The 114,213-nt window shown below is 71.4% G+C and carries 102 protein-coding genes and 1 tRNA gene (1 of these 103 only partly in view); 34 read left to right on the top strand and 69 right to left on the bottom strand.

Annotated features, from left to right (window positions below; genetic code table 11):
* The 5 genes from ACGFNN_RS20765 to cseC form a co-directional block, all read left to right on the top strand.
* On the top strand, positions 1-669 hold the 3' portion of the coding sequence (locus tag ACGFNN_RS20765; protein WP_393557703.1) for an A/G-specific adenine glycosylase. The gene continues 234 nt to the left of window position 1, outside the view; 669 of the gene's 903 nt are visible here — the last part of the coding sequence; the start codon falls outside the window, past its left edge; the stop codon is at positions 667-669.
* Positions 670-846: 177 nt separating this feature from the next.
* On the top strand, positions 847-1,434 hold the full coding sequence (locus tag ACGFNN_RS20760; protein WP_362554810.1) for a SigE family RNA polymerase sigma factor: 588 nt from the start codon (positions 847-849) through the stop codon (positions 1,432-1,434).
* Entirely contained in the window at positions 1,431-2,120 is a 690-nt protein-coding gene (locus ACGFNN_RS20755) for a hypothetical protein (protein WP_393557760.1), read from the top strand. The genes ACGFNN_RS20760 and ACGFNN_RS20755 overlap by 4 nt, the downstream gene beginning before the upstream one ends.
* Positions 2,121-2,131: 11 nt before the next feature.
* Positions 2,132-2,842: a two-component system response regulator CseB gene (cseB, locus tag ACGFNN_RS20750; protein ID WP_393557701.1), complete on the top strand. Its 711-nt coding sequence runs from the start codon at positions 2,132-2,134 to the stop codon at positions 2,840-2,842.
* The gene (cseC, locus tag ACGFNN_RS20745; RefSeq protein WP_393557699.1) at positions 2,839-4,164 is read left to right on the top strand and encodes a two-component system sensor histidine kinase CseC; all 1,326 of its coding nucleotides are present in this window, start codon (positions 2,839-2,841) and stop codon (positions 4,162-4,164) included. The genes cseB and cseC overlap by 4 nt, the downstream gene beginning before the upstream one ends.
* 182 nt (positions 4,165-4,346) lie before the next feature.
* Here cseC and ACGFNN_RS20740 read toward each other — a convergent pair whose 3' ends face one another.
* Positions 4,347-5,942: an MDR family MFS transporter gene (locus ACGFNN_RS20740; protein WP_393557697.1), complete on the bottom strand. Its 1,596-nt coding sequence runs from the start codon at positions 5,940-5,942 to the stop codon at positions 4,347-4,349.
* Positions 5,943-6,078: 136 nt separating this feature from the next.
* On the opposite strand from ACGFNN_RS20740, the gene ACGFNN_RS20735 reads away from it, so the two are divergent.
* Entirely contained in the window at positions 6,079-6,666 is a 588-nt protein-coding gene (locus ACGFNN_RS20735) for a TetR/AcrR family transcriptional regulator (RefSeq protein WP_362554818.1), read from the top strand.
* A gap of 17 nt (positions 6,667-6,683) precedes the next feature.
* Here the strand turns inward: ACGFNN_RS20735 and ACGFNN_RS20730 are convergent, their stop codons facing one another.
* Complete coding sequence (locus ACGFNN_RS20730; RefSeq protein WP_362671908.1) at positions 6,684-7,373, bottom strand: M23 family metallopeptidase; 690 nt, start codon at positions 7,371-7,373, stop codon at positions 6,684-6,686.
* Positions 7,374-8,164: 791 nt separating this feature from the next.
* On the opposite strand from ACGFNN_RS20730, the gene ACGFNN_RS20725 reads away from it, so the two are divergent.
* Complete coding sequence (locus ACGFNN_RS20725) at positions 8,165-8,530, top strand: DUF4440 domain-containing protein (RefSeq protein ID WP_393557695.1); 366 nt, start codon at positions 8,165-8,167, stop codon at positions 8,528-8,530.
* Positions 8,531-8,723: 193 nt separating this feature from the next.
* Here ACGFNN_RS20725 and ACGFNN_RS20720 read toward each other — a convergent pair whose 3' ends face one another.
* Positions 8,724-11,249 (bottom strand): ATP-dependent Clp protease ATP-binding subunit, encoded by a 2,526-nt coding sequence (locus ACGFNN_RS20720; RefSeq protein WP_362546510.1) that lies wholly within the window; start codon positions 11,247-11,249, stop codon positions 8,724-8,726.
* A gap of 440 nt (positions 11,250-11,689) precedes the next feature.
* Here ACGFNN_RS20720 and ACGFNN_RS20715 point away from each other — a divergent pair, with 440 nt between their 5' ends.
* On the top strand, positions 11,690-12,274 hold the full coding sequence (locus ACGFNN_RS20715) for an SCO3374 family protein (protein WP_393557693.1): 585 nt from the start codon (positions 11,690-11,692) through the stop codon (positions 12,272-12,274).
* On the opposite strand, the gene ACGFNN_RS20710 is transcribed toward ACGFNN_RS20715, so the two are convergent.
* The 10 genes from ACGFNN_RS20710 to ACGFNN_RS20665 all read right to left on the bottom strand — a co-directional run bounded on the left by ACGFNN_RS20710 (position 12,253) and on the right by ACGFNN_RS20665 (position 20,431).
* Positions 12,253-12,588: an Lsr2 family protein gene (locus ACGFNN_RS20710; RefSeq protein WP_362546504.1), complete on the bottom strand. Its 336-nt coding sequence runs from the start codon at positions 12,586-12,588 to the stop codon at positions 12,253-12,255. The two genes, ACGFNN_RS20715 and ACGFNN_RS20710, sit on opposite strands and share 22 nt — an antisense overlap.
* A 144-nt stretch (positions 12,589-12,732) precedes the next feature.
* Positions 12,733-13,245, bottom strand: coding sequence for an amino-acid N-acetyltransferase (locus tag ACGFNN_RS20705; protein WP_362546501.1), 513 nt, complete (start codon positions 13,243-13,245; stop codon positions 12,733-12,735).
* Positions 13,246-13,359: 114 nt separating this feature from the next.
* Positions 13,360-13,794: a BlaI/MecI/CopY family transcriptional regulator gene (locus tag ACGFNN_RS20700; protein WP_393557690.1), complete on the bottom strand. Its 435-nt coding sequence runs from the start codon at positions 13,792-13,794 to the stop codon at positions 13,360-13,362.
* Between the two features lie 99 nt (positions 13,795-13,893).
* Positions 13,894-14,073 carry a hypothetical protein gene (locus ACGFNN_RS20695; protein ID WP_362546495.1) on the bottom strand — a complete coding sequence of 60 codons (180 nt, stop codon included), beginning with the start codon at positions 14,071-14,073 and terminating at the stop codon, positions 13,894-13,896.
* A 58-nt stretch (positions 14,074-14,131) separates the two neighbouring features.
* Positions 14,132-14,722, bottom strand: a complete 591-nt coding sequence (locus ACGFNN_RS20690; protein WP_365092415.1) for a hypothetical protein — start codon at positions 14,720-14,722, stop codon at positions 14,132-14,134.
* Between the two features lie 139 nt (positions 14,723-14,861).
* Positions 14,862-15,659 carry a type III pantothenate kinase gene (locus ACGFNN_RS20685; RefSeq protein ID WP_393557688.1) on the bottom strand — a complete coding sequence of 266 codons (798 nt, stop codon included), beginning with the start codon at positions 15,657-15,659 and terminating at the stop codon, positions 14,862-14,864.
* Positions 15,659-16,702 carry a carboxylating nicotinate-nucleotide diphosphorylase gene (gene nadC / locus ACGFNN_RS20680; RefSeq protein ID WP_362546489.1) on the bottom strand — a complete coding sequence of 348 codons (1,044 nt, stop codon included), beginning with the start codon at positions 16,700-16,702 and terminating at the stop codon, positions 15,659-15,661. Before nadC ends, ACGFNN_RS20685 begins: the two co-directional genes overlap by 1 nt.
* Positions 16,703-16,704: 2 nt before the next feature.
* Positions 16,705-18,459, bottom strand: a complete 1,755-nt coding sequence (locus ACGFNN_RS20675; protein ID WP_393557686.1) for an L-aspartate oxidase — start codon at positions 18,457-18,459, stop codon at positions 16,705-16,707.
* Positions 18,456-19,469 (bottom strand): pantoate--beta-alanine ligase, encoded by a 1,014-nt coding sequence (gene panC / locus ACGFNN_RS20670; protein WP_393557684.1) that lies wholly within the window; start codon positions 19,467-19,469, stop codon positions 18,456-18,458. The genes ACGFNN_RS20675 and panC overlap by 4 nt, the downstream gene beginning before the upstream one ends.
* A complete protein-coding gene (locus tag ACGFNN_RS20665; protein ID WP_362674853.1) occupies positions 19,466-20,431 on the bottom strand; it encodes a DUF2520 domain-containing protein in 966 nt (321 codons plus the stop codon). Before ACGFNN_RS20665 ends, panC begins: the two co-directional genes overlap by 4 nt.
* A gap of 167 nt (positions 20,432-20,598) precedes the next feature.
* Here ACGFNN_RS20665 and ACGFNN_RS20660 point away from each other — a divergent pair, with 167 nt between their 5' ends.
* Entirely contained in the window at positions 20,599-21,744 is a 1,146-nt protein-coding gene (locus ACGFNN_RS20660; protein ID WP_393557682.1) for a threonine aldolase family protein, read from the top strand.
* 18 nt (positions 21,745-21,762) lie between these two features.
* Here ACGFNN_RS20660 and ACGFNN_RS20655 read toward each other — a convergent pair whose 3' ends face one another.
* From ACGFNN_RS20655 to ACGFNN_RS20645, 3 genes are all read right to left on the bottom strand, one after another.
* Positions 21,763-21,921 (bottom strand): hypothetical protein, encoded by a 159-nt coding sequence (locus ACGFNN_RS20655; RefSeq protein ID WP_362546477.1) that lies wholly within the window; start codon positions 21,919-21,921, stop codon positions 21,763-21,765.
* 91 nt (positions 21,922-22,012) lie between these two features.
* The gene (locus tag ACGFNN_RS20650) at positions 22,013-22,687 is read right to left on the bottom strand and encodes a response regulator transcription factor (RefSeq protein WP_362546474.1); all 675 of its coding nucleotides are present in this window, start codon (positions 22,685-22,687) and stop codon (positions 22,013-22,015) included.
* 52 nt (positions 22,688-22,739) lie between these two features.
* The gene (locus ACGFNN_RS20645; protein WP_393557680.1) at positions 22,740-23,948 is read right to left on the bottom strand and encodes a sensor histidine kinase; all 1,209 of its coding nucleotides are present in this window, start codon (positions 23,946-23,948) and stop codon (positions 22,740-22,742) included.
* 96 nt (positions 23,949-24,044) lie between these two features.
* On the opposite strand from ACGFNN_RS20645, the gene ACGFNN_RS20640 reads away from it, so the two are divergent.
* Positions 24,045-25,046 carry an SAM-dependent methyltransferase gene (locus ACGFNN_RS20640; RefSeq protein WP_393557678.1) on the top strand — a complete coding sequence of 334 codons (1,002 nt, stop codon included), beginning with the start codon at positions 24,045-24,047 and terminating at the stop codon, positions 25,044-25,046.
* Entirely contained in the window at positions 25,043-26,185 is a 1,143-nt protein-coding gene (locus tag ACGFNN_RS20635) for an NADH-quinone oxidoreductase subunit D (protein ID WP_393557676.1), read from the top strand. Before ACGFNN_RS20640 ends, ACGFNN_RS20635 begins: the two co-directional genes overlap by 4 nt.
* Before the next feature lie 31 nt (positions 26,186-26,216).
* Here the strand turns inward: ACGFNN_RS20635 and ACGFNN_RS20630 are convergent, their stop codons facing one another.
* From ACGFNN_RS20630 to ACGFNN_RS20615, 4 genes are all read right to left on the bottom strand, one after another.
* Positions 26,217-27,242: a hypothetical protein gene (locus ACGFNN_RS20630; protein ID WP_393557674.1), complete on the bottom strand. Its 1,026-nt coding sequence runs from the start codon at positions 27,240-27,242 to the stop codon at positions 26,217-26,219.
* 114 nt (positions 27,243-27,356) lie between these two features.
* Positions 27,357-28,334, bottom strand: coding sequence for an ABC transporter substrate-binding protein (locus ACGFNN_RS20625; RefSeq protein WP_393557672.1), 978 nt, complete (start codon positions 28,332-28,334; stop codon positions 27,357-27,359).
* A gap of 50 nt (positions 28,335-28,384) precedes the next feature.
* The gene (locus ACGFNN_RS20620) at positions 28,385-29,059 is read right to left on the bottom strand and encodes an ABC transporter permease (protein ID WP_362546456.1); all 675 of its coding nucleotides are present in this window, start codon (positions 29,057-29,059) and stop codon (positions 28,385-28,387) included.
* Positions 29,060-29,062: 3 nt separating this feature from the next.
* Positions 29,063-29,782 (bottom strand): ABC transporter permease, encoded by a 720-nt coding sequence (locus ACGFNN_RS20615; RefSeq protein ID WP_393557669.1) that lies wholly within the window; start codon positions 29,780-29,782, stop codon positions 29,063-29,065.
* A gap of 140 nt (positions 29,783-29,922) precedes the next feature.
* On the opposite strand from ACGFNN_RS20615, the gene ACGFNN_RS20610 reads away from it, so the two are divergent.
* From ACGFNN_RS20610 to ACGFNN_RS20585, 6 genes are all read left to right on the top strand, one after another.
* On the top strand, positions 29,923-31,098 hold the full coding sequence (locus ACGFNN_RS20610) for a betaine/proline/choline family ABC transporter ATP-binding protein (RefSeq protein WP_365092320.1): 1,176 nt from the start codon (positions 29,923-29,925) through the stop codon (positions 31,096-31,098).
* Positions 31,099-31,505: 407 nt separating this feature from the next.
* Positions 31,506-32,303, top strand: coding sequence for a dihydropteroate synthase (gene folP, locus ACGFNN_RS20605; RefSeq protein ID WP_393557758.1), 798 nt, complete (start codon positions 31,506-31,508; stop codon positions 32,301-32,303).
* Positions 32,300-32,782 carry a nuclear transport factor 2 family protein gene (locus ACGFNN_RS20600; RefSeq protein WP_393557667.1) on the top strand — a complete coding sequence of 161 codons (483 nt, stop codon included), beginning with the start codon at positions 32,300-32,302 and terminating at the stop codon, positions 32,780-32,782. The genes folP and ACGFNN_RS20600 overlap by 4 nt, the downstream gene beginning before the upstream one ends.
* Before the next feature lie 194 nt (positions 32,783-32,976).
* Positions 32,977-33,336 carry a dihydroneopterin aldolase gene (gene folB, locus ACGFNN_RS20595; protein WP_362546444.1) on the top strand — a complete coding sequence of 120 codons (360 nt, stop codon included), beginning with the start codon at positions 32,977-32,979 and terminating at the stop codon, positions 33,334-33,336.
* Positions 33,333-33,944: a 2-amino-4-hydroxy-6-hydroxymethyldihydropteridine diphosphokinase gene (gene folK / locus ACGFNN_RS20590; protein WP_393557665.1), complete on the top strand. Its 612-nt coding sequence runs from the start codon at positions 33,333-33,335 to the stop codon at positions 33,942-33,944. The genes folB and folK overlap by 4 nt, the downstream gene beginning before the upstream one ends.
* A gap of 67 nt (positions 33,945-34,011) precedes the next feature.
* Positions 34,012-34,497, top strand: coding sequence for a DUF3180 domain-containing protein (locus tag ACGFNN_RS20585; protein WP_362546438.1), 486 nt, complete (start codon positions 34,012-34,014; stop codon positions 34,495-34,497).
* Positions 34,498-34,518: 21 nt separating this feature from the next.
* Here the strand turns inward: ACGFNN_RS20585 and ACGFNN_RS20580 are convergent, their stop codons facing one another.
* From ACGFNN_RS20580 to dacB, 7 genes are all read right to left on the bottom strand, one after another.
* Entirely contained in the window at positions 34,519-34,869 is a 351-nt protein-coding gene (locus ACGFNN_RS20580) for a VOC family protein (protein ID WP_362664430.1), read from the bottom strand.
* A 128-nt stretch (positions 34,870-34,997) separates the two neighbouring features.
* Positions 34,998-35,603 (bottom strand): GTP cyclohydrolase I FolE, encoded by a 606-nt coding sequence (folE, locus tag ACGFNN_RS20575; protein ID WP_362546432.1) that lies wholly within the window; start codon positions 35,601-35,603, stop codon positions 34,998-35,000.
* Positions 35,604-35,779: 176 nt separating this feature from the next.
* Entirely contained in the window at positions 35,780-37,828 is a 2,049-nt protein-coding gene (ftsH, locus tag ACGFNN_RS20570; protein ID WP_393557662.1) for an ATP-dependent zinc metalloprotease FtsH, read from the bottom strand.
* A gap of 209 nt (positions 37,829-38,037) precedes the next feature.
* Complete coding sequence (hpt, locus tag ACGFNN_RS20565) at positions 38,038-38,577, bottom strand: hypoxanthine phosphoribosyltransferase (protein ID WP_362546529.1); 540 nt, start codon at positions 38,575-38,577, stop codon at positions 38,038-38,040.
* A 98-nt stretch (positions 38,578-38,675) separates the two neighbouring features.
* Complete coding sequence (gene tilS, locus ACGFNN_RS20560; protein WP_393557660.1) at positions 38,676-39,749, bottom strand: tRNA lysidine(34) synthetase TilS; 1,074 nt, start codon at positions 39,747-39,749, stop codon at positions 38,676-38,678.
* Between the two features lie 190 nt (positions 39,750-39,939).
* Positions 39,940-41,085 (bottom strand): zinc-dependent metalloprotease, encoded by a 1,146-nt coding sequence (locus ACGFNN_RS20555; protein WP_362546423.1) that lies wholly within the window; start codon positions 41,083-41,085, stop codon positions 39,940-39,942.
* A gap of 48 nt (positions 41,086-41,133) precedes the next feature.
* Entirely contained in the window at positions 41,134-42,618 is a 1,485-nt protein-coding gene (gene dacB / locus ACGFNN_RS20550) for a D-alanyl-D-alanine carboxypeptidase/D-alanyl-D-alanine-endopeptidase (RefSeq protein WP_393557658.1), read from the bottom strand.
* A gap of 86 nt (positions 42,619-42,704) precedes the next feature.
* On the opposite strand from dacB, the gene ACGFNN_RS20545 reads away from it, so the two are divergent.
* Together ACGFNN_RS20545 and ACGFNN_RS20540 are read left to right on the top strand one after the other, a co-directional pair.
* Positions 42,705-43,199: an inorganic diphosphatase gene (locus tag ACGFNN_RS20545; protein WP_037691000.1), complete on the top strand. Its 495-nt coding sequence runs from the start codon at positions 42,705-42,707 to the stop codon at positions 43,197-43,199.
* Between the two features lie 200 nt (positions 43,200-43,399).
* The gene (locus ACGFNN_RS20540; protein ID WP_393557656.1) at positions 43,400-45,115 is read left to right on the top strand and encodes a threonine/serine exporter ThrE family protein; all 1,716 of its coding nucleotides are present in this window, start codon (positions 43,400-43,402) and stop codon (positions 45,113-45,115) included.
* Positions 45,116-45,178: 63 nt separating this feature from the next.
* On the opposite strand, the gene ACGFNN_RS20535 is transcribed toward ACGFNN_RS20540, so the two are convergent.
* On the bottom strand, positions 45,179-46,531 hold the full coding sequence (locus tag ACGFNN_RS20535; protein WP_393557654.1) for a DedA family protein: 1,353 nt from the start codon (positions 46,529-46,531) through the stop codon (positions 45,179-45,181).
* A 151-nt stretch (positions 46,532-46,682) separates the two neighbouring features.
* On the opposite strand from ACGFNN_RS20535, the gene ACGFNN_RS20530 reads away from it, so the two are divergent.
* Genes ACGFNN_RS20530 through ACGFNN_RS20520 form a run of 3 tightly spaced genes read left to right on the top strand, consistent with a single transcriptional unit; the run spans position 46,683 to position 49,165 of the window.
* On the top strand, positions 46,683-47,048 hold the full coding sequence (locus tag ACGFNN_RS20530; RefSeq protein ID WP_362546411.1) for a YbjQ family protein: 366 nt from the start codon (positions 46,683-46,685) through the stop codon (positions 47,046-47,048).
* 54 nt (positions 47,049-47,102) lie between these two features.
* Positions 47,103-47,726, top strand: a complete 624-nt coding sequence (wrbA, locus tag ACGFNN_RS20525; RefSeq protein WP_362546408.1) for an NAD(P)H:quinone oxidoreductase — start codon at positions 47,103-47,105, stop codon at positions 47,724-47,726.
* 14 nt (positions 47,727-47,740) lie between these two features.
* Positions 47,741-49,165, top strand: coding sequence for a glutamate decarboxylase (locus ACGFNN_RS20520; RefSeq protein WP_393557652.1), 1,425 nt, complete (start codon positions 47,741-47,743; stop codon positions 49,163-49,165).
* A gap of 57 nt (positions 49,166-49,222) precedes the next feature.
* Here the strand turns inward: ACGFNN_RS20520 and ACGFNN_RS20515 are convergent, their stop codons facing one another.
* The 4 genes from ACGFNN_RS20515 to ACGFNN_RS20500 all read right to left on the bottom strand — a co-directional run bounded on the left by ACGFNN_RS20515 (position 49,223) and on the right by ACGFNN_RS20500 (position 52,730).
* Positions 49,223-49,864, bottom strand: coding sequence for a PadR family transcriptional regulator (locus ACGFNN_RS20515; RefSeq protein WP_393557650.1), 642 nt, complete (start codon positions 49,862-49,864; stop codon positions 49,223-49,225).
* Between the two features lie 15 nt (positions 49,865-49,879).
* Positions 49,880-50,434 carry a DinB family protein gene (locus ACGFNN_RS20510; protein ID WP_393557648.1) on the bottom strand — a complete coding sequence of 185 codons (555 nt, stop codon included), beginning with the start codon at positions 50,432-50,434 and terminating at the stop codon, positions 49,880-49,882.
* 91 nt (positions 50,435-50,525) lie between these two features.
* The gene (locus tag ACGFNN_RS20505; RefSeq protein ID WP_393557646.1) at positions 50,526-51,791 is read right to left on the bottom strand and encodes an aldehyde dehydrogenase family protein; all 1,266 of its coding nucleotides are present in this window, start codon (positions 51,789-51,791) and stop codon (positions 50,526-50,528) included.
* A gap of 54 nt (positions 51,792-51,845) precedes the next feature.
* Positions 51,846-52,730: a helix-turn-helix domain-containing protein gene (locus ACGFNN_RS20500; protein ID WP_393557644.1), complete on the bottom strand. Its 885-nt coding sequence runs from the start codon at positions 52,728-52,730 to the stop codon at positions 51,846-51,848.
* A 339-nt stretch (positions 52,731-53,069) separates the two neighbouring features.
* Here ACGFNN_RS20500 and ACGFNN_RS20495 point away from each other — a divergent pair, with 339 nt between their 5' ends.
* A complete protein-coding gene (locus ACGFNN_RS20495; RefSeq protein ID WP_362546389.1) occupies positions 53,070-53,612 on the top strand; it encodes an ATP-binding protein in 543 nt (180 codons plus the stop codon).
* Between the two features lie 109 nt (positions 53,613-53,721).
* Here ACGFNN_RS20495 and ACGFNN_RS20490 read toward each other — a convergent pair whose 3' ends face one another.
* The 3 genes from ACGFNN_RS20490 to ACGFNN_RS20480 all read right to left on the bottom strand — a co-directional run bounded on the left by ACGFNN_RS20490 (position 53,722) and on the right by ACGFNN_RS20480 (position 57,591).
* Positions 53,722-53,964: a DUF397 domain-containing protein gene (locus ACGFNN_RS20490; RefSeq protein WP_327117265.1), complete on the bottom strand. Its 243-nt coding sequence runs from the start codon at positions 53,962-53,964 to the stop codon at positions 53,722-53,724.
* 320 nt (positions 53,965-54,284) lie between these two features.
* Positions 54,285-56,363: an FUSC family protein gene (locus ACGFNN_RS20485; protein WP_393557642.1), complete on the bottom strand. Its 2,079-nt coding sequence runs from the start codon at positions 56,361-56,363 to the stop codon at positions 54,285-54,287.
* A gap of 55 nt (positions 56,364-56,418) precedes the next feature.
* Complete coding sequence (locus ACGFNN_RS20480) at positions 56,419-57,591, bottom strand: DUF2786 domain-containing protein (protein ID WP_393557640.1); 1,173 nt, start codon at positions 57,589-57,591, stop codon at positions 56,419-56,421.
* A gap of 304 nt (positions 57,592-57,895) precedes the next feature.
* Here ACGFNN_RS20480 and ACGFNN_RS20475 point away from each other — a divergent pair, with 304 nt between their 5' ends.
* A complete protein-coding gene (locus ACGFNN_RS20475) occupies positions 57,896-59,602 on the top strand; it encodes a bifunctional 3'-5' exonuclease/DNA polymerase (protein ID WP_393557638.1) in 1,707 nt (568 codons plus the stop codon).
* 103 nt (positions 59,603-59,705) lie between these two features.
* Here the strand turns inward: ACGFNN_RS20475 and ACGFNN_RS20470 are convergent, their stop codons facing one another.
* Positions 59,706-61,064, bottom strand: a complete 1,359-nt coding sequence (locus tag ACGFNN_RS20470) for a carbohydrate-binding protein (RefSeq protein ID WP_393557636.1) — start codon at positions 61,062-61,064, stop codon at positions 59,706-59,708.
* Positions 61,065-61,365: 301 nt separating this feature from the next.
* Between ACGFNN_RS20470 and ACGFNN_RS20465 the strand changes: the two genes are divergently transcribed.
* Positions 61,366-62,064: a phosphotransferase gene (locus ACGFNN_RS20465; protein WP_393557634.1), complete on the top strand. Its 699-nt coding sequence runs from the start codon at positions 61,366-61,368 to the stop codon at positions 62,062-62,064.
* A gap of 196 nt (positions 62,065-62,260) precedes the next feature.
* On the opposite strand, the gene ACGFNN_RS20460 is transcribed toward ACGFNN_RS20465, so the two are convergent.
* Genes ACGFNN_RS20460 through ACGFNN_RS20415 form a run of 10 tightly spaced genes read right to left on the bottom strand, consistent with a single transcriptional unit; the run spans position 62,261 to position 73,757 of the window.
* Positions 62,261-63,865 (bottom strand): ABC transporter ATP-binding protein, encoded by a 1,605-nt coding sequence (locus tag ACGFNN_RS20460; RefSeq protein WP_393557632.1) that lies wholly within the window; start codon positions 63,863-63,865, stop codon positions 62,261-62,263.
* The gene (locus tag ACGFNN_RS20455; RefSeq protein WP_393557630.1) at positions 63,862-64,734 is read right to left on the bottom strand and encodes an ABC transporter permease; all 873 of its coding nucleotides are present in this window, start codon (positions 64,732-64,734) and stop codon (positions 63,862-63,864) included. Before ACGFNN_RS20455 ends, ACGFNN_RS20460 begins: the two co-directional genes overlap by 4 nt.
* Positions 64,731-65,684 (bottom strand): ABC transporter permease, encoded by a 954-nt coding sequence (locus tag ACGFNN_RS20450; protein WP_393557628.1) that lies wholly within the window; start codon positions 65,682-65,684, stop codon positions 64,731-64,733. Before ACGFNN_RS20450 ends, ACGFNN_RS20455 begins: the two co-directional genes overlap by 4 nt.
* Positions 65,681-67,291, bottom strand: a complete 1,611-nt coding sequence (locus tag ACGFNN_RS20445) for an ABC transporter substrate-binding protein (protein ID WP_393557626.1) — start codon at positions 67,289-67,291, stop codon at positions 65,681-65,683. Before ACGFNN_RS20445 ends, ACGFNN_RS20450 begins: the two co-directional genes overlap by 4 nt.
* A gap of 50 nt (positions 67,292-67,341) precedes the next feature.
* On the bottom strand, positions 67,342-68,148 hold the full coding sequence (locus ACGFNN_RS20440) for a class I SAM-dependent methyltransferase (protein ID WP_393557624.1): 807 nt from the start codon (positions 68,146-68,148) through the stop codon (positions 67,342-67,344).
* A gap of 10 nt (positions 68,149-68,158) precedes the next feature.
* Positions 68,159-69,418 (bottom strand): MFS transporter, encoded by a 1,260-nt coding sequence (locus tag ACGFNN_RS20435; RefSeq protein WP_393557622.1) that lies wholly within the window; start codon positions 69,416-69,418, stop codon positions 68,159-68,161.
* Positions 69,402-70,538 carry a dipeptide epimerase gene (locus tag ACGFNN_RS20430; protein ID WP_393557620.1) on the bottom strand — a complete coding sequence of 379 codons (1,137 nt, stop codon included), beginning with the start codon at positions 70,536-70,538 and terminating at the stop codon, positions 69,402-69,404. The genes ACGFNN_RS20435 and ACGFNN_RS20430 overlap by 17 nt, the downstream gene beginning before the upstream one ends.
* On the bottom strand, positions 70,535-71,653 hold the full coding sequence (locus tag ACGFNN_RS20425) for a PLP-dependent cysteine synthase family protein (RefSeq protein WP_393557618.1): 1,119 nt from the start codon (positions 71,651-71,653) through the stop codon (positions 70,535-70,537). Before ACGFNN_RS20425 ends, ACGFNN_RS20430 begins: the two co-directional genes overlap by 4 nt.
* Complete coding sequence (locus tag ACGFNN_RS20420) at positions 71,650-72,501, bottom strand: Rossmann-like domain-containing protein (protein ID WP_393557616.1); 852 nt, start codon at positions 72,499-72,501, stop codon at positions 71,650-71,652. Before ACGFNN_RS20420 ends, ACGFNN_RS20425 begins: the two co-directional genes overlap by 4 nt.
* Entirely contained in the window at positions 72,498-73,757 is a 1,260-nt protein-coding gene (locus ACGFNN_RS20415; protein WP_393557614.1) for an ATP-grasp domain-containing protein, read from the bottom strand. Before ACGFNN_RS20415 ends, ACGFNN_RS20420 begins: the two co-directional genes overlap by 4 nt.
* A gap of 161 nt (positions 73,758-73,918) precedes the next feature.
* Here ACGFNN_RS20415 and ACGFNN_RS20410 point away from each other — a divergent pair, with 161 nt between their 5' ends.
* The 3 genes from ACGFNN_RS20410 (at position 73,919) to ACGFNN_RS20400 (ending at position 77,042) form a co-directional block, all read left to right on the top strand.
* Entirely contained in the window at positions 73,919-75,418 is a 1,500-nt protein-coding gene (locus ACGFNN_RS20410; protein WP_393557612.1) for an alpha/beta hydrolase, read from the top strand.
* 222 nt (positions 75,419-75,640) lie between these two features.
* The gene (locus tag ACGFNN_RS20405) at positions 75,641-76,111 is read left to right on the top strand and encodes a GNAT family N-acetyltransferase (RefSeq protein ID WP_393557756.1); all 471 of its coding nucleotides are present in this window, start codon (positions 75,641-75,643) and stop codon (positions 76,109-76,111) included.
* A gap of 310 nt (positions 76,112-76,421) precedes the next feature.
* Positions 76,422-77,042, top strand: coding sequence for a cysteine hydrolase (locus ACGFNN_RS20400; RefSeq protein WP_362546324.1), 621 nt, complete (start codon positions 76,422-76,424; stop codon positions 77,040-77,042).
* A gap of 100 nt (positions 77,043-77,142) precedes the next feature.
* Here the strand turns inward: ACGFNN_RS20400 and ACGFNN_RS20395 are convergent, their stop codons facing one another.
* Entirely contained in the window at positions 77,143-79,605 is a 2,463-nt protein-coding gene (locus tag ACGFNN_RS20395) for an FtsX-like permease family protein (protein WP_393557610.1), read from the bottom strand.
* Positions 79,599-80,333 (bottom strand): ABC transporter ATP-binding protein, encoded by a 735-nt coding sequence (locus ACGFNN_RS20390; RefSeq protein WP_393557608.1) that lies wholly within the window; start codon positions 80,331-80,333, stop codon positions 79,599-79,601. The genes ACGFNN_RS20395 and ACGFNN_RS20390 overlap by 7 nt, the downstream gene beginning before the upstream one ends.
* Before the next feature lie 242 nt (positions 80,334-80,575).
* Between ACGFNN_RS20390 and ACGFNN_RS20385 the strand changes: the two genes are divergently transcribed.
* On the top strand, positions 80,576-81,331 hold the full coding sequence (locus ACGFNN_RS20385) for a thioesterase II family protein (RefSeq protein ID WP_393557606.1): 756 nt from the start codon (positions 80,576-80,578) through the stop codon (positions 81,329-81,331).
* 193 nt (positions 81,332-81,524) lie between these two features.
* Here ACGFNN_RS20385 and ACGFNN_RS20380 read toward each other — a convergent pair whose 3' ends face one another.
* Positions 81,525-82,070, bottom strand: a complete 546-nt coding sequence (locus tag ACGFNN_RS20380; protein ID WP_393557604.1) for a DedA family protein — start codon at positions 82,068-82,070, stop codon at positions 81,525-81,527.
* Positions 82,071-82,203: 133 nt separating this feature from the next.
* Here ACGFNN_RS20380 and ACGFNN_RS20375 point away from each other — a divergent pair, with 133 nt between their 5' ends.
* Positions 82,204-83,517 carry a sensor histidine kinase gene (locus tag ACGFNN_RS20375; RefSeq protein ID WP_393557602.1) on the top strand — a complete coding sequence of 438 codons (1,314 nt, stop codon included), beginning with the start codon at positions 82,204-82,206 and terminating at the stop codon, positions 83,515-83,517.
* 17 nt (positions 83,518-83,534) lie between these two features.
* Positions 83,535-84,179, top strand: coding sequence for a LuxR C-terminal-related transcriptional regulator (locus ACGFNN_RS20370; RefSeq protein WP_393557600.1), 645 nt, complete (start codon positions 83,535-83,537; stop codon positions 84,177-84,179).
* A gap of 128 nt (positions 84,180-84,307) precedes the next feature.
* On the opposite strand, the gene ACGFNN_RS20365 is transcribed toward ACGFNN_RS20370, so the two are convergent.
* Complete coding sequence (locus ACGFNN_RS20365) at positions 84,308-84,784, bottom strand: hypothetical protein (protein WP_393557598.1); 477 nt, start codon at positions 84,782-84,784, stop codon at positions 84,308-84,310.
* Positions 84,785-85,496: 712 nt separating this feature from the next.
* Here ACGFNN_RS20365 and ACGFNN_RS20360 point away from each other — a divergent pair.
* Entirely contained in the window at positions 85,497-85,742 is a 246-nt protein-coding gene (locus ACGFNN_RS20360) for a superinfection immunity protein (protein WP_393557596.1), read from the top strand.
* Between the two features lie 112 nt (positions 85,743-85,854).
* Here ACGFNN_RS20360 and ACGFNN_RS20355 read toward each other — a convergent pair.
* From ACGFNN_RS20355 to ACGFNN_RS20305, 11 genes are all read right to left on the bottom strand, one after another.
* Positions 85,855-85,928, bottom strand: a tRNA-Thr gene (locus ACGFNN_RS20355).
* A 98-nt stretch (positions 85,929-86,026) separates the two neighbouring features.
* Complete coding sequence (locus ACGFNN_RS20350) at positions 86,027-87,556, bottom strand: alpha/beta hydrolase (RefSeq protein WP_393557594.1); 1,530 nt, start codon at positions 87,554-87,556, stop codon at positions 86,027-86,029.
* 130 nt (positions 87,557-87,686) lie between these two features.
* Complete coding sequence (locus ACGFNN_RS20345) at positions 87,687-88,892, bottom strand: DNA polymerase III subunit delta' (protein WP_393557592.1); 1,206 nt, start codon at positions 88,890-88,892, stop codon at positions 87,687-87,689.
* A gap of 258 nt (positions 88,893-89,150) precedes the next feature.
* Entirely contained in the window at positions 89,151-92,267 is a 3,117-nt protein-coding gene (gene tmk, locus ACGFNN_RS20340) for a dTMP kinase (protein WP_393557590.1), read from the bottom strand.
* A 201-nt stretch (positions 92,268-92,468) separates the two neighbouring features.
* Positions 92,469-95,351 (bottom strand): type I DNA topoisomerase, encoded by a 2,883-nt coding sequence (gene topA / locus ACGFNN_RS20335; RefSeq protein WP_393557588.1) that lies wholly within the window; start codon positions 95,349-95,351, stop codon positions 92,469-92,471.
* Between the two features lie 279 nt (positions 95,352-95,630).
* The gene (locus tag ACGFNN_RS20330) at positions 95,631-95,828 is read right to left on the bottom strand and encodes a hypothetical protein (protein ID WP_365092228.1); all 198 of its coding nucleotides are present in this window, start codon (positions 95,826-95,828) and stop codon (positions 95,631-95,633) included.
* A 408-nt stretch (positions 95,829-96,236) separates the two neighbouring features.
* Positions 96,237-97,742, bottom strand: coding sequence for a methyltransferase (locus ACGFNN_RS20325; protein WP_393557586.1), 1,506 nt, complete (start codon positions 97,740-97,742; stop codon positions 96,237-96,239).
* Positions 97,743-97,850: 108 nt separating this feature from the next.
* Complete coding sequence (locus tag ACGFNN_RS20320; RefSeq protein WP_393557584.1) at positions 97,851-98,477, bottom strand: small secreted protein; 627 nt, start codon at positions 98,475-98,477, stop codon at positions 97,851-97,853.
* Between the two features lie 279 nt (positions 98,478-98,756).
* Entirely contained in the window at positions 98,757-101,222 is a 2,466-nt protein-coding gene (locus tag ACGFNN_RS20315) for a sodium-translocating pyrophosphatase (RefSeq protein WP_393557582.1), read from the bottom strand.
* 1,045 nt (positions 101,223-102,267) lie between these two features.
* A complete protein-coding gene (locus ACGFNN_RS20310; protein WP_393557580.1) occupies positions 102,268-102,711 on the bottom strand; it encodes an ATP-binding protein in 444 nt (147 codons plus the stop codon).
* A 207-nt stretch (positions 102,712-102,918) separates the two neighbouring features.
* A complete protein-coding gene (locus tag ACGFNN_RS20305) occupies positions 102,919-103,272 on the bottom strand; it encodes an STAS domain-containing protein (RefSeq protein WP_003967428.1) in 354 nt (117 codons plus the stop codon).
* A 79-nt stretch (positions 103,273-103,351) separates the two neighbouring features.
* Between ACGFNN_RS20305 and ACGFNN_RS20300 the strand changes: the two genes are divergently transcribed.
* Positions 103,352-105,865 carry a DEAD/DEAH box helicase gene (locus ACGFNN_RS20300; protein ID WP_393557578.1) on the top strand — a complete coding sequence of 838 codons (2,514 nt, stop codon included), beginning with the start codon at positions 103,352-103,354 and terminating at the stop codon, positions 105,863-105,865.
* 266 nt (positions 105,866-106,131) lie between these two features.
* On the opposite strand, the gene ACGFNN_RS20295 is transcribed toward ACGFNN_RS20300, so the two are convergent.
* From ACGFNN_RS20295 to ssd, 7 genes are all read right to left on the bottom strand, one after another.
* Positions 106,132-106,494 (bottom strand): Rv3654c family TadE-like protein, encoded by a 363-nt coding sequence (locus tag ACGFNN_RS20295; protein WP_393557577.1) that lies wholly within the window; start codon positions 106,492-106,494, stop codon positions 106,132-106,134.
* Between the two features lie 32 nt (positions 106,495-106,526).
* Complete coding sequence (locus ACGFNN_RS20290) at positions 106,527-106,907, bottom strand: TadE family type IV pilus minor pilin (RefSeq protein ID WP_393557575.1); 381 nt, start codon at positions 106,905-106,907, stop codon at positions 106,527-106,529.
* Positions 106,894-107,130, bottom strand: coding sequence for a DUF4244 domain-containing protein (locus ACGFNN_RS20285; protein ID WP_365092410.1), 237 nt, complete (start codon positions 107,128-107,130; stop codon positions 106,894-106,896). Before ACGFNN_RS20285 ends, ACGFNN_RS20290 begins: the two co-directional genes overlap by 14 nt.
* A 379-nt stretch (positions 107,131-107,509) precedes the next feature.
* Positions 107,510-108,277: a type II secretion system F family protein gene (locus tag ACGFNN_RS20280; RefSeq protein ID WP_393557573.1), complete on the bottom strand. Its 768-nt coding sequence runs from the start codon at positions 108,275-108,277 to the stop codon at positions 107,510-107,512.
* Positions 108,278-108,321: 44 nt separating this feature from the next.
* A complete protein-coding gene (locus ACGFNN_RS20275; protein ID WP_393557571.1) occupies positions 108,322-109,188 on the bottom strand; it encodes a type II secretion system F family protein in 867 nt (288 codons plus the stop codon).
* Positions 109,185-110,333: a TadA family conjugal transfer-associated ATPase gene (locus ACGFNN_RS20270; RefSeq protein ID WP_393557569.1), complete on the bottom strand. Its 1,149-nt coding sequence runs from the start codon at positions 110,331-110,333 to the stop codon at positions 109,185-109,187. Before ACGFNN_RS20270 ends, ACGFNN_RS20275 begins: the two co-directional genes overlap by 4 nt.
* The gene (ssd, locus tag ACGFNN_RS20265) at positions 110,330-111,469 is read right to left on the bottom strand and encodes a septum site-determining protein Ssd (protein ID WP_393557567.1); all 1,140 of its coding nucleotides are present in this window, start codon (positions 111,467-111,469) and stop codon (positions 110,330-110,332) included. The genes ACGFNN_RS20270 and ssd overlap by 4 nt, the downstream gene beginning before the upstream one ends.
* Positions 111,470-111,968: 499 nt before the next feature.
* On the opposite strand from ssd, the gene ACGFNN_RS20260 reads away from it, so the two are divergent.
* Positions 111,969-112,808 carry an HAD-IB family hydrolase gene (locus ACGFNN_RS20260; RefSeq protein ID WP_362664512.1) on the top strand — a complete coding sequence of 280 codons (840 nt, stop codon included), beginning with the start codon at positions 111,969-111,971 and terminating at the stop codon, positions 112,806-112,808.
* Between the two features lie 532 nt (positions 112,809-113,340).
* Here ACGFNN_RS20260 and ACGFNN_RS20255 read toward each other — a convergent pair.
* Positions 113,341-114,165, bottom strand: a complete 825-nt coding sequence (locus ACGFNN_RS20255) for an oxidoreductase (protein WP_365092206.1) — start codon at positions 114,163-114,165, stop codon at positions 113,341-113,343.
* Between the last annotated feature and the right edge of the window lie 48 nt (positions 114,166-114,213).

The raw sequence follows: 114,213 nt of genomic DNA, 5'->3' as shown, positions 1-114,213 counted from the left end.
GGCGAAGCCGTCCGCGCCTGGGGCCGGCTCGGCTACCCGCGCCGCGCGCTGAGGCTGCACGGGGCGGCGCAGGCGATAACGGAACGCCACGGCGGCGACGTGCCGAGCGAGCACGGCCAGTTGCTCGCACTGCCCGGGATCGGGGAGTACACGGCCGCGGCCGTGGCCTCGTTCGCCTACGGGCAGCGCCACGCCGTACTCGACACGAACGTCCGCAGGGTGTTCGCCCGGGCTGTCACCGGCATCCAGTACCCGCCGAACGCGACCACCGCCGCCGAGCGGAAGCTGGCCCGTGCCCTGCTGCCCGAGGAGGACGAGCGTGCCGCCGGCTGGGCGGCGGCCACGATGGAACTCGGCGCCCTGGTGTGCACCGCGAAGAACGAGGACTGCTCGCGCTGCCCCGTCGCGGACCGGTGCGCCTGGCGGCTCGCGGGGAAGCCCGCCCACGAGGGCCCGCCCCGCCGCGGCCAGACCTACGCCGGTACCGACCGGCAGGTACGGGGCCGGCTGCTCGCCGTGCTGCGGGACGCGGTCACCTCGGTCCCGCAGTCCGCGCTGGACGCCGTGTGGGAGGAGCCGGTGCAGCGGGCACGCGCCCTGGACGGGCTCGTCGCCGACGGCCTGGTCGAACCCCTGGCGAACGGCCGCTACCGGCTGCCCCTGACCTGACCGCCCGCACACCACGGCTGTCCATCGGCTGTTACACAACCGATGGACAGCCGTGCGTCCGCGTACGGCTGCTCCGCACACCCTCGTGACAACGCCTCCGTAACGTCTGCGGACGTCGGGCGGCGTAACGGTCCTCCCGGCGGTACACGGGGATCCACGGGGACGGAGGCGGTTGTGATGACGCAGGGCGAGGTGCTCGGCTTCGAGGAGTACGTGCGCACCCGGCAGGACGCGCTGCTGCGCAGTGCCCGCCGGCTCGTGCCGGACCCCGTGGACGCCCAGGACCTGCTGCAGACCGCCCTGGTCCGCACCCTCGGCCGCTGGGACGGCATCGCCGACAAGTCCCTCGCCGACGCCTACCTCCGCCGCGTCATGATCAACACGCGCACCGAGTGGTGGCGCGCCCGCAAGCTCGACGAGGTCCCCACCGAGCAGCTCCCTGACGCGAGTGTCGACGACGGCTCCGAGCAGCGTGCCGACCGTGCCCTGCTCATGGACATCCTCGGGGTGCTGGCTCCCAAGCAGCGCAGTGTCGTCGTACTGCGACACTGGGAGCAGATGAGCACGGAGGAGACGGCGGCGGCGCTGGGCATGTCCGCGGGTACGGTGAAGAGCACGCTTCACCGCGCCCTGGCACGCCTGCGCCAGGAGCTCGAGGACCGTGCGGCCCTGAGCCGGGAGGCCGAGGGAGTTGCAGCGGCGCGGATTCCGGCACAGCCGGACAGGCGCCACGACGAGCGGGGGCGGGAGCGGTGCGCGGCCTGAAGGGCGGCGGCAGAAGCACGACGGGCGGCCGCGGGAGACTCGCGACCGGTCTGGTGGCGGGGGGCGCGGCGGCGGCCGGGCTCGCCGCCCTCGGTCTGTTCTGCGCCGGATGTTCCACCGGAGGCACCGGCACGCGTGACGAGGGTCCGGCGGGCACCCAGGACGCCGTCCGGGCCACCCTGCCGTCGAGCCCCGCGGCGGCGGGGACGGCCCGGCCCGCTCCGAGGGCGGACGCCGTGACGCTCATCAAGAACGATCCCAAGGTGAGCAAGCGCCTCAAGGACGACCTGAAGCCCTGCAGCGGTCACGAGTACCCCGTCGACACCTCGTACGGGGACGTGACCGGCGGCACCCGGGCGGACGTCGTGGTCAACGTGATGAACTGCGGCGATTCGGTGGGCATCGGCACCTACGTCTACCGGCAGCGCCCGGACGGTTCGTACGTGAACGTCTTCGCCACCGAGGTCCCCGCCGTCTACGGCACGATCGACCGGGGCGACCTGGTGGTGACGACGCAGGTGTACGGGTCGAAGGACTCGGTGGCCTACCCCTCCGGGGAGGACGTCGTCACCTACCACTGGTCATCGGGCCGGTTCACCGAGACCGACCGGGTGCACAACGACTTCAACCGGGCCGTCGGCGGCGGGGAGGGCGCACTCCCCGCACCGCAGACGGCACAGAACTGAGAGCCGTACGCATGGCCGATACCCATGTCCTCTTCGTCGAGGACGACGACGTCATCCGTGAGGCGACCCAGCTCGCGCTGGAGCGGGTCGGCTTCACCGTCACCGCGGTGGCCGACGGTCTGCTGGGCCTGGAGGCCTTCCGGGCCGACCGCCCGGACATCGCGCTGCTGGACGTGATGGTGCCGGGCCTGGACGGGGTCAGCCTGTGCCGGCGCATCCGCGACGAGTCGACCGTTCCGGTGATCATGCTGTCGGCCCGTGCCGACGCGATCGACGTGGTGCTCGGCCTGGAGGCCGGAGCCGACGACTACGTCACCAAGCCGTTCGACGGGGCCGTGCTCGTCGCCCGCATCCGCGCCGTGCTGCGGCGGTTCGGGCACGCGGCCGGCAGCGGCGGGACCGGTTCCGGTGCGGGAGGAGCGCCGCGGGAGACGGGCGGTGTGCTGGTCTTCGGCGATGTGGCGATCGACACCGAGGGCATGGAGGTACGCCGCGGAGGCACGCACGTGGGTCTGACGCCGACGGAGATGCGGCTGCTGCTCGAGTTCTCCTCGGCGCCCGGCACCGTGCTCTCCCGCGACCGGCTGCTGGAACGCGTCTGGGACTACGGCTGGGGCGGTGACACCAGGGTCGTCGACGTCCATGTGCAGCGGCTCCGCACCAAGATCGGTCAGGACCGGATCGAGACGGTCCGCGGCTTCGGCTACAAGCTCCGCGCATGAGGCGCCCGGCACTGAGGACAGGGGTCCGCTGGAAGATCAGCATCGCCATCGCGGCCGTCGGAGCCCTCGTCGCGCTGGCCCTGAGCCTCGTCGTCCACAACGCCGCCAGGGTGTCGATGCTGGAGAACGCGCGCGAGGTGCAGCTGGAACGGCTGCTGTTCGCCCAGCGGCTGTACGAGGCGACGAACACCCAGAAGCCCTCGCCGAAGTTCGGGTCCAAGATCAACGACCCGTCGATACCGGAGAGTCTGAAGGAACGGGTGCGGGAGCACCGGCGGGCCACCCACGTCGACGAGTACGAGGACGGGGTGCCGGACGTCTGGGCCGCCGTCCCGCTGGCCAACGGCGACATCCTTTCGCTCCACACCCGGTTCGCCGACCGCAGTTCCATGATCATGGACGACCTCGACCGAGCCCTGGTCATCGGGTCGGTGTCGGTGGTCTTCGGTGGCTGCGCACTCGGCGTGCTGATCGGCGGCCAGCTGTCCCGGAGGCTCCGTAAGGCGGCGGCAGCGGCCGGGAAGGTCGCCGAGGGCAACACCGATGTACGTGTCCGGGAGGCCGTCGGGGGCGTCGTACGGGACGAGACGGACGAGCTCGCCCGCGCTGTGGACGCGCTCACGGACGCGCTGAACGAACGGATCGAGGCCGAACGCCGCGTCACCGCGGACATCGCCCATGAACTGCGCACACCAGTGACCGGTCTGCTCACCGCTGCCGAACTCCTGCCCCCGGGCCGGCCCACCGAACTCGTGCGGGACCGGGCGCAGGCGATGCGGACACTCGTCGAGGACGTGCTGGAGGTCGCCAGGCTGGACAGCGCCTCCGAGCGTGCCGAGCTGCAGGACCTGCCCCTGGGGGAGTTCGTCTCCCGGCGCGTCCGGCTGCTCGACCCGGAGATCGAGGTGCGGGTGGTGCACGAGTCCTGGGTGGCCACCGATCCGCGCCGGCTGGAGCGCATCCTCGGCAATCTGCTGGGGAACGCCGCCAAGCACGGGGCGGGTCCGGTCGAGGTCACGGTCGAGGGCCGGGTGGTCCGGGTCCGCGATCACGGGCCCGGGTTCCCGGAGGCGCTGCTCCAGGAGGGGCCGAGCCGGTTCCGCACCGGGAGCAGCGACCGGGCGGGCCACGGCCACGGACTCGGGCTGACGATCGCGGCGGGACAGGCACGGGTCCTGGGCGCCCGGCTGACCTTCCGCAACGCGGGGACGACGGAGGACTCGAGGGGCGCGGGCGGGGCCGTCGCGGTGCTGTGGCTGCCCGAACACGCGCCGACGAACACCGGCAGCTTCCCCGTGCTGCGGCCGGAGGATCTGCGCTGAGGGCGCGGGCTGCCGGGACCGGCGGAGACCGGGACCGGCGGGCCGAGAGGCCGGAAGACGGGGACGTCGGCGGGCCGAGAAGTGCCGGAAGACTGAGGTGCCGACGGGCGGAGAGGCCATGAAACGGCGGTTGGCCCCCGGGGACGCTCGGTCCCCGGGGGCCATCCCCGCGTCCTGGACGCTCAGGCGGTCTGGGACTCCCTCGCCGCCACCCGCGGGGCCGCGGGTCCGTCACCGTCCGAATCACCGGAGGTCGCCTCGGGCTTGGCGGTCCCCCTCAGCGGAACCTCCTTGACGAAGAACGCGGCCACCAGGGCGACCACCGCGACCGAGCCGCCGACGAGGAAGGCGATGTGCGTCCCGGAGGCGACGGCGTACTCGTAGGCGTCGCGCACCGCGTCGGGCAGCTTGGCCAGGCTCGCGTCGTCCAGCTGTGCCGACCGTTCGGTCGCCGCGCCGCCGCCGCGGGCCCCCATCTCGTCCTGCACCCGTCCGGTGAAGAGGGCGCCCATGATCGCGACGCCGAAGGAGCTGCCGAGGGTGCGGAACAGGGTGGTCGCGGACGAGGCGACGCCCATGTCCTTGAGCTCCACGCTGTTCTGCGCCACCAGCATCGTGATCTGCATCAGGAAGCCCATGCCGGCGCCGAGCACCGCCATGTAGACGCCCGAGGTGAGACGCGTGGTGCCGGTGTCCATGGTCGACAGCAGGAACAGGCCCGCGACCATCAGGACGCTGCCGACGATCGGGAAGATCTTGTACTTCCCGGTGCTGGTGGTGATCCGGCCCGCGCCCAGGGACACGACCATCATCGAGAGGAGCATCGGCAGGAGCAGCAGCCCGGAGTTGGTGGCCGTCGCCCCCTGGACGGACTGCTGGAAGAGGGGGAGGAAGAGCACCGCGCCGAACATCACGAAGCCGGCCATGAAGCCGATCAGCGACATCAGGCTGAAGTTGCGGCTGCGGAAGATGTGCAGCGGCATGATCGGCTCCGCCGCCTTGGTCTCGACGAAGAGGAAGCCGACGAGCGAGGCCACGCCGAGGGCGATGAGCTCCATGATCACGGCGGAGCCCCAGGCGTACTCGGTGCCGCCCCAGGTGGTGACCAGCACGATCGCGGTGATGCCCACGGTGAGCAGCGCGGCGCCGAGGTAGTCGATCCTCGCGGTCGACCGTTCCTTGCGGGGCAGGTGGAGGACGGCGGTGACCATGGCCAGCGCCACGGCGCCGAGCGGCAGGTTGATGTAGAAGGTCCAGCGCCAGCCGAGGTGGTCGGTGATCACACCACCGACCAGCGGTCCGCCGATCATGGCGATGGCCATGACGCCGGCCATCATGCCCTGGTACTTGCCGCGCTCACGCGGCGGCACCAGGTCTCCGAGGATCGCCATGACACCGACCATCAGGCCACCGGCACCGAGGCCCTGGACCGCACGGAAGCCGATCAGCTGCCCCATGTCCTGGGCCATGCCGCTCAGCACCGAGCCGACCAGGAAGATCACGATGGAGGTGAGGAAGACGCCCTTGCGTCCGTACAGGTCGCCGAGCTTGCCCCAGATCGGGGTGGAGGCGGCGGTGGCCAGGGTGTAGGCCGTGACCACCCAGGACAGATGTTCCATACCCCCCAGGTCACCGACGATCGTCGGCATCGCGGTGCCGACGATCAGGTTGTCGAGCATGGCCAGCAGCATCGTGATCATCAGGGCGAGTACCACCACCCTGACACTGCGCGCCTGTGGAGCGGCCGGTGCGGCCGCCGCCTTCTTCAGATCCGTCATGACGTGCTCCCCTGGTCCCCTGAATCACCGGTCCGCCGGCCTCCCGGCACTTACTTGCCGCCCGGCTAGCTGACTACACTGAGGAAAAGTAGACCCGTAACTAGCCGGGCGTCAAGTAAGTACTTGGGAGAGTCAGATGGGCAGCACGCCGCAGCCGCGCCGGGGCAACACCCGACAGCGCATTCAGGACGTCGCCCTGGAGCTCTTCGCCGAGCAGGGGTACGAGAAGACCTCGCTCCGCGAGATCGCAGAGAAACTGCAGGTCACCAAGGCCGCGCTGTACTACCACTTCAAGACCAAGGAAGACATCCTCGTCAGCATCTTCGAGGACCTGAACCGGCCCGTCGAGGAGCTCCTGGAGTGGGGCAGGGAGCAGCCGCGCACCCTGGAGACGAAGAAGGAGATCCTCGTCCGCTACAGCGAGGCGCTCAGGAAGGCCGAGCCGCTCTTCGTCTTCATGCAGGAGAACCAGGCCGCGGTTCGGGACCTCAGCATCGGCCACACCATCAAGCAGCGGACCATGGGTCTGATCGACCTGCTCAAGGATCCCGACGCCCCTCTGGCCGACCAGGTGCGCTGCCTCAGCGCGCTCATCACGCTGCACGCCGGGGTGATGGCCCTCAGAGACGCCGAAGGCGACCCCGAGGAGAAGCGCAAGGCTGCTCTCGAGGTCGCCATCGAGCTGGTGACCAGGGCCGAGGGCCCGGGGTCCGCGGCCGGCTAGCGGCTACGGGGTCCTCGTCAGATGTGGACGTGCTGCGAGCCCAGGTACGTGACCGGGTTGATCGCGGAACCGTAGTTCGGGGTGGTCCGGATCTCGAAGTGCAGGTGCGGACCGCTGGAGTTACCGGTGTTGCCGGACCTGGCGATCTCGTCGCCGGTCTTCACACGGTCGCCGACCTTGACCTCGATCTTCGACAGGTGCGCGTACTGCGAGTACTTGCCGTTGGCGTGCTTGATCACGATGGCGTTGCCGTACGCGGGGCCGTCGCCGCCGCCGTTCGGGCCGGCCTTGACGACACGGCCGGTGTGCGCGGCCTCGACCTTGGTGCCGATCGGCACCGCGAAGTCCTGGCCGGAGTGCTTGTGGGCCCAGCGGTCGCCGCCGGTGCCGTAGGTGGCGCTCAGCACGTAGTGGTTGACCGGGGCCTCCCACGCGGAGGCCTTCTTCTTCGCGGCCTTCTTCTTGTCGGCCTTGTCGGACTTCGCCTTGGCGGCGGCCTTGCTCTGGGCGCTCGCCTGCTTGGCGACGGAGTCGGCGGTGGCCGCGCCGGCGAGGGCCGCGGTGTCCGCGGTGCCCGTCGTGCCGGACGCGAACGCCGCGCCCGCACCGAACACCATCGACGCACCCAGGCCGGCGGCCACGACGGCGCCACTGACGCGGGACATGGACGGGCGGCGGGAGTGCTGGAACGTAACGCGCTTCGACATGCGGGGGGAACCTCCGGGGTGTCTGGGTCCGGTGCTCGACCGGGCTTGCTCATCCTTGGTAACCCGCACCCCGGGCAACACTCAAACCCCCCATCTACGAACAAAAGCCGTAGCGAACAGGCCGGGAATTACTCGCTCCGAACGGGTCCGTCCGCCCCGGAACGCCGTCCGGACAAAGCCTTGCGAAGCGGGTTTAGATCCATGACCAACCCCATCACTCCAGCTCAGAGGGGATTAAAATGGTCAAACCATCCCAAGCGGAAAAAGTCGCATGAGAAGTGGGCCGAAGGTCCCGTGCGCGGCGGTCGGGCCTGCTCCTAGGGGGCGTAGTAGGCCCGAAACGGCCTGTGCGCCTTGTCACCGGCGGTGGGTCGGAAGCCTGCCCGTTTCGGGACCTTCGGCCCCCGGCCTGAACGAGCCCCGAAGCGGCTCGGCGCCGGGCCCCCGCACCAGCCGGACCACCCGGGGGAGCCAGAGCCGGGCCGGAGGAGCGTGATCCGGTGCTCGACGGCGGTGGGACCTGGGCCGAGCCAGCTGGCTTACCGCGGGTGCTCCCACCGCTCGGACCTGCCGCCGGCACCACCGGGGCAGCGGGGTCACCGGGGCCGACGGGAGCCACCGGGTTCTCTCGGGCCGGCGGGGTCTCTGGACAACTGGGGCCGCTGGGTCGGTTCCCTCGGCGTGCGACCGGGCCGCTGCCCCCTCCCCGGCTGGAGCGCCGCCGCGGCCCGGGGACGCATCCGCCGCCGGAGCGCGGGGTGACGGTACGGGCGGGCCTTAGGGTTCCAGGCATGACGGACGAGCACGAGCAGGCGGCACAGGAAGCCATCGCGTCGGAGATGCGGCTCCTCGACCCGGCGGTACGCGCCTCGGAGGAGGCGGTCCGCGCGCTCCTGGACCCGGAATTCACCGAGATCGGGGCATCCGGACGGCTCTGGGACACCACATCGATCCTCACGGTGACGGGTTCCGGATCAGTGGCCCCGGACTCACCGGTGCGGGTCAGCGAGATGACGGCGGCCGTACTCGCCCCCGGTCTCGTCCATCTGACCTACTTCTCGGACAACGGAGGACGCCGCGCACGGCGGAGCTCCCTGTGGCGCCTGACCGCCCCCGGCTGGCGCCTGTACTTCCACCAGGGCACCTTGACCAGCTGAGCCCGAGCGGCCACGGGCCCCGAGCCCGTCGGCGCGGAGGAACGGGGCCGCACCCCGCCATCGCGGCCGTCCTCAGCGACTCCGCAACCCCCTCCGGCCCGTCCGGCGAGCGCACCGGACACGGGAAAGGGGCTGCCCCGGACCGGTGACCGGTCCGGGGCAGCCCCTCGGTGCTCAGGCGCTACGAGGCGCCCTACGCGTCCTTCGTCAGGTTCGGGCCGCCGCCCGCAGCCTGCTCGATCGGCGGGACGTCGGGCAGCGCCGACTTCTCCTCGCCACGGAACGAGAACTTCTTCTCGTCCCCTTCACCCTCGGTGTCCACGACCACGATGTGACCCGGACGGAGCTCGCCGAAGAGGATCTTCTCGGAGAGGACGTCCTCGATCTCGCGCTGGATCGTCCGGCGCAGCGGCCGGGCGCCCATCACGGGGTCGTAGCCCTTCTTCGCCAGGAGCGACTTGGCCTCGCCACTGAGCTCGATGCCCATGTCGCGGTCCTTGAGGCGCTCGTCCACCTTGGCGATCATCAGATCCACGATCTTGATGATGTCTTCCTCGGTGAGCTGGTGGAAGACGACCGTGTCGTCGACACGGTTGAGGAACTCGGGCCGGAAGTGCTGCTTGAGCTCTTCGTTGACCTTGACCTTCATCCGCTCGTAGTTCGTCTTGACGTCGCCCTGGGCCGCGAAGCCCAGGTTGAAGCCCTTCGAGATGTCCCTGGTCCCGAGGTTGGTCGTCATGATGATGACCGTGTTCTTGAAGTCCACGACCCGGCCCTGGGAGTCGGTCAGGCGACCGTCCTCCAGGATCTGGAGAAGGGAGTTGAAGATGTCGGGGTGGGCCTTCTCGACCTCGTCGAAGAGGACGACGGAGAACGGCTTGCGGCGCACCTTCTCGGTGAGCTGGCCACCCTCTTCGTAACCCACGTAACCGGGGGGCGAACCGAAGAGGCGGGAAACCGTGTGCTTCTCGCTGAACTCCGACATGTCGAGGGAGATCAGCGCGTCCTCGTCGCCGAAGAGGAATTCGGCGAGCGTCTTGGAGAGCTCGGTCTTACCGACACCGGACGGGCCGGCGAAGATGAACGAGCCACCGGGGCGCTTCGGGTCCTTCAGGCCGGCTCGCGTACGGCGGATCGCCTGCGAGAGCGCCTTGATGGCGTCCTTCTGCCCGATGACGCGCTTGTGGAGCTCGTCCTCCATGCGCAGCAGACGGGAGGACTCCTCCTCCGTCAGCTTGAAGACCGGGATGCCGGTCGCCGTGGCCAGGACCTCGGCGATGAGCTCGCCGTCGACCTCGGCGACGACGTCCATGTCGCCGGCCTTCCACTCCTTCTCCCGCTTGGCCTTCGCCGCCAGCAGCTGCTTCTCCTTGTCACGGAGCGAAGCCGCCTTCTCGAAGTCCTGGGAGTCGATGGCCGACTCCTTGTCGCGGCGGACACCCGCGATCTTCTCGTCGAACTCGCGGAGGTCCGGCGGCGCGGTCATCCGGCGGATGCGCATCCTGGAACCGGCCTCGTCGATCAGGTCGATCGCCTTGTCCGGCAGGAACCGGTCCGAGATGTACCGGTCGGCCAGGGTCGCGGCCTGGACCAGCGCCTCGTCCGTGATGGAGACCCTGTGGTGGGCCTCGTAACGGTCGCGCAGACCCTTGAGGATCTCGATGGTGTGCGGCAGCGACGGCTCCGCGACCTGGATGGGCTGGAAGCGGCGCTCGAGCGCGGCGTCCTTCTCCAGGTGCTTGCGGTACTCGTCGAGCGTCGTGGCACCGATGGTCTGGAGCTCGCCTCGCGCCAGCATGGGCTTGAGGATGCTCGCGGCGTCGATCGCGCCCTCGGCGGCACCCGCACCCACCAGGGTGTGGAGCTCGTCGATGAACAGGATGATGTCGCCGCGGGTGCGGATCTCCTTGAGGACCTTCTTCAGGCGCTCCTCGAAGTCACCGCGGTAGCGGGAGCCGGCGACCAGCGCACCGAGGTCCAGGGTGTAGAGGTGCTTGTCCTTGAGGGTCTCGGGCACCTCGCCCTTGACGATGGCCTGCGCCAGGCCCTCGACGACCGCCGTCTTGCCGACGCCGGGCTCGCCGATGAGGACCGGGTTGTTCTTCGTACGGCGGGACAGCACCTGCATGACCCGCTCGATCTCCTTCTCGCGCCCGATGACCGGGTCGAGCTTGGATTCGCGGGCGGCCTGCGTGAGATTCCGACCGAACTGGTCGAGCACCAGGGACGTGGAGGGCGTGCCCTCCGCGGGGCCGCCGGCGGTGGCGGCCTCCTTGCCTCCCGAGTACCCGGAGAGCAGCTGGATGACCTGCTGCCGCACCCGGTTGAGGTCGGCGCCCAGCTTCACGAGGACCTGGGCGGCGACGCCCTCGCCCTCGCGGATCAGGCCGAGCAGGATGTGCTCCGTGCCGATGTAGTTGTGGCCGAGCTGAAGGGCCTCGCGGAGAGACAGCTCCAGGACCTTCTTGGCCCGGGGAGTGAAGGGGATGTGCCCGGACGGGGCCTGCTGGCCCTGACCGATGATCTCCTCCACCTGCTGGCGGACCGCCTCGAGCGAAATCCCGAGGCTCTCCAGGGCCTTAGCGGCGACACCCTCACCCTCGTGGATCAGGCCCAGGAGGATGTGCTCGGTGCCGATGTAGTTGTGGTTGAGCATCCGGGCTTCTTCCTGAGCCAGGACGACAACCCGCCGCGCGCGGTCGGTGAACCTCTCGAACATCGTTAATCGCTCCTCAGAGCGGTCAGGCAGTAAGGGGTCGGTCCCCTCCCTGTCCTTCCGCAGCTTAGTCCCGCAAGCGGGGACCGCTCATTTCAACTGCCGACACCCGGCCCTGCTTCCCGGGGGGGCGCCCGCCCCGAACGCCGACAACTGCTCCAACCCGATGGTGCGAGACGATGTTCCCGCAGGCCAGGCAGATAGCCCTTTCGCCAGTACGCCGATGGCGAACGTGAGACGTTTTTGCCCGCGTGTCGCCCCTTCCCACTAGGGATGTCTTACCCGCACCCACCGACAGTCCATGCGGCGCGACCCCGTTTCCTCCGCTACGGGCGAACAACTTCGCGCCGTCGGCCGCTTCCGTGCGCCCCCGTGGCGGACACCTGGAGCGATCGATCGCGGACGGGGCGTAACCATGGATCCGGTTCGGCGGTTCATCGGGTATGGCTTCCCTCGTCCCGCCGCCCCGCTCGTCGCCGGGCTCCGGCGCCCGCGCCCAGTGGTACGCCGACGAACTGGACTGGCCCACGGCGGGAACACCGCCGGAGCGGCTGCTCACGGGGCCCTGCTTCGACGTCCTGGAGCTGCCGGCCGCGGCAGGTCACGCGGCGCTGCTCAGGGTCGGTCCCACCGGTCCGGTGGCACTGGCGGGACAGCGGATGCAGCTGCTCGTGGCTCCGGGCAGCGCCGACGAGGTGCCGGGGCTCCTGGACTGGCTGGAGTGGGGCGGGATCACCCTCGACCTCTCCGCCGTCGGCCACGGCGGGCACATCACGGCCCCCGTGCCTCCGGGGGGAGCGGCAGGCCCGCCGGGGGCCGCCGTCTGGCTGCGACCCCCGGGATCGCGCCAGGAGGTGGACGCCTCGCTCCCGGCCCTCGGCGGCCTCGGGAGCAGGGGTGGGGATGCTCCCGATCTCGTACGACTCGTGGACGCGGCGGCGACGGAATGCCACCGGGCCCGGCTCGCGCTTGCCCGCAACGATCTGTGGACCCATCGGCCGACAGGTCAGCCGTTGGCCTTCTCGTAAGCCTCGCGGATCTCGGCCGGAACACGGCCGCGGTCATTCACATTGTGGCCGTTCTCGCGGGCCCACCGACGGATCTCGGCGGTGTCCTTGTTGCCACCGCTCACGGCGCGCCCCTTGCCACGGCCGGCCGCGGCGCGGCCTCCGGTGCGACGCCCGCTCTTGGTGTACGGGTCGAGAAGGCCACGGAGCTTGTCCGCATTGGCCGTCGTGAGGTCGATCTCGTACGTCTTGCCATCCAGAGCGAACGTCACGGTCTCGTCCGCCTCGCCACCGTCGAGGTCATCAACAAGAAGGACCTGAACCTTCTGTGCCACCGGATTTCCTTTCATCGAAAATGTAGTACGCGGAAAGGAAACCGCTTTTCCCCGGAAAACACAAACCCCTGGGAGAGGTTCAGGAGTGCAGGAACACGGGAAACGTGCGCGATTCGGACATAGGGTTCCGAGGTGTTCCGGCGTTCACAGGTGCAGAAGCATCCGGCTGTTGCCCAAGGTGTTCGGCTTCACTCGTTCGAGACCCAGGAACTCGGCGACACCCTCGTCATAGGAACGCAGCAGCTCGCTGTAGACATCTCCGTCGACCGGTGTCTCTCCGATCTCGGTGAAGCCGTGCGCGGCGAAGAAGTCGACTTCGAACGTCAGGCAGAAAACCCGGCGGACGCCGAGCCACCGCGCGGTCTGCAGGAGCTTGTCCAGGACCTGGTGTCCCACACCCGCCCCCTTGATGGCGTGGTCGACGGCCAGTGTGCGGACCTCAGCGAGGTCTTCCCACATCACATGCAGTGCGCCGCACCCCACGACCCTGGCGTCCTCGTCACGTTCGGCGACCCAGAACTCCTGGATGTCCTCGTAAAGAGTCACCGTCGCTTTGTCGAGCAGGATGCCCTGGGTGACGTAGCCGTCGAGGAGTCCCCGGACGGAGGCGACGTCACTGGTCCTGGCACGGCGGACCGTGATGGCCGGCCTATTCACCGAAGGGCCGGTACGAAGATCCGAGGGAGATCCGGTTTCCGGCAGGATGCGCGCTCCGGTTTGCGACTCGGGACGGCGATCGGTTTGTGGCTGCTCTGAGGACATCCCCCGACGCTATCGCCCGTCGTCCGCCGGCGCTTCATCGGCCGCCGCACCCTCATCGGGACGGCTCTCGGAGGGTTCGGGGATCGTGGGCGCCACGACCTTCATCGCATCCCGCAGCGCTTCCCGCTGCTCCTCGGACATCATGCCGAAGAAGGCGACCAGTGCGGCCGCCGGGTTGTCGCTCTGCGCCCAGGCTTCGTTCATCAGTGCGGCCGCGTATGCGGCTCGGGTGGAGACGGCCGTATATCGATATGCCCGGCCATCGACTTCCCGGCGGACCCAGCCCTTCTGATGAAGATTGTCCATTACCGTCATGACGGTCGTGTACGCGATGGACCGTTCCTGTTGAAGGTCCTCGAGAACTTCCCGCACGGTGACCGGGCGGTTCCATTGCCAGACCCGTGTCATCACGGTGTCTTCCAGCTCTCCCAATTGGCGGGGCACACCATCACCCTAGTGCTAGATGTCTGGAATGGGATAATTCCGGGACGACAAAAGGGCGCACGGCTCCGCGAGCCGTGCGCCCTTCGTGCTGGGTCCGGGTCAGACGCCCTCGGGCCGCGGAGCCTGACGGGCGGCCTCGGCGCGGGCGAGCGCCGCGTCCACCGCGGCGTCCTCCTTGGCCTTGTTCGGGCCGCCCTGGCTCTTGATGATCGTCCTGACGAGGCCGATGAAGAAGACGGCCATCACCACGGGGGGAACGAGCGCGGATACGTAGTCCATGCCGTCCAGAGTAGCGAGCCCGGCATTCCGGGCATCGGGCGGGTGGAGCGCTCCTCGCTCAGGACACGGCGCGCTCCTCCTGGGGCGCGGGGACGGGCCTGCGGCGGGGCGGGAAGACCTCCGACGGCTTGGGCATCGGACGCTCCCCCGGAGCCGCCGGGCGGGACGGCGCCGGCGCCGGCGGCGTCCGCGGCCGTTCGGGCTCCTTGGCCGCCGTCAGGCCACCGGGGAGCGCGAGCAGCCTGCCGCGCGGCGCGGGGGTCGTGACGGGCGCCGCCCGCCCGGCGAGGCGCGCCCGCACCGAACGCTCCGCGAGCACCTGGCAGCGCTCCAGGAGGGCCGCGGCGACCGGGCCGCCCCGTAGCGCGCGAAGCGCCGCGAGATCGTCGGGGCGGGGGTCGTAACCGGCCGCGAGGGCGTCCTGGAGCAGTTCGAGGTAGCCGCTGAGGGAGCCCGGCAGGGCGTCGCGGTAGCGGGCGAGATCGGCGAGGAGGAAGGCGCGCAGGCGGCCGGCCTCCCTGGCCACCTCGTCCACGGCCTCGGCGAGCCGGAGGCAGTCCTGGACATCCTCGTCCGGCAGGGGCGTGGGGTGGAGGGCGTTGGCGAGAGCACGTCGGAGCACCCGGAGCTCGTCCGCGCTGAACGCCATGCCGCCGCGTGATCCGTAGGGCGTGGGCATGGAGCGACAATACGTGCTAAATGGACAAAATCCGCTTAACTAACCGCCGGGCGGCGCGGCGTCCGGCACCGTGCCGCCCGGTCGTTCCCGCAGGTGGCGCGGGCGCGCGCTACATCCGGGCGATGTTGCGCTCGTAGACGAGGCGCAGCCCGATGAGTGTCAGCCAGGGCTCGTGCTCGTCGATGACGGTGGAGTCCTTCAACACCATCGGAGCAAGGCCCCCGGTCGCGATGACGGTGACCTCGTCGGGGTCGGCCGCCAGCTCCTTCTTCATGCGCTCGACCACGCCGTCGATCTGGCCGGCGAAGCCGTAGACGATGCCGGACTGCATGGCCTCGACCGTGTTCTTGCCGATCACGCTGCGGGGCCGAGCCAGCTCGATCTTCCGCAACTGGGCGCCCTTGGCGCCGAGGGCCTCCACCGAGATCTCGATGCCGGGCGCGATCACGCCGCCCGCGTACTCGCCCCGCGCCGACACCGCGTCGAAGGTGGTGGCGGTGCCGAGGTCGACGACGATCGCCGGGCCGCCGTAGAGCTCCACGGCGGCGACCGCGTTGACGATGCGGTCGGCACCGACCTCCTTCGGGTTGTCCATGAGGACCGGCACACCGGTCTTGACGCCCGGTTCCACCAGGACCGCGGGCACGTCGCCGTAGTAGCGGCGGGTCACCTCACGGAGCTCGTGCAGCACGGCGGGGACGGTCGAGCAGATCGCGATGCCCTCGATGCCGTCGCCGAGCTCGACCCCCAGCAGCGGGTGCATGCCCATCAGCCCCTGGAGCAGCACGGCGAGCTCGTCGGCCGTCCGGCGGGAGTCGGTGGAGATCCGCCAGTGCTCGACGATCTCATCCCCGTCGAACAGCCCGAGGACGGTGTGGGAGTTGCCCACGTCGATGGTGAGCAACATCAGGCGTCGGCCCCGTCCGTGGCCGCCACGTCACGGAAGTCCAGACCGATGTCGAGGATCGGCGAGGAGTGCGTGAGGGCACCGACGGCCAGGTAGTCGACGCCCGCCTCCGCGTAGGCGCGCGCGGAGTCGAGGGTGAGCCGGCCGGACGACTCGAGCATCGCGCGGCCACCGACGAGAGCGACGGCCTCGGCGGTCTCGGCCGGGGTGAAGTTGTCCAGCAGGATCAGGTCCGCTCCGGCCTCGATCACCTCGGTGACCTGTTCCAGGGTGTCCACCTCGACCTCGATGGCGAGCTCCGGGAACGCCTTCCTGACCCGCTGGAACGCCTCGGCCACCCCACCCGCCGCGATCACGTGGTTGTCCTTGACCAGCGCGGCGTCCACCAGCGACATGCGGTGGTTCACGCCGCCTCCGCAGCGGACCGCGTACTTCTCCAGCGCGCGCAGCCCGGGAGTGGTCTTGCGGGTGTCGCGGACCGCGGCCTTCGTGCCCTCCAGCACGTCCGCCCAGGCACGGGTCGCCGTGGCGATCCCGGAGAGCCTGCAGAGCAGGTTGAGCGCGCTGCGCTCGCCGGTGAGCAGGTCGCGGGTGCGGGTGGTGACCGTGAGCAGCTTCTGGCCGGCGGCGACGCGGTCGCCGTCCTCGACGTGGCGCTCGACCTCGAACTCGTCGGTGCAGACGATCGAGAGCACAGCCTCCGCGATCCGCAGCCCCGCGACCACACCCGCCTCGCGGGCGGTGAAGTCACCGGTGGCGACGGCGTCCTCCGGGACGGTCGCCACGGTGGTGACGTCCTCGCCCCCGTCGAGGTCCTCCTCGATCGCGACGTGGGCGATGTCCTCGACCTGGACCGGGTCGAGCCCGGCCTCGGCGAGGAGCTGGGCGAGGCCGGGGTCGAGGCCGCACTCCAGACCGTCGGGGTCGTATCCGTCACCGCAGCCGCAGCCGTCGCCGCAGCCCCCGGGCTCGGCGGGTGCGCCGATGTGGATCAGCGGGACGTCCACGGGTGTGGGGCGCGGATTCTCTTCGGGCGTGCTCACGGTCACTGCTCCTCGGGGGCGTCGGCGGAATCGGTACGAAGGCGGGTGGGCGGTTCGGGGGCCGCAGCTGCGGCGTCCCCGGTCCGTACGGGCGGGAAGCCGGCTCCGTCCGTGGTGCGGACGACCGGCTGCCGTCCGGGCCCCAGGTGTACGACGAGGTGGCGGCGCCAGGCGGTGTCGTCGCGGTCGGGCCGGTCCTCGCGCCAGTGGCAGCCGCGGGTCTCCTCGCGCTCCCGGGCCGCGGCGACCAGCACCCGGGCGACGAGCAGAAGGTTGGTCGCCTCCCACGCCTCCACCCCGGGCACCGCGTCCTTGGGGTCGTCGTCCTCGGCGGCGGCGAGCTGGAGCGCATCCAGCTCGGTGGCGGCGGTGGCGAGACTGGCGGCGGAGCGGATGACCCCGGCCCCCCTGCTCATGATCCGCTGGATCGACGTCCGCGACTCCGCCGCGAGCAGCGGCACGGTGTCCGCACCGGCGGTGGGCGCCGGATCGGCGTGCGGGGCGTCCTGGCGGGGCCCTTCGACGATGTCGGCGGCGATGCGCTCGGCGAACACCAGGCCCTCGAGGAGGGAGTTGGACGCCAGTCGGTTCGCGCCGTGCACCCCGGTGCAGGCGACCTCACCGCAGGCGTACAGCCCCGGCACCGTGGTGCGGCCACGGAGGTCCGTCCGTACGCCGCCCGAGGCGTAGTGGGCGGCCGGTGCCACCGGGATCGGCTCCGTGACCGGGTCGATGCCGTGGGCGCGGCAGGCGGCGAGGATCGTCGGGAAACGCCGCTCCCACATCGTGGCGCCGAAGTGGCGGCCGTCGAGATACATGTTCTCGGTGCCCTTGAGCTGCATCCGGCGGGTGATGGCCTTGGCGACGATGTCACGGGGCGCCAGCTCGGCCAGTTCGTGCTGCCCGAGCATGAAGCGCGTACCGGTCGCGTCGACGAGATGGGCACCCTCGCCGCGTACCGCCTCGGACACCAGCGGCTGCTGGCCCTCCGCGCCGGCGCCGAGGAACAGGACGGTCGGATGGAACTGGACGAACTCGAGGTCCGACACCTCCGCGCCGGCCCTCAGGGCGACGGCCACCCCGTCGCCCGTGGAGACGGACGGGTTGGTGGTGGCGGAGAAGACCTGTCCCATGCCGCCGGTGGCGAGGACCACGGCCGGGGCGCGGACCGCGCCGACGCCGTCGTGCTGCCCCTCACCCATGACGTGGAGGGTGACGCCCGCCGTCCGGCCGTCCTCGTCCGTGATCAGGTCCAGGACCAGGGCGTTCTCGATGGTGCGCAGCGCGGCGGAGCGAACCGCCTCGACGAGGGCCCGGGAGATCTCGGCGCCCGTCGCGTCCCCGCCCGCGTGAGCGATGCGGCGGCGGTGGTGGCCGCCCTCCCGGGTCAGGGCGATCGCACCGGTGTCCGTGGTGTCGAAGTGCGCGCCGGTGTCGATCAGGCGGCGTACGGCGTCGGGCCCCTCCGTGACCAGGGTGCGCACCGCCGCCTCGTCGCACAGACCGGCCCCGGCGACCAGGGTGTCGTCGAGGTGCTGTCCCGGGGTGTCGCCCTCACCGAGGGCGGCGGCGATACCGCCCTGCGCCCAGCGGGTCGATCCGTCGTCGAGGCGGGCCTTGGTGACGACCACGGTCGCCAGGCCGGCCGCGGCGCAGCGCAGGGCGGTGGTGAGACCGGCCACGCCGGAGCCGACCACGACGACGTCCGCGTCGATGGCCCAGCCGGGGGCGGGGGCGGTCAGCCGTATTCCGGTCATGTCAACGCTCCGAGCGTCAGCGGGATGTTGTCGATCAGACGGGTGTCCCCCACCCGCGCCGCGACGGCGAGGACCACGTCCCCGCTGACACGGTCGTCGGGGACCGCGGAGAAGTCCGCCGGGTCCACGAGCGCCACGTAGTCCAGGGTGAGCGGCACCTCTTCGCCGGCCGCCTCGTCGAGCACGGTCCTGGCCGCGGCCAGGACCGCGGAGGGGGCGACGGTCGGCCTGGCCAGGGCGACGGCCTGGGAGTCGGCCGCGGCCCGCGCCTCTCCGAGCCGGGTGAGCGCGGCCGCCCGGCCGTCGCGCTCCGGGAGCGTACGGGCGCGGGCGTGCAGCGTCTGCTGGGCGACGAGGCGGTCACGGGCGGCGAAGAGCGCCCTGGGCAGGGCGAGCGCCGTACGCCGCTCCTCGGCGGAGAGGAAACGGTTGCGGCTTGAGAGCGCGAGGCCGTCCGGGTCCCGGACGGTCGGTACGGCGACGACGTCGACGCCGAAGTTGAGGTCGCGGACCATGCGGCGGATCAGTGCGAGCTGCTGGGCGTCCTTCTGCCCGAAGAACGCCGCGTCCGGCCGGGTCAGGTGCAGGAGCTTGGCGACGACGGTGAGCATCCCGTCGAAGTGGCCCGGGCGCGAGGCGCCTTCCAGCCGCTCGCCCATGGGCCCGGCCGTGATCCGGACCTGGGGCTCGCCGCCGGGGTAGACCTCTTCGACGGAAGGCGCGAAGACCGCGTCCGCCCCGGCCGCGGAGGCCACCGCGAGGTCGGCGTCCAGGGTCCGGGGGTACCGGTCGAGATCGGCGGCCTCGCCGAACTGCAGCGGGTTGACGAAGACGGTGACCACGACCTGCCCCTCGGGGCCCGCGGCGGCCCGTGCCGCCCGGATCAGTGTGGCGTGGCCCTCGTGGAGGGCGCCCATCGTCATCACGACGGCGCGGGCCGCCCCATCGGCCCGGCCGAGGGCCTCGAGTTCCGCGGTCGAGCGCAGCAGAGTGGCTGGTGCGGTGTTCATCGCTTCTCCCCCGGCCCCGAACCGTCCGGGCCGTGTGTTCCGTTCGCGGCGTTGCTGTCCGAGAGGACGCCGAGGAGGTCCTCCGCGAACTCGGGCTTGAGCAGGCCGTGGTCGAGTGCCCGGTCGGCCGTGGCGCGGGCCATCGCGAGATAGCCGGCGACCGTCTGCGGAGCGTGCGCGCGCAGCTCCCGGATGTGCGCGGAGACCGTACCCGCGTCGCCCCGGGCGACGGGGCCGGTGAGTGCGGCGTCACCGGAGCGCAGGGCGTTGTCGAGCGCGGCCCCGAGCAGCGGTCCCAGCATCCGGTCGGGCGCGCCGACGCCCGCGGTGCGGAGCAGCTCCATGGACTGCGCGACGAGCGTGACCAGGTGGTTCGCCCCGAGCGCCAGAGCGGCGTGGTAGAGCGGACGGGACTCCTCGGCGATCCACTCGGGCTCACCGCCCATCTCGATGACGAGCGCCTCGGCGGCGAGCCTCAGCTCCTCGGGGGCGGTGACCCCGAAGGAACAGCCCGCCAGCCGCTGGACGTCCACGGAGGTGCCGGTGAAGGTCATCGCCGGGTGCAGCGCGAGCGGGAGGGCTCCGGCCCGCAGCGCGGGGTCGAGCACCTTGGTCCCGTACCGCCCCGAGGTGTGCACGAGCAGTTGGCCCGGTCGCACGGCACCGGTCTCGGCGAGCCCCTCGACCAGGCCGGGGAGCGCGTCGTCGGGGACGGTGAGGAGCACGAGTTCGGCGCGCGCGAGGACCTCGGCGGGCGGCACCAGGGGGACGTCGGGGAGCAGCGCGGCGGCCCGGCGCACGGATGCGTCCGAGACACCCGACACCGCGACCGGCCGGTGCCCGGCCAACTGCAGCGAGGCGGCGAGTGCCGGGCCGACGCGTCCCGCGCCGACCACGCCGACGGTGAGGCGGGCGGGACGGTCCCTCGCGTCGAGGGCTTCCTTCGAAACTGATGCGTTCACGCGGCGATGGCCTTCCGTTCCAGTCCGCGGGGGGTACCGGACGATTTCTCTGCATGCTACGCCAGCGTTTCGTCGCACCCCCAGATCATCCACAGCCTGTGGATAACTTCCGCCGAAGAACGCCCCCCGGGGTGGGCGGCGACGGCGGCGCGGGCGATGATCGTCCCATGGCAGTCACGGATGAGCAGAAGCGACGTCACCGCAGGCTGACGGCCTGGCAACGGTCGGAGAGGGTGCTGGCCAGGGCCTCCGCCGACCACACCCTGGCCACGCGGCTGGCTTCGCTGGCGGCCGACGCGGGCACCGTCCACGATCTGGGTGAATGGACGGATGTGTACGGCGACGGGGTCGTCGCCGAGGTCGAGCGGCGTACCGCCGGGCTCCTCGGCATGGAGGCGGCCGCCTTCTTCCCGACCGGCACGATGGCCCAGCAGATCGCGCTGCGCTGCTGGGCCGGCCGCACCAAGGACCCGGCCGTGGCCCTGCACCCGCTCTCGCACCCGGAGGTCCACGAGCGGTCCTCCCTCACCGAGGTGAGCGGGCTGCGGACCGTGCACCCCACGACCGCGCCCAGGCAGGCCACGGCGGACGAGATCCGGGACTTCCCGGAGCCCTTCGGCACCCTGATGGTGGAGCTGCCGCTGCGCGACGCCGGCTTCGTCCTGCCGTCCTGGGAGGAACTGGAGGCGTCCACGACGGCCGCGCGGGACCGGGACGCGGTGGTGCACTTCGACGGGGCGCGGCTCTGGGAGTGCGCCCCCCACTTCGGCCGTGGCCTCCCGGAGATCGCGGCCCTCGCCGACAGCGTCTACGTGTCGTTCTACAAGTCGCTCGACGGGCTCTCCGGCGCGGTACTGGCCGGGCCCGAGTCCCTCGTCGAGGAGGCGCGGACCTGGCGTCACCGCTACGGCGGGCAGGTCTTCCAGCAGTACCCGGCGGCCCTCTCCGCCCTCCTGGGCCTGGAGCGCGAACTGCCGAGGCTGCCGTCGTACGTGGCCCACGCCAAGGTGGTCGCGTCCGCTCTCGCGGAGGGCTTCGCCGACTCCGCGGTCCCGTGGTCGCGCGTGCACCCCGAACCTCCGCACACCCACCAGTTCCAGGTCTGGCTGCCCTACGACGCCGACGTGCTGGACGAGGCCTCGGTCAGCCAGGCCGAGGAGACGGGTGTGACTCTCTTCCGCCGCTGGTCCCCGGCCCCGTCGGGACCACCCGGCCTCTCGTTCACCGAGGTCACGGTGGCGGCACCGGGCCTGGAGTGGACGGCCGCCGACGTGAAGGAGGCTGTGGCCCAGTTCGTGGCGCGGCTGGCGTAGTGCGCGAGACCCCGGGCCTCAGGGGAGCGGCGGCCGGTGCGCGGCGGTCCAGGCGCGTACCCGCCGCCTGATCAGACTCAGGATCTCCCGGTCATGGGTCCCGGGGTGCGGTGGCGGCCCCTCGCCGTGCTGCGCGGCGCGCACGCTGTCGAGCATGTGCTGCTGAACGCTGTCCATGGGTCCAGCCTGACCCCGGCCCGCCGGGTACGCCCGCGCTCGGAGCCGCCCTCGCGGTGGTTCGGCCTGATCCGGACCGGAGGGGCCACGGTCAGGCCGCCCCGCCGCCCGCCCTGACGAGCCCCGTCTCGTACGCGAGCACGACCACCTGGACCCGGTCGCGCAGCGCGAGCTTGGTGAGGATGCGGCCGACGTGCGTCTTCACGGTCGCCTCGGACAGCACCAGACGTCCCGCGATCTCGCCGTTCGAGAGGCCCTGGGCGACCAGCAGCATCACTTCGCGCTCCCGCTCGGTCAGCTTCTGGACGTGCCCCAGCCGGGGCTCCTCCTTACCGCTCGGGAGCAACGGCGAGAAGCGGTCCAGCAGCCGGCGGGTCGTGGACGGTGCCACCACCGCGTCGCCGCTGTGCACGGACCGGATGGCGGAGAGCAGCTCGCCGGGCGGCACGTCCTTCAGCATGAATCCGCTGGCCCCGGCCTTCAGGCCGGAGAACGCGTACTCGTCGAGGTCGAAGGTGGTCAGGATCAGCACCTTGGGCGGGTCGGTCCGCGCCCGGATGCGCCGGGTCGCCTCGACACCGTCCAGGCGCGGCATGCGCACGTCCATCAGGACGACGTCGACGGAGGTGGACGCCAGGGTCTCGATCGCCTCCGCGCCGTCACCCGCCTCCGCGACGACCTCCATGTCCGGCTGGGCGGCGAGCACCATCCGGAAGCCGGTGCGCAGCAGCACCTGGTCGTCGACGAGCATCACGCGGATGGCCATGGGGTTCCCCGTCCTTCTGCCTGGTTCGGCCTGCTGTCGGTTCTGAGGGCCGTCACGGACCGGCCGGCTTGAGCGGGAGCAGGGCGCTGATCCGGAAGCCGCCGCCCTGGCGCGGTCCGGCGTCCAGGGTCCCGCCGACCATGCCGACCCGCTCACGCATGCCGATCATCCCCTGGCCCGCGCCGTCCGCCCCGCCGTCCTCGTAGAGCTCGTGCGGTGCGCCACGCCCGTCGTCCTCGACGAGCAGCCCGAGCCCGTCGTCGAAGTAGACGAGCCGTACGCTCGCCCCGGCGTCCGGGCCTCCGTGCTTACGGGTGTTGGTGAGCGCCTCCTGGACGATCCGGTACGCCGTGAGCTCGACGCCGCTGGGCAGCGGACGCGGGGTCCCCTCGATCTTGAAGTCGACCGCCAGACCGGTCTCCCGGACCTTGCCGACGAGCTCCTGGATCTGCTCGACATCGGGCTGCGGAACGTACTCCCCGCTCTCCTGCGAGTCTCCGGTCCGCAGCACCCCGAGCAACCGCCGCATCTCCGCGAGTGCCTGACGTCCGGTGCCCGAGATGGTCTCCAGCGCCTGCCGGGCCTGGTCGGGAGACGAGTCCATGACATACGCGGCGCCGTCCGCCTGGACGACCATCACCGAGACGTTGTGCGCCACCACGTCGTGCAGCTCACGCGCGATACGCGCGCGCTCCGCGGCGACCGCCACCTTGGACTGCGCCTCACGCTCCCGCTCCAGCCGGGCGGCCCGCTCCTCCAGCTGGCTGAAGTAGGCCCGCCGGGTGCGTATCGAGTCCCCCAGCACCCAGGCGAGGACGAACGGCACGGTCATGATGACGACGTATCCGGCCGTCTGCACCCAGCCGCCCGTGGGCGCCTCCTCGGGCCAGCGCAGCCGTGACAGCCCGGCAGCGGTCAGGCTGCATCCGAGGGCGAGCCGCGAGGCCCTGCGCTCCCCGACCGTGGCCACGGTGTACGTGATCACCAGCATGGCGAAGTCCGCCACACCCGGCCGCACCCCGAAGGCCAGCTGGGCCAGGCCCATCAGGATCGCGAGCAGCAGCATCCGCTCCGGCGCCCGGCGGCGCAGCGCGACCACGATGCTCAGGCCGACGGCGATCGGTACGGCGGCGACCCGCTCCGCGCCGCTGCTCTCCTGGTCCGCCACGATGGACACGCCGGAGAGCCCGAGGAGGAGGACAGCCCAGAGGATGTCGACGCCCGTCGGGTGTCTGCGGATGAACTCGTAGAAGCGCTGCACGTCACCCAGCGTAGGGACAGCTGATCGGTACCGGGGTCAGCCGGAGGGCCGATCCGGGTTCCGGGACCCTACTCCCCAAGGTGGAGACTTGCCTACGTGACGTATGACTGGTGCCGCTGGCGGGAGGCCTCCGAGACCGCCCTGTACGGGGAAGCGGGGTTCTACCGGCGCCCGGAGGGCCCGGCCGGCCATTTCCGCACGTCGGTCCATGCCTCCCCGCTGTTCGCCGGCGCCGTGGCACGGCTGCTCGTCCGGACGGCACGGGAGCTGGACACGGACTCGGTCGCGCTGGTGGACATGGGAGCGGGACGCGGCGAGCTGCTGACCGGGGTGCTGGCCGCTCTGCGGGACGGCGGCCCGGCCCCCGGTCTGACCGTGCGGGCCTGCGCCGTGGAGATCGCCGACCGGCCGCCGGGACTCGACCCGGCCGTCGAGTGGTACTCCGAGCCGCCCCGTGGGGTACGCGGTCTGCTGTTCGCCAACGAGTGGCTTGACAACGTCCCCACCGAGATCGCGGAGGTGGACCCGGACGGGGTGCCCCGATACGTCCTCGTACGGGCGGCCGACGGCGCCGAGCGGTTGGGCGACCCGGTGACCGGCGAGGACGCCCGCTGGCTGAGCCGCTGGTGGCCGCTGACCCGGCCGGGAGAGCGGGCGGAGATCGGCCGGCCCCGCGACGAGGCCTGGGCCTCGGCCGTCTCGTCGCTGGCCGCCGGTACGGCGGTGGCCGTGGACTACGCCCATGTGCGGGCGGCGAGGCCGCCGTTCGGGACCCTCACCGGGTTCCGCGGAGGGCGCGAGGTGCCGCCCGTGCCCGACGGCGGCTGCGATCTGACCTCGCACGTCGCCCTGGACTCCTGTGCGGCGGCGGCCGGGGGCGAGGCCGAGCTCACCGACCAGCGAACGGCGCTGAGGGAGCTGGGCGTCAGCGGCGAACGCCCTCCGCTGGTACAGGCGTCGACCGATCCGGCCGGGTATGTGCGGGCGCTCGCGTCCGCCGGTGAGGCCACGGAGCTGACGGCGCGGGGCGGGCTGGGCGACTTCGGCTGGCTGCGCCAGCGGGTGCCCGAGCGCGAGGAGGGATACTGTCCCGCATGACGGAGACGACGATCGGCATCGGCGGCGCGGCGGAGAGCACCGACATGGTGCTGAACATCGGTCCGCAGCATCCCTCCACCCACGGGGTCCTCCGACTGCGGCTCGTGCTGGACGGCGAGCGGATCCAGCATGCCGAACCCGTCATCGGCTACATGCACCGGGGCGCGGAGAAGCTCTTCGAGGCGCGGGACTACCGGCAGATCATCATGCTGGCCAACCGCCACGACTGGCTGTCGGCGTTCTCCAACGAGCTCGGGGTCGTGATGGCCGTCGAGCGGATGCTCGGTATGGAGGTCCCCGAACGCGCCGTCTGGACGAGGACGCTGCTCGCGGAACTCAACCGGGTCCTGAACCATCTGATGTTCCTCGGTTCCTACCCGCTCGAACTCGGGGGGATCACCCCGATGTTCCACGCGTTCCGCGAGCGTGAGGAGCTCCAGGCCGCGATGGAGGAGGTCTCCGGCGGCAGGATGCACTACATGTTCAACCGCGTCGGCGGCCTCAAGGAGGACCTCCCCGCCGGCTGGCTCGGCCGGGCCAGGGACGCCGTGGCGTCCGTACGTTCGCGGATGGACGTGTACGACCGGCTGGTACTCGGCAACGAGATCTTCCGGGGCCGGACCCGTGGGGTGGGCGTGCTCTCCGCGGAGGCGGTGCACGCGTACGGAGTGTCCGGACCCATCGCCCGCGCCTCCGGGGTCGACTTCGACCTGCGGCGCGACGAGCCGTACCTCGCCTACGGGGAACTGCGGGACACCCTGAAGGTCGTCACCCGGACCGAGGGCGACTGCCTGGCCCGCTTCGAGTGCCTGCTGGAGCAGACGCACAACGCCCTCGATCTGGCCGACGCGTGCCTGGACCGGATGGCGGAGCTGGCCCCCGGTCCCATCAACCAGCGGCTGCCCAAGGTGCTGAAGGCACCGGAGGGCCACACCTACGCCTGGACCGAGAACCCGCTGGGCGTCAACGGCTACTACCTGGTGTCCACCGGCGAGAAGACCCCGTACCGGCTGAAGCTGCGTTCCGCGTCGTTCAACAACATCCAGGCCCTGACGGAGTTGCTGCCCGGCACGCTCGTCGCCGACATGGTGGCGATCCTGGGCTCACTGTTCTTCGTCGTCGGCGACATCGACAAGTAGCCCGGCCCGCCCGCCGGGCAGGCCTGCGCGGTCAGGACGAGATCGCGCTCCGCAGCTCGACGACGTCCAGCTGCTCGGTCTCGTCGTGCGCCGTCAGGTCGATGACCTTGCCGACCGCCTTGTTGTCGGCCGTGCCCGTACGGTGCGCCGCCAGCGCCTCCTCGCCCACCACGTCCGCGAGGTCCTCGTTCTGCACGGACTCGATCGCGGCGTTCGCCTTCTGGGTGCCGAAGAAGTCGAAGCTCCCCTGGGGCACCAGGTGGCGGCGGGCCGCCGCGTACGGGACGACCGCCGACGCGGTCTGAGCGGCACGAGGAGGCCGCGCGGGGGCGGACGGCTGCGGGGCGGGGAGGGCTGCCTGGGGGCGGCGGTGCTGGTGGTCACCCGCTCCGCCGACCGCCGCGTGCTTCCCCCTGGGGCCGTCGGCCTCCGTGTCCCGCTCCGCCGACCGCTCGGCGATGTCACGGCTCCTGGCCAGCTCGGCGGTGCGGCGCGCCTCCTGGAGGGCGGCGTTGCGCGACAGCTCCTGGAGCGCCTGGGCGGCGCGCGCGTACGCGCCGGGAGTCGGTGTGGACGTCGCGGGCAGCAGCTCCCGCGGCGCGGACGCCTCGATGGCGAGCTGCCTGCGGCCCTCCAGGGCGCTGGCGCGTTCCGTCTCGGCGGTGGCGTACCGGCGCAGCAGCGCCGCGTGTTCGCCCCGCAGCCCCGCCAGTTCGACCCGCTTGCGGCGCAGCTTGGTCTCCAGCCGGGTGCGCAGTTCCCTGGATTCCTCGAGGTCGCCCTCGAGCTCGGCTATGCGCTCCTCGGCCTTCCACTCGTCGCTGGCCCGGGCTCGGGTGAGCTCCGCGACGCGCAGCCCCGCGGCCCGGTCCCAGGCGCGCATCAGACAGGCACCGGTGACGGCGGCCGCCGCCGTCGCGGCCACCAGGGCGCGCAGCGCCATGGGTTCCGCCAGGAGCCAGGCCCCGGCGGCACAGACCACCGGCACCCCGGCCACCACGGCGGGGGGCAGGATTCTGTGAAGGGGCGGCGAATGGCGGTGGCGTCCTCGTGGCATGGCTCGAAATTTACCGTGCGTACGAGTCACTTGGGAGGCCGCCCGGCAATCTGTTCCCCGCCGGTTACCTGTCGGGCCTCCGACGGCCTCTCAAGTGACGCTTCCGTACGCCTTTTACTTCTTGATCAGTCCCTTGGACCGGAGATAGTCGGCGGCTGCGTCCGCGGGCTTGGCACGCTCCGCGTCGACCTTGCGGTTCAGTTCCGCGAGGTCCTCGGTGGTGAGTACTCCGGTGAGCTTCCCGAGGGCCTCGGCGATCTCCGGAGCGCCCGCGTCCTTCGCATTGAGAACCGGAAGGACGTTGTCCGCGTTCTGCAGCTTCTTGTCGTCCTCCAGGAACACCAGGCCGTAGGAGTCGAGCACCGCGTCCGTGGTGGTCGTGAGGACCAGTTGGTCCTTCCCGTCCTTGACGGCCTGCTTGGACTGGGGTGTGCCGACCCCCTTGGGATCGATCCCCGTGACGTCGATGCCGTACGTCTTCTTCAGCCCGGGCGCGCAGAAGGGACGCACCTCGCACTCGTCGCCCGCCGCGATCTTCACCTTGATCTTCGAGTCGCCGAGATCGGAAAGGGTGCGGAGGTCGTTCTTCTCGGCGAATTCCTTCGACACCGCGAAGGCGTTCTGATCGACCGCCTCGCCCGCCGGGAGGACCTTCAGCCCGAGCGGGGCGGCGAGCTTCTCGAGAGCCGCCACGGTGGCCGTCACATCGCCCGAGGCGACCGGGTTCTTCTCGGCCTCCGGTGCGCCGTTGACCTTGGCGTTGAGGAATTCCGCGAGCGTGGCCGCGTATTCCGGAACGACGTCGATCTCCCCCTTCTCCAGGGAGGGTTCGTAGAGTTCGCGGTTCTTCACCGTGGTGATCGAGGTGTCGTAACCGGCGTCGCCCAGGATCTGGGCGTACAGCTCGGCGAGCACCTTGGACTCGGTGAAACCGGCGGCGCCCACGACGAGCGAGCCCTTGCCCGAGCCCGCGCCGGAGCCCTTGTCCGAACCTCCCTCCTTCTCCAGGCTGTCGCCGCCGCAGGCGGCCAGCGACCCTGCCAGCGCGACCACGCCGATGACCGCACCCGCTATGCGCGAGGTCCTGCTCATGTTGTCTCTCCGTCCGCGAATGATGATGTGCACAGTCCGAGAAGGGCCGCTCAGGTGGTCCGGCGGCGGCGCAGGGGCGACAGAAGGCGGTCCAGGACCACGAGCACGCCTTCCACCACCAGGGCCAGCAGGGCGACGAGGACGGCGCCCGCGAAGACCTGCGCGGTGTCGTAGGTGTTGAATCCCGCGGTGATGATCCGGCCCAGTCCGCCGAGGCCGACCATCGCCGCGATCGAGGCCGTGGCGATCACCTGGACCGCCGCCGACCTCAGCCCCGTCATGATCATCGGGTAGGCGAGGGGGAGCTCGACCCGGAGGAAGAGCTGCCCGCCGGACATTCCCATGCCCCGTGCCGCCTCCAGCACCGACCGGTCCACCTCCGTCATCCCGACGTAGGCGTTGGTCAGCAGAGGGGGCACGGCGAAGAGCACCAGCGCGATGACCGTGGGCAGATAGCCGGAGTTCCGCAGCGGGGTCAGCATGAAGAGGGCGAGCACCGCGAACACCGGTACCGCCCGGCCCACGTTGGAGATGTTGACGGCGAGTCCGCCCCCCTTGCCCACGTGCCCGAGATACAGGGCCACGGGCAGCGCGAGGACGCAGGCCGCCGCGAGGGCGATCCCGCTGACGTACAGATGCTCGGCGAGGCGGTGCGCCGCGCCACCGTCACCCGACCAGTTGGCGCCGGTCGTCAGCCAGACCCACGCCTCTTCGACGACTCCCATGGATCAGCCGGCCTCCGTCTTCGCGATGCCCGCCCCGGCGGAGGCCGCGGCGGGCCTCCGTATCCGGGTCCAGGGCGTGAGCAGGCGCTGCGCACCGAGCAGCAGCAGGTCCGCGGCCACCGCCAGCAGCACGCAGAGGACGGACGCGGTGAGCACCTGCGCCTTGAAGAGGCTGGGCAGCGCGTCCTCGATGAGGTTGCCGAGGCCCCCCTTGCCGACGAGGGAGCCGACGGTCGTCAGGGCCACCGTCGACACCGTGGCGATGCGGAGCCCGGCCATCAGAGCCGGGAGGGCGAGGGGCAGTTCGACCTCCCAGAGCAGCCGGACGGGCCCGTATCCCATGCCTCGCGCGGCCTCCCTGGCCTCATGCGGAACCGCTTGGAGCCCGGCCAGGATGTTCCGCACGAGGATGGTCAGCGAGTAGAGCACCAGCCCGGTGACCACGAGCGCGGCCGACAGCCCGAAGAGCGGCAGCAGCAGGGAGAACATGGCGAGCGACGGCACGGTGTAGAGCACGGTGGTCAGCCCCAGCACCGGGCCGGCGAAATGCTTCCCGCGGCGTGCGAGCAGGGCGAGCGGAAAGGCGACGGCGAGCCCGATCAGCACGGAGACCGCGGTGATCCAGATGTGCTGGAGCGTCGCCTCGGTCAACTCATGGCTGCGCGAACGCAGATACTCCCCGCAGATCCAGTCGTTCGTCACCAGGCAGTTCTGATCGGCCATCCGCCCCCGCCTCCCGCTGCCCTCGTGATGCCGTCCCGCGTCCGGTCCTTGGTGACCCTATCCCCGACCACCGACAATCGCCGAGGCTGTCTTGTTCCGGCAACATTGCTTTCACAAGGCCCGCGCCACAATGGGGAATCATGATCCGATTCGAGCACGTCACCAAGCGGTACGCGGACGGCACCACCGCCGTCGACGATCTTTCCTTCGAGGTCGCCGAGGGTGAACTGGTCACGCTCGTCGGGCCTTCCGGATGCGGCAAGACCACCACCATGAAAATGGTGAACCGACTGACCGAACCGACCGAGGGGCGGATATTCCTCGACGGGGAGGACATATCCGCCATCGACCCGGTCCGGCTGCGCCGGCGCATCGGCTATGTCATCCAGCAGGTCGGCCTCTTCCCGCACAAGACGGTCCTGGAGAACACCGCCACCGTTCCCCATCTCCTGGGCTGGGGAAGGGAAAAGGGCCGCAGGCGCGCGGCGGAACTGCTCGATCTCGTGGGCCTCGACCCCTCCGTCCACGGCGACCGCTATCCGGAGCAGCTCTCCGGCGGGCAGCGCCAACGCGTCGGTGTGGCAAGGGCGCTGGCGGCCGACCCGCCGGTACTGCTGATGGACGAGCCTTTCGGCGCGGTCGACCCGGTCGTCCGGGAAAGGCTTCAGAACGAATTCCTGAAACTGCAGGAACAGGTCCGCAAGACCGTTCTCTTCGTCACCCATGACATCGAGGAGGCGGTCCGGCTCGGTGACCGGATCGCCGTCTACGGGCAGGGCCGCATCGAGCAGTTCGACACCCCGGCGACGGTGCTCGGGGCCCCTTCCACGCCCTACGTCGCCGACTTCGTCGGCGCGGACCGCGGCCTGAAGCGCCTCTCCGTCACCCCCGTCGAGGAGAGCGACCTGGACCAGCCGCCCGTCGTGCACCTCGACGACCCCCTGGTGGAGGCGACCGCACGGCTGAAGGCCGCCGGAGCGCGCTGGGCGGTCGTGCTGGACGCCCAGGACACCCTGCACGGCTGGATCCCGGCCGGCGGCGGGCAGAGCGGGGCGGGAACCGTCCGGGAGCACGCACGCCGCATGGAGGCGTGGCTTCCGCTCGGCGCGCCCCTGAAGCAGGCCTTCGCCACGATGCTCCAGCACGACGCGGGCTGGATCGCCGTCACCGACGAGGAGGGCTCCGGCCGCTTCCTCGGGGTGCTGACCCCGGCCCGGCTCCACGAGGCGCTGCGCCGCTCGATCGACGCGGACGCCCAGGACGTGCCGCGCGCCCGGGTCGCCGTGGAGTCCGTGGCGGGGATCGACTCCCCCTGAGCGCCGCTCCGGGGAAGCGAGCCGTCCATGGCCCCGGTCTCGGGAGGTGACCGGGGCGCCCGGCGGGCCGTCGCCCGGCGGCAGCCGACCGCTCCGGGTACGCGCCGCACGACGCCTGGATCCTCGGCGCGCCGAGGGTGCGCCGACGTCCCACCGTGGTTGCCCGGCCCGGTCCACCGGATGCCCGGCCCCCACTGGGCGGCCCATGGCCGGAGGGGGAGGCCCGCGTGGGGCGGACGCGGCGATCCGGAGCTCCCGCAAGGGCCCCGCGCGGCCCGGAGTCCGGACGCGGCCGGCCCCCGCGCGCCCGCCGGGCACCAGGGGACGGCGCTTAGGCTGGTCCCATGAGTACGTTGCGAGGACGGGGAACGGTGCGGGGTCTGCCGGAGTGGGACCGCTGTGCGGTCATGGGCGTCGTCAATGTGACGCCCGACTCCTTCTCCGACGGCGGCCACTGGTTCGACACCACGGCGGCGATCAAGCACGGCCTCGAACTGGCGGCCGAGGGAGCGGACCTGATCGACGTCGGCGGTGAGTCCACCCGCCCCGGCGCGAGCAGGGTGGACGAGTCCGAGGAGCTCCGCAGGGTCATTCCCGTGGTGCGGGGCCTGGCCTCGGAGGGCGTCACCATCTCCGTGGACACCATGCGGGCCCGCGTGGCCGAGCAGTCCGTCGCCGCCGGGGCGACCCTGGTCAACGACGTGAGCGGCGGGCTCGCCGACCCGGACATGATCCCGGTCGTCGCCGCTGCGGGGGTGCCCTTCGTCGTCATGCACTGGCGCGGCTTCAGCGAGTCCATGAACAGCCGGGCGGTCTACCAGGACGTCGTCGGCGAGGTCGTCGCGGAGCTCCGGCATCGGATGGAGGCCGTGATCGAGGGCGGCGTGGATCCGTCGAGCCTGGTGATCGACCCGGGGCTCGGCTTCGCCAAGGACGCGGCCCAGGACCTCGCCCTCGTCGCGCACCTCGACCGTCTGCGGGACCTCGGCAGGCCTCTGCTCGTCGCCGCCTCCCGTAAGCGGTTCCTCGGTCACGTCCTGGCCGCCGACGGCGCCACCCCGCCGCCCGCCCGTGAACGCGACGCCGCGACGGCCGCGATCTCCGCCCTCTCGGCCGCCGCCGGCGCCTGGGCGGTCCGGGTGCACGCGGTACGTCCGACCGCTGACGCCGTCCGGGTCGCCCGCGCCGTCGAGGGAGCCGCGTGAGCGCCCCGCGCGACGAGCACGAGGAGGCCGCCGCCGACATCGCCGCGGTCGAGCAGGCGAACACCGCCTTCTACGAGGCCATGGAACGCGGGGACCTCGACGAGCTCTCCGGCCTGTGGCTTCCGGGCGAGGACCTCACCGTCTCCTGCGTCCACCCGGGCTGGCCGGTAATCACCGGTCGTGGCGAGGTGCTGCGCAGCTACGCCCTGATCATGGCGAACACCGAGTACATCCAGTTCTTCCTGACCGATGTCGGGGTCTCGATGACCGGTGACACGGCCCTGGTCACCTGCACCGAGAACATCCTCAGCGGCGGTCCGGCCGGGGAGGACGACTCGCTGGGACCACTGGTCGGCCAGCTCGTCGTCGCCACCAACGTGTTCCGGCGCACATCCGAGGGATGGAAGCTCTGGTCGCACCACGGCTCCCCCGTACTCGCCGAGACCGGCGAGGAGGAGGACGAGGAGCCGACCGCCTGAGCAGGCCCGGCCGGACAGCCGGGATTGAGCCCCCCGATCACCGGGTATACGCGGCTACCAGCCCTCTGTCGGGCGGGTCCGCGCACCCGCGAGCGGGACCTGTCGGTGCTCGCGGGTAGATTCGAAAGAAGGCACCCGTCCGCCCGCACGCGGCCGGGTGCCTCAAGAGACGACGAACAGCAGGAGTGATTCGCGTGGATCGTGTCGCGCTGCGCGGCCTCAAGGCCCGTGGGCACCACGGCGTCTTCCCCAAGGAACGGGAGGACGGCCAGACCTTCATCGTGGATCTGGTGCTCGGACTCGACACCCGCCCGGCGGCGGCCGCCGACGACCTGTCGAAGACCGTCCACTACGGCGTCGTCGCGGAGGAGGTCGTGGATGTGGTCGAGGGCGAGCCGGTCGATCTGATCGAGACCCTCGCGGAACGCATCGCGCAGCAGTGCCTCAAGCACGAGGGGGTCCAGGAGGTCGAGGTCGTCGTCCACAAGCCGGACGCCCCGATCACCGTCCCCTTCGACGACGTCACCATCACCATCACCCGGAGCCGAGCATGACTGCATTTTCCACCGAAGGGCAGAGCGACCCGACCGTACAGCCGGTTCCCGCAGCAGTCGTCGAGCAGGTGGACGCGGCGGACGTCACCCTTTCCAACCCCAAACTCGCCGTGATCTCCCTCGGCTCGAACCTCGGAAACCGGCTGGAGACGCTCCAGGGCGCCATCGACGCCCTGGAGGACACGCCCGGCCTCCGGGTGAAGGCCGTCTCCCCGGTCTACGAGACGGAGCCCTGGGGCGTCGACCCCGGCAGCCAGCCGTCGTACTTCAACGCGGTGATCGTCGTGAAGACGACACTGCCGCCGTCCTCCCTGATGGAGCGCGGACAGGCCGTCGAAGAGGCCTTCGACCGTGTCCGTGAGGAGCGCTGGGGTCCGCGCACGATCGACGTCGACATCGTGTCGTACGCCGATGTGGTCTCCGACGACCCGCTGCTGACCCTCCCGCACCCGCGCGCCCGTGAGCGGGCCTTCGTGCTCGCCCCCTGGCACGACGTGGACCCGGATGCCCAGCTGCCGGGCGCCGGACCGGTCGCCGACCTGCTGGCGGGCGTGGGCAGCGAGGGAGTGCTCCCCCGGCCCGACCTGGAACTCCGCCTCCCCGAGTAGTCGTTAGGCTCAGGTACGGCCCGTCACGGGCGGACGACACGGGTAACGGCGAAGGGCGGCACTCTCGGTGAAGCAACTACGGCTCAGGCTTCTCGCCGGACTCTTCGCCGGAGCCGGTGTGCTGTCCTGGGGTGCGGCACGCCTCTGGGACTCCCTGGGGACACTGCCGAGCGTGCCGCTCGCCGCACCCGTCGTACTCGCCGTGATCGCCGTGGTCCTGCTCGCCGCTGCCCTGTCCATCCGGGCGAGGCTGCGGGCCCAGCGGGAGCGGCGCCCGGGGGCGAAGGGCGTGGAGCCCATGATGGCGGCGCGCGCCGTGGTGTTCGGCCAGGCGAGCGCGCTCGTCGCCGCGCTGGTCACCGGGATGTACGGCGGCACGGCCGTCTTCCTGCTCGGATCCCTCGACGTACCGCCCCGCCGGGACCAGGCCATCTACGCGGGCTTCGCCGTCCTGGCCGGTATCGCCGTCGTCGCCGCCGCGTTCTTCCTGGAGCGCGTCTGCAAGCTCCCCGAGGACGGCGACGACGACAGGAACACGGCACAGGCCGCCTGAGAGCGGCCCCGGAGCGGTTCGTCAGCCGGTCACCGGGTTCTCGATGAGGGTGATCCGGTTTCCGTCGGGGTCGTGGACGGCGGCGAACCGCACTCCACGCGAACCCGGCAGGGTCTCCCCCGCGGTGATCCCCCGGCCGGCGAGCTCCGAGACCGTCCGGTCGAGATCGTCGACGGCCAGATTCACCAGGGTGCCGCCGGCCTGCTCGGGCGACTGGAAGACCTGCAGCCAGGCGTACGGCGAGATGTGCCAGTCGGCCAGGCCGTCCATGGGCCTGGCGTCGGCAGGGCGGCCGAACAGCCGCTCGTACCACTCGACGGCCGGCTCGATGGCCATCACGGGCGCCACGGCGAGCACGTGGGTGAAAGACATGGGAGCTCCTTCCCTGATGCCCCGGCCGCGCCGGCCGGGGCCCTTCGGTCGTCTCCCCCGAAGGAGCGACCCGGCACCCTCGCGCCGAGCCTCTCCTGATCAGGTCCGTCCCGCGCTGTCCGTCCCGGTCAGCGCGCCATGATGAGGCTCATCGCCTCGGCGCGTGTCGCCGGGTCGCGCAGCTGACCGCGGACCGCGGAGGTGAGTGTCTTCGCCCCCGGCTTGCGGATACCGCGCATCGACATGCACATGTGCTCGCACTCGACGACGACGATCACTCCGCGCGGCTCCAGGATCGCCATCAGCGACTCGGCGATCTGCGTGGTGAGCCGTTCCTGCACCTGGGGCCGCCGCGCGTAGACGTCGACCAGCCTGGCGAGCTTCGACAGGCCCGTGATCTTGCCCGAGGTCGCCGGGATGTACCCGACGTGCGCCACGCCACGGAACGGCACGAGGTGGTGCTCACAGGTACTGAAGACCTCGATGTCCTTGACCAGCACCATCTCGTCGTGGCCCAGGTCGAAGGTGGTCGTCAGGACGTCCTCGGGCTCCTGGTGGAGGCCCGCGAATATCTCCTTGTACGCACGCGCCACCCGGCCGGGGGTCTCCCGGAGCCCTTCACGGTCGGGGTCCTCCCCGACCGCGATGAGCAGTTCACGTACGGCGGACTCGGCCCGCTTCTGGTCGAATACGCCGATCGAGCCCTGCCCGTCGAGCGTCACCGGGTCGGTCATCTGTGCCTCGTTCCTGTGTGCGATCACATGCGCGGCCCGCCCGGACCTCACTGAAATGCGGGGGACGCAGCACGGTCCCGACGAAAAAGCCGCGCCCCCACAGGCTAGAACCTGGGGGGCGCGGCATCCATTCCGGGCCTGGTGGAGCCCCCGTGAGAGGGGCCACACCGGTCGGCTCAGCTCTCCGGGCGATCCTCGGGGAGCGCCTCCGTGGAGGAGCCGGTGTTCTTCGTGATGTCCGTCGGCGCGATCTCCGGGGTGCCCGAACCGTTGGCGGCGCCGTTGGTGAGGGCGAGCTCCTTGGGAGAGAGCACGGGCGGACGGGTCGACGGGGTGCGCCGGGCGGAACCGGTCCACGCCGGACGGGCCGGGCGCTTCACGATCGGGGCGAAGATCTCGGCAATCTGCTCCTTGCCGAGCGTCTCCTTCTCGAGGAGCTCCAGGACCAGGGCGTCGAGGATGTCGCGATTCTCGACGAGGATCTCCCACGCGTCGTTGTGCGCGGTCTCGATGAGCTTCTTGACCTCTTCGTCGACGAGCGCCGCGACCTCTTCCGAGTAGTCGCGCTGATGGCCCATCTCCCGGCCCACGAACGGCTCGGTGTTGTCGCCGCCGAACTTGATCGCTCCGAGACGCTCGGTCATGCCGTACTGCGTGACCATCGCGCGGGCCGTGGCGGTGGCCTTCTCGATGTCGTTCGCCGCGCCTGTCGTCGGGTCGTGGAAGACCAGCTCCTCCGCCGCGCGCCCACCCAGCATGTACGCCAGCTGGTCGAGCATCTCGTTGCGGGTGGTGGAGTACTTGTCCTCCTCCGGGAGCACCATCGTGTAACCGAGGGCGCGACCGCGGGAGAGGATCGTGATCTTGTGGACCGGGTCCGACTGGGGAGAGGCCGCCGCGACCAGGGCGTGTCCGCCCTCGTGGTACGCGGTGATCTTCTTCTCCTTCTCGGACATGATCCGGGTCCGCTTCTGCGGGCCCGCCACGACACGGTCGATGGCCTCGTCGAGCGAGTGGTTGTCGATCAGCTTCTTGTCGCTGCGCGCCGTCAGGAGCGCGGCTTCGTTCAGCACGTTCGACAGGTCGGCACCGGTGAAGCCGGGCGTACGGCGCGCCACCGCGGTGAGGTCGACGTCCTCCGCGACGGGCTTGCCCTTCTGGTGGACCTTGAGGATCTCGAGACGGCCCTGCATGTCCGGCCGGTCGACGGCGATCTGCCGGTCGAAGCGTCCGGGACGCAGCAGTGCCGGGTCCAGGATGTCCGGCCGGTTGGTGGCGGCGATCAGGATGACGCCGCCCTTCACGTCGAAGCCGTCCATCTCGACGAGCAGCTGATTGAGCGTCTGCTCGCGCTCGTCGTGTCCGCCGCCCATGCCGGCGCCGCGGTGGCGTCCGACCGCGTCGATCTCGTCGACGAAGACGATGGCCGGGGCGTTCGCCTTGGCCTGCTCGAAGAGGTCCCGGACACGGGACGCACCGACACCGACGAACATCTCGACGAAGTCGGAACCGGAGATCGAGTAGAACGGGACGCCGGCCTCACCCGCGACCGCGCGGGCGAGCAGGGTCTTGCCCGTACCGGGCGGCCCGTACAGCAGGACACCCTTGGGAATCTTGGCGCCGACGGCCTGGAACTTCGCCGGCTCCTGGAGGAACTCCTTGATCTCGTGGAGCTCCTCGACGGCCTCGTCCGACCCCGCCACGTCGGCGAACGTCGTCTTCGGCGTGTCCTTGGTGATCAGCTTGGCCTTGGACTTGCCGAACTGCATGACCTTGGAGCCGCCGCCCTGCATCTGGTTCATCAGAAACAGGAAGACGACCACGATCAGGACGAAGGGCAGCAGCGAGAGAAGGATCGAGACGAACGGGGACTGCTTCGACGGCGAGACGGTGTAGCCCTTCTCGATGTCACCGCTCTCGAACTTCTGCTGCAGGGTGTCGGCGAGCTCGACGCCCTGATTGCCGATGTAGCTCGCCTGGAACTTGCTGCCGGACTCGCCCTGGAGCTTCTGGCCGTCCTTCAGCTCGATCTTAAGGATCTGTTCGTCACCGGTGGTCAGCTTGGCCTGCTCCACCTGGTTCTTACTGATCGCCTGGATCACCTTGCCGGTGTCCACCGTCTTGTAGCCGCCGGACGAGCCGACGACCTGCATCAGCACGACCACGGCGAGGACGGCCAGCACGATCCACATGACCGGCCCACGGAAGTATCGCTTCACGTCCATCCATACGGAGCGAAAGTCGCCCCGTCCCTCCTGCCCGTAGGTAAATGCTGCTGTGAGAAAAGACTGTTCTTCGGACGGTACCCCAGCATTGTCACCCGTGACCGCAGGGGAGGTACGGCAAACCTGTCTTCGAAGGCTCCAACGGCCCGGTCACCACGAGGGTTCCCGGGACTCCGGCCGGGTTCGGCCGGCCCGTCGGGCGAGCTTCCTCAGCCGCCGTAGACGTGGGGCGCGAGCGTCCCGACGAAGGGGAGGTTGCGGTACTTCTCCGCGTAGTCGAGTCCGTACCCGACGACGAACTCGTTGGGGATGTCGAAGCCGACCCACTTCACGTCGATCGCGACCTTCGCCGCGTCCGGCTTGCGGAGCAGGGTGCAGACCTCCAGGCTCGCGGGTTCCCGCGAGCCGAGGTTGGTCAGCAGCCAGGACAGCGTCAGACCCGAGTCGATGATGTCCTCGACGATCAGGACGTGCCGGCCCTTGATGTCGGTGTCGAGGTCCTTGAGGATCCGGACGACGCCCGAGGACTGGGTGCCCGCGCCGTAGGACGAGACGGCCATCCAGTCCATGGTGACGGGAGTGGACAGCGCGCGCGCCAGGTCCGCCATGACCATCACGGCACCCTTGAGCACACCGATGATGAGGAGATCCTTGCCCGCGTACTCCGCGTCGATCTTCGCCGCGAGCTCGACCAGCTTCGCGTCGATCTCTTCCTTGGTGAGGAGCACCGACTGGAGGTCGGTGCCCATGTCCTTCTCGTTCACCCGCGTCTCTTTCCCTGCCCCGCCGGACCGGGACTGCTCCCCAGGCCGGAACGGCGTCTCGCCTGCACTTCAGCCGCTGCGCTTCAGCTCTGCCGGATGACCAGTCTGCCACCCTGACGCCGCACCTCGACGCGGCCGGGCAGGTTGATGGCGCCCTGGCCCCGCCAGCCGGTGATGAGCCGGTCGACTTCCTCGATGTGGCGGGCGAAGAGCGAACCGGCCGGGGATCCGGCGTCGATCACCGCGCGGCGCAGCACCCGGCGGCGTACCGCGGGCGGCAGGACGGAGAGCTTGCCGCACTCCAGGCGCCCGGCGTCGTCACATACCGAGCGGGCGGCGTCGGCGGCCCAGGTGTCCAGGGCGTCCGCGTCGTCGCGGGAGAGCTGGGCCGTACGGGCGAGTGCCTCCACCACGCCCTTGCCCAGCGCTTTCTCCAGCGCGGGCAGGCCCTCGTGCCGCAGCCGGGAGCGGGTGTAGGCCGGGTCGATGTTGTGGGGGTCGTCCCAGACGGGGATCGACTGGACCATGCAGGCCTTGCGGGCGGTCTGCCGGTCGAGTTGGAGGAAGGGGCGGCGGTAGCGGCCCGCCGGGCCCGATGCCGCGGCCATCCCGGAGAGCGAACGGATGCCGGAACCCCGGGCGAGGCCCAGCAGGACCGTCTCGGCCTGGTCGTCACGGGTGTGTCCGAGGAGAACCGCGGCCGCGCCGAGGCGTTCGGCGGCGGCGTCCAGAGCGGCGTAGCGCGCGTCCCGTGCGGCGGCCTCGGGCCCGCCGTCGCGTCCGACGTGCACGGCGACGGCCTCGACCGGATCGAGCTCCATCTCGGTGAGGCGGGCGACGACCTCGTCGGCGCGGAGCCCGGAACCGGGCTGGAGATTGTGGTCGACCGTGATGCCGCCGGCGCGGACGGGCAGTTTGCGCGACTCGAAGGCGAGGGCGGAGGCGAGGGCCATGGAGTCGGCACCTCCGGAGCACGCGACGAGCACCAGCGGGGTGCCGGGCCGCTCGGGGAGCGTGGAACACCGCCCGCCGGCCCCTGCTTCGGCGAACTCGGCGTGTCCGGCCTGTTCGATATGACGGTTGTGTTCGGCGACGACGTCGTGGAGTACGCGGCGGACCGCCAGGCGTATCGCCGCGACCGCAGGATGGGGACCCATGTCCGGTGCCCTTCGGGTGAAGTTTCGGGGGCTGCCTCGGAGCGCGCGGAACGGGAGTCCCGTCACTCAGAGTGCGTCGATGGTGACAGAGCCAAGCTGTTCATCGAGCATTGCACGCCCTCCCATGCCTCCATGGTCCCCCGGATGGGTGATTGGAGAGGCAATCTCCTTGCCACCGGACCGAATGTGATCAGGAATCGGCCTTTCGGTGGACCCTCGCCACCCACTCCGCCGGCGCGGCGATCTCGGCCTTGGTGGGAAGGGTGTTGGGCGACGTCCACACCCGGTTGAACCCGTCCATCCCGACCTCCTCGACGACGGCTCGGACGAACTTCTCGCCGTCGCGGTACTGGCGCAGCTTCGCGTCGAGCCCCAGGAGTTTGCGCAGCGCCAGGTCCAGGCGGCCCGCGCCGCGCGCCCTGCGCTGCTGGAACTTCTCGCGGATCTCGCCGACGGAGGCGACCACCTCGGGGCCCACTCCGTCCATGACGAAGTCCGCGTGCCCCTCGAGCAGCGACATCACGGCGGTGAGCCGTCCCAGGATCTCCCGCTGGGAGGGCGTCTGGACGATCTCGACGAGGCTGCGCCCGGCGTCGTCGCCCTCCTCCCCGCGCTCCGCCTCGGGGCGGCTGCCGCCGGAGAAGGCCTGCACGGCCTCCCTGAGGCGTTCCAGGACGGTCATCGGGTCGACGTCGGTCTCGTCGAGGAACGCCTGGATCTCGCCCTGCAGGTGGTCGCGGAGCCAGGGGACACCGGTGAACTGGGTGCGGTGCGTCTCCTCGTGGAGCGCCACCCAGAGCCTGAAGTCGTGCGGGTCGACCTCGAGTTCACGCTCGACGTGGACGATGTTGGGGGCGACCAGCAGGAGCCTTCCGCCGCCCTCGGACGAGGCGGGGAGCTCGCGGGTGGCCGGGGCGAAGGTCTCGTACTGCCCGAGCACCCGGGAGGCCAGGAAGGAGAGCAGCATGCCGAGTTCGACGCCGGTGACCTTGCCGCCGACGGCTCCGAGCACCGCGTTGCCGGGGCCGCCGCCGCGGCGGTCCTGCATCTTGCCGAGGAGGGGACGCAGCAGTTCGCGGAAGCCCGCGACGTTGGCCCTGATCCAGCCCGCCCGGTCGACGACCAGGACCGGGGTGTCCTCGGGTTCGTGGCCCTCCGGAATCATCCGGGTGAACGAACGAACGTGCTCTTCTGAGGCCTTGGCATGCCTGCGGAGCTCCGCGACGACGGCACGCGCCTCCTCGCGGCTGATCTCGGGACCCGGCCGAACGAATCGGGTCGCGGTCGCGACCGCGAGATTCCAGTCGACCATCTCGGCACCACCGATGCTCGTCATGCGTCAACCGTACGTGAGGTGGTCGCTCCGTGGTGGGGTGTCAGTCGCTCACCGGCCGCCTTTGGTGAGGGTGGTCGCCAGGGTGTCGAGTGAGGCTTCCGCATCGCCCGGGGACGTGGTGCCCGAGGCCAGGAAGGCGAAGGAGAGCAGTCGGCCCTGGGCGTCCACCGCCGTCCCGGCGAGGCTGTTCACCCCGGTGAGGGTGCCCGTCTTGGCCCTGACCAGGCCGGTCGCGGGCGAGGTGGCGGTGTAGCGGTCGCCGAGCGTGCCACTGAACCCTGCGACGGGCAGGCCCGTGAGGACGGGCCTGAGCTCGGGATGGTCCGGTCCCGCGGCGAGCGCGAGCAACTGGGCCAGGAGGCCCGCCGTCACCTTGTCGGCGCGGTCGAGCCCGCTTCCGTCGGCGAAACGGGTCCCGGCAAGGGGAAGACCGAGGGCCTTCATCCGCGCGGTGACGGCCCGGCGCGCCCCGGCGAAGGACGCGGGCTCCCCCGCCTTCAGCGCGGTCTGCCGGGCGAGGGCCTCGGCGATGTCGTTGTCGCTGTTGGTCAGCGCCCGTTCGACCAGGGCGGACAGCGGCTGCGACAGGTGGGTGGCCACGGTCCGGGAACCCTGTACGGCGCGTCCCGACACGGGGGCGGACCGGACCGTGACCCCGGCGTCCGTGAGCAGGTCCGAGAAGGCGCGTGCGGCGTCACCCGCCGGATCGGCCGAGCGGGGGGCGGGGCCCTTGCGGCTCTCGTCGAGACGGCCCTCGTCGGCCATGAGCGCGCTGACGGGCGCGATGTTCTCGTTGGGGCCGATGGGGTGGAGGGCCGGGCCGGAGTACCGGGAGGTGTCGTAGGCCAGCCGGACGGTCGCGGTCCCGCCGTCCTGAAGGGCCCGGGCGGCACCCCTGGCGAGGGCGCGCAGGTCCGCCTCGCCCAGGGTGGGGTCGCCGCCGCCCACGAGGGTGAGCGTCCGGGAGTCCGGGGAGAGCACCGCCTTCGTCGCGATCCGGTGGTCCGGTCCGAGCGCCGAGAGAGCGGCGGCGGTGGTGGCGATCTTCACCGTGGAGGCCGGTGTCATGGGTGTGCCTGCGCCCCGCGCGTACACCTGTTTGCCGGTCGCGGTGTCGACGACCACGCCGGTGCGTACGGAACCGAGGGCGGGCACGTCCAGGAGGGGGGTGAGGGCGGCTTTCAGATCCCCCGCGCCCGCCGCGGTGGTGAGGCCCTCCGCCGTGCCGAGGGCGCCGAGGACGGCCGGTGCGCTGGGTGCGGGGGCAGGCCCGTCGGGCGCGCCCTCTTCGTGATGTGCGCCACCTGAGTGCTGCTGGACGGCCACCAGGTCCCGCTCGGCCTTACGCTGACCGGAGTCCCAGGGACCGGCGGCGAGGACGGCACCGGCGGCGACCACCAGGCCCAGCACCGCGGAGCCCGCGACGAGCCGCAGGTCGTCCGCCCCGCTCCCGCGCTTCAGGTACTTCGGGGTTTTCCACCCGCCCCACCTGTTCAACGGTTCGTCCGTCGGTCGTTCCACCGGCTCGGCCACCGTTGACCAGCCCCTTTCGCGAGCACTCGTCTGCGTGAGGGACACTTAACCACCAGTCGTATGTGTTGATCATGGAGGAGCCACCCGTGGAGTTCGACGTCACCATCGAGATCCCGAAGGGTTCGCGGAACAAGTACGAGGTGGACCACGAGACCGGTCGGATCCGCCTGGACCGTCGACTCTTCACCTCGACCAGCTACCCGGCCGACTACGGGTTCGTGGAGAACACCCTCGGCGAGGACGGCGACCCGCTGGACGCCCTCGTCATCCTGGACGAGCCGACCTTCCCGGGCTGCCTCATCAAGTGCCGCGCCATCGGCATGTTCCGGATGACCGACGAGGCCGGCGGCGACGACAAGCTGCTGTGCGTCCCCGCGTCCGACCCCCGCGTGGAGCACCTGCGCGACATCCACCACGTGTCGGAGTTCGACCGCCTGGAGATCCAGCACTTCTTCGAGGTCTACAAGGACCTCGAGCCGGGCAAGTCCGTCGAGGGCGCCGACTGGGTCGGCCGCGCCGAGGCCGAGGCCGAGATCGAGGCCTCCTACAAGCGCCTCGAGGCGCAGGGCGGCAAGCACTGACACCGTGTCTGCGCGGATTCCGCTTGAGGGCGGGAGACGCGTGATGCCGGTACCGAGGGCCTGGCGGCCCTGCTGACCGTACGAACGACGGGCGGCGCACCTTCACGGGTGCGCCGCCCGTTGCGTGTGACGGCCCATGAGCGTGCTCATACTGGGCAGAAGCGCAGCCGGAACGGACGGTCTAGCAGGAACGAGGTCGAGTGGTGGCGGAACAGGGCGGTCCCGAGGACCAGAAGCCCCAGTCCGACGAGGCGCGCAGCGCCTTCGTCCCACCGGCCGGTGTGGACCAGCCGGCAGCCCCCTCCGACGACGACCATCCGACATCGGAATTCGCCCTTCCGGCGGGCGTGCAGACGGACCCGGCGGGCTCCTCGGGCCCCGGCCAGGGTTCCGCTTCCGGCCCGGGGAGCGGTTCGGGCTCCGACACGCTGTCGTCCGCGTTCGTCCCCCCGAGCGGGTACAACGCGCAGCAGCAGCCGCCCACCTTCACCCCCGCGCACGGCATCCCGATGATCCGGCTCACCAAGGAGGCTCCTTGGCAGGACCGGATGCGGACGATGCTGCGGATGCCTGTGTTCGAGCGTCCGGCCCCCGAGACCATCCAGAAGACGGACGACTCAGGGCCCGCCGTACCGCGCGTCCTCGACCTGACGCTGCGTATCGGGGAGCTGCTGCTCGCGGGCGGTGAGGGGGCCGAGGACGTCGAGGCGGCCATGTTCGCGGTGGCGCACTCCTACGGGCTCGACCGCTGCGAGCCGACGGTCACCTTCACCCTGCTGTCCATCTCGCACCAGCCCTCCCTGGTCGACGACCCCGTGACGGCGAGCCGGACCGTGCGCCGGAGAGGCACCGACTACACCCGCTTGGCCGCGGTGTTCCGGCTCATCGACGACATCACCACGGCGGAGCACGTCGAAGTCTCGCTGGAGGAGGCCTACCGGCGGCTCGCCGAGATCCGGCGTAACCGCCACCCGTACCCCGGATGGGTGCTGACGGCGGCCGCCGGGCTGCTCGCCGGCTCGGCCTCGATGCTGGTCGGCGGTGGGGTGCTGGTCTTCCTGGTGGCGGCGGCGGGTGCGATGCTCGGTGACCGGCTGGCCTGGCTCTGCGCGGGTCGCGGGCTGCCGGAGTTCTACCAGTTCACCGTCGCGGCCATGCCTCCGGCGGCGATGGGCATCGCTCTCACCCTGACCCACTCGACCGACGTACGGCCCTCCGCAGTGATCACCGGTGGGCTGTTCGCCCTGCTGCCGGGGCGGGCGCTGGTCGCCGGGGTTCAGGACGGTCTGACCGGCTACTACCTGACCGCAGGGGCCCGGCTCCTTGAGGTCATGTACCTGGTCATCGGCATCGTGGCGGGCGTGCTGCTGATGCTCTACCTCGGGGTCCAGCTCGGTGCGGCGCTCAACCCGGAGGAACGGTTGGTGCCCAACGACAGGCCAGGGCTCCAGATCCTGGCCGCGATGGCGCTGACACTGGCCTTCGCGGTCCTCCTCCAGCAGGAGCGGTCCACGGTGCTGGCGGTGACCCTCAACGGAGGTGTGGCCTGGGTGATCTTCGGAGCGATGTCCCGCACCGGCGGGATCTCCCCGGTGGCCGCCACGGCGGTCGCGGCCGGGCTGGTCGGCCTCTTCGGCCAGTTGCTCTCCCGCTACCGCTTCAACTCGTCGTTGCCGTACATCACCGCGGCCATCGGCCCGCTGCTGCCCGGTTCGGCGACGTACTTCGGTCTGCTGGGCGTCGCGCAGAACCAGGTGGACACCGGGCTCGCCTCGCTCTCCACGGCAGTGGCGACGGCGCTGGCGATCGCCATCGGGGTCAATCTCGGGAGCGAGATCTCCCGGCTGTTCATGCGGGTGCCGGGTGCGGTCGAGGGCGGGGCGCGCCGGGCCGCAAAGCGGACCAGGGGCTTCTGACCGACGCAAGGTGCCCCGGACCCCACGTGGGGTCCGGGGCACCTTGCGTCGGTGTGCGAGGTCTCAGCGGCCGTTTCGCCGGCCGTACCGGCCGGGGTCGTCGTCCTGGCCAGGGGCACCCTCGTCGTACGGGCCGGGCTGCCGGGCCTCGCCGTAGCCGCCGTAAGGGCCGGCCTGCGCAGCGCCGTACTCACCCGGCCGGCCGTACGCGGCCTGCTGATCGCCCTGACCGTACTGGTCGTACTGCCCTGCCTGACCGCCGTACTGGCCCTGCCGGCCGTACTGGCTGCCGTACTGGCCCTGCTGGCCGCCATACTGCCCCTGCTGGTGGTCCTGCTGGCCGCCGTACTGCCCCTGCCGGCCGTACTGGTCCGCCTGGCCGTACTGCCCCTGCTGGGGGTACTGCCCGTACTGGCCCTGCTGCCCCTGCTGGGGGTACTGGCCCTGCTGGCCGTACTGATCCGCCTGGCCGTACTGACCCGCCTGGCCGTACTGACCCTGCTGGGGGTACTGCCCGCCGTACTGGCCCTGCTCGCCTCCGGCGTACCGGCCGCCCTGGGCGTCGCCGTACCCGGCCTGCTGCCCCTCGCCGTACGCGGTGTCCCGGGCGTCGTACGTGCCGCCTCGGCCGTACGGGTCAGCGGCGTACGGGGCGGAGCCGAAGGGGGCCGCCTGCTCGTTCGTGAAGCGGTGGGCGGTGGAGTCCTGGCCGTCGTCGCCCGCGGTGCCGCGGGGGCCGGAGCCCGGGGTCCCGTCGGAGGAGCCGTGGCCACCCTGCCCCCCGGCGCCCTCCTTCTTCGACTTGGAGCGCGCCCGCAGGAACTCGATCGCGATCGGGACCACGGAGACGAGCACGATCAGGATGAGGATCATCTCGATGTTCTCGTGCACGAAGTCGATCCGGCCCAGGGCCGCCCCGAGCAGCGTCACCCCGACGCCCCAGAGGACGCCGCCGATGATGTTGAAGGTGATGAAGGAGCGGTAGTCCATCCGGCTCACACCGGCGATGATCGGCGTGAACGTGCGGACGATGGGGACGAAGCGCGCGAGCACCAGCGACTTGGGCCCGTACTTCTCGAAGAACTCGTGGGCCTTCTCGACGTTCTCCTGCTTGAAGAGCCGGGAGTCCGGGCGCTTGAAGAGGGCCGGCCCCACCTTGCGGCCGAAGAGGTAACCGACCTGGTCGCCGATGATCGCCGCCAGGGCGACCAGCACGCACACCAGCCACAGGGGGTACTTCAGATCGCCCGTGGTCACCAGGAGACCCGTGGTGAACAGCAGGGAGTCGCCGGGGAGGAAGAAGCCGATGAGCAGCCCCGACTCGGCGAACACGATGAGCAGGAGGCCGGGAAGCCCGAAGGTGTTGAGCAGGTAATCCGGGTCCAGCCAGCTCGGGCCGAGCGCAAGCGTATTCAAGGGTCCGGGCTCCAGGGTCGGTCGATGTGCGGCGGCTGCGTGGCCGTCCCAAGCTATCAACGCGGAGGGGGACGCCTGGGTTCCACTGGCGTAAGCGGGGATGCACGCGGGCGGGACCGGCGCGAAGCTTCTCCGCAGGAGGTGCCACATCATGAGCATCGAGGACTTCGGCGGCGGACAGACCCCCCAGGCGGACGTGCTCGTCGTCACCACGAACGACGTGCCCGGTCACCACGTGACGCAGGTCATCGGCGAGGTGTTCGGACTCACCGTCCGCTCCCGCCACCTCGGCAGCCAGATCGGGGCCGGTCTGAAGTCGATGATCGGCGGCGAGCTGAAGGGCCTGACGAAGACCCTCGTCGAGACCCGCAACCAGGCGATGGAGCGGCTCGTCGAGCAGGCGAGGGCCCGCGGGGCCAACGCCGTGCTGATGATGCGCTTCGACGTGAGCGAGGCGGCCGACGTGGGCACCGAGGTCTGCGCCTATGGCACGGCCGCCGTGATCAGCAGGTCCTGAACCGCTCTTCCAGGCCCTCCCCGCCCCCCACACGTCCACCGCTCCGGAGCCCCCATGCCCACGTCCGTCAATGTCGCCGTCGTCTACTACTCCTCCACCGGCACCATCTCCGCCATCGCCAAGGCCATCGCGAAGGACGCCGAGAACGCCGGCGCCCAGGTCCGCCTCCGGAAGGCCGCCGAGCTCGCGCCCCAGGCGGCGATCGAAGCCAACCCGGTCTGGGCCGAGCACGCGAAGGCGACCGCGGACATCGCCGAGGTCACGCCGGACGACATGGAGTGGGCGGACGCGGTGATCCTCGGAACACCCACCCGGTACGGCAACGTCGCCGCCCAGCTCAAGCAGTTCCTCGACACGCTCGGCGGCCTCTGGCAGGCCGGCAAGCTCGCCGACAAGGTCTACAGCGGCTTCACGGCGAGCAGCACCGCCCACGGGGGCCAGGAGTCCACCCTGCTGGCGCTGTACAACACCATCCACCACTTCGGCGGCATCCTCGTGGCCCCCGGCTACACCGATCCCTCCAAGTTCGTCGACGGCAATCCGTACGGCACCTCCCACGTCTCCGGGCAGGGCGACATCCCGGTCGCCGAGCAGACCCTGACCGCCGCGCGCGTGCAGGCGGAGCGTGTCGTGAAGTTCACCCGGGCCATCAAGACCGGACTCGCGTCCGAGAGCTGAGGGGACACCCTTCGATGCCGCTCCACCAGGGTTCGCACGGCAAGCCCGCTCCCTCCGAGGAGCACCGCAGACTCGCCCTCAACCCGTTCTTCGGCGAGGCCGACCCGACCGCGCCGATGGTCGCGGCGCCGCCGACGCACGTCCTCCCCGACGGCCCGCTGCCACCGGCCACGGCCTACCGACTGGTGCACGACGAGCTGATGCTCGACGGCAACTCCCGGCTCAACCTCGCCACCTTCGTCACCACCTGGATGGAGCCCCAGGCCGGCGTGCTGATGGCCGAGTGCCGGGACAAGAACATGATCGACAAGGACGAGTACCCGAGGACGGCCGAGCTGGAGAGGCGCTGTACGGCGATGCTCGCCGACCTCTGGAACGCTCCCGACCCCTCCACCGCCGTGGGCTGCTCCACCACCGGCTCCAGCGAGGCCTGCATGCTCGCCGGGATGGCCCTGAAGCGGCGGTGGGCCGCGAGGAACCCCGACCGCTATCCGGCGTCCGCCCGGCCCAATCTGGTGATGGGTGTCAACGTCCAGGTCTGCTGGGAGAAGTTCTGCACCTTCTGGGAGGTCGAGCCCCGCCAGGTGCCGATGGAGGGTGAACGCTTCCATCTGGACCCGCAGGCGGCCGCCGAGCTCTGCGACGAGAACACCATCGGCGTGGTCGGGATCCTCGGCTCCACCTTCGACGGCTCCTACGAGCCGATCGCTGAGCTCTGCGCCGCGCTGGACGATCTCCAGGAGCGCACCGGGCTCGACATCCCCGTCCATGTGGACGGGGCGTCCGGGGCGATGGTGGCGCCGTTCCTCGACCCGGACCTGGTGTGGGACTTCCGGCTCCCCCGCGTCTCCTCCATCAACACCTCAGGCCACAAGTACGGCCTGGTCTATCCGGGCGTGGGCTGGGCGCTGTGGCGCTCGCCGGCCGAGCTGCCGGAGGAGCTGGTGTTCCGGGTCAACTACCTGGGCGGTGACATGCCGACCTTCGCCCTGAACTTCTCCCGGCCCGGCGCGCAGGTGGTCGCGCAGTACTACACGTTCCTCCGGCTGGGCCGGGAGGGCTACCGGGCCGTCCAGCAGGCGTCCCGGGACATCGCGGGGCGTCTCGCCGGGGAGTTCGAGGCGCTGGAGGACTTCAGGCTGCTGACGCGGGGCGACGAACTCCCGGTGTTCGCGGTGACGACGGAACCCGGCGTGAAGGCCTACGACGTCTTCGACGTGTCGAGGCGGCTCCGCGAGCGTGGCTGGCTGGTCCCGGCGTACACCTTCCCCGCCAACCGCCAGGACCTCTCGGTGCTGCGCGTCGTCTGCCGGAACGGATTCTCCTCGGACCTCGCGGAGCTGCTGATGGACGACCTCCGCGACCTGTTGCCCGAACTCCGTTCCCAGACGCACCCGTTGAGCCGGGACAAGGGACCCGGAACCGCGTTTCACCACTGAGGGAAGGGACCCGGCGACGGTCAACGGGTCGCCGGGGCCGGGAACCCCCGGCGACGGTCAGCGGGTGGAGCCGGGGCCGGGGACCCCGGTGGCGTACGGGTCCTCCCGGCCCTCGGGGAGCACCCCCGCGAAGGGCTCCCCCTCGTCCGCGAAGGTGTAGGCACCCGCCTCGATGCGGCCGATCAGGCCCCGGGTCCACTCCGCCCCCGCATCCGCCGAGTGGATCCACATGTTCATGATCTCGCCGATGTGGCCGAGTGCCTCGGGACCGTCGGCAGGGATCCAGTGCTCCATGACCGAGGCGCGCCACCCCTCGATGGCGGCGATACGCCGTTCGAGGAGGGCCACCGCCTCGGCGCGCTCCAGCTCGACGATGAAGCCGATGCCGGCCGAGAGCACCTCGACACCCCGGTCGTACGAGGTGAGCGATGAGCGCAGCAGGGCGAAGAACTCCTCGGTGCCGCGCCCGGTGATCTCGTACTCGGTCCGGGGAGGGCCGCCGGCCGTGGAGGGGGCCACCTCGTGGGCGAGGAGCAGTCCCTGCTTCGCCATCTGCTTGAGCGCGTGGTAGATCGACCCCGGCTTGGCGGTGGACCACTCGTGGGCGCCCCAGTACTCCAGGTCGTTGCGCACCTGGTAGCCGTGCGCCCGGCCGTGCCGTCGCACAGCCCCCAGGACCAGGAGACGGATCACCGACATGGCACCCCTTCGCGTTCAGCTCCGGTCAGCGTAGCCCGCCTCCTCCGCGACCAGATCGAGCGCGGTCCGGCCGTCCAGAGTCTCGCGGAGGATGTCTGCGTGACCCGCGTGGCGGGCGATCTCCTCGACGAGATGAACGAGCAGCCAGCGCATCGAACAGTGCTCGTCCTCGGGGTACCAGGGGGCCGGGGGGAGCGGGAAGGTGTCGTCCATGGATTCGACGTCGTTACGGATGAACGCCTCGGTCTCCGCGGCCACCCCCGACCAGAACTCCAGCATCTCCGGGACCGTCTCGTCGTCCACGAGGCGGAAGCTGTCCCCCCAGGTCGCCTCGGAACGCTGCCTCTCGTTCGGGCGCTGCTGGGCGAGGCGGAGCCAGTTCAGCTCCATCTCGGCGACGTGCTTGAGCAGCCCGGAGAGGGAGAGCTCGCTCGCGCCCGGACGACTCGCCGCCTGCTCCTCCGTGAGGCCGAGCACCGAGCGCCGCACCGCGCCCCTCTGGGCCTCGACGAAGGCCAGGAGCGCGCCCCGCTCGTCTCCGGGCTTCTCTGCGGGAACGTGGGTGACCATGACGACTCCTCCTGCGACGTGAGGGCTGCTGCCCGCTTGCGCCCTCAACGTACGGAGCCATCAGGACGGATACTGTCCGCTACCCGCCGGGTCAGAAGGGAAAGACAGTTCGCCCGTGCTGTACGGAGATCCACTTGCGGGTGGTGAAGGCGTCCATGGCGGCCGGGCCGAAGCCGATCCCCCCGCCGTGCGTCTCCGCCGGATCGTCCTGCTCGACAAGCCCGTTGACGTGGAACAGGCCCCTGGGTATCCGGCGGGCGAACCGCACGCCACGCTCCGCGTCCGCCGTGTGGACCGCGCCGCTCAGGGCGTGGGGGCTGTCGTTGACGATGCGTACCGCCTCGTCCTCGCCGTCGAAGGACTCCGGCGCGTAGGGCCGACCGGCGTCCTCCCGGTCCTGCGGGTCCCCGGCGGGCAGGGCGGACACCGCTTCCGTGAACCGCCGGGTGAACTCAGCCTCCACCGACCGGTCCACCAGGATGCGCCCGGCGGCCTCGCCGTGCCGCGCGTAAAAGCGTGCGCGGCCGTGTACGGCCGCGTGTACCGCCTGGCCGAGATCCGCGTCCGCCAGGACGACCAGGGCGCTCCCGCTGGTCAGTTCGAGGACGGTCCGCTTGAACAGCCCGGCCGCGACGGCGGCCACATGACGGCCGACCCGGTCGGAGCCGGTGAACGAGATGACCTTGGGCACGGGGTGCTCGATGAAGCTGTCGCCGATCTCGGCGCTGTCGGTGATCAGCACGTTGAGCAGCCCGGCGGGCAGCCCCGCCTCCTCGAAGATCCGGGCGACCAGAGTCCCGCCGGCGATCGGGGCACTCTGATGGGGCTTCACCACGACGGCGTTACCGAGCGCGAGTGCGGGTGCCACGGCCCTGGCCGTGACCGCCAGGGGGAAGTCACAGGCGCCGATCACGCCCACGACCCCGACGGGCAGGCGGTAGACGCGGTTCTCCCTGCCGTCGCCGAGCGAGGGCAGGAACTCCGCCACGGCCTCCCGGGTCTGCCCCGCGGCCGCGCGGAGGAGCCGGCCCGTGGCACGCACCTCGTGGTCGGCGAGGGCCCGGGAGACACCGACTTCCCCGACGATCAATTCGGCTGTCTCTTCGTGGCGTTCGTCCAGCAGCCGCGCGGCCTTCTCCAGAACGGCGCGGCGTTCACCGGGACGGGTGCCGGCCCATTCGGGCTGCGCGCGTTCCGCCGCCCGGTAGGCCGAATCGACTTCCCCCGCCGTGGCCACGGTGATGGAACAGAGCTTTTCGCCGTTTCGGGGATTGAAATCAATGATGTCCCACTCACCGTCGCCGGTCAGCCACTCGCCGTCGATGTACTGGCGGGACAGTTCACTGAGGAAGGACATGCAATCCCTTACTTCAGGCGCAGACTCCTGTCGATGTCCCATCGTACTGTCGAATCACACCAGTTGAAGGAGTCCGTGAAGAAGATCCCGGCTCTCCTCCGGACCCGGGCTGTCCTCCTGGAGCCGGATCATGGCCTTTTCGTACTGGGCGACTTCTTCCGCCTTGTCCAGATAGAGAGCGCTCGTCAGCTGTTCCAGATAGACGATGTCCGACAGATCGGATTCCGGGAATCGCAGCATGGTGAACGCACCGCTCTCCCCGGCATGTCCCCCGAAACTGAAGGGCATCACCTGGAGCGTGATGTTCGGCTGCTCCGACATCTCGATGAGATGCCGCAGCTGCGCGCGCATCACCTCGGGGCCGCCGTAGGGGCGGCGCAGCGCCGCCTCGTCGAGCACCGCGTGAAAGCGAGGCGCACGCTCGGAGACCAGCGCCTTCTGCCTCGCCAGCCTCAGGGCGACCCTTCGGTCGATCTCGGCCGCGGGCGCACCGGGCATACCTCGGGCCACCACCGCGTGGGCGTACGCCTCGGTCTGCAACAGCCCGTGCACGAACTGGACTTCGTAGATCCGGATGAGCGAGGCCGCCCCCTCCAGACCGATATACGTCTGGAACCACCCGGGCAGCACGTCGCCGTAACTGTGCCACCAGCCCGCCACGTTGGCCTCGCGGGCCAGACCGAGGAGCGAGTCCCGCTCCGCGTCGTCCGTGACTCCGTAGAGCGTGAGCAGGTCCTCGACGTCCCTGGCCTTGAAGCTCACCCGTCCCAACTCCATGCGGCTGATCTTCGATTCGGAGGCGCGGATGGAGTAGCCGGCCGCCTCACGGGTGATACCGCGCGACTCGCGCAGACGTCTGAGCTGTGAGCCCAGCAGGATGCGCCGCACCACAGAACCACTCGACTCGCCTGCCGACACCGGCTTACCGACCCTCCCCATCGCTTCCCGTACACCGGGGTTCCCCCGAACCCCGGAGCCGGATTCTGCCACCAAAACGCTTCAGCCCGTACTCATTCGATTACAGAGATGGCAAGACTTTCCGAAAGCTCCAAAACTGTGAAGCGGAAGAAATGAGCCCTTACCGGCACGGTACCGGCCAGAACCGTCACGTGCACGTGCATCTGCCCTTGCATCTGCCGTGCGCATTCGGAACCATGGCTCCTGCGCACCTGCGTGCTCGTTCGTGTTGTGCCGCTGTACCCGCAGTGCCCGCCAGAAGCAGTGCCGCTACAGCCGCGAATCCCGGGAGTGCCTCGCATGGGGACGAATGGATCGACGATGCTCGAGCCGTTACGGCAGGGCCTTCCCCCCATCGACCCCTCGGCGGTCGCGGGTTCGGCCTCCTGCACGCTTCCGGCCCGGTACGAAGCCGTGGGCGGGGCCCGGCGGTTCACCCGTACGACACTCTGCTCCTGGGACCTGGGAGACCGTTTCGACGATGTCGCCCTGGTCGTGTCCGAGCTGGTCACCAACGCGCTTCGGCACGCCCTGCCCTCGGAGGCCGCCCGGGAGCGGCAGGACAACGCCGTACGTCTGCACCTCATGCGCTGGAGTTCGCGCCTGGTCTGCGCGGTGCGCGATCCGAGCGAACGGGGACCCGTGGCCGGCGAGGCACCGGATTCGGCGGAGTCGGGCCGGGGTCTCTTCCTGGTGGAGTCCTTCAGCGACTCCTGGGGCTGGCACCCTTCACCCGTACCCGCGGGCGACAGCTCGGCCGACGGCGGGATCGGCAAGGTGGTCTGGGCGCTCTTCCGGCTGACCGACCACCCGGCCCCGATACCCGAGTGCGTCTCGCTGGACGCCTTCCCCGACGCCCTCTGACCGACGCCCCGCGGCGCGCCCGCGCCGCGGGACCGGTCGACCGCGACCGGGCGGTCCCGGAAGGCGCGCGTATCACTCCGCAGCCCCTTCACGCCCGAAGCGCGCGCACTCAGGCGCCGGTGGCCAGGTGGTCGAACTCCCCGTCCTTGACGCCCAGAAGCAGGGCCTCTATCTCCGCCGGTGTATAGACGAGCGCCGGACCGTCGGGGTGGCGCGAGTTCCGCATCGCCACATTCCCTCCGGGCAGTTTCGCGAACTCCACGCATGATCCTTGGGAGTTACTGTGCCTGCTCTTCTGCCAGACGACTCCGCGAAGCTCTGTGGCCGCCATGCCGTTGTACACGTGGTGCACAGGACGCTCCCGAGTTGCAAGGTGCAAGTGTCAACTAGCTCGGATCATAGCTGTGTTCATATGCCGATGCATGAGCAGATGCACGTGCACGGGCGGTACGCGGGCGATTACAGCTTTCTCCCCGGTCCGCCCGCCCTTCCGTCACCTCTATGGGTAACAGACGAACAGATCGCCAATTCGGCTCCCGGACAACCAGGTTGTTCGGCACGCTCAGGTAGCCCCGCGCCGACTTCCGGTGGCGAATCCCGACGAGATATGACGCGCCCCTGGCCTGACGTCAGCACGCCCGGTGGAACTCTTTCCCTCGCCCTGATCCGAGGTCAGGCCCGTCCGCTGCTGATCTCCAGGGCTCTGGAGAAGTCCTCCAGGGCGCGCAGGAGCAGGATGGCCCCGTTGCGCACGAACGAGTCGGGGGGCGGCCCGGTCTCGTCGGCCTGGCGCGCCAGAGCCGCCCGCACCGGCTCCCAGACCGGGACGCGGCGCTCCCGCACCGCCTTCGCGCCCTCCTCGGTTGCCCTGCGCAGCGCCTCGGCCAGTTCGGCGGCCTCGGGCACGGGAGTGGCGGACACGGCGGGCAGATGGGCTTCCATCAGCATCGTGACCCGGCCGAACTGTGCGAGCGCGTCCTGGGCGTCGGCCGCGGAGGTCCGTGAGATCCCCCGGTGGCGGACCGGCTCGTGCTGGGCCCGGTCGAGCGACTCCTGCCAGGCGACGCGGGCCTCCCTGGTGGTGAGCAGGGCGTCGCGCACCTCGTCCAGGGTCCTGGACGTGGGATCGGCGTACCGGTCGAGTACGGCGGCGGCGTACCGCCCGTCCGTGATCACCCACCCGGCGAGCCGGTCACGGAGCCTCGGGGTCTCCCAGGCCGGGTAGACGGCGTACGCGAGCATGGCCAGCAACCCTCCGAGAAGGGTCAGGACGACCCGCTCGGTCACGTTCTGCGCCCAGTCGTCGCCGGCCATCCCGAGCAGGAACACGACGTAGGCCGAGGCGCACACCTGGCTGACCGCGTACCCCGTGCGCATCAGCAGGTACATCAGCCCCGCGCTGACCACGGCGAGCAGGGCCGAGACCCCCACGGCCGGGGCAGCCTGGACGACCGCCCCGGCGACGGCCACGCCGACCACGGTGCCCATGAAACGGGCCATGGAGCGCGAGTACGTCTGGGTGAACTCGGGGCGCATCACCATCACGGCGGTCATGGGCGCCCAGTAGCCATGGCCGAGGGGCAACGCGGTCCCGATGAGGTAGCCGGACGCGGCGACCGCGGTCACCCGTTCCGCGTGCCGGAGGATCATCGACCCCCGGCGCAGCTCCCGGCGCATGGAGCGGTAGATGACGGGGACCAGCTTCAGCAGGGTGGGCCGGCGCCGGTGCGGGACGAGCGGTTCGCCCGGCGTCCGGTCGTCCGTGCCGGTGCCCTCGGCGATCTCGACGACGTCGGCCAGGAGGGAGACGAGCCGGTCGGCCGCGCGGCGCGGCGGGCCGGTGAGGATGACGTCGGTGTCGGGCGACTTCAGCACGGACAGAGCCGTCTCCTCCAGCTGGACCGGGTCGCCCTGGCGTACCGCCCGGGCGGCGGAGTCCAGCAGGGAGCCGGCGGCCCCGAGGATCTCCCAGACCCAGTAGCGTTCCGGACCCTCCGCCGGCACGCCCAGGGCGGGATCCGCCAGCGAGGCCAGGACCGGCCGCAACCGCTCGGCCACTCCGCGCGCGCCGTGCAGATCGGCGGGGCGGTTGCGTGCCTGCCGGGGCGTCACGGCGGCTGCGCTGCGCGCGGTCATCAGCGGGACCGGGTCGAAGGGCGCGACCGGGTCCTCGCGCAGTCTGCGGGCGTAGTCCGCCTCGGCGGCGAGCGCGTCGGCCAGCGCGTCCCGCTGGGCGCCCCACCTGCGTACCGGGAACAGCACGATCAGCGCCGCCTGGACCAGCCCGCCGAACGCGATCGTCAACGCGTGCAGCGCCGCGTCGGCCACGGAGGTGGGCAGGGTGACCGTGACCAGCATGATCGCGACGTTGGAGCCCGCGATGATGCCGCCCGTCGGGCCCGCCGCCCAGGCCATCCCGGCGGCGAACGTCCACAGCATCAGCAGGGCGAGGAAGAGCACCGTGTGGGTCACGGTGAGATAGCCGACGAAGGTGGACACGGCGAGACTGGCCCCGGAGACCAGGGCGAGTACCGGCCGGGGGCGCCAGCTGCGCTGGAAGGTGGCGATCGCGGCCTGGAAGGCGCCGAAGGCGGAACCCACCGCGGTCACCGGGCCGAACAGCAGGAAACTGATCCCGATCACGATGGCGAGGCCCGCGGCTCCGCGCAGCGCGATGAGCGGTTCGAGACGGCGCCGCTCGATCGACAGTCCCGAGCGGGCCGTCTCCCTCAGCGCCCTGAGCCAGCTCATGAGCCGAGCCTATCGGGATTACCCGACAACTCGGGCTTATGCCCCCCGGCGATGTCTAACGTCGGATTTCCGGCCCCGATCCGCCCATCCGTGCCTGGTCGGCCGCAGCCGTCCCGTGGTTCCATCCCTCGGCGTCCGTCGCCCCGCGCAGCCGTGTCGTGGTGGTCCGCGGGAACATGCGCTCCGCGGTGTCGGTGACGGCGACGTCCCTGGCGGCCAGGACCGGCAGCAGCCCACCGGCGCTCGCTCCTTCACCGGAACCCGCCTCGGATCCCGCGGCCTCGGTGACCCGGGCGGTGTCTGCCGCGAGCCGACTGCCGAGGCGCTGCGCGTACGCCATCAGGAAGGACTGGCGGAAGGTCTTCGTCCTGCGGCGCCCACCCGCGCGCTGACCGGCCTCCGCCTTCGTCATCGCGGCGGTTCCCTGGACCAGCAGAGAGGTGAAGAGCAGCTCCACGGCCTCCAGGTCGGGCTCGAACCCCACGACCGTGGTGAAGCCGAGATCGCTGTTCCACACGGCGCGGCAGCGGTTCGCCGAGGCCACGGAGTCGAGCAGGACCGCCTTCGCGCTCTCGTAGGGTGCGTCCACCCCGATCCTCACAGCACCCGGCGCGCCGGGGTCGTGCGTACGGGCGGCGAGGAGCGCCTCGTCGATGCTGTGCCGGGCCATCAGCTCCTGGGCCTTGGTGGTGAGCGCCTCGGCCTCCTCCGGGAATCCGGTCGCCTCCGCCTTGGCGAGCAGTGCCCGGATCCTGGTGAGCATGCGCGGTTCGCCGTGCGCGGGCGGCCTGTGCGGATCACGGGCGGCCGCCCCCGGGGGCGGCCCGACCGGCTCGATGACGGGGAGGCGCAGCAGGAGGCGGTACAGCTCCAGCAGCGCCGAGCAGTAGGTGAAGCGGTCCGGGCGGTTGCGCGGCGCGGGGGCGGGCAGGGCGGCGAGCTGTTCCGGCCAGCGCGGCGGGAGCTGCCCGTATCCGGCGGTCTCCGCCGTGATCAGGGCGGAGACGAGCGCCGCCCCGCCCTCGTCCAGCTCGCGCCGGACGGTCCGTACGACGTCGGCGGGCTGCCAGCCGCGCGCCCAGGCGCGCCGGAGGAACTCCTCGCCCCGGCGGTGCAGCTCCGCGTCGGACGACGGGTCCGCGGCGAGGAGGGAGGCGCCCGCGTCCAGGCCCGCGTCGCCGTCCGAATACAGGGCCGCGGCGCACGCCCGGTCGGTAACCGATTCCATCCGGCCAGGTTAGGGGCTGTATCGAGTTCCGCGTCGTCCGCCCGGAGGGCGGGCGTCGGGGCGGTCGGTGCGTGCGATCGGGGTACGGCGAGTGAGGTCATGTGGCGGCGCCACCTGTCCTGGGGTGCCGTGCGGCGAGTGGGACCCCGCTCGAAGAGCTTGGGGGGAGTGCCGGGCGACGGGACTCGGACAGGGAGCTCGACACAGGCCCCTGAGGCCCTGTCCGTCGGCGCTCGCCGGCGCCGGTGGGCGGCCGCACGGCGAGCCCGGGGCCGCTGTCAGTGGCCGGTGCGAGACTCGGCCCATGACCGAACGCTGGGCCCTGGCCACCGCTGAGGGCGGTGGTGCGCTCCTGGCGCCGCTGACACGCGAGGGCCTGCCCGCCGGTCCGGTCCTGGCGGAGCCGGATCTCGTCGAGTCCGTCCGCTCCCGCCCCCACGTGGACCGCTGGGTCTGGCGCTCGACCGCCGGGGTCTATCCCCGGCTGCTCGCGGCGGGCGTACGGGTCGAGCGCTGCTACGACATCGAGTGCGCCGAGCTCCTGCTCCTCGGCCACGAGGGCCGCCTCGGGGAACCCCGCTCCGCCGCGGCCGCCTGGGCGCGGCTGCGCAACGCACCGGTGCCGCCCGATCCGCCGCCCCGCTCGGCCGAGCCGGGCTCCCAGTCCTCCCTCTTCGAACCGGGCTCCGGGACCGATCTGCCCTTCGACGCGCTCCTGGAGGTCTACGCGGAGCAGCTGCGCCGCCACGACTCGGCCGCGCACCCCGAGCGGATGCGGCTGCTCACGGCCTCGGAGTCCGCGGGCATGCTGGTCGCCGCCGAGATGAACCGGTCGGGTCTCCCCTGGCGGGCCGATGTGCACCGGGAGGTGCTGACCGGTCTGCTCGGCGACCGCTACGCGGGCGGTGGCGAGCCCCGCCGGCTGGCCGAAGCGGCGGAGGAGGTCTCTGCCGCTTTCGGCAGGCGGGTGCGCCCCGACCTGCCGGCCGACGTCGTGAAGGCCTTCGCCCAGGCCGGGATCAAGGTGAGGTCCACCCGGCGCTGGGAGCTGGAGGGAGTCGACCACCCGGCGGTGGAACCCCTCATCCGCTACAAGAAGCTGTACCGCCTGTGGACGGCGCACGGCTGGGGGTGGCTCCAGGACTGGGTGCGCGAGGGCCGCTTCCGGCCGGAGTACCAGCCGGGAGGCACGGTCACCGGGCGCTGGACGACGAACGGCGGCGGGGCCCTGCAGATCCCGAAGGTGATACGCCAGGCGGTCGTCGCCGACGAGGGCTGGCGGCTGGTGGTGGCGGACGCCGACCAGATGGAACCGCGCGTCCTCGCCGCGATCTCCCGTGACCCGGGGCTGATGGAGGTCGCCGGACAGGACGGTGACCTCTACAAGGCCCTGTCCGACCGGGCGTTCCACGGTGACCGCGACCACGCCAAGCTGGCCCTGCTGGGCGCCGTCTACGGCCAGACCTCGGGTGACGGGCTGAAGAACCTCGCGGCCCTGCGCCGGCGTTTCCCCAAGGCCGTGGCCTACGTGGACGACGCGGCGAAGGCCGGGGAGGAAGGGCGGCTCGTCCGCACCTGGCTGGGCCGCACGAGTCCGCCCGCCGTCGGGGCGGAGGAGGCCGGGGAGGCGGGCATCCCCCAGGACGGCGAGGAGGAGTCCTCGGGTGACGACGCGGCCGGCCACGGCTACACCCCGGGGTACGCCTCGTCGAACTCCAGGGCCAGGGGACGCTTCACCCGTAATTTCGTGGTGCAGGGCAGCGCCGCGGAGTGGGCGTTGCTGCTCCTGGCGGCGCTGCGCAGGACGCTGGCCGCCGGCGGCATGGACGCCGAGCTGGTCTTCTTCCAGCACGACGAGGTGATCGTGCACTGCCCGGCCGACGAGGCGGCGACGGTGGTGGAGGCGATCCGCGAAGCAGGGGCGCTGGCCGGGAGAATCGCCTTCGGGGAGACACCGGTGCGCTTCCCGTTCAGCGTCGCGGTCGTCGAGCGCTACTCGGACGCCAAATAACCGCTGACCGCGCCCTCGGGCACCGCCTGTGTCCGGGGATGCCCCCGGACTCGTCGCCGTACCCGGATGGGGCCGTCCGGGTACGGCGACCGGCCGGGCGGCGTCAGATCGCCCGCCAGAGCGCGGGGACGTTCGGCGGCTGCCAGCCCGCCTGGGCCGTGTGGCCCTGGAGGCAGCGGTAGGTGACGCCGCCGTAGGTGACCGTCGCGCCCGCGGCGTAGCTGGTGCCCGCCGCCCAGGTGCCGCCCGGCTCGGTGGGCGGGTTGGTCGGCGGGTCGGTGGGCGTGCCGCTGGTGACGAGGGTCAGCCCGTAGGCGGACAGCGCCGGATTGACCGGCTGGTAGTACGTCGTACCGCCCTGGGAGCAGTTGCCCGAGCCGCCGGAGGTGACGCCCTGGGCCTGGCTCCCGGAGATGAACGAGCCGCCGGAGTCGCCGGGTTCGGCGCAGACACTGGTCCGGGTCACCCCGGTGATGGTGCCCTCCGGGTAGGTGACGCTGCTGTTGTGCTGCTGGATGGTGCCGCAGTGCCAGCCCGTCGTGGAACCGGAGCGGCAGACGGAGGAGCCGGCCACGGCCTGGGTGGACCCGGTGACGGTCACGTCGCCGTTGCCGTACCCGTTGACCAGGGGGCGAGGCGTCCAGTTGCTGTTGGTGGCGACCCAGGCGTAGTCGCGGCCGGGGAAGGTGGAGCCCTGGAAGGTTCCCTGCGCCTGCTGGTTGACCCCGCTGGTGGTGACACCGGCCGTCCCGCAGTGTCCGGCGGTGACGAAGCCGTTCTGGGTGCCCCGCTTGACGGGGAAGCCGATGGAACAGCGGCCCGAACCGTTCATGTAGTACGCGTCACCGCCCCGCAGATCCGCGAGGGCGCGGGGCTGTTCGTCCGACCGCTCGATCCGCACCAGGTCGCGGGGGACGCCCGCCGCGGCAAGGAGACGGTCCGCCGCACGCGGGACCGCGGCGTTCACCACCAGGCGGTTACCGCTGATGTCCACGTACCAGGAAGGTACGTCCGTCGGGGCCTTCTCACGGGCCACCGCGTCCAGGGCCGCCTGAGCGGCCTCCAGGCGGCCCAGGCTGTGGGCGACCACTTCGGCACGGGCACCCGCGGCGGTGATCCGCCCGACGTCGGAGCGATCGGTGGTCGAGACGGTGAGGACGGCGGTGCCACCGCTCAGCCGGGCTCCGGCGAAGTCCGCGCCGAGGGACCTCTCCAGCGCCGCCGCCACGGTCGCCGCGCGGTGCTCGTCGGCTATCCGGGCCTTCGCCTGCGTGGCGTCCAGCCCGAGGTCACGCCGCATGGCGTCGAGCAGTCCTGGTGAGAGGTGGTCGGCGGTGGGCGCGGCGCCCTGGGCGGGGTCGGCCGAGGCGACACCGGTCAGGCCGGCGAGGGCGAGCGCGCCTACGGCCACGGCGGCGGCTCCGGTGGCGAAGGCGCGTCTGCGGAGCACGGTTGTCTCCACGTCACTCTCCTTGGGTTCGGGGGCGTCGGGCTCCGGGGGAGCGGAGCCCGCGGGGTGGGGAACTGCCGAAAAAGTAGTCGGGCGGACCCCGGGGCAGGAGATCCCTTCCGCCCCCTGTCACGGCGTTATGGGGTGCCTCGGCGCGGCCTTCGCCCCCGGCCGCCCGGGACGGCTCTCACTGCCCTGACCTCCGGTCTCAGCACCCTGACCTCCGGGCCGGCCGAGGCCGCCGTACGCGAGCGCCGGACCACGCCCCGCCCGCGACTCCCCCGGGCCGGACCGCGCGGGTTAGGTTCCCCCCATGCATACAGGCCCGCTCCTGGGCTCGGGACGCACCGCCGACGTGTACGAACTCGACGGCACCTGGGTCCTGCGCCGATACCGCAACGGCATCGACACCACCGGCGAACTCGCCGTGATGGCATACCTCTCCGCCACCGGCTTCCCGGTGCCCCGCATCGGCCCACCGGCCGACGACGCGCGGCCCACGGACCTCGTGCTGCAGCAGCTGACCGGCCCCACGCTGGCCGGGGCACTCCTGGCGGGCACCCTCACCCCGGACGAGGGCGCGGAGCTGATGGCACGGCTCCTGCGTGAACTGCACTCCATACCAGCCCGGCTGTCCCAGGACCCCGAGCACCGGATCCTGCACATGGACCTGCACCCGGAGAACGTGGTCCTCACCCCCGAGGGCGCCGTGGTCATCGACTGGCTGACGGCGTCCGAGGGACCTCCCGCCCTCGACCGGGCCATGACGGCACTGATCCTGGCCCAGGTGTCCCTCACACGCGCGTCCGACGGTGAACGGGTGCGCGCTCTGCTGACGGCGCTGCTGTCCCGGTTCGACGACGAAGGCGGCATACCCGCCGAGGCGCTCGACCGCGCGACCGCCCTGCGCGCCGCGGACCCCGGCCTGACCCCGCAGGAGGCGGCCGCGGTCTGGCGGGCGGCGGCGCTCGTCGTGCGACGCGGCGAAGGCCCCGGGGCCCGGGGACGGTGACCTGACCGGGAGGCGGTGGCACCGACGGCCCGTGCGGGTACGTCACTTCCTCAGGTGGGCCAGTACGGCCGGCACCCTGCGGTTGGTCGCGTCGGTCACCTGAAGGTTCGGTTCGCTCCTCCGGACGAGGCCGGCAGTGCCGGTGGGCATGCGCGGGTGAACCCGGGCGAGCCGTTCGCCCCGTGGTACGTCCGGATCACCGGCCCACCCCCACCTCCAGCCTGCGCGTGGTCTCCGTCAGCGAGACGGTGAACGGGTGGGCCGGCTCGGTGAGCACCCGCCGGGCCGGGCCCTGCTCGACGACCTCACCGGCGTCGAGTACGGCGATGTGGTCGGCCAGTGCCGCGGTGTCCAGGTCGTGGGTGATCAGGACCAGGGACAGGTCGCCGCGGTCCCGGAGCAGCCCGGTGAGGGTGGCGAGGATGTCCCGCCGGGTGACGGTGTCGAGCCCCGAGGTGATCTCGTCGCACAGCAGGACCCGGGGCCGGGCGAGCAGGGCGCGGGCGAGGGCGACGCGCTGGAGTTCACCGCCGGAGAGCCGGCCGGGGTGCCGGCGCGCGAGGTCCTCGGGGATGCCGAGCCGTTCCAGGGTGGCCAGGGCCTCCGCTCCGGCCGCGTGGGCGTCGGCGCCGCGCAGTCTCACCGCCGTACGCGCCACCTGGTGCAGCACCGGCCGGTGTTCGTCGAAGGCGGCCCGGGCGTCCTGGAACACGTACTGCACGGCCGCGAGTTGGGCGCGGTCACGGGAGCGGAGGCTGCGGGGCAGGGGGGTGCCGTCGAGCAGGATCTCCCCGTCGTGGTCACGGTGGAGTCCGGCCAGGCAGCGGGCCAGGGTGGTCTTGCCGCTGCCGGACCGGCCGACGACGGCCAGGCACTCACCGGCCCGCACCTGGAGTTCGGGGGTACGCAGCACCACGGTCCTGCCGCCGGACCCGTCCTGGTGGCGGGCGGTGAGGTCCCGTACCACCAGCACCGGTTCCGGTGATCCTCCGACGGCCCCGGGAGCGGCCGTGGCGTCGGCGGGGCCCGATGCCGTCCGGGCGTCGAGCAGGGCACGGGTCCAGGGGTGCCGCGGGGCCTCCCAGAGCCGTTCGACGGGGCCCGACTCCACGACCCGGCCCGCCTTCAGGACCAGCACCTCGTCGGCCACCGCGCGTACGACGTCCAGGTCGTGGCTGAGCAGGACGACGGCGATGCCGCGGGCCGCCACGGCCGCGAGCTGGTCGGCGACGAGGCTCTTGGTCAGCGCGTCCTGGCCGGTGGTGGGTTCGTCCGCGACGATCACCCGCGCGCCCAGCAGCAGTGCCTGGGCCAGCACGACCCGCTGCTGCTGGCCGCCGGAGAGCTGATGCGGGTACCGCCGCAGCAGCGCCTCGGCGTCCGGGACCTGGGCGTCGGCGAGGGCGCGCAGCACCCGTTCGCGTACGGCGGCCCTCCGCCGGGCGCGGGGCAGGTCGCGAACCTGGGCGCGGGCGATGTCGTCGAGCAGCGCGGTGATGCGGCGGGCCGGGTTGAGCACCGCCGCCGGGTGCTGGGGGACGTAGCCCGCCGGTCCCTCCGCCGTCAGGTGCACCTCCCCGGTGACCTGGGCTCCGGACGGGTACGTACCGAGCAGGGCGAGACCCGTGGTGGTCTTGCCGCTGCCGGAGGCACCGACCAGGGCGGTGACCTTCCCGGGCATGACCCGGAGGTTCACCCCGTCGACGATCACCTTGCCGCCGGTCTCGACGCGCAGGCCGCGGAGCTCCGCGACCGGCTCGGTGCCCGGGCCGCCTCGGCCGTCGGCCCTGTCCTTGCTCACAGGTGTGCTTCCTTCCCGGTCCGGATTCCGGTGCCGCGCGGGCCCGGGAGCGTACGGCGGGACGGCCGGGCGGCGCGCCCGCCGCCCCTGGCCAGCGCGGCGTCGAAGAGGAGGTTGGTGCCCATCGTCAGGCCGACGATCAGCAGGGCGGGGACGACCACGGCCCACGGCTGGACGAACAGGCCGGTGCGGTTGCGGTCGACCATGACCGCCCAGTCCGCGGCGTCCGGGGCGACCCCGACACCGAGGAAAGCGGCGGTGGCGACCAGGTACAGCACCCCGGTCAGCCGGGTGCCCGCGTCGGCGGCCAGGGTGCGGACCATGGAGCGGCCGACGTAGCCGACCGCCATGCGCCACCAGCTCTCGCCCTGCATCCGCAGCGCCTCGACCGCCGGACGGGCGGCAACCTCGGCGGCTGCGGCGCGCACCAGGCGTGCCGCGTCGGGCACGTTGACCAGGGCCACCAGCAGCGCCAGTCCGACGGCTCCCGGTGAGAACACCGTGGCGGCCAGCAGGATCATCAGCAGCGACGGCACGGCGAGCAGGACGTCCAGGGGCCGCATCAGCACCTCTTCCAGCCACCGGTGGTGGGTGAGCGCGCTGACCAGGCCGACGGGTACGGCGACCAGGTAGGACAGGGCGGTCGCGGCGAGCGCGGTCAGCACGACCGGGCGGCCGCCGTGCAGCACCTGCTGCCACACGTCGCGGCCGACGAAGTCGGTGCCGAGCCAGTGCTCACCGCCGAGGGTCGATGACGCCCCCCGTGGCCCCGGTTCGCCGGCGAACAGCGGCCCCACCAGGGCCAGTACGAGAGGTACGGCGACGAGGGCGAGGCCCAGGGCGAAGCGGGCGGGGTGCCGCACGCTCACGCTGCCACCCCCGACCGGGGCGCGAGACGGTGGGCGACCAGGTCGGCGCCCAGGTTGAGTGCGACGGTGAGGACGCCGAAGACGACGGCGAGGCCCTGGACCACGGGGACGTCGCGTTCGGCGACGGCTCCGAGCAGGACGGTACCGAGTCCGGGGATCACGAAAAGTGCCTCCGCGACGATGACGCCGGACAGCAGCCAGTCGATGGTGCGGGCGAGCTGCTGAGCGGCGGGGGCCAGGGCGTTCGGCAGGGCGTGCGCGTAGCGGACCCGGACGCCGGACACGCCGTAGCGGGCGGCCTGGGCGACGTACGGCGAGGCGAGCGCGTCGATCATGCCGGCCCGCACCAGGCGGGACAGGGAGCAGACGGGGCGGGCGAGCAGCACCAGGACGGGGAGCACCAGGGCGGCCGGGTGGCCCAGCAGATCGGCGCCGTAGCCGACAGCGGTCGGGGGCAGCCAGCCGAGCCGGAGAGCGAACACGGTCACCAGGAGCACCCCGAGGGCGAACTCCGGTACGGCGTAGACCGCGAGGATCGCGGAGCTGATCAGCCGGTCGACGAGGCCGCCCTCGTGGCGGGCGGCCAGCACCCCCAGCCCGAACCCGACAGGGATCAGGAGCAGCACGGTCAGCCCGGCGAGCAGCAGCGTCGGGCCGAACCCGCCGGTGATGTACTGGCTGACCGGGCGTCCGGACGCCAGCGAGGTGCCGAGGTCGCCGTGGAGCAGCCCGGCAGCCCAGTCGACCAGCCGTTCGTACGCCGGCCGGTCGAGTTCCATGGACTCGCGGATCGCCGCGATGCGCGCCGGGTCCGGCTGGTCCCCGGCGAGGGCCACCGCGGCGTCGCCCGGCAGCGCCTCGGTGAGCGCGAAGACCAGCAGCACCACGGCCACGGTCTGCAGGGCACCGAGCAGCAGCCGCCGGGCGACGAAGGAGCGCAGTCCGCTCACGCCAGCCAGACCTTGTCGAAGCGGGCCCAGTCGAGCGAGTTGGCGGGGGCGTCGGATTCGACTCCCTTCACGTTCTTGGCCGTTCCGATGATCCAGTCGCCGAAGCCCCAGACCAGGAATCCGCCCTCGGTGTACAGGCGGCGCTGCATACGCGCGAAGAGGGCGGCCCGCTCGGTCTTGTCACGGGTGGACTGGGCCTGCTCGTAGAGGGCGTCGAAGTCCTTGTGCTGCCACTTGGTGATGTTGGTGCTGGAGTCGGTGAGCAGGCGCTGGGAGATGTGGGACTCGATGGGCATGGCGCCGGAGCGGTTGCAGGACAGGGTGCCGCTGTCGAGGATGTCGGACCAGTAGGAGTCCTTGCTGCCCATCTTCACGTCGATGGTGACTCCCGCCTTCTTCGCCTGGTCGCGGAAGATGCCGGCGGATTCGGTGAACCCGGCGGCGACCGACGAGGTGTCCAGGGTGACCTTCAGCTTCTCGGCGCCGGCCTGCTTGAGCAGGAAGCGGGCCTTGTCGAGGTCCTGCCCGCGCTGCGGCAGATCGGAGGCGTAGTACTCGTACCCCTTGCCGAACAGGTCGTTGCCGATGACGCCCGCGCCGGACAGGGCGCCGTCGACGAGTTCCTGCCGGTCGGCGATGAGGAAGAAGGCCTCGCGGACGCGCTTGTCGTCGAAGGGCGCCCGGTCGGTCTTCATGGCGAATGCCTGCATGAGGCTGCCGCGCAGCCGGACGATCTCGATCTGGCCCTTGCCCTCGTGGGCGCGGGCGGTGGTGGGGTTCAGCTCGTGGGCGTACTCGATCTGTGCGCCGAGGAGGGAGTTGACGCGTGCGGACTCCTCGTTGGCGACGACGAACTCGATCTCGTCCAGATGCGGGGCACCCTCCCAGTAGTCGTCGTAGCGGTGGAAGACCGCGGAACGGCCGGGTGCGAAGGAGCCGAACCGGAAGGGGCCGGATCCGACCGGCTCGCTGTCGAACTCCTCGGCCCCGTCGGGGACGATGAACGCCCCGAACGCGGCCAGCACGTTGGGGAATTCGGCGGTGGGCCGCTTCAGCACGAACTCGATCGACCGCTCACCCGTGGCCCGGCTCTTTTCGAGGTCGATGGGGGCGAGGGACGCCTTCGCCCGGTAGGCCTTGGCCGGGTCGGTGATGCGGCGGAAGCTGTGGAGGACGTCCTTGGCGGTGACCGGCTTGCCGTCGTGGAAGGTCGCCTTGCGCAGGGTGATCTGCCAGCGGTCCAGTGCGGCGTTCGGCTCCCACTTCTCGGCCAGGCGGGGTACGGCGGCGAGGTCGGCGTCGTAGTCGGCCAGCTTGTCGAAGAGCGCCTTGGCGCGGGCGACATCGGCGAACAGGTTGGCCAGATGCGGGTCGAGCGTCTCGCTCGCGCCGCCTCCGGCGAACGCGGCGCGCAGCCGGCCGCCCTTTCTGGGGGTCCCGCCTCCCTTGCCGCTCCCGCCGGAGCCGGAACCGGAGTCGGAACCGCCGCACGCGGTGAGGGCGAGCGCGCCCAGCGAGGCGGCGCCGGTGGCGGCCAGGAAACCGCGGCGGCGCAGACCGGGGAAGCGGTCCTCCGCCGGGGCGGGGCGGCTGTGTTCGTCGTGCATCTCGAGGTGTCCTCGCTGGTCGTCGGGTGGAGGTGTCAGAAGGTTTCGGGTCAGGTCGGCCGGGCGACCAGGTGCAGGCGGTCGCTGTCCGTGGTGGTGCCCGGGGGCAGGCCCTCGGTCCAGGGCGGCTCGCTGCGGGGACCCGGGCCGTCGTGGAGTTCCAGGACCTCGAAGCCGTGTGCGGTGAGGAAGTGCCGCAGCTCCTGCGGGAGGAGCAGCCGCCACGCCGAGCGCTGCTCGAACGGCTCCGATCCGTCGTCGGCCGTCCACACCCGCGAGCGGCGCAGCAGCTGGGCCGTACGGTCCACGGTGAGCGTGGTGCTGGAGCGGTAGTGGACGCCGTCCCGGCTGAACTCGTTGACCGCGGGCGGGCCGAGCAGGTCCGTACGCCCCAGGAAGTAGGCGCCGTTGCGCATCTCCGCGACCAGCAGCCCGCCGGGGGCGAGCGCCCGGCGGCAGGAGTCGAGGAAGCCGTCGAGCTGCTCGTTGGTGTGGCAGTACAGCAGGGCGCTGTCCAGGCAGGTGACGGCGTCGAACGCGCCGTGCCCCAGGTCGAATCCGTGCAGGTCGGCGCGGACGTATCCGGGCCCGGGGTGCTCGGTACGGGCGTACTCCAGCATCGCCGGGGAGATGTCGGCCCCGGTCACCCGGCGGCCGGCCTGGTGCAGGTGGGCCGCGTCCCGGCCGGTGCCGCAGCCCAGGTCCAGGACCCGGGCGCCCGCACCATGCCGCCGCAGGCAGTCCTCGGCCCAGCGGCCCGCGAGCCGGTCGGGGTCCGGGAAGCGCGCCTCGTACAGCCCGGGGTTGTCGGTGAGCAGATTGCGCAGGTCCTGCCCGGTCGTCGTCGTACCGCTCATGGTGTCCTCCTCAGGCCGTCGCCGCTACGGCGGGCTCGGGCGTCCTGGGCAGTGAGCCGATCCGGTGCAGCCAGGCCACGCCGAACGCGGAGGCCAGCCCCAGCAGCGCGCAGAACGCCCAGGGCAGCCAGGCGGCGTCGCCCCCGCCGGCGTCCATGGCCCAGCCGACGACGGTGTTGCCGACGGCGGCGGTGACTCCGGAGGCCAGGTAGAAGATCCCGTAGTAGGTGCCGGTCAGTTCGGGCCGGCCGAAGCCGGGGATCAGCTCCATCACGAAGGGCTGCGCGATCATCACCCCGAGGTGGAGCAGCAGCGCACCGACCAGCACGGGCAGCAGCCCCAGCATGATGTCCGCCGTGCCGTCCGGCTCGCCGGAGCCGCCCGCGACCAGCATCGGCGGCAGGAACCCCAGCGCCGCCACGCCGAGGCCGGTGGAGATCCAGCGCGCCCTGGCCCCGCGGTCCTTGAGCGTCCGGGTGATCCGCAGCTGGAGGGCGAGGTTGGCGAGGGTGCCGGTCAGGAGGACGATGCCCGCGGCGCCCTCCCATCCGGTGGCCTGCCGGGCCCCGGCGGGCAGCAGCAGATACAGCTGGTTCTCCAGGGTGAACAGGCCGACCATGGCGAGCGCGAACGCCAGGAACGCGCGGTTGCCGACGACCTCGCGCCAGTCCGCGAGCACCGAGCTCTTGGCGGGCCGCACCTGCCGGGCGGGCAGCACCAGCGCCTGGGCGACGGTCAGCGCGGCGAAGATCCCGGCGGCGGTCAGCGCCGAGGTACGGAAGTCCACCAGCAGCAGGGCGCTGCCGAGTACCGGGCCGATCAGCGCTCCGGTGGTGGCGAACACGTTGAACAGGGCGAACGCCTCCGCCTTGCGGTCGTCCGCCTCCTGGGCCAGATAGGCGCGTACCGCCGGGTTGAACAGGGCGCCGGCGAGGCCGCTGAGCACGGAGGCGGCCAGCAGTACGGCGAGGTCGTCGCCCAGCGCGAACAGCCCGAACCCGAGGGTGCGCAGCCCGCAGCCGGCGATGATCACGCCCCGGGCGCCCAGGCGGTCCGCCGCGGAGCCCCCGATGATGAACAGGCCCTGCTGGCTGAGGTTGCGTACGCCGAGCACGACGCCGACGACGGCGGCCGACATGCCCAGGTTCTCGGTGAGGTGGGTCGCCAGATAGGGGATGAGCAGGTAGAAGCCGGTGTTCACGCCGAGCTGGTTGACCAGCAGCAGCTGTACGGCGAAGGGGAACCGCCGCATCTCACGCCACGTCCGCACGGGGCACCTCCCCGGTCCCGCCCGAACCGGCCGGGTCCACCGGACCTGCCACATCCGCCGAGCCGGCCGGGTTCTCCGACCGCGTGCGCGGTGCGACCCCCAGACCGGGATGCCCGCTCACGGTGACGGAGCCCCGCTCGCCGCCGATGCCCGTCCACGGGTCGTGCGCGAGCAGCAGATGGCCGTCGAGGTCGGCCCAGCGCGCCCGGTCGGCGAGGTGGACCGCGGGCGCGAGGCCGAGGGTGCTCGCGGTCAGGCAGCCCAGCATCAGGTCGGTGCCGCTGCCGGCGATCGCCTCGGCGATGCGCAGGGCGGCGTACACACCGCCGCACTTGGCGAGTTTGACGTTGACGCCCTGGACCCGCCCGGCCAGCCGGCGGGCGTCCTGGAGGCTCACCGCGTCCTCGTCGGCGATGAGGGGCAGCGGCGAGCGCTCCGCGAGGGCCCCGAACGCCTCGGGGTCACCGGGCGCGAGGGGCTGTTCCACGGCCTCCACGCCGAGATCGGCGTAGCGCGGCAGCAGCGCGTCGGCCTGGCGGGTGGTCCAGGCTCCGTTGGGGTCGAGGAGCAGTCGGGCGCCCGGCGCGACATCCCGGATGACGCGCACGCGCTCCAGGTCCTCCTCCGGATCGGGCGCGCCCGCCTTGACCTTGATGACCGAGAAACCGTTCGCGGCGAGACGTCGGGCCTCGGCCGCCGCGTGCGTCGCGGAGGTGATGCCGATGGTGCGGGCGGTGGCCACTTCGGGTGCCTGATCGGCGCCGAGCAGCCGGTGCACGGGGATGCCCGCCCGCTTGCCGACGAGGTCGAGCAGCGCCGACTCGACGGCGGCGGTCACCGCCGGCGGTGTCCCGTCAGCTCCCGGCTCCTCCTCCCGGAGGGCCTCCAGGGCGCTCTCCGGGTCGGGGAAGCGGGCGAGTCCCGTCCCCGCCGCGTGCAGCAGCCGGTCCAGGGTGGCGGCGTCGAGGCCGTAGTAGACGCTGGTGACGGCCTCGCCGTGACCGGCGGCGCCGTCGTGTTCGACGGTGAGCCACACGGCTTCCCGCGCGGACATGGTGGAGCGCGAGATACGCAGTGGCTCGGCGAGGTCCAGTCGTACGGTGCGCAGGGTGGCCTTCACGTCTTCCTCTCCTGTGAGGTGGCCGGACGACGGACGGCAAGCGGGTCGGCCACACGGACGCACCGCGCCCAGCCGGTGGCCTCGGCCGCCTGCGGGTACGGGATCTCCATGGGCCGGTGGGCGGCGGACGACGGCTCGAGTCCGTGGGCGGCCGCGAAGTCCTCGTCGTAGACGGTGCCGAGGTAGCGGTGCGGCCCGTCGGGGAAGACGGTGGCCACCTGCGCGCCCGGGTGGACCCGGGCGGCCCAGGCGGCGACGCGGGCGACCGCCCCGGTGCTCCAGCCGCCGCTGACGAAGCTCTCCCGGGCGAGACGGCGGCAGCTGTCCACGGCCTCTGCCGGGCCGACCCAGTGCACCTCGTCGAACGCGCCGTAGGCGACGTTGCGCGGATGGATGCTGCTGCCCAGGCCGCGCATCAGCCGGGGCCTGGCGGGCTGGCCGAAGATGGTCGAGCCGGTGGCGTCTACGCCGATCATGCGCAGCGCGGGCCAGCGGCGGCGCAGCGGACCGATGATCCCGCCGCTGTGGCCACCGGTGCCGACGCTGCACACCAGGACGTCCAGGTGGTCCAGCCGGGCGATGACCTCAGCTGCGAGCGAGGCGTAACCGGTGCTGTTGTCGGGGTTGTTGTACTGATCGGGCCAGTAGGCACCGGGCAGTTCCGCGAGCAGGTCGCGCAGCCTGGCCAGGCGCGCCGCCTGCCAGCCGCCCTGCGGTGCCGGCCGGTCCACCAGTTCCAGGCGCACCCCGTGCGAACGGAGCAACTGGCGCATGGACGGTTCGAGTTCGCTGTCACCCACCAGCACCACGGGATGGCCGAGGGCCTGTCCGGCGAAGGCGAGCCCGATGCCCAGGGTGCCCGAGGTGGACTCCACCACCGGTGCCCCGGGCCGCAGCTCACCGCGTTCCCGCGCGCCGAGCAGCATCGACACCGCGGCACGGGCCTTCATCCCGCCGGCGGCGAGCCCTTCGAGCTTGGCCCAGAAGCCGGGGTGAGGCCCTGGCAGCCCGGCGGTGATACGCACCAGGGGCGTCCGGCCGAGGAGGGTGAGCAGTTCCGGGCGGGCGACCGTCCGGACGGCCGCGGCCTTCGTGGTCGTCGTCGCTGTCGTCATCGGGGGCCTCCGCCCGTACAGCTGCCGCGGTAGCGGTGAATGGTCCCGGGGCCGCCGTCGAGCCAGAAGAAGGGGTACGGTTCCGCGCACACCGCGCTGACCCCCTGGCCCAGCAGACGGGGCAGCACGGCGCTGCCGGTCTGGGCGAACATCACCAGCTGCTTTCCGTGCTCCAGCGCGTGGAGCCGCAGCGGCTCGAAGGTGCCGTTGCCCAGCGTCATGCCGGACACCAGCAGGGCGTCGCACCGCCCGGCCTCGGTGAGCGCGTCGGTGGCGACGGGCTCCCCGGTCTCGGTCTCGCCGCCCTTGAGGTCGCAGGCGATGGCCGTGAGTCCGCGCGCCCGCAGTGCCTCCAGCAGCGAGTTCACCACCCCGACCAGCAGGACCGTGGAGCCGGCCGGCAGATCGAGCAGCTCCACGACGGCCTTCGCCCGGGCGCGCGACTTCACCAGCGACGAACCGCCGGGAAGCGGGACCGGCTCGGCCCCGTTGCCGGGGGTGTGCGGGAAGGCGTACGCAAGATAGGCGTCGAGCGCCGCCACCCGTACCGCTTCCAGCGGGTGCCGCAGCAGCCGGGCCACGTCGGCGTCGACGCACTCCTCCACCGTGCTGTCCGGCAGGGCGCCGGGCTCGACCGCACAGGAGCCGACGGCCTCCGCCAGGCGCAGGCTGAGCACCTCGTTGCGGTAGCCGGTGCCACGTCCGTCGTGCCGGACCGCCTGCCGGGTGGTGAAGGCGACGGCGATGCGCAGTGCGGCCGGATCGGGGCCGAGTTCACCCGCGAGCGCCCGGTCCAGGAGTTCCCCGTACGACGTGGCGGTCACGTTCGCCGGTATGGCCGAAGTCATCGGATCACCAGCCCGGAGCGCACCCGGTCGAGCAGCGACTCGACCCGGTCGCGGGCCCCGGCTCCCGCCGGGTCTCCCGCCATGACGTGGCCGAGGTACTCGTTGTTGCTGCCGGCCGCCTTCACCTGCCGTCCGGGCTCGGAGAGCTGGACCTCCAGCACCCCCGGCTCGTCCCGCATCCCTCCGCCGTCGAGCGCCTCCAGGGTGCCCGTCCGGTCGGGGACCAGGAAACCGATGGCCGCGCTGCGCAGCCCGGTGTCGCCGCGCCGCAGGTCGGGCGCGTGGCCGAGAGCGACCTCCACGAAGGCCGCGGCCAGGTCGATGCCGGTGACATGCCGGACGAGTTCGGTGATGCGGTTGCCCGCGGGCCTCGGGTTGACCTCGACCACCCGCGGGCCGGCGGAGGTCAGTTTGATCTCGGTGTGCGCCACCACCCCGTCGACCAGCCCGAGGGCCTTGAGCGCGGCCGAGGCCGTCTGCTCGGCGGCCTCGGTCTCCCCTCCCGTGAGCGCGGCGGGGAACATGTGCCCGGTCTCGATGAACGCGGGCGCGCCGCCCACGCTCTTGTCGGTCACCCCGACCACGTGGACCGTGCCCGCGTGCGACACCGTCTCGACGCTGACCTCAAGGCCGTCGAGCATCTCCTCCAGGAGCACCGACGGAGACCTGCGCTGCCCGCGCGCGTTGACCGGGAACCCCTCCAGCGCCTCCACGGCGGCCGCGAGTTGGGCCTCGTCGTCGACGCGCCGCACGAACATGCCCGCGCACAGGTCGACCGGCTTCACCACCAGGGGATAGCCGACCTCCTCGCGGGCGGCACGGGCGATGTCGTGCCACTCCTGGTGCACCGCGAACCGCGGCCCGGGGACACCCGCCTCCGCGAGGACCCGGCGGGTGGTGTCCTTGCGGCAGGCGTTCTCCACCGATTCCGCCCTCGGACCGGGCAGTTGGAGCCTTTCGGCGATCCGCGCGACCGTCGGGAGGTAGTAGTCGCAGGACGTGACCACCCCGTCGAAGCGGAGCGCGGCGTGCAGCCGCTCCACCTCGGGCAGCAGCGCGTCGACGTCGTTGGTCTCCGCGGTGATCACGTTCCGCGCCCCCAGCAGCGGGTGGGCGGTGCCCTCGGGAGCGGAGCGCAGGTAGTGGTGCAGGTCACGGGTGAGGAAGGTGAACTCGTGTCCGCCCTCCCGGATCGATCTCGGCAGCAGCCTGCTCATCGATCCGACCCAGCTCTCGACCACCAACAGATGTGCCACAACTCCCCTTTTCCTCGTGCGGGGTTCAGAGACAGGACAGCCCCGGCCGAGCCCTGACGGGAGGGCGGGCCGGTTTTGCCGTGGCCACGTTATCGGTAATCATTTTCATTGTCATGTGCTTGTTTCGAAGCCGCCCTTCTCTCACCACCGGAAGCGACAACGTGAACTCATCCGCGCGCCGAGGGGCGCTGCTCTGCGCCCTGACGGCGATCGCCACCTCCGTCACCCCGGCGGCCGCGACCGCCCAGGTCACCGCCACGCGGCCTTCCGCGCCGCGCTTCGCCGCCTGCCCCGACTCCATGCCCGAACCGCCGGCCCCCGACCACGTGGAGTGCGCGCGGCTGAGCGTCCCGCTGAACTGGGAGCGGCCGTCGGGTCCTCGTATCGAGATAGCCGTCTCCCGAATACGCGCCTCGGGCACCCCCTCGGAGCGGCGCGGCGTCCTGCTGGTCAACCCGGGCGGCCCCGGCGGCTCCGGACTGCCCTACGCGGTCACCAAGCGCGCCAAACTCCCTGCATCCGTCCGCCGTTCGTACGACGTCATCGGCTTCGACCCGCGCGGAGTCGGGGAGTCGACACCCGTCGGATGCGGTGCGATGGGCGGCCTCTTCGACAGTCCGGGCGCCGACCCCGTACCCGCCGGACCCGCACAGGAGCGGGCCCTGCTGGGCTCGCTGCGGAGCATGGCCGACGACTGTGCGGCGGAGACGGGCGACGAACTGCCGTACATGTCCACCGAGCAGACCGCCCGCGACATGGACGCGATACGCGCCGCCCTCGGCGAGCAGCGCACCAACCTCCTGGGCGTCTCCTACGGCACCTACCTCGGCGCCGCCTACGCGGCGCTCTTCCCGCACCGCACCGGTCGCATGGTCCTGGACAGCGTCGTCGGCCCCTGGGACTGGTACGACTTCGACGTGACACAGAGCCGGGCACTCCTGCGCCAGCGGGACACCTTCTTCGCCTGGACCGCCGGCCACCCGGACCACTTCGGCCTCGGCGGTGACGCCCGGGCCGTCCGCGGCGCCTACACCCGCGTACGCGAAGGGCTCGCGGCCCACCCCGTGGACGGCTTCGGGCCCTCGGAGTTCGACCGCGCGGTGTACCGTGCCCTCGGCCGCACGGAACGCTGGGCCGGCCTCGCCGAAGGCCTCGGCGACTACCTCCGCGACGGTGGGGTCGAGGGCCTCCGCCCGGAGGACGACTTCAGCTCCCCCGACTCACGCAACTACGAGGCGGCCAACCGCATCGTGAAGTGCGCCGACGGACCGGGCCCGGCACCCGGCCGCATCCTCGCGGACATCCGCGCCACACGCCGGATCGACCCCCAACCGGTACTCACCGGCATGGAGGCCTCCACCTGCGCCTACTGGCACCACCGGCCCGACCGCCGCACACCGCTGGGCAGCCCGGACGCGCCGCCCGTACTGCTGGTCGCCTCCGCGCACGACCCCGTGACACCCGTCGAGGGCGCGCGTGAACTCGACCGGAAACTGCCCGGATCCCGCCTGGTCACCCTGGAGAACGACTACTCCCACGGCGTCTTCGCCAGCCGGGGCAACCCCTGCGTGGACGACACCGTCGCCGCGTACCTCCTCGACGGCGAGGTCCCGGCGGCCGACGTGCGCTGCACGGGTCCGGGACTGCCCGCGGTGCCCTGACCCGGGCACCCCGCTACCCGAAGCATTGTTGAAAAAGATTTTCATTTAGCTACAGTGGCGGGATCCGGCGCCGCACCACGGGTCCCGCCACCTCACCGGTGCCGCCGCACCACACGCCCGGCCCCATGCGAACAGCGAGGATCCCCAGTGCCCCACAGCGCTCCCCAGGGCTACACCGTGCGCCCCGCGACCCCCGACGACGTCGGTGGCGCGCGCCGCGTCATGCTCGACACCTTCTACCGCGACTTCGGCTACGGATACACGCCGCAGTGGCACGGCGACGTGGTGGATATCGAGGGCACCTTCCTCGACAACCCGAGGCACCTGCTGCTGGTCGCCGTGCAACAGGGCGAGGTCGTCGCCACCACCGGGGTGAAGTCCGGCGGCCCCTCCCATCCGCCGCACCCGCGCCTGCTCGCCGAGCGCTACGCGGGCGACACCACCGCCCAACTGGTCCGCGTCTACGTCCAGCCAGGGCACCGGCGCCGCGGCCTCGCCCGCACCCTGGTCGAAACCGCCCGCGACTTCGTCGCGGACACCCCCGGCTACGAGTCCCTCTACCTGCACACCAATGTCGACATCGAGGGCACCGGACCCTTCTGGCGCGGCCTGGCCAAGGAGATCTTCGACGCCCGCACCACCGGCGAACACGGCCCAGGGGTCTCCACGGTGCACTTCGAGATGCCGCTCTGAGGACGCGGACGACCCGGTGAACGGCGGGGCGGCGGCGCCCACCTCGGCTCCCCCGGCCGACGACGCACCTGTCCGTCGCGAAGGGTGCGGGCACGCAGGCACGGCTTTCGTGGCCCCCGCCTCGCACCGGCGCGGGCGCGAGGCGGGGGCAAAGGCGCACACGGGGGGCTCAGGCCGTGGCGGTCGGCGGTGAACAGGCCCTCCACCCGGCATGCTTGTGCCGCGTCCGGCGACGTCCGCCCCATCGGCGTATCCCGCCTGACGCGGCACCAGTCCGCCGTTGACGCGTCCAAGCCTCCCAGGAGCAGACATGTCCGATGCCTTCCGCTGCGACCCTGCCAAGACCGCACTCGTCCTGATCGAGTACCAGAACGACTTCACCAGCGAAGGAGGGGTGCTCAACGGCGCGGTGGCCGCGGTCATGGAGAAGACCGGGATGCTCGCGAACACCGTGGAACTGGTCCGGGAGGCACGCGCCGCCGGGGTCACCGTCATGCACGCCCCCATCACCTTCGCCCCCGGGTACGGCGAGCTCTCCCGGACCCCCTACGGCATCCTCAAGGGGGTCGTGGACGGATCGGCCTTCGTCAAGGGCACCTGGGGCGCCGCCATCGTGGACGACCTCGCACCGGCCGAGGGCGACATCGTCATCGAGGGCAAGCGGGGCCTCGACACCTTCGCCAGCACCAACCTCGACTTCATCCTGCGCAGCAAGGGGATCGACACGATCATCCTCGGCGGCTTCCTCACCAACTGCTGTGTGGAATCGACCATGCGCACCGGGTACGAGAACGGCTACCGGGTCGTCACCCTGCCGGACTGCGTGGCCGCCACGTCCCAGGAGGAGCACGACAACGCGCTGGCGTACGACTACCCGATGTTCTCCATCCCCCTGACCTCGACCGAGGTCATCGCAGCCCTGGGACGGTAACCACCCGTCCCGCGCCATCGCGGCTCGCGGCCTCGCGGCCCGGCGGCGGGGCCAGGCGCGCCGGGCAATCCCGGTCGGCCCGACCCCGCCGGCAGGGCCGTCACTCGCGCATGCCCGCCAGTTCGACCGGCCGGACGCGCAGCGCGAACGACGCGGGCAGCACGGAGGCCACGGTCGCGAGCAGGGCGCTCGCGCCGATCACCGCGGCGACCGTGCCCCAGGGCACGACGACGTCGGACCACACGTCGAGCAGGCCGAGGGCGCTCCACACACCGAGCAGGTTCACCCCGGCGATCACCGCCCCGAGCACCGCGCCGACGGCGACCACCACCAGGGCCTCGACCCCGACGAGCCGCAGCACCTGCCCCTTCGTGGCGCCCGTCAGACGCAGCGAGGCGAGGTCGCGGACCCGGTCCGAGGTCGCCATCATCAGGGTGTTGGCGAGCGCGATGCCCGTGTAGACCAGGGCGATGCCGAGGATCATCCACAGCCCGAGCCGGGTGTTCTCGCTGGAGCGCGGGTAGTGGGCCTCGACCCACCGGTCGCCCGTCAGGAGCTGGACGCCGGTCTCTTTCGCGGCGGCGCCGAGCGCGGCCGCCGCACTGTCCGAGCCGTCCCGGGGCAGCGCGAGGTCGACGCGGTCGACGGGGGCGCCGGCGGCGTTGCGCTCGGTGAGGTAGACGCCGTTGCTGCCGGTGCCGGTGGAGAGCACCGCCGCGATGCGCAGGTCCGCCTTGCGGCCGTCGCCGAGCCAGACGGAGACGGTGTCCCCCACCTTCATGGTCAGCCACTCCTCGTTGACGACGATGCTGTCGTCGTCGAGGTCGGCGAGACGGCCCGCGACGACCGGCAGGTGGGAGACGGCCGCGTGCGCCTTCGGATCGACCGCCTTTGCCTCGGACTTGACGAGGGCGACCCCCTCCTCCAGGACGGTCACCCCGGTGGACCGGGTGGCGCTGACGGTCACGCCGGGGACGGCCTCGGCGCGCCGGACGAACTCGTCGGGCAGCGCGCGGCCCTCCCCGCCCGCCGTGGCGATCAGGTCCGCGGTGATCTGCTCCCGCGCCTCGCCGGCCTTGGCCTCGCTGATCGTGGCCGTGGTGCCCATCAGCGAAGCGGCGAGGGCCACCGTGATGATGACCGGGGCGGCCACGGCGGCGGTCCTGCGGACCCCGGCGGACGCGTTCTCCCGGGCCAGCATGCCGGTCGCGCCGGGAAGTCGGGCCGGCAGCCAGGTCAGCAGCCGGGTCAGCGGCTTGACCAGGACCGGCGCGAACAGGGCGAACCCGACGATCAGCAGCATCGGCTGAGTGATGTACGTCTTGCGCTTCAGGACGTCGCCCGGGCTGTCCAGCAGGGCCATGGAGAGCAGCCCGAGGCCGGTCGCGAGGACCGCGCCGCCGATCAGCCAGCGGCTCACCGGCATCGCCCGGGCGTCGACCGCCGACTCGCGCAGCGCCTCCGTCGGACCGACCCGGCCGGCCCGCCACGACGAGACGACCACCCCGCTCAGGGCGACGAACAGGCCCGTCCAGAAGGCGGTGTGCAGCGGCCACGTCTGCTCGCCGATCCGGAACCAGGCGGGGGCGATGCCGGCGTCGGCCATCCAGGTGGCGAGCCGGGGCGCCCCCGCCGCGCCGAGCCAGCAGCCGGCCGCCGAGGCGAGCACACCGATGACGAACGCCTCGATGAACACCATCCGCCGCACCTGGGAGGGGGTGGCACCGGCGGTGCGCAGCAGGCCGAACTCCCGGCGTCGCTGGGCGACCGCGAAGGAGAAGGTCGAGGCGACGACGAACACCGAGACGAAGCCGGTGACGCCCGCGGCCGTGCCGAGGAGCGCGTTCACCGAGACCAGGGCCTCCTCGTCACGGTCGGGGTCGGGGTCGGCGCGCCGGCGTTCGTCGCCGGTCAGCACGTCGAACCCGGCGCCCACGGCCGCCTCGACCAGGTCGGCCGGGGCGTCCACGGCGACGGCGTCCACGTCGGGGGAGATCCGCGCGGCCTCGGCGTCGGTGAAGAACAGCGCGTTCTCGAATCCGGCCGACGCCACCGTCCCGACGACGGTGATCTGCTCGGACCCGCGGACGGTGGCGGCCTGCACCCGGGTGCCGGGCCGCAGCGCGTCCCCGGTGGCGACGGCCTCGCCGGGCGCTGAGGGGGCGCGTCCGGTGGTGAGTGTGTAGGGGGTGAGCGCGGCGACCGACCACGGGTGGCCGACCGTGTCCTCGCCGAGTCCAGGGCCCGACACGGGGAAGCTGCGGTCCTCGACGACCTCGCCGAGCGCCGCGAGCTTCTCGGTGACGGCGGCCGGGACCGCCGCGGGGTCGGTGATCGTCTGCGTGCGTTCCCCGATGGGTGTGTCAGCCCGGACGAGGTCGGAGGTCTTCACGACGACCGGTGCCTTCACGAGCCGCTCGGGCCCTCGGTCCGGAGCGCTGAAGGTCGCCGCGAGGGCGAGCCCCGTGGTGGCGATGAGGCCGACGCCGAGGGCGAGGGCGATGAACGAGCCGATGAACGTGACCCAGCGGGTCCGCATTCCCTGGAGAGCGAGCTTCAGCACGGGAGGGCCACCAGTCCGGTCATGTGCGCGGCGACCTGCTCGGCCGTCGGGGCGAACAGCTCGTCGTGGACCCGGCCGTCGGTGAGGAACAGAACCCGGTCCGCGAAGGAGGCGGCCACCGGGTCGTGCGTCACCATGATGACGGTCTGTCCCTGGTCGACCATCTGCCGCAGCAGCGTGAGCACTTCACGGCTGGTGGTGGTGTCCAGGGCGCCGGTCGGTTCGTCACCGAAGAGCACCTCCGGCCGGGTGACCAAGGCGCGGGCGAGCGCCACCCGCTGCTGCTGGCCGCCGGACATCTCACTGGGCCGGTGCCCGGCCCGCTCCCGCAGGCCCACCTTCTCCAGCACGTCCAGGACGTCGCTCCGGCTGGGGCGGCGGCCGGCGAGCCGCAGCGGCAGCGCCACGTTCTGCTCGGCGGTCAGCGCGGGCAGCAGGTTGAACGCCTGGAAGACGAAGCCGATGCGGTCCCGCCGCAGAAGCGTGAGCTTCTTCTCGCTCAGCCTGCTCAGGTCGGTCTCCCCGAGAAGCACCTGGCCGCTGGAGGGCCGGTCCAGGCCCGCGGTGCACTGAAGGAAGGTCGACTTGCCGGAGCCCGAGGGCCCCATGACGGCGGTGAACGTACCCCGGGGGATGTCCAGGGAGACGTTGTCCAGCGCGGTCACGGCACCGGCGCCCTTGCCGTAGGAGCGAGTGACCGAACGAAGTCGGACGGCTGCTTGATTCATGGTGTCCACTCAATCGGGCCCGGAACTGGCGCACATCGCAGCCGGGCGGAGTCTTCGGGGTGGAGATAGCTCCACCCTTCTGCGCACGGTGGCCGCTCCGGGCAGGAAAAGGCAGTACCCGCGGGCGACAGGAACTTGCGTGGGCAGGCTCCTGCCGCCGGCCCGGTCGGATCGCCGCGGCACCGGCCCGCACCATGGAGGGACGGACACGGCCACCGCGGGTGGCGGGAGGGCGGCTCGGAATGACGGTCATCAGCAGAGCAACCGAGGGAAAGTGGTTCCGGAGGTACCCGGTGCGAAGCGGGGCGCCCCGGCTGCGCCTGGTCTGCCTGCCGCACGCCGGGGGCACCGCGACGCTGTTCCACGGCTGGGCGGGTCTCCTGCCGGGCGGGGTGGAGGTGCTGGCCACCCAGTACCCCGGCCGCCAGGAACGGTTCGGCGAGCCATGCGCCTCGTCCATGACGGAGCTGGCAGACGCGGTCACCGGTGCGCTGGAGCCCGAACTCGACGTCCCCGTGGCCCTCTTCGGCCACAGTCTCGGGTCGGCCGTCGCCTACGAGGTGGCCCGCCGCCTCGAGGACCGCCACGGCGTCGTCGCCGAACGGGTCGTCGTCTCGGGCCGGGGAGCCCCGCACACCGAGCGGGCCGGCGGCACCCTGCACCTGCTCGACGACGAGCGCCTGGTGGCCGCGGCCCGCCGGCTCGGCGACGTGGGCTCCGTCGTCTACGACGACCCGGACCTGCGTCCGCTGCTGCTGCCGTCGCTGCGCGGCGACTTCCGGATCATCGAGTCCTACCGGCCTCTCGACGTGACCCCGCTGAGCGCTCCGGTGACGGCCGTCGGCGGCACGGACGACCCGGGCTGCACCCTCCCCGAACTGCTGTCCTGGTCGGCGCTGACTACAGCGTCGTACGAGCACCGGCTGTTCCCCGGGGACCACTTCTACCTGGTCCCACAGGAAGAGGCGCTGGTGCGCTTCCTCGCCGAGCGGCTGTGACCCGGGCGTCGCCGACTGCCACGGCGGGCCCGCCCGAGGGGCCCTGGGCTGGCCCCTCTCCGGCCCGGGCGGCCCGGTCGGCCCGGGCGGCCCGGGCGTGCTCACTGCGGGCGGTGAACAGCAACGGCAGCGACGTGGTCAGCAGCAGCACGACCGACGCGCAGGCCAGCACACCCGAACCGCCCCACTTCTCCTAGGAGCTCCCGGCGAGCAGCCCGAGTCCCACACAGCAGGGCGCCCACAACAGTGCGGCCGGCACCGACCAGCCCAGGAACGGCCGCCACGGCACCTGCACGGAGCCGCACAGCGCCGGAACCAGGGTGCGCAGGCCCCCGTTGAACCGGCCGAGCAGCACGGCCCGGCCGTGCCGGGCGCCCACCGTGGCTAGCGCCAGCCGGTAGGACCGCGAGCCGGTGAGCCTCCCGGGGAGGGCACCCTCCAGCCGGTCGCCCCAGCGCCGGCCCACCCCGAACCCGAGCACATTGCCCGCCAGCGCCCCGGCCACCGCCGGCGCGAACACCCCCGCCACCGCCAGCACCCCATGGTGCACGAGTACCCCGCTCGCCACCAGGGCGGTCTGCGAAGGGAACAACATGCCCACCACCGGCACCGCGGGCTCCACCGCGGGCAGCAGGAACACGATCACCAGCGTCAGCCAGACGGGCACGACCGCGAGCATGGCCTCCGGCGAGAACATCCGGGTCCCCTCCCCCTCGTACAGGAGCGGGCGGCTGCCCACTGCCCCCATCCGACCCCACGGCACCCCCCGCGCACATTGCACCTGGTGGCCGTCCTTACGGGGAGCCCGCTACCGGTTCGATGGTGGAGCTGGCTGGGTGGTCCGCGCGATACGGGCCTCATATCGTGCCCCCATGCACTCACCCAGCCTCTGGCAGGCCCTGCACCAGCGCCGGTACCTCCGGAGCGGCTGGCCGTGGCGCTGCGCCCTGTACTTCCTGACCAGCGTGCCCCTGGGCGCCGCTCTGCTGGCCTGTCTGCTCGTCCTCGCGCTGGCCGGCAGCCTGCTGACCGTGGTCCTCGTCGGGGTGCCTCTCCTGCTGACACTGGTCCTCGTCGGGCTGCCGGTCGCGCATGTGGAGCGGCGCCGGCTGCGCCTGATCGATCCGGCCGTGCCGCTGGCCGACGCCCACCGGAACCCGCCGCGGACCGGGCCCGCCGCTTGGCTGCGCACCCGCCTGCAGGAGCGTTCCACCTGGCGGGAGTTGGGTTACGCCCTCCTGTTCGGCTGCCTCCTGTGGCCCCTGGAGGCGGCGGTCATCGGCACGGTCCTCGGTGTGAGCGGGGGACTGATCTCCACCCCCCTGGTCATGGCCACGGCCGGCGGAGGCGAGGAGGCACGGGTCATCAAGCTGTGGCTGGTGCACTCCTATCCGGCGGCGTTCGCCGTCGCCCTGGCCGGGCTGCTCCTGCTCCCGCTGCTGGCCTACCCGCTCGGCCTGCTCGCCGTGGGACGCGCCCAGCTCACCCGCCTCCTGCTGGACGTGTCCCTCTCCCAGGACGATCTGCGCGTCAAGGAGTTGAGCCGGTCCCGGATGCGCCTGGTGACCGCCTTCGAGGCCGAACGCCGCCGCATCGAACGGGATCTCCACGACGGCGCCCAGCAGCGGCTGGTCTCCCTGACGATGCGGTTGGGCCTGGCCCGCCTCGACGCCCGCGAGGAACCCCTCGCCGGGCTCCTGGCCCAAGCCCACGGCGATGCCCAGGCCGCCCTGGTCGAGCTGCGGGAGCTGATCCAGGGCATCCATCCCCGGGTCCTCACCGACCGGGGTCTGGCCGCGGCCATCGAGGACGTAGCCGACCGGTCCCCGGTACCCGTCGACCTCGACCTCGACCTGCCCCACCGGTTCCTCGAAGCGGTCGAGTCCGCCGTCTACTTCGCGGTGTGCGAGGCGCTGGCGAACGTCGCCAAGCACAGCCGGGCCACCCGGGCCGCCGTCGAGGCCCGCGTCGACGGAGGCCAACTCGTCATCCGCGTAAGGGATGACGGCGTGGGGGGCGCGGACGAGGCCGACGGTACGGGGCTGGAGGGGGTCGCGGATCGCATCTCGGTCCTGGGCGGGCATTTGCTAGTGTCCTCACCGTCCGGCGGGCCCACGGTCTTCCGCCTCCTCGTGCCCTGCACCCCGGCTCCGGACCGCCGACTCGACGCCCCGCCGGCCCGATAGCCCGATAGAGGAACCAGATGTTGCGCATCGTGTTGGCCGAGGACAGCGTGCTGCTGCGGGAGGGCCTCGTCGGGATCATGGAGCGCTTCGGCCACCAGGTCCTCGCCGGTGTCGGCACGGCCGACGAACTCATGGCAGCCGTCGCGGAGCACGACCCCGACATCGTCGTCACCGATGTACGGATGCCTCCCGGCTTCTCCGACGAAGGGCTGAGGGCCGCGCTGCGGCTGCGCGAGAAGAACCCCCGGCTGCCCATCCTCGTCCTCAGCCAGTACGTCCAGCGCGCCTACGCCGAGGAGCTGCTCGATTCCTCCGACGGCACCCACGTCGGCTACCTCCTCAAGGAACGCGTCGGCGATGTCGAGGAGTTCGTGCAAGCACTCGAGCGGGTGGCCGCCGGCGCCACCGTCGTCGACCCCGAAGTGGTCCGCCAACTCCTGCGCCACCGCCGCGACCCGCTGGCCAAACTGACCCCCCGCGAGCAGGAGGTCCTCGCACTGATGGCCGAGGGCCAGTCCAACGCGTCCGTCGCCGCGTCCCTGCACGTCAGCGAAGGCACCGTCAGCAAGCACTTCGGCTCCATCCTCACCAAACTCGACCTGAGCCTGTCCGAGGCCACCAACCGCCGGGTACTGGCCGTCCTGGCCTACCTGCGGGGCTGACTTTCCGGGGCAGCGTCACGGAACGCCCGGGTCCGGGTCCGCTCAGCCGACGAGCCAGCCACGCTCGGCCGCCAGCGCACCCAACTGGAACCGGCTGCGCGCGCCCAGACGGCTCATCAGCGCGGCTGTCACCGCCGACTGGTGCGCACCGACACCCCGAGCTTGCGGGCGATCACCTCGTCGGTGAGACCGGCCGCGAGCAGTCCGAGCACCGCGCTCTCCTGGTCGGCGAGCGCCCCGTCCCGCTCCCGGTCCCGCTCCTCTCCGAACCGCGCTCCCCGTTGCCATACCTGCTCGAACAAGGACTGCAGCGCGGCCACCGGCCCCGGGCTCGACAGCAGGAAGGCTCCCGCGTCCGGTGCGGCCGGGTCGATCGGCACGAGCGCCGTGCGCCGATCCCAGATGATCATCCGGAGCGGCAGATGCGGAACCGTCCTGACCTCAGCTCCCCGCTCGACCAGCCACTGCGCGTACTCACTGGTGGGCCGGTCGTTGCGGATGCTGTCCTGGTAGACGTAGCTGACCCGGGCCGAACGTTCCAGGAGCAGCAGGTCCAGCGGCTGGGACGAGGCGAGGACGTCGGTGGGCTGCGCGCCACCGGGCACGAACACCTGGATCTGCGCCGTAGCCGGGCGTCACGGTCACCAGGGGTTGCGGGACAGCCCGTGGGCGGCGTGGGCGGCGGGCGGCGCGTGAGCCGGGACGTCCGGCAGGCAGATCAAGAACCGGCAGGGGAGTCCGGGCGGCCTCCGCCGGATACACAGGGCAATGCGCAGGTCGCACCTGTCCGATCCACCCAGGACTCGTGGTGCGTCGACAACCGTGCACCGATAGCAGAAACCCCAGGCCAGATACCCAACCTGGGGTTCAACTGAGCCGCCTTCGGGATTCGAACCCGAAACCTACGCATTACGAGTTGTCCGATCTTGTTCCGTGGGCGTCCACTGCTGTCCGTCCCGCTACCCGTATTGGCTGGTCGGGCGCTTACTTCCACCATCACGGATGGTGGCGGACGCTCACGGATCGCGCGGGCATCGAGACCACAACTGAGACCAGAGAGCCAGCTGCATAGGACCTGCCTACAAGGCGGAGGCGACGTGCAACGCAACCTCGACTTCCCCGAGAACCGCTGGATCGAGTTCAGGGGCTACACCCTGAAGTTGGGCTCGTACATTCAGATCGGCGGAGTCGCCTCCGAGAAGTCGTGACCGACGGCTACCGTCCGGCGCCGGGCGGCGATCCGCCCCGCGCCGCGGAGCCTCCGCGCCCGGCGAACAAGCCAACTCCGTTGCCATGATCGACCGGTAGCATGCGCACATGCTTTCGAACCTGGGGCCCGTCGAGGTACTCGTCCTGCTGCTGGTGTCGTTCGTCCTGCTCTGCGTGCCGACGCTCGTCGCGCGCCGCAGGGGCGTGGAGAAGCTGGGGTGGGTCGTCCTGACCAGCGCGCTCGGGGCGTTCACCGGGGTGTTCTGGATCGTGTCCATGGTCCTGGCCTTCACCCTGTCCACCCGCGAGACCGGAGACGATTCCGGAGCCGCACCCGCCGCCCCGGCGCTCTAGGGGGATTGCCCCGCGATTCACAGCGAAGCGGTGGTCAAACCCGACGGCGTCGCCGCATCCAACAAAAGCAAAAGCCCCAGGTCACGGCGAGTGAGTCCTGGGGCTTCCACAGAGCCGCCTTCGGGATTCGAACCCGAGACCTACGCATTACGAGTGCGTTGCTCTGGCCATCTGAGCTAAGGCGGCACGCCCTGCCACACCATGGTGCGATCAGCAGCGACGCCAAGTCTACACAGTTTCCGGGAGTGCTCCGTACCACCCTCCGGCTCCGCCGTCCCCGCAGGTCAGCTGCACTTCTTGCCGTTCTTCGGCGGGGTGCCGTCCAGGAGGTAGGTGTTGATCGCGGTGTCGATGCAGTCACTGCCCCGGCCGTACGCCGTGTGCCCGTCGCCCTCGTACGTCAGCAGGGAGCCGGAGGAGAGCTGCTCCGCGAGGGACTCGGCCCACTTGTAGGGAGTGGCCGGGTCGCGGGTGGTGCCGACCACGACGATCGGGGCGGCGCCCTCGGCGTCCGTGCGGTGCGGGCTGCCCGTGGGCTCGACGGGCCAGGAGGTGCAGTTCAGGGCCGCCCAGGCGAATCCCTCGCCGAAGACGGGGGACGCCTTCTCGAACTCCGGGAGCGCCTTCTCCACCGCCTCGGGTCCGGTGAAGGCGGGCGCCAGGTCCAGACAGTTCACGGCGGCGTTCGCGAACATCAGATTGGCGTACTTACCGCTGGGGTCACGCTCGTAGTAGCTGTCGGCCAGCGCGAGAAGACCGGATCCGTCGCCGCGCTGCGCACCGGCGATCGCCTCGCGGAGCTGCGACCAGGCGCCCTCGTCGTACATCGCGGCGATGACACCCGTGGTCCCCAGGGACTCGGTGAGCTTCCGGCTCTCACCGGTCGGGACGGGCTCGGAGTCCAGGTCGCGGAAGAGCTTCTTCAGCTCGGCCGCCGCGTCCGCCGTGGATGTCGCGCCCAGAGGGCAGTCGGACTGCTTCACGCAGTCGGCGGCGAACGACTGGAAGGCAGCCTCGAAGCCCGCCGTCTGGTCCCGGTTGATGTCGATCGCGGGGAGCGCGGGATCCATCGCCCCGTCGAGGACCAGGCGCCCCACCCGGGAGGGGAACAGGTCGGCGTACGTCGCGCCGAGGAACGTCCCGTACGAGGCTCCGACGTAGTGGAGCTTCTCGTCGCCGAGCAGCGAGCGCAGCATGTCCATGTCCCGGGCCGTCTCGACCGTGGAGACGTGCGGGAGGACCTCGCCGGAGCGCTTCTCGCAGCCGTTCGCGAACGTCTCGAAGGCCTTGGTCAGCTTCGTGACCTCGGCGTCGTCGTCGGGGGTCTGGTCGACCTGCGTGTAGGCGTCCATCTGTTTCCCGGTGAGGCACTCGACCGGTTCGCTGCGCGCCACCCCCCTCGGATCGATGGCCACCATGTCGTACCGCGCGCGGACCGGTGCGGGGTAGCCGATGGCCGCGTAACCCTGGAGGTAGCCGATGGCCGAGCCGCCCGGGCCGCCGGGATTCACCAGCAGCGAGCCGATGCGCTTGCCCGGTCCGGTGGCCTTCTTCCTGGAGACGGCCAGGCCGATGTCGCCGCCGCCTGGCTTCTCGTAGTCCAGCGGGGCCTTCATCGTGGCGCACTGGAAGCCCTCCACGCCGCAGTCCCGCCAGCGCAGCTTCTGGCTGTAGTACGGCTGGAGCTCCTCCGTCGCGGCTGATCCCGTCGCCGACGCGCTGGGCGCCGAACCTCCGCTGCTGCAGCCGGAGACGAGAAGGCCGGCAGTGCCGAGCGCGGTGGCGAAGGTGCGGAGCAGGCGCCTGGAGTCCATCCCCGGAGCGTAGCCGCCACCTGACGACTCGCCCGATTCCCTGCTCATACGGGTGAATTCGCGCGCGCCGGATGCCTTACGGACCACCGGACCGGGACGGACCTGGCCCCAGGGCCGGTGCGCCCGGTGGTCAGCCCGCCCGGAGAGCCACCGTCATCGCCTCCACCGCGAGCAGCGGTGCGACGTTCCGGTCGAGGGCGCGGCGGCAGGCGATCACGGCCTCGATACGGCGCAGGGTGCGCTCGGCCGTGGAATCCTCGGCGACCCGGTCGAGGGCGTCGCGTACGTCGGTGTTGGCCAGGGCGATCCCCGAACCGAGCTGGAGGGCCAGCACATCGCGGTAGAAACCGGTGAGATCGCTGAGCGCGAGGTCGAGGCTGTCGCGCTGCGTACGCGTCCTGCGCCGCTTCTGCCTGTCCTCCAGCTCCTTCATCGCGCCCGCCGTCCCACGCGGCATCCGGCCGCCGGCGGCGGCGCCGAGCGCGGCCTTCAGATCGTCCGTCTCCTTGACGTCGACCTCCTCCGCGAGCTGCTTCGCGTCGTCCGTCGCATTGTCGATCAGCTCCTGGGCGGCCTTGAGGCAGCCACCCACGTCGTGTACCCGCAGCGGGACCTTCAGCACCGCGGCCCGGCGGGCACGGGCCCGCTCGTCCGTGGCGAGGCGTCTCGCTCTGCCGATGTGTCCCTGGGTGGCCCGGGCGGCGGACACCGCCCGCTCGGGGTCGATCCCGTCCCGCCGGACCAGCACATCGGCCACCGCTTCCACCGGTGGTGTGCGCAGCGTGAGGTGGCGGCACCGGGAGCGGATCGTGGGCAGCACGTCCTCGACGGAGGGCGCGCAGAGCAGCCAGACCGTACGAGGCGCGGGTTCCTCCACGGCCTTCAGCAGGACGTTCCCCGCGCCCTCGGTGAGCCTGTCCGCGTCCTCCATGACGATGACCTGCCAGCGGCCCACGGCGGGGGACAGCTGAGCGCGGCGGACCAGCTCGCGGGTCTCCTTCACGCCGATGGACAGCAGGTCCGTGCGGATCACCTCGACATCGGCATGGGTACCGATCAGCGCCGTGTGGCAGCCGTCGCAGAACCCGCAGCCCGGGGCGCCGCCGAGAGCGCGGTCGGGGCTGGTGCACTGGAGAGCGGCTGCGAAGGCCCGGGCCGCCGTAGAGCGACCGGAACCGGGAGGTCCGGTGAACAGCCAGGCGTGGGTCATCTTCGATCCCGGCGGGACCGCCTTCCCCTCGGAGTCTGCGGTCACCAGCGCGTCGGCGTCCCGGGCGGCGGCGCCGAGCTGCTCCTGCACCCGGTCCTGTCCGACCAGGTCGTCCCATACGGTCATGGTCACCGCCCTTCCGATGGCGTGCTGTGGCGTATCAGAGCACCTGCGCCGACACGTGGTCGCTCGTGTGCCGACACCTGGGATGGCGCGTGTGCCGACACGGAAACGCCGGGCTGTCGGCACCTCCCCATTGTGCGGGAAGCGTCTGACAGTCCCGGCGTCACCGGTCCTCGGACTCGCGCGTACGTGCGACCGCGGCTCACTCGTCCCCGGGCAGGCGCCCGACGTCGTCCTGCCGGACCCCGGGCCCCGGAGCCGTCAGCGGCGCGGCCTGCGCCCGCCCCGGCCCGAGTCGCCCTGGTCGTCGTCGTGCCCGCCGAGCAGTTCGTCGGCGAGGGACGGCAGGTCGTCGAGCGGGGTCTCCTCCGCCCAGTCGGGGCGCGGCCGCTTCTGACGGCCCCGCGCCTCCTGGTCAGCCTGCCGGGCCCGGGGGTCGTCGCTGATCTGCGGCAGCTCACGCGTGCGCTCGTTCTCACCCTCGGCGGGGGAGGCGGGGCGCTCGTCACGGAACACGCCCGGCGGCACACGGTCCGCGGGGGCCTCGTCCCGTACCGGGCGCAGCACCGCCGTCTCGTCCGCGTCGCGCACCGGCCGCAGCACCGCGGTCTCGTCGGCGTCGCGCTCCGGCCGGTCCGGCCTGGCGACCGGCACCGGCTGGGTGATCTCGTTCGGGTTCACGACCGGCGTCGGGACCGTCAGCTCGTTGTCGGGCACGGCGGAACCGCGACCGGAGTCCCCCGGGTCCGGCCGTCCGGAGTCCTGCGAGCGCCGCGCGGCAGCCTCCTCCTCGGCCCTCGCGGCTGCCTCGGCCTCGGCCCGGCGGCGCGACTCCTCGGAGCGGATCAGCGCTTCCTCGGCCTTGCGCTGCTTCTCCAGGCGCAGTTCCTCGGCCTCCTTGCGGAGCCTCGCCTCCTCCTGGGCCTGTTGCCTCAGCCGTTCCTGCTCGGCCTCGCGCGCCCGGTCCTCGGCCTCGATGCGGGCACGCTCCTCCTCCGCCCGGCGGCGGGCGTCCTCAGCACGCCGGCGGGCCTCCTCCGCCTGCCGTTCGGCCTCGCGCTGCCGCGCCTCTTCCTCCTCGCGGCGCTTGCGCTCCTCCTCCTCGGCGCGGAGCTTGGCCAGCTGGGCCTGCCGCTCACGCTCGAGCCGCTCCTCCTCGGCCTTGCGCGCGGCCTCTTCCTCCGCCTTGCGCCTGGCCTCCTCCTCGGCGGCCTTGCGCGCCTCCTCCTTGGCCTTGATCTCGGCCTCGGAGAGCGGCAGGAGGTGGTCGAGCCGGTGCCGTACGACCGTGGTGATCGCTTCGGGTTCCTGTCCGGCGTCCACCACCAGGTAGCGGGCCGGGTCGGCGGCCGCGAGGGTCAGGAAGCCCGAGCGCACCCGTCGGTGGAACTCGGCCGGCTCGGACTCCAGGCGGTCGGGGGCCTCGGTGAACCGTTCCCGCGCGGTCTCCGGGTCGACGTCCAGAAGCACCGTCAGATGCGGTACGAGGCCGCTCGTCGCCCAGCGGGAGATCCGTGCGATCTCCGTCGGAGCCAGGTCACGACCGGCGCCCTGGTAGGCGACGGAGGAGTCGATGTACCGGTCCGAGATGACGATCGCACCGCGCTCCAGAGCGGGACGGACCACGGAATCCACGTGCTCGGCCCGGTCTGCGGCGTAGAGCAGGGCCTCGGCCCGGTTCGACAGCCCGGCCGACGAGACGTCGAGCAGGATCGAACGCAGACGCTTGCCGACCGGGGTGGCGCCCGGTTCGCGGGTCACGACCACCTCGTGGCCCTTGGCGCGGATCCACTCGGCGAGCGCCTCGACCTGGGTGGACTTCCCGGCTCCGTCGCCACCCTCCAGGGCGAGGAAGAAACCGTTCCCCGCGGGAGCGACGGCGGGATCGCCGCCGCGCAGCGCCTCGCGCAGGTCCCGCCGGAGCGGCACACCGGCCCGGTCGTCGGTCTTGGCGAGCACGATGACCGCGACGGGCAGCAGCAGGGCGCCGATCAGCATCAGCGCGAAGGCCGCGCCGCCGTGTGCGAAGACGAAGTCGCCGGAGCCGAGCCGGTGGCGCCCGATGGCACCGGCGAGCAGCGGACCGCCGACCGCGCCGAGCGCGATCAGCAGCCGGACGACCGCCTGGAGGTGCTCGGTGACCCTGGCCTGACGGGGGGCCTCGGCCTCCTGGTCGATGACCGCGTGCCCGATGTGGGCGGCGACCCCCGCCGCGTATCCGGCGAGCAGGGCGATCAGCAGCCCGGTCGCGGTGTCGGGCACCAGGCCGAGCGCGAGGAGCGCCACTCCCGTGACGGCCGTGGCCAGGGCCAGCAGCCGGCGCCGCGACAGCGCGGGGAGCACCTTCGGCGCGGTACGGATGCCGAGCGCGGTCCCTCCGGTCAGGACCAGGATCAGCAGGGCGAAGGTGGCGGGACCACCACCGAGGTCGGCCGCGTGCAGCACCGAGACGGCGCCCGCGGCGGAGATCGCACCCGCCACGAGGGCGCACACGGCGACGACCAGCGGGATGCTGCCGGTGCGGCCCTTGTCGGATCCGGTCCCCGCGGCGGGCCGTCGCAGGCCCTCCAGCGGCGAGCGCGGACGGGGTGTGCGTGTGGCCGGGAGTTCGAGGAAGTACAGGGTCGAGACGGAGGCGGAGAAGAGCCCCGCCGCGATGTACGACCCGAGAGCCGCCTGGTGGAAGGAGAACCATTCGAAGCCTGTGCCGAGCAGTTCACCGACGAGAGCGGCGACCACGAGCACGGCGGCGGCCGCCGGGACGGCCAGGAAGTTCGTCCGCAGGGAGAGCCTGCGCAGGGCGTCGAGGTGGTCCGGCAGCGGGCGTACCGCCGCGCCCTCGGGGGGCGGGGCGGGCAGGAGCGCGGGAGCCGCGCTCTCCTTGGCCACCGACCACAGCCGCTCGGCGACGCCGGCGACGAAGACGGTGATGAGGATCATCATGAGCGCCTTGTCGGGCATCCAGTCGATCCACAGCGGGGCGACGACCAGCAGCGCGAGCCGCAGCCCGTCCGCCCCGATCATCAGCCAGCGCCTGTCGACGGGACCGCCCGGCGCCGTGAGGGACGTCAGGGGCCCCAGGAGTACGGCTCCGAAGAGCACGGTGGAAAGGATCCGGGCGCCGAAGACAGCGGCGACGGCGAAGGCCGCCCCGCGGTATCCGGACCCGAATGAGCCCTCGAGGACCGCCGCCTGCAGCGACAACAGCACAAGCACGAGAAGGGCGAGTGAATCGCCGATACTGCCGACGAGCTGGGCGCTCCACAACCGCCGGAGCGGGGGAACACGCAGAAGGGCTCGTACGGCGCGCTCGCGTGAGTCTGCGGCAAGTGTGTCGGAGGTGGGGCTCACGACCGGTGGCTGCTCGGCTCGCGTCATCCGCCCAGCCTATCGGGAGCGATGAGGTACCCGGGGGCCGCGTCCGAACATATGCCCACGGGAAACGCGGTCCGCAGGTCGCGGGAACGCCGGAAGGGCCGGGAGACTCCCGGCCCTTCCGGCGTTCGGTCACCGCCGACGCCCTCTGTCACCCGAGGACATGCCGTTTCCGGCGCGTGCCCCGCGGAGTACCGCGCGTGGTCAGCTCTCCTCGGACGGCGCGGAGGCGGACCGCTTCGCCGTCGCCGTGGCCTTCTTCGCGGGTGCCTTCTTGGCGGCCGTCGTCTTCTTCGCGGCCGTCGTCTTCGCGGCCGCGGTCTTGGTGGCCGTCGTCTTCTTCGCGGTCGTCTTCTTGGCCGTCGTGGCCTTCTTGGCGGGCGCCTTCTTGGCCGGGGCCTTCTTCGCCGTCTTCTTCTTCGCCGGCCCCTTGGCCCGCTTCTCGGCGAGCAGTTCGTAGCCGCGCTCCGGCGTGATCTCCTCGACGCTGTCGCCTGTCCGCAGTGTCGCGTTGGTCTCGCCGTCGGTGACGTACGCGCCGAAGCGGCCGTCCTTCACCACCACCGGGGCACCGCTCACCGGGTCGGTGCCCAGCTCCTTCAGCGGCGGCTTGGCGGCGGCCCGTCCGCGCTGCTTCGGCTGCGCGTAGATGGCCAGCGCCTCTTCGAGCGTGATGTCGAAGAGCTGCTCCTCCGAGGTCAGCGACCGGGAGTCGGTGCCCTTCTTGAGGTACGGGCCGTAGCGGCCGTTCTGCGCGGTGATCTCGACACCCTCGGCATCCTCACCGACGACGCGGGGCAGCGACATCAGCTTGAGCGCGTCCGCCAGGGTCACCGTGTCGAGGGACATCGACTTGAAGAGCGAGGCGGTCCGCGGCTTCACCGCGTTCTTCCCCGTCTTGGGCGTGCCCTCGGGCAGCACCTCGGTGACGTAGGGACCGTACCGTCCGTCCTTCGCGATGATCTGGTTCCCGCTCACCGGATCCGCGCCGAGCTCGAAGTCACCGCTCGGCTTCGCCAGCAGCTCCTCCGCGAGCTCGACCGACAGCTCGTCGGGCGCCAGGTCCTCCGGCACATCCGCGCGCTGGTGGCCCTCGGAATCCTTCTCGCCACGCTCGATGTACGGGCCGTAACGGCCGACGCGCAGCTTGATGTCGTTGCCGACGGGGAACGAGGAGATCTCCCGGGCGTCGATGGCGCCCAGGTCGGTCACGAGTTCCTTCAGGCCGCCGAGGTGGTCGCCGTCGCCGTTGCCCGCGTCGGAGGCCTCACCCGCGCCGAGCGTGTCGTCGCCGGCACCGAAGTAGAAGCGGCGAAGCCACGGCACGGACTGGGCCTCGCCCCGCGCGATGCGGTCGAGGTCGTCCTCCATACGGGCCGTGAAGTCGTAGTCGACGAGCCGGCCGAAGTGCTTCTCCAGCAGGTTGACCACGGCGAACGAGAGGAACGACGGCACGAGGGCCGTGCCCTTCTTGAACACGTAGCCGCGGTCCAGGATCGTGCCGATGATCGACGCGTACGTCGACGGGCGGCCGATCTCGCGCTCCTCGAGCTCCTTGACCAGCGAGGCCTCGGTGTAGCGGGCCGGCGGCTTGGTGGCGTGGCCGTCGACCGTGACCTCGTCGGCGGTCAGCGCGTCGCCCTCGGCGACCTGCGGCAGCCTGCGCTCACGGTCGTCGAGCTCGGCGTTCGGGTCGTCGGCGCCTTCGACGTACGCCTTCATGAAGCCGTGGAAGGTGATCGTCTTGCCGGAGGCGGAGAACTCGGCGTCCCTGCCGTCGCTCGCCCGGCCGCCGATCTTCACCGTGACGGAGTTACCCGTGGCGTCCTTCATCTGGGAGGCGACGGTCCGCTTCCAGATCAGCTCGTACAGCCGGAACTGGTCCCCGGTGAGGCCCGTCTCGGCGGGGGTGCGGAAGCGGTCGCCGGAGGGGCGGATCGCCTCGTGCGCCTCCTGGGCGTTCTTGACCTTGCCGGCGTAGGTGCGCGGCTTGTCCGGCAGGTAGTTCGCGCCGTACAGCTGTGTGACCTGCGCCCGGGCCGCGGAGACCGCGGTGTCCGAGAGGGTCGTGGAGTCCGTACGCATGTAGGTGATGAAGCCGTTCTCGTACAGCTTCTGCGCCACCTGCATCGTGGCCTTGGCCCCGAAGCCCAGCTTGCGGCTCGCCTCCTGCTGGAGGGTGGTCGTGCGGAAGGGCGCGTACGGCGAGCGGCGGTAGGGCTTCGACTCGACGGAACGGACCGCGAAGGCGGAGTCCGCGAGCGCCGCGGCCAGGGCGCGGGCGTTGGTCTCGTCCAGGTGCAGCGTCTGCGCCGAGCCCTGCTTCAGCTGCCCGTCGGCCCCGAAGTCGCGGCCCTGGGCGATACGGCGCCCGTCGACCGAGCTGAGGCGGGCGGTGAGCGTCGAGGGGTCGGACGCGTCGCCGGTGCGGCCGGTGGCGAAGGTACCCGTCAGGTCCCAGTACTCGGCGGAGCGGAAGGCGATGCGCTCGCGCTCCCGCTCGACCACGAGACGGGTGGCGACGGACTGGACACGTCCCGCGGAGAGCCGCGGCATGACCTTCTTCCACAGGACCGGCGAGACCTCGTAGCCGTAGAGACGGTCGAGGATGCGGCGGGTCTCCTGGGCGTCGACCATGCGCTGGTTGAGCTCACGCGGATTGGCCACGGCGGAACGGATCGCGTCCTTGGTGATCTCGTGGAAGACCATCCGGTGGACGGGGACCTTGGGCCTGAGGACTTCCTGCAGGTGCCACGCGATGGCTTCGCCCTCGCGGTCCTCATCGGTGGCGAGGAAGAGTTCGTCGGACTCGGCAAGAAGCTGCTTCAGCTTCCTGACCTGGGCTTTCTTGTCAGCGTTGACGACGTAGATCGGCTGGAAGTCGTTCTCGACGTCCACGCCGAGGCGGCGCACCTCACCGGTGTACTCGTCCGGCACCTCGGCGGCGCCGTTCGGCAGGTCGCGGATGTGCCCGACGCTCGCCTCGACGACGTATCCGGGGCCGAGATAGCCCTTGATCGTCTTCGCCTTGGCAGGCGACTCGACAATGACGAGTCGGCGGCCTGCGGTCTCGCTGGTCGGGGACAACTTCGCTCTTCTCTCCGGTCGGCACTCGTGGGCATCCGGGCGGCGCTCTGGCGCTGCCCGCGGTGCTGTCGCTGCGGAGTGTGACGGTACAACCCGCCCCCGTGTCAAACGGCAAAAGCCCGCAACGGCCACTCGAACGGTAACCCGACTTCCGCCATTCCTGCCGCCCGGACCGCCCGGTCCGCCCCGTGCGATCCTGCGGTCGACGGGTCCCGAGGGGTTCCCGGCGAAGCCGCCGGGGCTCCGCGAGGAGGGTGTCGCGGCCGCCGGAGAAGTGGATCAGATGCGGGTGAAGCACCACACGCCGAGGACGAGGAAGAGTACGCCGAAGAGCGTGGCCAGAGCGGTGGAGGCGACGGGGCTCACGCCGAGTGCCACCGGCGCGCGGCGAGCGGTTCGCGCCCCTGTCCAGACGAGGAGGGCGGCGCCGAACAGCACGAAGGTCGCACCGGCGAATCCCGCGGTGACACTCTCCATGTCCGCACCCCTCAGCTCTCCCCGCGGCCGACGCCGTGAACGTCCGCGCCGGCCCGCGCAGGTCTGGCGGGGCGTGCCGTGTGAACGGCTCGGCAGAGGGGAGGCTGCCCCGCCTGTGCGTCTCCCGCGCGAACCTGGGATGAACGTGGCGCGGCGGCTCGCGGAACGGCCGTGAACGGAACCTGCGATCCGTTACGGAGCCTGGATTCAGCGGATGCGAACCTGCTGGTCATGGCGGCTGCGGGCGCCGGAGGCCGGAGCGAGGGCACCGGGAACGGAGCCCCGGACCGCCACCTGGCCCGGTGCCCGCCCTGGCGGTCCTGGGAGAGCTCCCGCGCCGCCGACACCGGGCTTCGGCACGGTCACGCGTGCGGCGCCGAAGCCCACCCGCGCGCCGGCCGGCCCTGGTCAGCCCAGCGGCTCCAGGAAGCCCTCCTCCACCAGCAACCGGATCGCCTGCGGCGTACGGTCACGCAGAAGCACCGGGTCCTCCGACATCAGCTGGGCGATGGCGTCCAGAATCCGGCCGGCGGGGAGCGAGCCGTCGCACACGCCGGCGAAACCGGCCCCGACCGCGTCGACCTTCGTGGCCCGCCGCATGCCGCGGTGCTGACGCAGCACCACATGCTCGGGATCCTCGGCGCCCGGCAGGCCGACCTGCTCCTGGACGACCTCCTCGGCCAGGGTGAAACGGGCGGCGAGCAGGGCCGCGTCGTCGTGCTCCCGCAAATAGTCCTGACGGGCGAAATGGGCCTCGACAGCGGGCCCCAGAGGCTGTTCCACCGCGTGCGGCCACTCCTCGGTGACGACCGACGGGTTCCCCGCGGCAGCCGCGGCGGATCTGCGGAGCGTGATCCAGCCGAAGCCGACGGCCTTGGTGCTGCGGGACTCGAACTCGTCGAGCCAGGCTTCGTAGCGCTCGGCGTACGACGCCGGGTCGGCACGATGGTCGCCGCTGTCGCGCAGCCAGAGCTCGGTGTACTGGGTGACGTCCTGCACCTCACGCTGCACGATCCAGGCGTCACAGCCGGCGGGCACCCAGGAGCGCACCCTGTCCTGCCAGTCCTCGCCCTCCACGTGCTGCCAGTTGGCGAGGAACTGCGCGTACCCGCCCTCGTTGAGCCGGTCGCCGGCCTGTTGCACGAGGGTGCGGCAGAGGTCGTCGCCCCCCATGCCTCCGTCGCGGTAGGTCAGCCGGGCGCCGGGCGAGATGACGAAGGGCGGATTGGACACGATCAGGTCGTACGTCTCCGTGCCGACCGGCTCGAAGAGGGAGCCCTCACGCAGATCGGCGGCGGCCGCTCCTGACAGGGCGAGGGTGAGGCGGGTGAAATCCAGTGCGCGCGGGTTGACGTCGGTCGCGGTGACCCGGGTGGCGTGCTGGGCCGCGTGCAGGGCCTGGATACCGGAGCCCGTACCGAGGTCGAGCGCGGAGGCCACGGGCCCGCGCACGGTGATCCCGGCGAGCGTCGTGGACGCCCCTCCGACGCCGAGTACGACGCCCTCCTCGTGCGAGCCGATGCCACCGGCTCCGCCCACCGCGCATCCCAGATCGGAGACGATGAACCAGTCCTGACCCTCGGGGCCGCCGTAGGGGCGCACATCGACGGTGGCGCTGACCTGGCCGCCCTCACGGACCACCCAGCCGTCCCGGAGGCACTCCTCCAGCGGCAGGGCAGCGGCCGCCGCGTCCTCGGAGACGGGGCGCTGCAGGAGGAACAGCCGCACCAGCGTGTCGAGCCGCGAATCCCCCCGGGTGGCACGGAGCGCGGGGACGGTCTCGCTGCGGGCGAGCGCGGTGTAGGCGGGCGCGCCGAGGCGCTCGAGAAGGCCGTCTGCGGTGAAGTCCGCGGCGATCAGGGATGCGCGGAGCCGGGGAGCCCCGTCGGATGCGGGGAGGCTGCTCTTACTCACCCGACCATTGTGGCGTCTCCCTCCGACAACGGCATCGGCCCGGCGCCGTCGAGAGGGCGCCGGGCCGATGCCGGATCAGGACCGCCGGGTCACGCACGGGGCGTCATGTCACGCCTTCTCGCTCGCCGATGCCTCGGGCGACGCGGACTTCGAAGCCTCGGCGGACGGACCGGACGCGGGCGGGGCCGATGCCGTCGGACGCTGGCACCCCTTCTGCTTGGCCATGGCGGAGCCGACATCACCCGACTGCAGCTTCTGCAGCGCCTGGTCACCATTGGTGCTGATCTTGTTCAGCTCGTCGGCGATGCCCTTGAGACCGTCGGCGAACTTCGACTGGTCGCCCGTGTCGAGGTCGTCGACCTTCGTCTTCAGGTTCGCGTAGGCGACCGAGGAGGCGTTGAGCTCCTTCACGGCCTCCTTCTGCGTGGTCTCCCCGTCGTCCACAGGCGGAGCGCCCGCCTCCTGAACGGCGGTGCCCAGCGCCTTGTACGCCTGTGAGATCTGCTGGAAGGCGGCCGAGTCGGTCTTCTGGACATCGGCGGGCTTGCTGTTGTCGGCGGTCTGCTGCTGGATCGCGGCATTGGCGTTCGCGATCTTCTGCAACTGGGGCTGAACCTGGTCGCAGACCTTCTTCGCCCAGTCGTTCACCTTGTCGTCGCTGTCGTCGCTGCAGCCCGACAGCGTCAGTACGAGTACCGCACCGCCGGACAGTGCGGCTGCAAGCTTCTTGTTCACCGGATTGGGTCCCTTCCAAGGCTCTCGGCCCCGGAACTTACACGCCAAGTGGGCGACATCGAGGCGTCGGGCGTCCGGTATATATTCTTTTGCAGCCATTTGCACCAAGCAATGAGAGGGAGATACAACTCACCTCCCCCCTCAGGCGCACATGCGGGGCAATCGGTTCGACGAAGCCCGCGCCACTCGACGGGCGGCGGACGCCGCATCAGAACGCGACGGCCGCACCCATGTTGATCGGCTCTCAGGCGGCGTGCTCCTGCCCGTCGGTCACGCTCCTCATGAAACCGGCGTGGGACCGCCGGACTTGGCGGGGTCGCCCCCACTGCCGACGCCGCCTCCGCCCTCACCTCCTCCGGTGCCGTCTCGACCGCCGTCGTCCCCCACGGCGATCCCGCGCCGCCTGGACACGTGAACCGCTCCGACGATGACCGCGATCGCGACGACGGCCACCAGGGCCCGCACTCCCGCGCTCGCGTCGTCGCCGTAGCTGAACTGCACGACCGCCGGCGCGATGAGCAGCGCCACGAGGTTCATGACCTTGAGCAGGGGATTGATGGCCGGGCCGGCGGTGTCCTTGAACGGGTCGCCGATCGTGTCGCCGATGACGGTAGCGGCGTGGGCCTCGCTGCCCTTGCCGCCGTGGTGTCCGTCCTCGACGAGCTTCTTGGCGTTGTCCCATGCACCGCCGGAGTTGGCCAGGAACACGGCCATCAGTGTCCCGGTGGCGATCGCACCCGCGAGATACGAACCGAGCGCCCCCACTCCGAGGGTGAAGCCCACCCCGATCGGCGCCAGGACCGCCAGCAGCCCGGGCGTCGCCAGTTCGCGCAGGGCGTCCTTGGTGCAGATGTCGACGACACGGCCGTACTCCGGCTTCTCCGTGCTGTCCATGATCCCTGGGTGCTCCCTGAACTGCCGACGCACCTCGTGGACGACCGCTCCGGCCGAGCGGGACACCGCGTTGATGGCCAGACCGGAGAAGAGGAAGACGACCGCCGCCCCGAGGATCAGGCCGACCAGGTTGTTCGGCTGCGAGATGTCCAGGCTCAGCCCGAGCTCCCCCGCCCTGGCCCCCACGTCGTCGACGGCCGTGGCGATCGCGTCCCGGTACGAACCGAAGAGCGCCGCGGCCGCCAGGACGGCCGTGGCGATCGCGATCCCCTTGGTGATGGCCTTGGTGGTGTTTCCCACGGCGTCGAGGTCGGTGAGCACCTGGGCTCCCGCGCCCGTGACATCCCCCGACATCTCGGCGATGCCCTGGGCGTTGTCGGACACCGGGCCGAACGTGTCCATCGCGACGATGACCCCGACCGTCGTCAGCAGCCCGGTACCCGCCAGCGCCACCGCGAAGAGCGCCAGCATGATCGACGTGCCTCCGAGCAGGAACGCCCCGTAGACACCGAGGCCGATCAGGAGCGCGGTGTAGACCGCCGACTCGAGGCCGATGGAGATGCCCGCGAGCACGACGGTGGCGGGGCCCGTCAGGGAGGACTTGCCGATGTCCTGGACGGGACGCCGGGCGGTCTCCGTGAAATAACCGGTGAGCTGCTGGATCAGCGCGGCGAGCACGATGCCGATGGCGACGGCGACCAGCGCGAAGGTGCGAGGGTCACCGCCGTGCGAGGTGATGGCCTCGTCGGAGACACCGTCGAGTTCGGCGTAGGTGGACGGCAGGTAGACGTAGACGGCCACGGCGACGAGAACCAGTGAGATCACCGCGGAGACGAAGAACCCGCGGTTGATGGCGCTCATTCCGCTGCGGTCGGCGCGCCGGGGAGCTACGGCGAAGATCCCGATCATCGCCGTGATCACCCCGATCGCCGGGACGATCAGCGGGAAGGCCAGCCCCGCGTCCCCGAACGCGGCCTTGCCCAGGATGAGCGCGGCCACCAGGGTCACGGCATACGACTCGAAGAGGTCGGCCGCCATACCCGCGCAGTCGCCCACGTTGTCGCCGACGTTGTCGGCGATGGTGGCGGCATTGCGCGGATCGTCCTCCGGAATGCCCTGCTCCACCTTGCCGACGAGGTCGGCGCCCACATCGGCCGCTTTCGTGAAGATGCCGCCCCCGACCCTCATGAACATGGCGATCAGCGCGGCACCCAGTCCGAACCCCTCCAGCACCTTGGGCGCGTCGGCGGCGTAGACGAGCACCACACAGGAGGCCCCGAGAAGACCGAGGCCCACCGTGATCATGCCGACCACTCCGCCGGTGCGGAACGCGATCTTCATGGCCCGGTGGGAAACGACGGTGAGTTCCTTCTCCGGCTCCCCCTCGACGGGAGTCGCCTCCCGCGCGGCTGCCGCGACCCGCACATTGCTGCGGACAGCGAGCCGCATACCGATGTATCCGGTCGCTGCGGAGAAAACCGCACCCACCAGGAAGAACAGTGAGCGCCCCGCGCGCTGCGACCAATTGTCGGCCGGGAGCAGAAGAAGCAGGAAGAACACCACGACGGCGAAAACACCGACCGTGCGCAGCTGCCGGGCCAAGTAGGCATTCGCGCCCTCCTGGACCGCGGCAGCGATCTCTTTCATCCGCGCGGTGCCCTCACCGGCGGCCAGCACCTGTCGTACGAGCAACTGGGCAAGGACCAGTGCCGCCAGTGCGACGATCACGATGACGACGACGATCAGCCGGTTTCCATGGGTGAGTTCCGCTGCTGCCAGCGAGGTGGGGCGGCCTGAAGTTACGGAATCGTGCGTCAGTTCCGCCAGTGGGGTGTTGAAGAACTCCGCCATACGTCCTCCTTGACGCTGAGCGCTCAAGACGTGGACGGATTGTAGGGAGCAAATGCCGATCGAAACAGTGGGTGGTCATTGAATTCGACCCCTACCCACCCGACCGCAAATGATCTCGACGGCGATTCAACCCGAATGCAGTAATGGCCCTGGGGCGTGGCGCCCGGGAATACGCCGGATCTCCGATCAAGCGTCACCGGCCAGGAGTCGCTGATCAAGCGGAACAGAAAAGCCCCTGCTCATCGGGCGTGAAAGTGTGCGGCGTATGTCGCGCGCACCGAGAGCCGGCAGCCGATGCGGTGGCGTCTCGGAACGCCCGGACGTCGGGCCCGGGCATCGGGCCGTGCGGTGTCGCGGCGCGGTCGCGGGCGACCGCCGGCGGCGGGTCGGGCTCCGGGGCGGGTCGGGGCTCCACGTGGGCTCGGGTTCCGCTGGCCGGGCGTGCGTGGTGCTGGTCCGGTTCCCGGGCCCGATTTCCCGGCGGCCCAGTTCCCCTGGCGGCGATCCGCCGAACGGTGGGCGCGCGGCCCAGGGGACGACCCGCCGAACGATGGCCCGCCGAACGATGGGCGAGCGCCCCGGACCGACGGTGGCTCAGTCCGTCGGACGACGGTTGAGCGGACCACTGGGTGGCGGGGGTCCCGGCCGGCCGGGACTGCACCGGCAGAGGGCAGAGCGCAGACGGCTCATCGTGGCCGCCTCAGGACACGCGACACAGGCGCCGCCGACCAGCGCGCTCGACGGGGAAGCCACGCAGGGCGGCCGTCGTTTCTGGCGGCCGCGTAGAGGATCGGAACATCGTGCGGGAGGAGGGCGCGAGATCGGGCCTGTCGCACGGGCCTGCCGTTCGGGCCTGTCGTAGAGAGCGGGTGCACCTTGCCGAGTAACGGGAGGCGGCTTCCGCGTGGGGGTGGCTCAGGCAAGTCCCACGGCGTGATCGATCGCATGCACCAGTTGGGGTGGGCAGCTCGGAAAGGCCTCGGACAGGTGTCGTGGGCGAGACCGGCTCAGGGAAGCACCACAGCAGCTGTCGTGGGCAACGAGCTCAGGGAAGCACCACAGCAGGTGTTGTGGGCCAGGTCATGCGGATCACTCCGCCGTTCTCACCTGTGCGCACCTCCACGTCGTCGACCAGGCCGCTGATGACCGCCAAGCCCATCTCGTCCTCCATGTCGGCGTCGGCCTCCGGGTCGTCGGGGCCTCCTCCGGGACTCGCGGTGGAGGAGCCACTACCCGAGGAAGGAAGCCCGTCCGCCACCTCGATGGAGAACGCCTTCTCGTCCTCGACCAGAACCACGGCGACGGGGGTGGCGATGTCATGGCTCCGGTGCAGGCCGACGGCGCGACTGCACGCCTCGCCCACCGCGAGTCTGACCTCGTCGAGCACCGCCTCGTCCACGCCCGCCCGGCGCGCCACGGCAGCCGCCACAAGGCGAGCTGTCCTGACGTGTTCAGGCTGAGCGCTGAAGCGGAGTTCAACGGTTGGCATGCCATCCCCCTCGAACGTATGGGCGTGCATCTCAGGGGCCCGGGCGTGATGCCCGGTACCCCTGTGCTCATTCTCCTCCGAAAACCGACGAAGCCGGCAGCCGACCACATGGCCGACCACCCGCTTGCGGCGGCCATCTGCAGCCGCCCTGCCGGTCTGTCACCGCAAGCCCGTCGACGATGGAGTCGCCGCCGGGCACCGACTGGTTCAGTCGGTGGCGGCGACAGCCTCGTCGACCGTGGTGTGGATGGGAAACACCTTGGTCAGACCAGTGATCCGGAAGATCTTGAGAATGCGCTCCTGGTTGCACACCAGGCGCAACGAGCCCTCATGGGCCCGGACACGCTTCAAGCCGCCCACGAGCACGCCGAGGCCGGTGGAGTCGAGGAAGTCGACGCCTTCCATGTCGACAACCAAGTGGTAGCTGCCGTCATTCACCAACTCGACCAACTGCTCGCGCAGCTTGGGCGCGGTATACACATCAATCTCGCCACCGACCTCGACGACCGTACGGTCGCCACCAGGGCCGGACACATTGCGAGTCGACAGGGACAGGTCCACGGATCCTCCAGCACCTTGCTATCGAGCGGTCGCCCCTCGGTCTCCCCGACGGAGGCCAGGGGACGGATCGCCAGCCGCGATGGCATTCAATCACTTACCAGCAGCCATGCACGACGCCTTGGGACCATTGTCCGTCACGCCAGTGACACACTCGGTGCCGATGGCCAAGAATCACCGCCCCAGTCGACCACCCGAGAACCCGGGCTCGCGCCCCTCTCCCGCGGTGGTTCTCGACCGGCTCGCCGCAGCGGCGGGCCGGGCAGCGCGCATCACTCATACGGAGCACTTGCCCCCACGTGCGGGAACCCATGCCTGTTGGCCGGATCGCATCCGGCCGGAGGTGATCGCGGCGATCGCCCGGGCGGGAATCGACCATCCGTGGACACACCAGGCCACCGCCGCGGAACACGCGCTGGACGGCGAGTCCGTCGTGATCGCCACCGGAACGGCCTCGGGCAAGTCGCTCGCGTACCTCGCTCCGGTACTGAGTACCCTCCTCGACGGCTCCCATGCCCCCAACGGCCGAGGTACGACCGCCTTGTACCTCTCCCCCACCAAGGCCTTGGCCGCCGACCAGCGCCGCTCGGTGAAGGCCCTGGCGGCCCCGCTGGGCTCCGCCGTACGCCCGGCCGTCTACGACGGGGACACGCCGGTGGAAGAACGCGAGTGGGTGCGTCAGTACGCCAACTACGTCCTGACCAACCCCGACATGCTGCACCGGGGCATCCTCCCGTCCCACCCCCGCTGGGCCTCCTTCCTTCGTTCTCTCCGCTTCGTCGTCATCGACGAGTGCCACACGTACAGGGGCGTCTTCGGCTCCCACGTCGCCCAGGTACTGCGGCGACTGCGCCGCCTCTGCGCCCGCTACGGCTCCGAACCCGTCTTCCTGCTCGCCTCCGCCACCGCCGCGCAGCCCTCGGTGGCCGCGGGCAGACTGACGGGCCTGCCCGTCAAGGAAGTGGCCGACGACGCCTCCCCCAAGGGGGAGATGGTCTTCGCCCTCTGGGAACCGCCGCTGACCGAGCTGCACGGGGAGCGAGGAGCCCCCGTCCGGCGTACGGCGACGGCCGAGACCGCCGATCTGCTGACGGATCTGACCGTCCAAGGCGTGCGCTCGGTCGCCTTCGTCCGTTCCAGGCGCGGCGCCGAACTCATCTCCGTCATCGCCAAGGAACGGCTGGCCGAGGTGGACCGCTCGCTGCCCGGGCGCGTCGCGGCCTATCGCGGGGGCTATCTGCCCGAGGAACGCAGAGCCCTGGAAAGGGCACTCCACTCCGGCGAACTGCTCGGCCTGGCGGCGACGACCGCTCTGGAGCTCGGGATCGACGTCTCGGGCCTCGACGCGGTCGTGATCGCCGGCTACCCGGGCACACGCGCATCCTTGTGGCAGCAGGCGGGCCGCGCCGGACGCTCCGGTCAGGGCGCCCTCGCCGTGCTCGTGGCCAGGGACGATCCACTGGACACCTTCCTCGTCCACCATCCGGATGCACTGTTCCGGCAGCCGGTGGAGTCCACCGTTCTGGACCCCGACAACCCCTATGTGCTCGCTCCGCACCTGTGCGCCGCCGCAGCGGAACTTCCGCTCACAGAACCGGACCTCGCGCTCTTCGGTCCCGCCGCGCCGGACCTCCTGCCTCAGCTGGAGACCGCGAAGCTGCTGCGCAGACGCCCGACGGGCTGGCACTGGACACGTCGGGAACGAGCAGCCGACCTCACCGACATCCGTGGAGGAGGAGGGCGCCCGGTCCAGATCGTCGAGGAGGGCACCGGCACGCTGCTGGGAACCGTCGACGAATCCGCTGCCCACACCACGGTCCATGAGGGAGCCGTCCACCTCCACCAGGGGCGCACCTATCTCGTCCGTACGCTGAGCCTGGAGGATTCGGTGGCGCTGGTGGAGGAGGCAGTACCTCCGTACTCGACCAACGCCCGGGACACCACGGCGATCACGGTGCTCGAGACCGACACCGAGATCCCGTGGGGCGAGGGTCGCCTCTGCTTCGGCTCCGTCGAGGTGACCAACCAGGTCGTCTCCTTCCTGAGGCGAAGACTGATCACCGGAGAGGTCCTGGGCGAGACCAAGCTCGACCTGCCGCCCCGCACCCTGCGCACACGTGCGGTGTGGTGGACGGTCACCGAGGACCAGCTCGACGCCGCCCGGATCAGCCCCGAGATCCTCGGGGGCGCCCTGCACGCCGCCGAGCACGCCTCCATCGGCATGCTGCCGCTGTTCGCCACCTGCGACCGCTGGGACATCGGGGGTGTCTCCGTACCGCTGCACCCCGACACACTCCTTCCCACCGTTTTCGTCTACGACGGACACCCTGGCGGGGCCGGCTTCGCCGAGCGCGCCTTTCACACCGCACGCGCATGGCTCGCGGCGACACGTGAGGCCATCGCGTCCTGCGAGTGCGAGGCGGGCTGCCCGTCCTGCATCCAGTCCCCGAAGTGCGGCAACGGGAACGACCCTCTGCACAAACGAGGCGCCGTGCGCCTCCTGACCGAGCTCCTCAGAACCGCACCGGACGTCCCGGCGGAAGGGTCCATTCCCGAACGTCCCGACGACTCACGGCGGGAGAACGACGGACCATGACGCGATGCGGGCTCATGGCACCGCTCCCTCCCGACTGATCGCTCCGGCCCCGGACCATCAGGCCTGACTCGTGGGATCGACCACCCTCAGCACGCGTCGGGCTCTTACGCTCGACCCCGCCCGGAGCGTGAGGCCCGGCTCGTGGGCTCGATCCGCCCGGAGCATGCGGCCGGGCTCGCACTCGATCCCGCCGACAGCGTGAACGCCTGCTCATACCGGGGCGCCTGCCTCGTACCAGGGCCTGTCGCATACCGGGCCCGCTCATGTCAGCGCTTCGCCCCGGGCCGGGGCAACATCACCTGGCCGGCCGGCCCGGTGGCCCCCGGAGGACCGGCTCTCGACCGAACCTCCGGTGCGTACGGGCCGAACCGGGCACGGGCTGTCACATCCGCGATCTCCCCTTGGACCACGCATCGGACCACCTCCGCGCCTTGAGCGAGGGCGACCTCGCTCGCCGACCGGCAGGCTGTCGCGGCTCCGCTCAACGCCCGGTCGGCAGCCGCGAGCGCTGCCAAATCCGCTGCGCCACCGGCACGGTGACGGGCGGACACCGCTTGGCCGAGTGCGAGCACAACCGCGAACACGGCGCAGAGTGCCGCAGTGGTCACGGCAGCCCAGACCGTCGCCACTCCCCTGTCCCCACCAGGCCTCCGGCCCACCCTCACAGCTCCGTCCCCAACGCGTCCTCGGCAGAGGCGACAGCTTCCGCACCGAGGGTCACCTCCAGACCGCGAGGGCCGGGTGTCGGTGCCTCCACACGGACCCGCCAGAGATTCCCGGTCCGCTCGATCACCACCCGCGCCCCGGCGGGGGCAGCCCCTTGAGCGGCGGCGCGTACCGCGTGCTCCGGCTCCGACCTGGCTGCGGCCCGTGCCCCGGCCCGCGCCGCGTCCACACAACGGATCTGGTCCGCCGCGGCGACCAGCGCCCATGCGAGAGCGAGAACGAATGCCAGGAGTACCGGGAGAACCATGGCCGCCTCAGCCGTAACGGCTCCTCCGTCTCCACGCCGACCCCACCGCTCATGCTCAGAACTTCGCATCGAGGGCTTCCTTGATCAGCGACTGAAGCGCCGACATCACCGCACCGCTGGTCACCACCTTGTAGAGCACTGCGGCGAAGGCACACGCGGCGATGGTCCCCACGGCGTACTCGGATGTCGTCATTCCCCGGTCCGGGCCTCCGCCCGGGGCGCTCCTGCCGAACCTGGACCTCCACACGTCCCGCAGCGCGCCTGCGGCTCGCCGCATGACCTTCCTGTTCATCTCAACCCCCATGTCCACACCTCACGTTGTTCTGTTCGGACCACGTCCGTCGTGCACTTCGATCGGTCTTCGGCATCCTGGGACCCCGGGAACACGGCCGGGCACCGAGAGCCCAGCCGGTGCGGGCTCGCCCTCCGCGGTCCGGGCTCGTGCTCCGCGATCCGTCGGCGCCCACGTGTGACCGGTCCGGTCGCCCTCTCCCGTCGAACGGTCCGGCCGGGAATTCGCAAGGCGAACGCTCCACCGGAAGACGGAGCGACCAAGCCACCGGCCGGCGCACGAGGTTCGGCCAAACCGGGCACCGAGCCGGTACCCCCGAACCCGCACGGCTCCGGTACCACCCGAGCCCGCACGGTCCGGCGGGTGCCGGACCTCCCGTTCAGCCGCGCTGCAGAAGACCGGTCGCAAGACCGATCACCACGGGCGCCACGCCGACAGCGAGAAACGCGGGGAGGAAGCAGAGCCCCACGGGTGCGGTGATCAGTACGGCCGCACGCCGGGCCCGTGCCACTGCGGCGCTCGCGCACTCCGCGCGCATCCCGTCCGCGATCGCCGAGACGGGCTCCGCCGCGGGGGCCCCTGTCGATTCCGCTCGTTCCAGGCAGCGCGCCAGCGAGGAAGCTCCTGGTATGTCCCCGAACCGGGCCCAGGCTTCAGCCGGTTCACCTCCGAGGAGAATCTCAGCCGCCGAGCGTGCCAGTTGCTCACCCACCGGCCCCGGCATGGACTCGCCCACCGCCTCCGCCGCCTCCCTCGGGCTTGCCCCCGCCGACAGGCAGGAAGCCAGCAGATCTGCGGCGAGCGGAAGCTGCCGGGCGACCAGTGCGGCATCAACCCGCTGGTCAGACACCGCCCGCCCCCTTCTGGAGCGCTGCAACTGGAGCACGCCGAACCCAGCCGCGAGACCGACTGCACAACCGGCCGGTCCGCCGACTAGGACCCACCCACCCGCCCAGATCACCAGGACGGTGGACCACCCACGAAGGCGGAGCCACACCACGGGACCTGGCTTCCGACGTTTCAGCCGGGGCGAATCCTTCTCCCACGGCGAGGCGAGCAGTGCCGCGCGTCTCCGTACGGCGCGGACTCGGCGCCGGTCGGCCAGCACCGTCACAAGGCAGACCGATGAGCCCAGAACCGCTCCCATCCCACCGGCCACACCGAGAAGTTCACCTAGGTCAGGAAGGCCGTTCACGCTGACCCCGCCCGCACGATCCGCGAGGCCCAGAGCAGCCCTGCGGCCTCCAGGATGCCTCCGTTCACCAGGCACACCAGTCCGCTCGTGCTGTGCAGCAGAACGGCCAAGGGGTCCGTACCGAGCGCCGCCCCCAAGGCCAGCCCCATCACCGGGAGCAACGCGAGGATCACGACCGTCGACCACGCTCCCGCCAATTGGGCCCTCAACTCCTCCCGGCGGCGGCGTTCCCCCCTCAGAGCGCCCTCCAAGCGCACCAGACCCGCGGACAGCCCGGCCCCACCGTCGACCGCCACCCGCCAGCAGGCCGCCATCCCTGCGAGTCCCTCGAGGCCAGGTCCGGCCGAGGCCAGCCTGAGCGCACCGGGCACATCTCCGCCGAAGCGTGCTGCGGCAAGCACCTCGGGTTCCGCCGACCCCAGAGCGCCGGCATTCCGTGCGGCCACGAGCAGCGCCTGACCAGGTTCCCGCCCTGCCCGCAGTTCCCCCGCGACCGCCCCACAGAGCGACGTCACCGCATCGGTCGCCTTCTCCCGCTTCCTGCTGTCCGCTCTCCGCCGCAGCCAGCGCCGCGTGAACGGGATGGCCAGGGCGCCCGCGAGCAGGGGGAGCACCGAGTCCCCGAGCGCAGCGAGAGCGACCGCAGCGGGGGCACACAGCCATTCCCTGCGCCCGACGAGGACAGCGCGGAGCCGTGTCCCCATCGTGGAGCCCCACCACTCCTCCCGTCCCGACCCCATGAGGCGCCGGGCGCGCCTTCCTCCCGGGTCCCGCGCGACGGCCACACCTCCCGCAAGTCCTGCGCAGCAGGCCCATACCCAGACAGGTGCCTGCGTCAGGGCATCCGCAGTCGACGCCGTCACAGCTGCTCCTCGATCAGCGCTCCGAGCGTGTCCCAGCCGCTGTCTGCCACGAACCCGCCGGCGCCCCAGCGCAGGGCAGGCACAGTGATCACCAGCCCGGCAGGATCACGCGCCAGAACATGCACCTCGGCGAGCCGCCGCTGCCCGCTCCGGTCGCGCACGAGATGAAGGACCACGGACAGAGCTGCAGCCAGCTGGCTGTGCAGAGCCGCCCGGTCGAGACCTGCGGCCGTCCCCAGAGCTTCCAGGCGCGCGGGGACATGCTCGGCGGCGTTGGCGTGAACCGTGCCGCACCCCCCTTCGTGCCCGGTGTTGAGCGCGGCCAGCAACTCCGTCACCTCGGCGCCTCTGACCTCGCCGACGACCAGCCGGTCGGGGCGCATACGGAGGGCTTGGCGCACAAGATCCCGCAGGGTCACTCGCCCGGCGCCTTCCTGATTGGCAGGACGGGTCTCCAGACGAACGACATGAGGATGATCAGGGCGCAGCTCGGACGAGTCCTCGGCCAGCACGATGCGCTCGCCCTCGCCCACGGCGCCGAGCATGCTCGAAAGCAGAGTGGTCTTTCCCGCACCCGTCCCTCCGCTGATCAGGTACGAGACCCTGGCCTCGACCATTGCTCCCAGCAACCGGTCCCCGCCGGGAGGGACCGTGCCCGCCACCACGAGCTCCGCCAGAGTGAACGCCCTCGGCCGCACCACCCGCAGGGAAAGGCATGTCGATCCCACGGACACCGGCGGAAGGACCGCGTGCATGCGGGTGCCGTCCGGCAGCCTCGCGTCCACCCAGGGCCGGGCGTCGTCGAGGCGCCGCCCCGCCACGGCTGCAAGCCGTTGAGCAAGCCTCCTGACGGCAGCGGCATCCTGAAAAGCAACCCGGGTCAACTCCAGTCCCCCTCCTCTGTCGACCCAGACCCTGTCCGGAGCGGACACCAGCACGTCGGTGACCGCTGGATCGGCCAGCAGACGCTCAAGCACTCCGGTGCCGACGAGCTCCCCTCGCAATTCCTCGGCCGTACGGAGCACTTCGGCATCGCCGAGCAGGCGGCCCTGGGCCCTGAGCGCGGCCGCAACCCCGGCGGGTGTGGGCTCCGCGCCGCTGCTGGCGAGTCGCTGTCGCACGGCATCGAGCAATTCGGCCGTCATGACGCACCGCCATCGCGGGAGCTGACCGGGACACCGCCGCGATGGTCAGGAGAGTCGGCCAGATCCCAGAACGCCGTGCAGAACCGCGCCAGCGCGCCACGTGGATTTCCGCCCGGGGGTACGCCGTTGTCCTGCGCAGAGGACAGTCCTGATTCCACGGGGAGTTCGCCCGCCAGCGGCAGACCGAGCGCCTTCGCCACCCAGTGCTCGTCCAGGCCCGCCGCGTAGGGCCCCTTGGCCACGACCCGGAGGTCGTTCAGGACCATCGCCGCGGCCGAGGCCACACGCCGCGCGGCCGCCACCGCCCTCAGCTCACCGGGCACGACCAGCAGCCCGACGTCGAGTTGTGCCAGTACCTCGGCCACTCCTTCGTCCACCCGCCGGGGCAGATCCACGACCACGACTCCACCGAGCCGCCTTCCGGCGGAGAGCACCGAGCGCATGGCCTGCGGTGGCACGATCACTTCGTCGTCCCTGTCCCAGCTGAGCACACGCAGCCCGTGAAGCGCAGGCAGGGACTCCTCCAGCGCCCCACCGCCCAGCCTGCCTTTCGAGCGAGCGAAATCCGGCCATCGCAGCCCCTCCGACGCCTCTCCGCCCAGCAGGACGTCGATGCCTCCGCCCAGAGGATCGCCGTCGACCAGCAAAGTCCGTCGACCGGTACGCGCCGCCGTCACTGCGAGGGCGCACGCCAACGTGGAAGCACCAGAACCTCCACGGCCCCCGAGCACCCCCACGGTGAGCGCGGGCCGGCCCGCACCTTCCACGGCGTTGGCGATCTGATCGACGAGCCAGGACTCGGAGTCGGGCAGCCGCAGCACGTACTCGGCTCCGATCTCCACCGCACGGCGCCACACATCGGGGTCGTCCTGGTCCCTCCCGACCAACATGACTCCCGGCCGGCGCGACATGCCGCCACATCTCCGGGCCACGTCATCGCCCACGAGAACCATCGGCGCCCGGTCCCAGCCACTCCTCTCGGCGGGTGTCCCGTGGTGCACTTCCGGCACCGCACCCGCCGCCGCGCACAGCCTGAGCAGGTCGTCCAGGACGTCCGCGTCCTCGGTAAGGATCAGCGGCCCACTCCGTCGGCCTTCGCCACCCGGCGAACTCTCGTCAGCGAACGATCCAGCCATGATCCCCGCCCCTTCCCGTTGCACCGTCAACCGGTTTCGCGGCGATCTCGAGCACTTCCGAGACGTGCGATTCCGGAACCCACGGACTTCGCGGGTGGAATCAACATGCATCGACTCGGAAAAACATGTGGATCAAGGTCAGGAACTGTGGACAACGGCAGCGTTGTGAATATCCCCGTAGCTCGTACAGGGGACTTTCGCAGCGCAGCCCTTCCGCTACAGAAAGTAACGAGCGATGATCGGGGTGCACCGATCCGACGGAGCCGCCGACATCGGCGAGAGGGAAGCAAAACCCATGAACCCCACCACAAAACGCGTCCGGACATGCGACGACCCCCGCCGGGGGGGAGAGCGGGGGTCGTCCCCACGGCCGACTCGGGGGGGGGAGGAGCCGGACCGGGTTAGCACGGTCGCGAACGATCCGTGACTTCCATGGTGTACCCGAGCACCTTCTCAGGCAAACCCACCCGCCGGACTTTACGCCGAATGGCGGGCCCCTATGCTCACCTTTGTGGAAAACTGCTTCTCGCCGCGTACAGCAGCCTTCTTTGACCTGGACAAGACGGTCATTGCGAAGTCATCAACACTGACCTTCAGCAAGTCCTTCTACCGGGGCGGGCTGATCAACCGCCGCGCCGTACTGCGCACCGCGTACACACAGTTCGTGTTCCTCGCCGGGGGCGCCGACCACGACCAGATGGAGCGGATGCGTGACTACCTCTCGGCGCTCTGCAAGGGCTGGAACGTCCAGCAGGTCAAGGATCTCGTCGCGGAGACCCTGCACGACCTGATCGACCCGATCATCTACGACGAGGCGGCCACCCTCATCGAGGAGCATCACGCCACCGGGCGAGATGTCGTCATCGTCTCGACCTCCGGCGCCGAAGTCGTCGAACCGATCGGCGAGCTCCTGGGCGCCGACCGGGTGGTGGCCACCCGCATGGTCGTCGGCGACGACGGATGCTTCACCGGCGAGATCGAGTACTACGCCTACGGGCCGACCAAGGCCGAGGCGGTCAAGGCGCTTGCCGAGTCGGAGGGCTACGACCTCTCGCGCTGCTACGCGTACAGCGACTCCGCGACAGACGTTCCGATGCTCGAATCGGTGGGATACCCGCACGCGGTCAATCCGGACCGGGCTCTGCGGCGCGAGGCGACCCTCCGCGAGTGGCCGATCCTGGTCTTCAACCGGCCGGTCCGGCTCAAGCAACGCCTCCCGGCATTCACCATGCCTCCCCGACCGGCCCTGGTGGCGGCTGCCGCGCTGGGGGCAGCCACCCTGACAGCCGGGCTGGTCTGGTATGCCAGCCGCCGCCGCAGCTCCGGGTCAGCCGCCTGACAGTGGCGATCGCCGGTCGACATCCGGCGGGGGCTCGCCTGCCGCTTCTACGGAATGATCTCGGCGCCGCCGTCCACTGCCGCAGAGCTGGACGGCGTACACAGAGAGGTAGTGCCCGACTTGCGCCATTTGAACGTGAAAGTAAAGAAGTAGAGCAAGGCCTTCCGCTCGCCCCTGCCGCGGAGTACAAAGGATTCAACGGCCCGCGAGACCAGGGACATCCGAGAGGATCACCTTTCTACGCACCACGGCCCCACGGACCGAGCACGAAAGCGGAGCACCCACGCGACGTCGACCCGTCGATTACGGGCCAGCCGCACCAGGTGACGGGCAAAGATCCCGACCTGATGGGCATACATCGAGGACGCTTGGTAACTCGGCGGACGTGCCAGCGGCGGCACCGCAACCGGTGCCGCCGCAACTCTGCCTGCGAAGCCACAGCCAGCCGTGCCCGCCCCCGTAGGGCGCCGCTCCCGAGGCGCCGACACAGGCCCAGCATTGGGCGGCCCGCCCCGGCCGGAGGACGCCAGGGCTACGCCGCGCCGCGCTGCAGCGCCTCACAGACCGCCGTGGACTCCCTGACACCCAGGCCCACCGAACGGCCGCAGTGAGCGATCCAGGCAGCCATCCCTTCCGGCCTCCCGGAGAGATATCCCTCGAACGCCGAGACATAAGCGGCACGGCCCTGCTCGGCATGGCCGACCTCGGCAGGGCAGATCGACTTGGGGTCGAGCCCGCTTCCCACCAGCACAATCCGTTCGGCCGTCCTGGCCACCAGGCCGTTGTGCGAACGGAAGGGGCGTAGCGCGAGAATCTCGCCGTGCACCACCGAGGACATCACCAGCGCAGGAGCGGAGCTGCCGGCGATGATCAGCCCGGACAGCCCCTCGAGTCGGCCGGACACCTCCTCGGCATCCGGAAGCGGCGCCTCGATAAGAGGCTCACTCACGGACTCGCCCGCCAGCCGGGGGCGGCCCACCGTGTCGTCCGGCGTCACCCCTCCAGCCGCCACGAGGTGCAGGCGAGCCAGCACTCGAAGCGGCGACTGACGCCAGATGGAGAGAAGTTGGCCGGCTTCGGCAGTGAGCCTCAAGGCCGCCCCAACACTGCGGGCCTCCTCCTCGCCACTGAAGTCCGTACGCCGACGCACCTCCTCGAGGTTCCAGTCGGCGCCCGACAGCGCCGCGGAGCCGCGCGCCCCACGCAGGGCCGCCTCAGCGGTGACCTCGTTGCTGCGCCGGCGCATGACTCTGTGCCCGTAGACCCTGTCCACCGCCTTGCGTACGGAGTCCACCGCGTCGGTCACGCCCGGCAAGCCACCCAGGGCGGCAAGCGGGTCCGAGGAAGTCGTACTCATAAGTAAGGAGGCTACGCGCACCCCCGCCGGATGCCGCCCGGGAGTGGC

It is taken from the genome of Streptomyces sp. NPDC048590, assembly GCF_043199535.1.
Taxonomy (GTDB): Bacteria; Actinomycetota; Actinomycetes; order Streptomycetales; family Streptomycetaceae; genus Streptomyces.
The sequence above is the reverse complement of the archived record's forward strand: the minus strand, read 5'-3'. Positions and strand labels throughout refer to the sequence as shown.

Bases quoted from the DNA above. Each gene is read 5' to 3' on its own strand.
- ACGFNN_RS20615 (WP_393557669.1), bottom strand. From the start codon at position 29,782: ATGGCCGATCAGAACTGCCTGGTGACGAACGACTGGATCTGCGGGGAG.
- ACGFNN_RS20725 (WP_393557695.1), top strand. From the start codon at position 8,165: ATGACGGACGAGCACGAGCAGGCGGCACAGGAAGCCATCGCGTCGGAG.
- ACGFNN_RS20280 (WP_393557573.1), bottom strand. From the start codon at position 108,277: ATGGGAGCGGTTCTGGGCTCATCGGTCTGCCTTGTGACGGTGCTGGCC.
- ACGFNN_RS20530 (WP_362546411.1), top strand. From the start codon at position 46,683: ATGAGCATCGAGGACTTCGGCGGCGGACAGACCCCCCAGGCGGACGTG.
- folE (WP_362546432.1), bottom strand. From the start codon at position 35,603: ATGACCGACCCGGTGACGCTCGACGGGCAGGGCTCGATCGGCGTATTC.
- ACGFNN_RS20655 (WP_362546477.1), bottom strand. From the start codon at position 21,921: ATGGACAGCGTTCAGCAGCACATGCTCGACAGCGTGCGCGCCGCGCAG.
- ACGFNN_RS20425 (WP_393557618.1), bottom strand. From the start codon at position 71,653: ATGACGACAGCGACGACGACCACGAAGGCCGCGGCCGTCCGGACGGTC.
- ACGFNN_RS20260 (WP_362664512.1), top strand. From the start codon at position 111,969: ATGCTCACCTTTGTGGAAAACTGCTTCTCGCCGCGTACAGCAGCCTTC.
- wrbA (WP_362546408.1), top strand. From the start codon at position 47,103: ATGCCCACGTCCGTCAATGTCGCCGTCGTCTACTACTCCTCCACCGGC.
- ftsH (WP_393557662.1), bottom strand. From the start codon at position 37,828: ATGGACGTGAAGCGATACTTCCGTGGGCCGGTCATGTGGATCGTGCTG.
- ACGFNN_RS20285 (WP_365092410.1), bottom strand. From the start codon at position 107,130: ATGAACAGGAAGGTCATGCGGCGAGCCGCAGGCGCGCTGCGGGACGTG.
- ACGFNN_RS20740 (WP_393557697.1), bottom strand. From the start codon at position 5,942: ATGACGGATCTGAAGAAGGCGGCGGCCGCACCGGCCGCTCCACAGGCG.
- tilS (WP_393557660.1), bottom strand. From the start codon at position 39,749: ATGGGTCCCCATCCTGCGGTCGCGGCGATACGCCTGGCGGTCCGCCGC.
- cseB (WP_393557701.1), top strand. From the start codon at position 2,132: ATGGCCGATACCCATGTCCTCTTCGTCGAGGACGACGACGTCATCCGT.
- ACGFNN_RS20625 (WP_393557672.1), bottom strand. From the start codon at position 28,334: ATGAGCAGGACCTCGCGCATAGCGGGTGCGGTCATCGGCGTGGTCGCG.
- panC (WP_393557684.1), bottom strand. From the start codon at position 19,469: ATGAACACCGCACCAGCCACTCTGCTGCGCTCGACCGCGGAACTCGAG.
- ACGFNN_RS20515 (WP_393557650.1), bottom strand. From the start codon at position 49,864: ATGTCGGTGATCCGTCTCCTGGTCCTGGGGGCTGTGCGACGGCACGGC.
- ACGFNN_RS20310 (WP_393557580.1), bottom strand. From the start codon at position 102,711: ATGCCAACCGTTGAACTCCGCTTCAGCGCTCAGCCTGAACACGTCAGG.
- ACGFNN_RS20635 (WP_393557676.1), top strand. From the start codon at position 25,043: ATGACGGAGACGACGATCGGCATCGGCGGCGCGGCGGAGAGCACCGAC.
- ACGFNN_RS20630 (WP_393557674.1), bottom strand. From the start codon at position 27,242: ATGCCACGAGGACGCCACCGCCATTCGCCGCCCCTTCACAGAATCCTG.
- tmk (WP_393557590.1), bottom strand. From the start codon at position 92,267: ATGACGCGAGCCGAGCAGCCACCGGTCGTGAGCCCCACCTCCGACACA.
- ACGFNN_RS20715 (WP_393557693.1), top strand. From the start codon at position 11,690: ATGGCTTCCCTCGTCCCGCCGCCCCGCTCGTCGCCGGGCTCCGGCGCC.
- ACGFNN_RS20445 (WP_393557626.1), bottom strand. From the start codon at position 67,291: ATGCACGACGAACACAGCCGCCCCGCCCCGGCGGAGGACCGCTTCCCC.
- folK (WP_393557665.1), top strand. From the start codon at position 33,333: ATGACTGCATTTTCCACCGAAGGGCAGAGCGACCCGACCGTACAGCCG.
- folP (WP_393557758.1), top strand. From the start codon at position 31,506: ATGGGCGTCGTCAATGTGACGCCCGACTCCTTCTCCGACGGCGGCCAC.
- ACGFNN_RS20735 (WP_362554818.1), top strand. From the start codon at position 6,079: ATGGGCAGCACGCCGCAGCCGCGCCGGGGCAACACCCGACAGCGCATT.
- ACGFNN_RS20520 (WP_393557652.1), top strand. From the start codon at position 47,741: ATGCCGCTCCACCAGGGTTCGCACGGCAAGCCCGCTCCCTCCGAGGAG.
- ACGFNN_RS20485 (WP_393557642.1), bottom strand. From the start codon at position 56,363: ATGAGCTGGCTCAGGGCGCTGAGGGAGACGGCCCGCTCGGGACTGTCG.
- ACGFNN_RS20420 (WP_393557616.1), bottom strand. From the start codon at position 72,501: ATGACTTCGGCCATACCGGCGAACGTGACCGCCACGTCGTACGGGGAA.
- ACGFNN_RS20480 (WP_393557640.1), bottom strand. From the start codon at position 57,591: ATGGAATCGGTTACCGACCGGGCGTGCGCCGCGGCCCTGTATTCGGAC.
- ACGFNN_RS20730 (WP_362671908.1), bottom strand. From the start codon at position 7,373: ATGTCGAAGCGCGTTACGTTCCAGCACTCCCGCCGCCCGTCCATGTCC.
- ACGFNN_RS20370 (WP_393557600.1), top strand. From the start codon at position 83,535: ATGTTGCGCATCGTGTTGGCCGAGGACAGCGTGCTGCTGCGGGAGGGC.
- ACGFNN_RS20400 (WP_362546324.1), top strand. From the start codon at position 76,422: ATGTCCGATGCCTTCCGCTGCGACCCTGCCAAGACCGCACTCGTCCTG.
- ACGFNN_RS20315 (WP_393557582.1), bottom strand. From the start codon at position 101,222: ATGGCGGAGTTCTTCAACACCCCACTGGCGGAACTGACGCACGATTCC.
- ACGFNN_RS20350 (WP_393557594.1), bottom strand. From the start codon at position 87,556: ATGGACTCCAGGCGCCTGCTCCGCACCTTCGCCACCGCGCTCGGCACT.
- ACGFNN_RS20675 (WP_393557686.1), bottom strand. From the start codon at position 18,459: ATGACCGGAATACGGCTGACCGCCCCCGCCCCCGGCTGGGCCATCGAC.
- ACGFNN_RS20300 (WP_393557578.1), top strand. From the start codon at position 103,352: ATGGCATTCAATCACTTACCAGCAGCCATGCACGACGCCTTGGGACCA.
- ACGFNN_RS20695 (WP_362546495.1), bottom strand. From the start codon at position 14,073: ATGGACTACGTATCCGCGCTCGTTCCCCCCGTGGTGATGGCCGTCTTC.
- ACGFNN_RS20345 (WP_393557592.1), bottom strand. From the start codon at position 88,892: ATGACCGTATGGGACGACCTGGTCGGACAGGACCGGGTGCAGGAGCAG.
- ACGFNN_RS20500 (WP_393557644.1), bottom strand. From the start codon at position 52,730: ATGGGGAGGGTCGGTAAGCCGGTGTCGGCAGGCGAGTCGAGTGGTTCT.
- ACGFNN_RS20270 (WP_393557569.1), bottom strand. From the start codon at position 110,333: ATGACGGCCGAATTGCTCGATGCCGTGCGACAGCGACTCGCCAGCAGC.
- ACGFNN_RS20465 (WP_393557634.1), top strand. From the start codon at position 61,366: ATGCATACAGGCCCGCTCCTGGGCTCGGGACGCACCGCCGACGTGTAC.
- ACGFNN_RS20440 (WP_393557624.1), bottom strand. From the start codon at position 68,148: ATGAGCGGTACGACGACGACCGGGCAGGACCTGCGCAATCTGCTCACC.
- ACGFNN_RS20375 (WP_393557602.1), top strand. From the start codon at position 82,204: ATGCACTCACCCAGCCTCTGGCAGGCCCTGCACCAGCGCCGGTACCTC.
- ACGFNN_RS20555 (WP_362546423.1), bottom strand. From the start codon at position 41,085: ATGACGAGCATCGGTGGTGCCGAGATGGTCGACTGGAATCTCGCGGTC.
- ACGFNN_RS20660 (WP_393557682.1), top strand. From the start codon at position 20,599: ATGGCAGTCACGGATGAGCAGAAGCGACGTCACCGCAGGCTGACGGCC.
- ACGFNN_RS20385 (WP_393557606.1), top strand. From the start codon at position 80,576: ATGACGGTCATCAGCAGAGCAACCGAGGGAAAGTGGTTCCGGAGGTAC.
- ACGFNN_RS20475 (WP_393557638.1), top strand. From the start codon at position 57,896: ATGACCGAACGCTGGGCCCTGGCCACCGCTGAGGGCGGTGGTGCGCTC.
- ACGFNN_RS20690 (WP_365092415.1), bottom strand. From the start codon at position 14,722: ATGGCGTTCAGCGCGGACGAGCTCCGGGTGCTCCGACGTGCTCTCGCC.
- cseC (WP_393557699.1), top strand. From the start codon at position 2,839: ATGAGGCGCCCGGCACTGAGGACAGGGGTCCGCTGGAAGATCAGCATC.
- ACGFNN_RS20405 (WP_393557756.1), top strand. From the start codon at position 75,641: ATGCTCGACACCTTCTACCGCGACTTCGGCTACGGATACACGCCGCAG.
- hpt (WP_362546529.1), bottom strand. From the start codon at position 38,577: ATGGGCACCGACCTCCAGTCGGTGCTCCTCACCAAGGAAGAGATCGAC.
- ACGFNN_RS20330 (WP_365092228.1), bottom strand. From the start codon at position 95,828: ATGGAGAGTGTCACCGCGGGATTCGCCGGTGCGACCTTCGTGCTGTTC.
- ACGFNN_RS20580 (WP_362664430.1), bottom strand. From the start codon at position 34,869: ATGTCTTTCACCCACGTGCTCGCCGTGGCGCCCGTGATGGCCATCGAG.
- ACGFNN_RS20760 (WP_362554810.1), top strand. From the start codon at position 847: ATGACGCAGGGCGAGGTGCTCGGCTTCGAGGAGTACGTGCGCACCCGG.
- ACGFNN_RS20495 (WP_362546389.1), top strand. From the start codon at position 53,070: ATGCTCGAGCCGTTACGGCAGGGCCTTCCCCCCATCGACCCCTCGGCG.
- ACGFNN_RS20505 (WP_393557646.1), bottom strand. From the start codon at position 51,791: ATGTCCTTCCTCAGTGAACTGTCCCGCCAGTACATCGACGGCGAGTGG.
- ACGFNN_RS20720 (WP_362546510.1), bottom strand. From the start codon at position 11,249: ATGTTCGAGAGGTTCACCGACCGCGCGCGGCGGGTTGTCGTCCTGGCT.
- ACGFNN_RS20610 (WP_365092320.1), top strand. From the start codon at position 29,923: ATGATCCGATTCGAGCACGTCACCAAGCGGTACGCGGACGGCACCACC.
- ACGFNN_RS20620 (WP_362546456.1), bottom strand. From the start codon at position 29,059: ATGGGAGTCGTCGAAGAGGCGTGGGTCTGGCTGACGACCGGCGCCAAC.
- ACGFNN_RS20685 (WP_393557688.1), bottom strand. From the start codon at position 15,659: ATGTTGCTCACCATCGACGTGGGCAACTCCCACACCGTCCTCGGGCTG.
- ACGFNN_RS20650 (WP_362546474.1), bottom strand. From the start codon at position 22,687: ATGGCCATCCGCGTGATGCTCGTCGACGACCAGGTGCTGCTGCGCACC.
- ACGFNN_RS20360 (WP_393557596.1), top strand. From the start codon at position 85,497: ATGCTTTCGAACCTGGGGCCCGTCGAGGTACTCGTCCTGCTGCTGGTG.
- ACGFNN_RS20290 (WP_393557575.1), bottom strand. From the start codon at position 106,907: ATGCGAAGTTCTGAGCATGAGCGGTGGGGTCGGCGTGGAGACGGAGGA.
- ACGFNN_RS20390 (WP_393557608.1), bottom strand. From the start codon at position 80,333: ATGAATCAAGCAGCCGTCCGACTTCGTTCGGTCACTCGCTCCTACGGC.
- ACGFNN_RS20255 (WP_365092206.1), bottom strand. From the start codon at position 114,165: ATGAGTACGACTTCCTCGGACCCGCTTGCCGCCCTGGGTGGCTTGCCG.
- ACGFNN_RS20510 (WP_393557648.1), bottom strand. From the start codon at position 50,434: ATGGTCACCCACGTTCCCGCAGAGAAGCCCGGAGACGAGCGGGGCGCG.
- ssd (WP_393557567.1), bottom strand. From the start codon at position 111,469: ATGGCTGGATCGTTCGCTGACGAGAGTTCGCCGGGTGGCGAAGGCCGA.